The organism is Acinetobacter sp. 797_lipA, from assembly GCF_058243025.1.
Genome location: NZ_JBZAYQ010000001.1, coordinates 2,881,719 through 2,997,061, shown reverse-complemented (window position 1 = coordinate 2,997,061; position 115,343 = coordinate 2,881,719). Strand labels below are relative to the sequence as shown.

102 protein-coding genes and 2 pseudogenes (2 of these 104 cut by a window edge) are annotated in these 115,343 nt (G+C 42.1%); 56 read left to right on the top strand and 48 right to left on the bottom strand.

Annotation, left to right across the window (positions count from 1 at the left end; translation table 11 throughout):
- A protein-coding gene (locus tag AC4CU2_RS14845) for an AraC family transcriptional regulator (protein ID WP_004692528.1) crosses the window boundary here: on the top strand, positions 1–158 show its 3' end. 850 nt of this gene lie to the left of the window's left edge; 158 of the gene's 1,008 nt are visible here — the last part of the coding sequence; the start codon falls outside the window, past its left edge; it ends in the stop codon at positions 156–158.
- Between the two features lie 87 nt (positions 159–245).
- On the opposite strand, the gene truA is transcribed toward AC4CU2_RS14845, so the two are convergent.
- From truA to asd, 5 genes are all read right to left on the bottom strand, one after another.
- Positions 246–1,043, bottom strand: a complete 798-nt coding sequence (gene truA / locus AC4CU2_RS14840; RefSeq protein WP_490769028.1) for a tRNA pseudouridine(38-40) synthase TruA — start codon at positions 1,041–1,043, stop codon at positions 246–248.
- Between the two features lie 12 nt (positions 1,044–1,055).
- A complete protein-coding gene (locus tag AC4CU2_RS14835; protein ID WP_490769027.1) occupies positions 1,056–2,024 on the bottom strand; it encodes an asparaginase in 969 nt (322 codons plus the stop codon).
- Positions 2,025–2,073: 49 nt separating this feature from the next.
- Positions 2,074–3,378, bottom strand: a complete 1,305-nt coding sequence (locus AC4CU2_RS14830; RefSeq protein WP_490769026.1) for a hypothetical protein — start codon at positions 3,376–3,378, stop codon at positions 2,074–2,076.
- A 65-nt stretch (positions 3,379–3,443) separates the two neighbouring features.
- Entirely contained in the window at positions 3,444–4,811 is a 1,368-nt protein-coding gene (locus AC4CU2_RS14825) for a type IV pilus assembly protein FimV (protein WP_490769025.1), read from the bottom strand.
- 141 nt (positions 4,812–4,952) lie between these two features.
- A complete protein-coding gene (asd, locus tag AC4CU2_RS14820) occupies positions 4,953–6,071 on the bottom strand; it encodes an aspartate-semialdehyde dehydrogenase (RefSeq protein WP_004692521.1) in 1,119 nt (372 codons plus the stop codon).
- A 186-nt stretch (positions 6,072–6,257) separates the two neighbouring features.
- On the opposite strand from asd, the gene AC4CU2_RS14815 reads away from it, so the two are divergent.
- Positions 6,258–7,367, top strand: a complete 1,110-nt coding sequence (locus tag AC4CU2_RS14815) for an endonuclease/exonuclease/phosphatase family protein (RefSeq protein WP_490769024.1) — start codon at positions 6,258–6,260, stop codon at positions 7,365–7,367.
- Positions 7,368–7,656: 289 nt separating this feature from the next.
- On the opposite strand, the gene AC4CU2_RS14810 is transcribed toward AC4CU2_RS14815, so the two are convergent.
- Both AC4CU2_RS14810 and AC4CU2_RS14805 read right to left on the bottom strand, forming a co-directional pair.
- The gene (locus AC4CU2_RS14810) at positions 7,657–8,595 is read right to left on the bottom strand and encodes an LpxL/LpxP family acyltransferase (RefSeq protein ID WP_114836449.1); all 939 of its coding nucleotides are present in this window, start codon (positions 8,593–8,595) and stop codon (positions 7,657–7,659) included.
- Between the two features lie 253 nt (positions 8,596–8,848).
- On the bottom strand, positions 8,849–10,744 hold the full coding sequence (locus tag AC4CU2_RS14805) for an ATP-binding cassette domain-containing protein (protein ID WP_004692515.1): 1,896 nt from the start codon (positions 10,742–10,744) through the stop codon (positions 8,849–8,851).
- A gap of 35 nt (positions 10,745–10,779) precedes the next feature.
- Here AC4CU2_RS14805 and AC4CU2_RS14800 point away from each other — a divergent pair, with 35 nt between their 5' ends.
- The 7 genes from AC4CU2_RS14800 to AC4CU2_RS14770 all read left to right on the top strand — a co-directional run bounded on the left by AC4CU2_RS14800 (position 10,780) and on the right by AC4CU2_RS14770 (position 17,746).
- Entirely contained in the window at positions 10,780–11,025 is a 246-nt protein-coding gene (locus AC4CU2_RS14800) for a SlyX family protein (RefSeq protein ID WP_125274781.1), read from the top strand.
- A 180-nt stretch (positions 11,026–11,205) separates the two neighbouring features.
- Positions 11,206–12,195, top strand: coding sequence for a hypothetical protein (locus AC4CU2_RS14795; protein WP_490769023.1), 990 nt, complete (start codon positions 11,206–11,208; stop codon positions 12,193–12,195).
- 70 nt (positions 12,196–12,265) lie between these two features.
- Positions 12,266–12,715 (top strand): ammonium transporter, encoded by a 450-nt coding sequence (locus AC4CU2_RS14790; protein ID WP_004692510.1) that lies wholly within the window; start codon positions 12,266–12,268, stop codon positions 12,713–12,715.
- 36 nt (positions 12,716–12,751) lie between these two features.
- On the top strand, positions 12,752–15,394 hold the full coding sequence (topA, locus tag AC4CU2_RS14785; RefSeq protein WP_490769022.1) for a type I DNA topoisomerase: 2,643 nt from the start codon (positions 12,752–12,754) through the stop codon (positions 15,392–15,394).
- 96 nt (positions 15,395–15,490) lie between these two features.
- The gene (locus tag AC4CU2_RS14780) at positions 15,491–16,297 is read left to right on the top strand and encodes an NYN domain-containing protein (protein ID WP_490769021.1); all 807 of its coding nucleotides are present in this window, start codon (positions 15,491–15,493) and stop codon (positions 16,295–16,297) included.
- A 1-nt stretch (position 16,298) separates the two neighbouring features.
- A complete protein-coding gene (locus tag AC4CU2_RS14775; RefSeq protein ID WP_490769020.1) occupies positions 16,299–17,057 on the top strand; it encodes a hypothetical protein in 759 nt (252 codons plus the stop codon).
- 119 nt (positions 17,058–17,176) lie between these two features.
- Positions 17,177–17,746: an HdeD family acid-resistance protein gene (locus AC4CU2_RS14770; protein WP_004978978.1), complete on the top strand. Its 570-nt coding sequence runs from the start codon at positions 17,177–17,179 to the stop codon at positions 17,744–17,746.
- A gap of 86 nt (positions 17,747–17,832) precedes the next feature.
- Here AC4CU2_RS14770 and AC4CU2_RS14765 read toward each other — a convergent pair whose 3' ends face one another.
- A complete protein-coding gene (locus AC4CU2_RS14765) occupies positions 17,833–18,282 on the bottom strand; it encodes a carboxymuconolactone decarboxylase family protein (protein WP_490769019.1) in 450 nt (149 codons plus the stop codon).
- A 301-nt stretch (positions 18,283–18,583) separates the two neighbouring features.
- Between AC4CU2_RS14765 and AC4CU2_RS14760 the strand changes: the two genes are divergently transcribed.
- The 6 genes from AC4CU2_RS14760 to AC4CU2_RS14735 all read left to right on the top strand — a co-directional run bounded on the left by AC4CU2_RS14760 (position 18,584) and on the right by AC4CU2_RS14735 (position 23,607).
- A complete protein-coding gene (locus AC4CU2_RS14760) occupies positions 18,584–19,732 on the top strand; it encodes a glycerate kinase family protein (protein WP_224216787.1) in 1,149 nt (382 codons plus the stop codon).
- A 161-nt stretch (positions 19,733–19,893) separates the two neighbouring features.
- Positions 19,894–21,882, top strand: coding sequence for an ATP-dependent helicase (locus AC4CU2_RS14755; protein ID WP_490769018.1), 1,989 nt, complete (start codon positions 19,894–19,896; stop codon positions 21,880–21,882).
- A gap of 98 nt (positions 21,883–21,980) precedes the next feature.
- Entirely contained in the window at positions 21,981–22,241 is a 261-nt protein-coding gene (locus AC4CU2_RS14750; RefSeq protein ID WP_004692489.1) for an RNA recognition motif domain-containing protein, read from the top strand.
- Between the two features lie 40 nt (positions 22,242–22,281).
- Positions 22,282–22,644, top strand: a complete 363-nt coding sequence (locus AC4CU2_RS14745; protein ID WP_490751932.1) for an ASCH domain-containing protein — start codon at positions 22,282–22,284, stop codon at positions 22,642–22,644.
- A gap of 75 nt (positions 22,645–22,719) precedes the next feature.
- Complete coding sequence (locus AC4CU2_RS14740) at positions 22,720–23,223, top strand: DUF6586 family protein (RefSeq protein WP_004692488.1); 504 nt, start codon at positions 22,720–22,722, stop codon at positions 23,221–23,223.
- 105 nt (positions 23,224–23,328) lie between these two features.
- Complete coding sequence (locus tag AC4CU2_RS14735) at positions 23,329–23,607, top strand: hypothetical protein (protein ID WP_004692486.1); 279 nt, start codon at positions 23,329–23,331, stop codon at positions 23,605–23,607.
- Between the two features lie 58 nt (positions 23,608–23,665).
- Here AC4CU2_RS14735 and AC4CU2_RS14730 read toward each other — a convergent pair whose 3' ends face one another.
- From AC4CU2_RS14730 to AC4CU2_RS14715, 4 genes are all read right to left on the bottom strand, one after another.
- Positions 23,666–25,381 carry a cation:proton antiporter gene (locus AC4CU2_RS14730; RefSeq protein WP_490751933.1) on the bottom strand — a complete coding sequence of 572 codons (1,716 nt, stop codon included), beginning with the start codon at positions 25,379–25,381 and terminating at the stop codon, positions 23,666–23,668.
- A gap of 143 nt (positions 25,382–25,524) precedes the next feature.
- A complete protein-coding gene (gene rpmG / locus AC4CU2_RS14725) occupies positions 25,525–25,680 on the bottom strand; it encodes a 50S ribosomal protein L33 (RefSeq protein ID WP_003654787.1) in 156 nt (51 codons plus the stop codon).
- Between the two features lie 12 nt (positions 25,681–25,692).
- On the bottom strand, positions 25,693–25,929 hold the full coding sequence (rpmB, locus tag AC4CU2_RS14720) for a 50S ribosomal protein L28 (protein ID WP_000048256.1): 237 nt from the start codon (positions 25,927–25,929) through the stop codon (positions 25,693–25,695).
- 159 nt (positions 25,930–26,088) lie between these two features.
- Positions 26,089–27,537 carry a coniferyl aldehyde dehydrogenase gene (locus AC4CU2_RS14715; RefSeq protein WP_005400843.1) on the bottom strand — a complete coding sequence of 483 codons (1,449 nt, stop codon included), beginning with the start codon at positions 27,535–27,537 and terminating at the stop codon, positions 26,089–26,091.
- A gap of 116 nt (positions 27,538–27,653) precedes the next feature.
- Here AC4CU2_RS14715 and AC4CU2_RS14710 point away from each other — a divergent pair, with 116 nt between their 5' ends.
- The 5 genes from AC4CU2_RS14710 to AC4CU2_RS14690 all read left to right on the top strand — a co-directional run bounded on the left by AC4CU2_RS14710 (position 27,654) and on the right by AC4CU2_RS14690 (position 31,323).
- Positions 27,654–28,355 (top strand): TetR/AcrR family transcriptional regulator, encoded by a 702-nt coding sequence (locus AC4CU2_RS14710; protein ID WP_005400842.1) that lies wholly within the window; start codon positions 27,654–27,656, stop codon positions 28,353–28,355.
- 71 nt (positions 28,356–28,426) lie between these two features.
- Entirely contained in the window at positions 28,427–29,293 is an 867-nt protein-coding gene (purU, locus tag AC4CU2_RS14705) for a formyltetrahydrofolate deformylase (protein WP_004692478.1), read from the top strand.
- Positions 29,294–29,508: 215 nt separating this feature from the next.
- Positions 29,509–30,276: an energy transducer TonB gene (locus AC4CU2_RS14700; protein ID WP_004692476.1), complete on the top strand. Its 768-nt coding sequence runs from the start codon at positions 29,509–29,511 to the stop codon at positions 30,274–30,276.
- A gap of 19 nt (positions 30,277–30,295) precedes the next feature.
- The gene (locus tag AC4CU2_RS14695) at positions 30,296–30,919 is read left to right on the top strand and encodes a MotA/TolQ/ExbB proton channel family protein (protein ID WP_490769017.1); all 624 of its coding nucleotides are present in this window, start codon (positions 30,296–30,298) and stop codon (positions 30,917–30,919) included.
- A complete protein-coding gene (locus tag AC4CU2_RS14690; protein WP_004692473.1) occupies positions 30,919–31,323 on the top strand; it encodes an ExbD/TolR family protein in 405 nt (134 codons plus the stop codon). The genes AC4CU2_RS14695 and AC4CU2_RS14690 overlap by 1 nt, the downstream gene beginning before the upstream one ends.
- A 46-nt stretch (positions 31,324–31,369) precedes the next feature.
- On the opposite strand, the gene AC4CU2_RS14685 is transcribed toward AC4CU2_RS14690, so the two are convergent.
- From AC4CU2_RS14685 to thyA, 6 genes are all read right to left on the bottom strand, one after another.
- Positions 31,370–32,607, bottom strand: a protein-coding gene (locus tag AC4CU2_RS14685) for an IS3 family transposase (protein ID WP_115613876.1) whose coding sequence is annotated in 2 segments (ribosomal slippage) — positions 31,370–32,271 and positions 32,271–32,607 — 1,239 coding nt in all. Because the reading frame shifts where the segments join, the coding sequence is not laid out codon by codon here.
- A gap of 104 nt (positions 32,608–32,711) precedes the next feature.
- Positions 32,712–33,239, bottom strand: a complete 528-nt coding sequence (gene msrA / locus AC4CU2_RS14680; RefSeq protein ID WP_490769016.1) for a peptide-methionine (S)-S-oxide reductase MsrA — start codon at positions 33,237–33,239, stop codon at positions 32,712–32,714.
- A 114-nt stretch (positions 33,240–33,353) separates the two neighbouring features.
- The gene (locus tag AC4CU2_RS14675; RefSeq protein ID WP_201953557.1) at positions 33,354–33,812 is read right to left on the bottom strand and encodes an META domain-containing protein; all 459 of its coding nucleotides are present in this window, start codon (positions 33,810–33,812) and stop codon (positions 33,354–33,356) included.
- A 95-nt stretch (positions 33,813–33,907) separates the two neighbouring features.
- On the bottom strand, positions 33,908–34,960 hold the full coding sequence (locus AC4CU2_RS14670) for an Lnb N-terminal periplasmic domain-containing protein (protein ID WP_490769015.1): 1,053 nt from the start codon (positions 34,958–34,960) through the stop codon (positions 33,908–33,910).
- 26 nt (positions 34,961–34,986) lie between these two features.
- Positions 34,987–35,499 carry a dihydrofolate reductase gene (locus tag AC4CU2_RS14665; RefSeq protein ID WP_168157990.1) on the bottom strand — a complete coding sequence of 171 codons (513 nt, stop codon included), beginning with the start codon at positions 35,497–35,499 and terminating at the stop codon, positions 34,987–34,989.
- A gap of 116 nt (positions 35,500–35,615) precedes the next feature.
- Complete coding sequence (thyA, locus tag AC4CU2_RS14660) at positions 35,616–36,458, bottom strand: thymidylate synthase (protein ID WP_005400836.1); 843 nt, start codon at positions 36,456–36,458, stop codon at positions 35,616–35,618.
- 527 nt (positions 36,459–36,985) lie between these two features.
- Between thyA and AC4CU2_RS14655 the strand changes: the two genes are divergently transcribed.
- Complete coding sequence (locus AC4CU2_RS14655; RefSeq protein ID WP_336956429.1) at positions 36,986–37,495, top strand: CHAP domain-containing protein; 510 nt, start codon at positions 36,986–36,988, stop codon at positions 37,493–37,495.
- A gap of 39 nt (positions 37,496–37,534) precedes the next feature.
- On the opposite strand, the gene AC4CU2_RS14650 is transcribed toward AC4CU2_RS14655, so the two are convergent.
- From AC4CU2_RS14650 to lgt, 3 genes are all read right to left on the bottom strand, one after another.
- Positions 37,535–37,903: a hypothetical protein gene (locus AC4CU2_RS14650; protein WP_490769013.1), complete on the bottom strand. Its 369-nt coding sequence runs from the start codon at positions 37,901–37,903 to the stop codon at positions 37,535–37,537.
- Between the two features lie 3 nt (positions 37,904–37,906).
- Positions 37,907–38,290 carry an AzlD domain-containing protein gene (locus tag AC4CU2_RS14645; RefSeq protein WP_004979018.1) on the bottom strand — a complete coding sequence of 128 codons (384 nt, stop codon included), beginning with the start codon at positions 38,288–38,290 and terminating at the stop codon, positions 37,907–37,909.
- 100 nt (positions 38,291–38,390) lie between these two features.
- Positions 38,391–39,203, bottom strand: a complete 813-nt coding sequence (gene lgt, locus AC4CU2_RS14640) for a prolipoprotein diacylglyceryl transferase (protein WP_490769012.1) — start codon at positions 39,201–39,203, stop codon at positions 38,391–38,393.
- Between the two features lie 93 nt (positions 39,204–39,296).
- Here lgt and AC4CU2_RS14635 point away from each other — a divergent pair, with 93 nt between their 5' ends.
- Positions 39,297–40,079: an NRDE family protein gene (locus tag AC4CU2_RS14635; protein ID WP_490769011.1), complete on the top strand. Its 783-nt coding sequence runs from the start codon at positions 39,297–39,299 to the stop codon at positions 40,077–40,079.
- A gap of 42 nt (positions 40,080–40,121) precedes the next feature.
- Here the strand turns inward: AC4CU2_RS14635 and AC4CU2_RS14630 are convergent, their stop codons facing one another.
- The 4 genes from AC4CU2_RS14630 to tatA form a co-directional block, all read right to left on the bottom strand.
- The gene (locus tag AC4CU2_RS14630; protein ID WP_224216778.1) at positions 40,122–42,098 is read right to left on the bottom strand and encodes a PhoX family protein; all 1,977 of its coding nucleotides are present in this window, start codon (positions 42,096–42,098) and stop codon (positions 40,122–40,124) included.
- Positions 42,099–42,283: 185 nt separating this feature from the next.
- The gene (gene tatC, locus AC4CU2_RS14625) at positions 42,284–43,060 is read right to left on the bottom strand and encodes a twin-arginine translocase subunit TatC (RefSeq protein ID WP_004692449.1); all 777 of its coding nucleotides are present in this window, start codon (positions 43,058–43,060) and stop codon (positions 42,284–42,286) included.
- On the bottom strand, positions 43,057–43,479 hold the full coding sequence (gene tatB / locus AC4CU2_RS14620; protein WP_224216777.1) for a Sec-independent protein translocase protein TatB: 423 nt from the start codon (positions 43,477–43,479) through the stop codon (positions 43,057–43,059). The genes tatC and tatB overlap by 4 nt, the downstream gene beginning before the upstream one ends.
- 12 nt (positions 43,480–43,491) lie before the next feature.
- Positions 43,492–43,710 (bottom strand): Sec-independent protein translocase subunit TatA, encoded by a 219-nt coding sequence (gene tatA, locus AC4CU2_RS14615; protein ID WP_004692445.1) that lies wholly within the window; start codon positions 43,708–43,710, stop codon positions 43,492–43,494.
- A gap of 158 nt (positions 43,711–43,868) precedes the next feature.
- Between tatA and AC4CU2_RS14610 the strand changes: the two genes are divergently transcribed.
- Positions 43,869–44,753 carry an AEC family transporter gene (locus AC4CU2_RS14610; RefSeq protein ID WP_490769010.1) on the top strand — a complete coding sequence of 295 codons (885 nt, stop codon included), beginning with the start codon at positions 43,869–43,871 and terminating at the stop codon, positions 44,751–44,753.
- Positions 44,754–44,874: 121 nt separating this feature from the next.
- Here the strand turns inward: AC4CU2_RS14610 and rdgB are convergent, their stop codons facing one another.
- From rdgB to AC4CU2_RS14565, 9 genes and pseudogenes are all read right to left on the bottom strand, one after another.
- Positions 44,875–45,501, bottom strand: coding sequence for an RdgB/HAM1 family non-canonical purine NTP pyrophosphatase (gene rdgB / locus AC4CU2_RS14605; protein ID WP_004692441.1), 627 nt, complete (start codon positions 45,499–45,501; stop codon positions 44,875–44,877).
- A 104-nt stretch (positions 45,502–45,605) separates the two neighbouring features.
- Positions 45,606–46,196: a tetratricopeptide repeat protein gene (locus AC4CU2_RS14600; RefSeq protein WP_004692440.1), complete on the bottom strand. Its 591-nt coding sequence runs from the start codon at positions 46,194–46,196 to the stop codon at positions 45,606–45,608.
- Positions 46,193–46,786: a methionine biosynthesis protein MetW gene (gene metW / locus AC4CU2_RS14595; protein WP_004692438.1), complete on the bottom strand. Its 594-nt coding sequence runs from the start codon at positions 46,784–46,786 to the stop codon at positions 46,193–46,195. Before metW ends, AC4CU2_RS14600 begins: the two co-directional genes overlap by 4 nt.
- Positions 46,786–47,943, bottom strand: coding sequence for a homoserine O-succinyltransferase MetX (metX, locus tag AC4CU2_RS14590; RefSeq protein ID WP_004692437.1), 1,158 nt, complete (start codon positions 47,941–47,943; stop codon positions 46,786–46,788). The genes metW and metX overlap by 1 nt, the downstream gene beginning before the upstream one ends.
- 101 nt (positions 47,944–48,044) lie before the next feature.
- A complete protein-coding gene (leuA, locus tag AC4CU2_RS14585; RefSeq protein WP_201953580.1) occupies positions 48,045–49,742 on the bottom strand; it encodes a 2-isopropylmalate synthase in 1,698 nt (565 codons plus the stop codon).
- Positions 49,743–50,100: 358 nt separating this feature from the next.
- The gene (locus AC4CU2_RS14580; RefSeq protein WP_490769009.1) at positions 50,101–51,207 is read right to left on the bottom strand and encodes an alpha-hydroxy acid oxidase; all 1,107 of its coding nucleotides are present in this window, start codon (positions 51,205–51,207) and stop codon (positions 50,101–50,103) included.
- 49 nt (positions 51,208–51,256) lie between these two features.
- A complete protein-coding gene (locus AC4CU2_RS14575; protein ID WP_490769008.1) occupies positions 51,257–51,940 on the bottom strand; it encodes a Fe2+-dependent dioxygenase in 684 nt (227 codons plus the stop codon).
- A gap of 115 nt (positions 51,941–52,055) precedes the next feature.
- A complete protein-coding gene (locus AC4CU2_RS14570) occupies positions 52,056–54,392 on the bottom strand; it encodes a TonB-dependent receptor (protein ID WP_490769007.1) in 2,337 nt (778 codons plus the stop codon).
- Positions 54,393–54,722: 330 nt separating this feature from the next.
- Positions 54,723–56,999: pseudogene (locus AC4CU2_RS14565) on the bottom strand (TonB-dependent receptor domain-containing protein).
- A gap of 272 nt (positions 57,000–57,271) precedes the next feature.
- Here AC4CU2_RS14565 and tig point away from each other — a divergent pair.
- The 4 genes from tig (at position 57,272) to AC4CU2_RS14545 (ending at position 61,616) form a co-directional block, all read left to right on the top strand.
- Entirely contained in the window at positions 57,272–58,603 is a 1,332-nt protein-coding gene (gene tig, locus AC4CU2_RS14560) for a trigger factor (protein WP_004979052.1), read from the top strand.
- Between the two features lie 192 nt (positions 58,604–58,795).
- Positions 58,796–59,401, top strand: coding sequence for an ATP-dependent Clp endopeptidase proteolytic subunit ClpP (clpP, locus tag AC4CU2_RS14555; RefSeq protein ID WP_004692427.1), 606 nt, complete (start codon positions 58,796–58,798; stop codon positions 59,399–59,401).
- A 28-nt stretch (positions 59,402–59,429) separates the two neighbouring features.
- Positions 59,430–60,740, top strand: a complete 1,311-nt coding sequence (clpX, locus tag AC4CU2_RS14550) for an ATP-dependent protease ATP-binding subunit ClpX (protein WP_078425200.1) — start codon at positions 59,430–59,432, stop codon at positions 60,738–60,740.
- Positions 60,741–60,899: 159 nt separating this feature from the next.
- Positions 60,900–61,616 (top strand): DUF2846 domain-containing protein, encoded by a 717-nt coding sequence (locus AC4CU2_RS14545; protein WP_279669609.1) that lies wholly within the window; start codon positions 60,900–60,902, stop codon positions 61,614–61,616.
- Positions 61,617–61,621: 5 nt separating this feature from the next.
- On the opposite strand, the gene AC4CU2_RS14540 is transcribed toward AC4CU2_RS14545, so the two are convergent.
- Positions 61,622–62,170, bottom strand: coding sequence for a DUF2059 domain-containing protein (locus AC4CU2_RS14540; protein WP_490769006.1), 549 nt, complete (start codon positions 62,168–62,170; stop codon positions 61,622–61,624).
- A gap of 103 nt (positions 62,171–62,273) precedes the next feature.
- A complete protein-coding gene (locus tag AC4CU2_RS14535; RefSeq protein WP_004692421.1) occupies positions 62,274–63,800 on the bottom strand; it encodes a fumarate hydratase in 1,527 nt (508 codons plus the stop codon).
- A gap of 722 nt (positions 63,801–64,522) precedes the next feature.
- Between AC4CU2_RS14535 and AC4CU2_RS14530 the strand changes: the two genes are divergently transcribed.
- Positions 64,523–64,801: a hypothetical protein gene (locus AC4CU2_RS14530; RefSeq protein WP_017397121.1), complete on the top strand. Its 279-nt coding sequence runs from the start codon at positions 64,523–64,525 to the stop codon at positions 64,799–64,801.
- Between the two features lie 22 nt (positions 64,802–64,823).
- Here AC4CU2_RS14530 and AC4CU2_RS14525 read toward each other — a convergent pair whose 3' ends face one another.
- A complete protein-coding gene (locus AC4CU2_RS14525) occupies positions 64,824–65,693 on the bottom strand; it encodes a helix-turn-helix domain-containing protein (protein WP_490769242.1) in 870 nt (289 codons plus the stop codon).
- A 179-nt stretch (positions 65,694–65,872) separates the two neighbouring features.
- Here AC4CU2_RS14525 and AC4CU2_RS14520 point away from each other — a divergent pair, with 179 nt between their 5' ends.
- Entirely contained in the window at positions 65,873–66,778 is a 906-nt protein-coding gene (locus AC4CU2_RS14520) for a DMT family transporter (RefSeq protein WP_490769005.1), read from the top strand.
- Positions 66,779–66,888: 110 nt separating this feature from the next.
- Here AC4CU2_RS14520 and AC4CU2_RS14515 read toward each other — a convergent pair whose 3' ends face one another.
- The 5 genes from AC4CU2_RS14515 to AC4CU2_RS14495 all read right to left on the bottom strand — a co-directional run bounded on the left by AC4CU2_RS14515 (position 66,889) and on the right by AC4CU2_RS14495 (position 73,779).
- Positions 66,889–67,299: an NUDIX hydrolase gene (locus AC4CU2_RS14515; RefSeq protein WP_428869163.1), complete on the bottom strand. Its 411-nt coding sequence runs from the start codon at positions 67,297–67,299 to the stop codon at positions 66,889–66,891.
- 174 nt (positions 67,300–67,473) lie between these two features.
- Entirely contained in the window at positions 67,474–68,454 is a 981-nt protein-coding gene (locus tag AC4CU2_RS14510) for a PM1805 family lipoprotein (protein ID WP_490769004.1), read from the bottom strand.
- A gap of 233 nt (positions 68,455–68,687) precedes the next feature.
- Positions 68,688–70,829: a phosphate acetyltransferase gene (gene pta / locus AC4CU2_RS14505; RefSeq protein WP_490769003.1), complete on the bottom strand. Its 2,142-nt coding sequence runs from the start codon at positions 70,827–70,829 to the stop codon at positions 68,688–68,690.
- A gap of 31 nt (positions 70,830–70,860) precedes the next feature.
- The gene (locus tag AC4CU2_RS14500; protein WP_490769002.1) at positions 70,861–72,036 is read right to left on the bottom strand and encodes an acetate/propionate family kinase; all 1,176 of its coding nucleotides are present in this window, start codon (positions 72,034–72,036) and stop codon (positions 70,861–70,863) included.
- A gap of 477 nt (positions 72,037–72,513) precedes the next feature.
- A complete protein-coding gene (locus AC4CU2_RS14495) occupies positions 72,514–73,779 on the bottom strand; it encodes a glutamate-5-semialdehyde dehydrogenase (protein WP_490769240.1) in 1,266 nt (421 codons plus the stop codon).
- A gap of 306 nt (positions 73,780–74,085) precedes the next feature.
- Here AC4CU2_RS14495 and AC4CU2_RS14490 point away from each other — a divergent pair, with 306 nt between their 5' ends.
- A complete protein-coding gene (locus AC4CU2_RS14490; protein ID WP_490769001.1) occupies positions 74,086–75,417 on the top strand; it encodes an alpha/beta fold hydrolase in 1,332 nt (443 codons plus the stop codon).
- Positions 75,418–75,475: 58 nt separating this feature from the next.
- On the opposite strand, the gene AC4CU2_RS14485 is transcribed toward AC4CU2_RS14490, so the two are convergent.
- A complete protein-coding gene (locus AC4CU2_RS14485) occupies positions 75,476–76,351 on the bottom strand; it encodes a class I SAM-dependent methyltransferase (protein ID WP_490769000.1) in 876 nt (291 codons plus the stop codon).
- A 158-nt stretch (positions 76,352–76,509) separates the two neighbouring features.
- Positions 76,510–77,526 carry a beta-N-acetylhexosaminidase gene (gene nagZ / locus AC4CU2_RS14480; protein ID WP_490768999.1) on the bottom strand — a complete coding sequence of 339 codons (1,017 nt, stop codon included), beginning with the start codon at positions 77,524–77,526 and terminating at the stop codon, positions 76,510–76,512.
- Positions 77,527–77,767: 241 nt separating this feature from the next.
- Here nagZ and AC4CU2_RS14475 point away from each other — a divergent pair, with 241 nt between their 5' ends.
- The 10 genes from AC4CU2_RS14475 (at position 77,768) to AC4CU2_RS14430 (ending at position 92,343) form a co-directional block, all read left to right on the top strand.
- Positions 77,768–79,963: a carboxy terminal-processing peptidase gene (locus AC4CU2_RS14475; RefSeq protein WP_201702447.1), complete on the top strand. Its 2,196-nt coding sequence runs from the start codon at positions 77,768–77,770 to the stop codon at positions 79,961–79,963.
- 263 nt (positions 79,964–80,226) lie between these two features.
- Complete coding sequence (locus AC4CU2_RS14470) at positions 80,227–82,305, top strand: bifunctional diguanylate cyclase/phosphodiesterase (protein ID WP_490768998.1); 2,079 nt, start codon at positions 80,227–80,229, stop codon at positions 82,303–82,305.
- Positions 82,306–82,473: 168 nt separating this feature from the next.
- Positions 82,474–84,063 carry a peptide chain release factor 3 gene (locus tag AC4CU2_RS14465; protein WP_004692398.1) on the top strand — a complete coding sequence of 530 codons (1,590 nt, stop codon included), beginning with the start codon at positions 82,474–82,476 and terminating at the stop codon, positions 84,061–84,063.
- Between the two features lie 91 nt (positions 84,064–84,154).
- The gene (locus AC4CU2_RS14460; protein ID WP_490768997.1) at positions 84,155–84,973 is read left to right on the top strand and encodes a hypothetical protein; all 819 of its coding nucleotides are present in this window, start codon (positions 84,155–84,157) and stop codon (positions 84,971–84,973) included.
- 47 nt (positions 84,974–85,020) lie between these two features.
- Complete coding sequence (locus AC4CU2_RS14455; RefSeq protein WP_490768996.1) at positions 85,021–85,971, top strand: RsiV family protein; 951 nt, start codon at positions 85,021–85,023, stop codon at positions 85,969–85,971.
- Between the two features lie 12 nt (positions 85,972–85,983).
- Positions 85,984–86,799 carry a TatD family hydrolase gene (locus AC4CU2_RS14450; RefSeq protein ID WP_162494658.1) on the top strand — a complete coding sequence of 272 codons (816 nt, stop codon included), beginning with the start codon at positions 85,984–85,986 and terminating at the stop codon, positions 86,797–86,799.
- 127 nt (positions 86,800–86,926) lie between these two features.
- Positions 86,927–89,680, top strand: a complete 2,754-nt coding sequence (gene acnA, locus AC4CU2_RS14445) for an aconitate hydratase AcnA (protein WP_490768995.1) — start codon at positions 86,927–86,929, stop codon at positions 89,678–89,680.
- A gap of 114 nt (positions 89,681–89,794) precedes the next feature.
- On the top strand, positions 89,795–90,562 hold the full coding sequence (locus AC4CU2_RS14440; RefSeq protein WP_010325913.1) for a tRNA threonylcarbamoyladenosine dehydratase: 768 nt from the start codon (positions 89,795–89,797) through the stop codon (positions 90,560–90,562).
- A gap of 97 nt (positions 90,563–90,659) precedes the next feature.
- Positions 90,660–91,769, top strand: a complete 1,110-nt coding sequence (locus tag AC4CU2_RS14435) for a DUF695 domain-containing protein (RefSeq protein ID WP_176537148.1) — start codon at positions 90,660–90,662, stop codon at positions 91,767–91,769.
- A 64-nt stretch (positions 91,770–91,833) separates the two neighbouring features.
- Positions 91,834–92,343: a hypothetical protein gene (locus tag AC4CU2_RS14430; RefSeq protein WP_078425181.1), complete on the top strand. Its 510-nt coding sequence runs from the start codon at positions 91,834–91,836 to the stop codon at positions 92,341–92,343.
- 62 nt (positions 92,344–92,405) lie between these two features.
- Here the strand turns inward: AC4CU2_RS14430 and dusA are convergent, their stop codons facing one another.
- Complete coding sequence (gene dusA / locus AC4CU2_RS14425) at positions 92,406–93,428, bottom strand: tRNA dihydrouridine(20/20a) synthase DusA (RefSeq protein ID WP_490768994.1); 1,023 nt, start codon at positions 93,426–93,428, stop codon at positions 92,406–92,408.
- Positions 93,429–93,561: 133 nt separating this feature from the next.
- On the opposite strand from dusA, the gene AC4CU2_RS14420 reads away from it, so the two are divergent.
- Complete coding sequence (locus AC4CU2_RS14420; protein ID WP_043973256.1) at positions 93,562–94,710, top strand: site-specific integrase; 1,149 nt, start codon at positions 93,562–93,564, stop codon at positions 94,708–94,710.
- Here the strand turns inward: AC4CU2_RS14420 and AC4CU2_RS14415 are convergent.
- Complete coding sequence (locus AC4CU2_RS14415) at positions 94,694–94,966, bottom strand: pyocin activator PrtN family protein (protein ID WP_004644614.1); 273 nt, start codon at positions 94,964–94,966, stop codon at positions 94,694–94,696. The two genes, AC4CU2_RS14420 and AC4CU2_RS14415, sit on opposite strands and share 17 nt — an antisense overlap.
- A gap of 184 nt (positions 94,967–95,150) precedes the next feature.
- On the opposite strand from AC4CU2_RS14415, the gene AC4CU2_RS14410 reads away from it, so the two are divergent.
- The gene (locus AC4CU2_RS14410; protein ID WP_490768993.1) at positions 95,151–96,032 is read left to right on the top strand and encodes a hypothetical protein; all 882 of its coding nucleotides are present in this window, start codon (positions 95,151–95,153) and stop codon (positions 96,030–96,032) included.
- A gap of 94 nt (positions 96,033–96,126) precedes the next feature.
- Here AC4CU2_RS14410 and AC4CU2_RS14405 read toward each other — a convergent pair whose 3' ends face one another.
- The gene (locus tag AC4CU2_RS14405; protein ID WP_490768992.1) at positions 96,127–97,071 is read right to left on the bottom strand and encodes a hypothetical protein; all 945 of its coding nucleotides are present in this window, start codon (positions 97,069–97,071) and stop codon (positions 96,127–96,129) included.
- 186 nt (positions 97,072–97,257) lie between these two features.
- On the opposite strand from AC4CU2_RS14405, the gene AC4CU2_RS14400 reads away from it, so the two are divergent.
- From AC4CU2_RS14400 to AC4CU2_RS14355, 10 genes are all read left to right on the top strand, one after another.
- Positions 97,258–99,063: a hypothetical protein gene (locus AC4CU2_RS14400; RefSeq protein ID WP_490768991.1), complete on the top strand. Its 1,806-nt coding sequence runs from the start codon at positions 97,258–97,260 to the stop codon at positions 99,061–99,063.
- A 455-nt stretch (positions 99,064–99,518) separates the two neighbouring features.
- Complete coding sequence (locus AC4CU2_RS14395) at positions 99,519–100,520, top strand: YagK/YfjJ domain-containing protein (protein WP_490768990.1); 1,002 nt, start codon at positions 99,519–99,521, stop codon at positions 100,518–100,520.
- A gap of 42 nt (positions 100,521–100,562) precedes the next feature.
- Positions 100,563–101,534 (top strand): hypothetical protein, encoded by a 972-nt coding sequence (locus tag AC4CU2_RS14390; protein WP_490768989.1) that lies wholly within the window; start codon positions 100,563–100,565, stop codon positions 101,532–101,534.
- A 600-nt stretch (positions 101,535–102,134) separates the two neighbouring features.
- On the top strand, positions 102,135–102,395 hold the full coding sequence (locus tag AC4CU2_RS14385) for a hypothetical protein (RefSeq protein WP_087540846.1): 261 nt from the start codon (positions 102,135–102,137) through the stop codon (positions 102,393–102,395).
- Positions 102,396–102,413: 18 nt separating this feature from the next.
- Entirely contained in the window at positions 102,414–102,992 is a 579-nt protein-coding gene (locus AC4CU2_RS14380) for a hypothetical protein (RefSeq protein ID WP_490768988.1), read from the top strand.
- Between the two features lie 11 nt (positions 102,993–103,003).
- Positions 103,004–103,384 (top strand): hypothetical protein, encoded by a 381-nt coding sequence (locus tag AC4CU2_RS14375; protein ID WP_490768987.1) that lies wholly within the window; start codon positions 103,004–103,006, stop codon positions 103,382–103,384.
- 113 nt (positions 103,385–103,497) lie between these two features.
- Positions 103,498–103,797: a hypothetical protein gene (locus AC4CU2_RS14370; protein ID WP_004692366.1), complete on the top strand. Its 300-nt coding sequence runs from the start codon at positions 103,498–103,500 to the stop codon at positions 103,795–103,797.
- 88 nt (positions 103,798–103,885) lie between these two features.
- Entirely contained in the window at positions 103,886–104,923 is a 1,038-nt protein-coding gene (locus tag AC4CU2_RS14365; protein WP_490768986.1) for a DUF932 domain-containing protein, read from the top strand.
- Between the two features lie 84 nt (positions 104,924–105,007).
- Positions 105,008–106,081, top strand: a complete 1,074-nt coding sequence (locus tag AC4CU2_RS14360; protein ID WP_490768985.1) for a YqaJ viral recombinase family nuclease — start codon at positions 105,008–105,010, stop codon at positions 106,079–106,081.
- A gap of 141 nt (positions 106,082–106,222) precedes the next feature.
- On the top strand, positions 106,223–107,158 hold the full coding sequence (locus tag AC4CU2_RS14355; protein WP_249748468.1) for a recombination directionality factor: 936 nt from the start codon (positions 106,223–106,225) through the stop codon (positions 107,156–107,158).
- 47 nt (positions 107,159–107,205) lie between these two features.
- On the opposite strand, the pseudogene AC4CU2_RS14350 reads toward AC4CU2_RS14355, so the two are convergent.
- Positions 107,206–107,927, bottom strand: a pseudogene (locus AC4CU2_RS14350) (undecaprenyl-diphosphate phosphatase).
- 313 nt (positions 107,928–108,240) lie between these two features.
- Here AC4CU2_RS14350 and kdpA point away from each other — a divergent pair.
- The 4 genes from kdpA to AC4CU2_RS14330 form a co-directional block, all read left to right on the top strand.
- A complete protein-coding gene (gene kdpA / locus AC4CU2_RS14345) occupies positions 108,241–109,965 on the top strand; it encodes a potassium-transporting ATPase subunit KdpA (protein WP_039890241.1) in 1,725 nt (574 codons plus the stop codon).
- An 11-nt stretch (positions 109,966–109,976) separates the two neighbouring features.
- The gene (gene kdpB / locus AC4CU2_RS14340; protein ID WP_004281624.1) at positions 109,977–112,019 is read left to right on the top strand and encodes a potassium-transporting ATPase subunit KdpB; all 2,043 of its coding nucleotides are present in this window, start codon (positions 109,977–109,979) and stop codon (positions 112,017–112,019) included.
- 19 nt (positions 112,020–112,038) lie between these two features.
- A complete protein-coding gene (kdpC, locus tag AC4CU2_RS14335; RefSeq protein ID WP_004679624.1) occupies positions 112,039–112,641 on the top strand; it encodes a potassium-transporting ATPase subunit KdpC in 603 nt (200 codons plus the stop codon).
- Between the two features lie 206 nt (positions 112,642–112,847).
- Positions 112,848–115,343, top strand: the 5' portion of a protein-coding gene (locus tag AC4CU2_RS14330; protein WP_078388748.1) for a sensor histidine kinase. It continues 153 nt past the right edge of the window; 2,496 of the gene's 2,649 nt are visible here — the first part of the coding sequence; it begins with the start codon at positions 112,848–112,850; its stop codon lies beyond the right edge, outside the window.

The window sequence follows — 115,343 nt, the reverse complement described above, 5'->3', positions numbered from 1 at the left end:
GCTGCCGTTTGGCGAAAAAACTTTTGGCCAATACGGCTGAAAGTGTAGAGCGTATCGTGTATTTGACGGGCTTTTCTGAGCCAAGTACGTTTTATCGTGCGTTTAAACGCTGGACCAATGAAACCCCAGTGGAATATCGCAAGCGTAAGCAGCGTTAAGAAATCCCTCCTAACCTCCCTTTATAAAAGGGAGGAATTTCTCCCCTCCTTTGAAAAAGCCGGCTAGGGGGAGGATTCAAAAATAAATTATTCAGGCATATTGAGCCAGTGCGGCCCAAGTGGCTGCTTTGGTAGCTCAAACTGCGCTGGATAGTCGGCATGAATGAAATATAGCCCATCAGGAGGGGCAGTAATGCCTGCGGCTTTGCGGTCTTCTGCTGCGAAAATCACTTCAATATGCTCGACTTCATACATACCTTGACCAATTTCCAGTAAGCAGCCCATGATATTGCGGACCATATGGTGCAAGAAGCCATCGGCTTGAATGTCGAGGACCAAATATGGGCCATGTTGAATTAAGCGACAATGGCTAACATGGCGCACAGGTTGATTGGATTGGCATGCGGCTGCACGGAAGCTTTCAAAGTTATGCGTGCCTTCGAACTTTTGAGCAGCTTGCATCATCTTCGCTACATCTAGCGCATAATAGGCATGTGTGACTTGTTTATGCATAAGAGCAGGGCGTTGCGGGTGGTTATAGACGACATAACGATAACGACGTGCCTGCGCTTTGAAGCGTGCATGAAAGTCTTGATCCATCGCTTTGATCCACTGGATCGAGATATCTTTTGGCAGTTGGCTGTTGCAGCCCATTAACCAACTGCGCTCTGAACGAAGTGCAGAACTATCAAAATGCGCCACCATATTGGTGGCATGAACGCCAGCATCGGTACGACCTGCACCATGTAAGCTAATCGGTTCATTGGCAATTTTAGAGAGTACTTTTTCAATCGTCTCTTGTACGCTGATCACACCTGTTTGCTGGGTTTGCCAACCACGATAGTGTGTTCCACAAAACTCAATGCCGATCGCAAAACGTTGCATATGTACCTCAAATTAACCCAAATCATGCCAATGGCCGAAGCGTGCTTCAGCGGTGGGGTATTGTAAATACATTTTAAGGGCTTTGGCATACAGATCTGCATGCCCGAGGCAATCACTAACAATTATTTTGGCTTGGGTTGTCCAAGTGGCAACTGCATAGCGCTGATCAGTACGGCCGAAAGGGACTTGGGTGCTTAAGATAACAATACAGCCTTGCGCGTAAAATTCATCGAAAAGTGCTATCAACTCGGCATTCACAGCTAAATTACCCGTTCCAAAACCTTGCAAAATGAGGAAATGTGGTGGGGCTGTAAGCAGGTTTTTCAAATTCTGCAATTGTTGCGCTAAGGCAACAGGTTGCATCATCAGATTGAGGCAATTGAACTGGTGGGATTGTTCTACATCACCTGTTTGTACTATGTGTGTTTTTAAGCTATGTGGAATCGGCTGTTCAGCCATGACGCCTGTAAAAGCATCCAGTTCTGTGGTATGTCGTTTTAACGCGGTTTGCGCATGCAATACCTGTTGATGAAAAGCCAGATAAACTCCGACAGGATGTTTCATCACGGCATCTAAGGCAAAATTCAAATTACTAATCGCATCGCTAAATTCACGCGTATCTGTGCCTTGTACATTCAGTAATGGATATTGGCTACCTGTGAAAACCACACGTGCGGAATCTGCAATAAAGTGTGCGGCGACAGCACTGGCATAGCTTAAGGTATCTGTGCCATGAATCACGACAAAATGCTGGAATTGTTGCAGTTGTAATTGTTGAATCTGCTGAATCAGCAATAACCAGTCTTCAGCCGTGCAGGCGCTACTGTCTTTAATGACAGGTGCAATAAAACATTCAATGTCGAGATGAATCGGCAAGACATGTGTGAACTTGGGAATAAAGTCTTCGGCAGGCATTGGTTGTAAGGGTTCGCCAATACAGCCAAAAGTTCCACCCATATAGATAAGCGCAATTTTTTTCATTATAAAAAAAGCAGTCGGTGATGACTGCTTTAGTTTAAAACGAAATGGCTTAGGATGCTATGCGACTCAGTAACTGTTCTACTTGCTGACGTTGTTCCGTAGAGTAATTTGGTTCTTGTTCAACCAAAATTTCGCGTGCAGCTTCGAAAGCGCCAAGTTGAATGTATTGCTCAGCCAATTCAATGTTTAAGTGTATTTCATTGACTTCGTTCAGTTGAGGGAAAGACTGTACCAGAGGATCGCTTTGATCCACCGTATTGGCAGGTGCAGTAGACTCTAGACTAAAACTGAGGCTTGGCGTAACAACTGCTGGTGTTTCTTCTACTATCGCTTCACTTGAGCTAACCGTATCAAAAGAAAAAGCAGGGATGTCTTTTACTGCTTCAGCTGTGGATTCGCTTGAAAAATCAAATGTAAATTCAGGACGCTCATCTACAGCAGCCGGCGAAGTTTCTGCTTCTGGCGCTGTTGTAGGCGCTGTGTCGAGATTGAACGAAAAATCTAAAGGTTGGATGTCGGCTGCAGCAGTTTCTGCTGGTTGGGCAGGCGTGCTTTCTAAAGAGAGTGAACCGAAATCGAGCGGTTTAAGCTCTTCAGCAGGTTTGGTGGGTTCTGCTGTTGGTGTATTTAAACTAGAGATATCAAAATCTAAGCTTTGGACTTCGATGCTTGGTTCAGGTTGAGCAGTTGTTGTGGTGGTAAATGCTGAGGTATCAAAATCAAGCGGTTTAATGTCTTGAACAGGTTCAACAACAGGAGCTTGCACAGGAGCAGGAGCCGGATTGTTTGATGACATCAGGGCATCAAAGTCAGCAGTATTGGTTGCTTCTACAGGTTTTGGTGTAGACGGTGCAATTTCAGTCGGTTTAAACTCAATCGTGTCACGGCTATTTTGATGTAATTGGTCGTAATCCGATTTTTTGGCTTCTGCTTGCGCCAAAATATCACCCAGTTCTAAAGAACGTAAATGATTCAGCAATTGGCTGATGGCAAACTCGTCTTTTTGGAGCAAGTGAATATCGAGCAGCAGTAAATATAATTCGTGTTGTGAATTGTCTTTATTTAGGGCTTGGTTGATTTGTGCTTCAGCTGAGAAGAAATTGCGGTCGCGAATTTGACCTTCAATTTTATTACGTAGATCTGTGGCGAGTGGTGTCGTGGCTTTTTTAGCAACAACATCTTCAACGACTTGAGTTTGTTGCGGGGATTTTTTAGACGAACTGGTTTTTTTGGCTTTGTTTTTTGCAGCAACCGCTTTTTGAGTTTTTGGTTCTCCTTCTTTACTCGCCTCACGCTTTTTTAAGACTATGGCAACAACCAATAGTAAGATAAATGGAATCACATAAATAAGCATGTTTTACCCCTTTTGAACTTGTCTTTGTGCAAGTTCATCCAAAATCAAATAATCAAAATAACACTTTAGTGTGTTGGCTTTTTCTCAGTTTGTTGTGCTTTCAATTGTTGTTGCAATTGTGCAAGACGAGCGTTTAGTAATTGAATTCTCTGATCTTTCTGATTAAGTGCCACTTCTAATTGTGTTACGTTTCTCTGTAATTTAACGGTTTTTTCACGGGATGTCATAACTTTTAATGACAACTCGTTTGATGTTTGATTCTTTTCTGTCGACTTCTTGGCAGAACCGTGGCTTGAATCTTGCTCTTTCTCTGCAACCAAACTCATCTCTGCTTGATTGAGGCGGTATTTCGCCTTGCCGGATTGCTGTGAACTTTGTTTTGGAAGTGATGAAACGGAGGCTTTTTGTTCTGATTTTGCTGTTTGTAGACCCGTTAAATTGAGGTTAGCACCACGACGTAAGCGGTTTACGTCACCTTGAATAAAGGCATGTTCATTTTTAGCTTTAATTTGTTGCATGACTTCACCGACAGGACGGTTTTCTTCAGCAGCAATACGCGATGCAATACCCCATAGAGATTCATTCGACCGAACAACATGGGCACTTTGAGGTGCGGCTTGGCGTGCAGTAGTTACAGGGGCAGCAGGTGTTGTTTTTGCTGTCGATGGAATAGTTTGTGGGCTGGCCTGTGCAGAAATTGGTGCATCTGATTTTTGAACTGAATCTGCATACTTTTGCACCAACGGATCTGCTGATTTTTTTGCTTGCGTAATAGGTTCAACACGTGGAGCTGAAGTTTGAGCCGCTGCTGCAATTTGTGCAGAGGCTACTGAAATAACTTGTGTTGGTGCTGCAATAGCGGTCGCACTCATGCTTGGTGGGGTATGGTTATTGAGTTTGAGGGGTGTTGTATTTGTCGTCGGCGTAGCTGTTGTTTTTAAGCTATTGAATTGTGTGCTGACAGGTAAGTTCAGTGCAATATCTTTTTCGTTGACAATCACTACCGGTTTTAAGGCTTTTTCATTATTATTCGCGCGGGCTTGAAGTGCTGCCGAGCGTTTATTGGCTGTTTTAATATGTTGTAGTCGTGCCGCATTGCCTTCTTTGATTTTGACGACAATGTTCAGTTCCGCTTCAGTTAAAGGGCGTGAAGAAGTAATCGTAATTACACCTGTACTGGCGCTGGTACGACGGATAAAAAAGTTCAGATTACTGGGCGGCTGATGCATGACACCAAGAGACATTAAATCTTCTGCGCTAGCTAGACTGGCTTGAATCGGAGCATTCGGATCGGCATCGTGAAAGTTCAATTCTGCATACAACAGTTCCCCAGGTGCAGATTGAATTTGAATAGGATCAACAGTGATCGCATTCACATTTTGCGAAGCAATAATGGCTAAAATGGCTATCTTTAATTTGTTATTTACGGTCATCTTAATCTTTAGCTCGGTCACAGATCGCAAAGCGAAAATTATAGATTAGCGAGTTGTGTGTTATTTGTAAAACGTTAACATCAGGGTTACAAAAAAAAGCCGATCAAGTGTGATCGGCTTAATACTTTAGCGGGTAAATGCTTAAGTATTTTTGTAGTCAATCAGGATACGGAGCATACGACGTAAGGGTTCCGCAGCACCCCAAAGTAATTGATCACCGACAGTGAAAGCACCTAAGTACTCTTTGCCCATATTCAATTTGCGTAGACGACCAACAGGAACTGTTAATGTGCCTGTTACAGCCACAGGTGTTAAGTCAGTCATAGACGCTTCACGGGTATTTGGAACCACTTTTGCCCATTGGTTTGCGCTACGTAACATATCTTCGATTTCATCGAGAGGCACGTCTTTCTTCAGCTTTAATGTTAAAGCTTGAGAGTGACAACGCATCGCACCAATACGTACACAATGACCGTCAATCGGAACGATTTGCTGGTTGCCCAAGATCTTGTTGGTTTCAACTTGACCTTTCCATTCTTCTTTCGACTGACCGCTGTCTAATTGTTTGTCGATATAAGGAATGAGTGAGCCTGCTAATGGCACGCCAAAGTTTGCTGAAGGGAAACCTTCGCCACGTTGTAATTCCGCAATTTTAGAGTCAATATCTAGAATTGGAGAGCGTGGGTCATCTAACAAATCTTTGGTGTTGTTGTACAAATAGCCCATACCAGAGATCAGTTCACGCATATTTTGCGCACCAGCACCCGATGCTGCTTGATAAGTCATCGAGGTTGCCCATTCCACTAAATTGTTTTGGAATAAACCACCTAAGCCCATCAGCATCAGTGAAACAGTACAGTTACCGCCCACGAATGTTTTGGTGCCGTTTACTAAACCATCTTTAATCACGTTCATGTTGACAGGGTCAAGTACGATGATGGCTTCATCTTCCATACGAAGTGTAGATGCCGCATCAATCCAATAGCCTGTCCAGTTTTCCGCTTTGAGCTTCGGGAAAACTTCAGAGGTATAGTCGCCACCTTGGCAGGTAATAATGACATCCATTTGCTTCAGACTGTTAATGTCTGATGCATCCATAAGTGCTGGGGCAGTTTTACCGCCAAACGCAGGCGCTTCACCGCCTGCATTACTGGTAGAGAAATAAAATGGCTCAAAATGAGCAAAATCATTCTCTTCAACCATACGTTGCATAAGGACGGAACCAACCATCCCGCGCCAACCGACCAGACCTACTTTCATGTCACTTTGCCTCGGTGCGTTAAAAATTAAAAGGGGATTCGAGTGTATCAAAAGAGCGCTTAACTGCAAGCACTACACAATGAAAACAGCAATTATATTGTGCAATATATCTTGTTTATGTTACATGCAAAATTGATATTAATTTATGAATCTACAAAAAAATTAAGAATATAAGAGTTGTTCGCTATGATCTGGATTGAGTTACTGGCATGTGTTGTGATTTGGTTAAGCTTCTGGTCACTGATTCCAAGAGATGAATGGTGGTTTAGAGGCGCCGATTTTCCACGCTTACAGATTTTGGCGTTGGGGTTGATTGCTTTTATTTTGATGTTGGTTTGGGATGCACCTTGGGATTGGGTACGTGAAGTTATTTTAGTTGGATTAATCGCAGCAGTCGCTTACCAACTCAAAATGGTGCTGCCTTATACCTTTGTCTGGAAAAAGCAGGTTAAAACGGTTGCCAAAACTGGGTTACAGCCAGAACGGCAGATTTCTTTAATTGTGTCGAATGTACTAACGCCCAATACTCAATATCACTTATTGCTGCAACAGATTCGTAAGTATCAACCTGACTTGATTTTGACTTTAGAGTCGGATGCGCATTGGGAACAAGCCTTGAGTGTACTGGAAGATGACTATCCCTATCGCGTTGCAGTGCCTTTGGATAATCTTTATGGCATGCACTTGTATAGCCGTTTAGCACTCAAAGATATTGACGTTAAGTTTATTTTAAGCGATGAAATTCCTTCGATACATGCCACAGTCATTTTAAGATCTGGACAACCAGTGCAGCTCTATTGCTTACATCCGAAACCGCCAAGTCCGACCGAAGCGAAAGACTCCACTTTACGTGATGCTGAACTGTTGATTGTGGGTGATCAAATTAAAAATTTGGATGAAAGTTGTATTGTGATGGGGGATTTGAATGATGTGGCGTGGTCGCGTACGACACGACTTTTTCAACGGATCAGTGGGCTGCTAGACCCCCGAGTTGGACGACATTTTGTTAACACTTTTCATGCCGACTATCCCTTACTGCGCTGGTCACTGGATCATGTCTTTCACAGTACGGATTTTGCCTTAGTGCAGATGCAGCGTTTACCACATATTGGTTCAGATCATTTCCCTGTATATGTGGTGCTTCAAACAGGTCGGGTGTTTGAGCAAGTACAAGAAGAGCTGGAAAAAACCGAAGCCGATGAGCAAGAGGCGCAGGAGGCGATTGAAGATGGAATTGAGAAAGCGGAACGAGAAGGTAAGCAGGTTACAGATAAAATTGCCAAAGATTACCAGTAAATATAGGGGCGCGCGGATTTCATCAGTGTAGGATATGGCTTACAGTGATTTGGGAATCTGACGAATGGTTAGTCATTTGGTATGCCCGTATCCTAGTCTCATCAGCAGATGGAGCGGGAATGGATCATCCCAGTATGGAAGTTGAAGCTGATGGAAATTATCATGGATATGATGTAGGTATGGAATGCCACCGAATAAAACAAAAATTACGTTGAAAGCACAACCTCATGTACCCGAGTTTTGCAGGACGCAGAACTCGGGTTCTACTTTTTAAGCAGCTCTTTTTTTGTTAAAAATAAATCTTGTCATAGCCTGCAGGGCGAGTTTTAAAGCGACGGTGGAACCACATATATTGAGTCGGAGCAATACGGAGTTGATTTTCAATAATTTGATTCACTCGTGTCGCATCATCGACTTCATCTTCACTGGGTAAGTTTTCCACCGCAGGTTCAATCAACACTTTGTATTGTGGGTTTTTAATATCCCCATCACGATAAAAATACAGAGGAATGGCTGCGGCTTTGGTCATTTTCAATAAACGACGGTGTGCTGTAACGGTCGCTGCGGGAACGCCAAAAAATGGCGCCATAACACCTTGTTTTAAACCAAAGTCTTGATCTGGACTATACCAAATGGCATGGCCATTTTTTAAGTTACGGACTAAACCACGCATGTCATCATGATCAATTTGATGTGCATAAATGGTGGCACGGCAGCGGTAGATGAGCATATCCAGCAGTGGATTATTTTGTGGGCGATACACCACATCTGGTTCAAAATACTGCGCGCATAGATAACCACCCGCATCGAGCAAAGTAGAGTGGGTGCCTAAAAGCAGTGCGCCTTTACCTTCTGCTTGTGCTTTTTGAATATGTTCTAAACCTTCAATACTGACACGGCCAGTAAACCACTTTGGGCTATACCACGCATTCAGCGTTTCAAATGCGCCCAGCATTTGATCGACAAAAACTAAACGGGCATTTTCAAGGACTTCTTGGGCCGACCATTCAGGGAAACACACCTCCAGATTACGAACGGTGGTTTTACGCCTCGACTTCAGATATTTAAAACTGAGATTGCCTAAGAGGGTGGCCAGTCGGTGTTGAATTGCCCATGGGAGAATCGCCAATATCATGAGAAAGACGATACCAATCCAAACGCCCCAATATTTGGGGTGCAGAAAAGACCACTGAAATTCACCGGGTTGATAGTCTGGCTTCGAACTCATAAATTGCGATAAAGGCTGAAAAAAGAATGTTTCGAGTTTAGCATGAAGCAAGAATGAAGGGTCAATGTTCAGAATCAACCCGATGTCGGCACTCTGCAAATGTGATGTTATATAGGCTTGGATGATGTAGACGAACGCACCCATATGCAAATGGAAGAGATGCACATCTTCTCGATGGTGGTGGGCACCCTCAGCTGAGTTCCATAAAAAAACTCCGCGTGACGCGGAGTTTTTTTATGGAGCTCATGAGAAATTATTTGGTTAAATTTTCCAGTTCTTCCCAACGTTCCAGTTTTTCCAGCAATAGCTCATCAATTTCAGTCAAACGATTCGACAACGTCATCGCCTTGTCTGCATCTGAAATAAATAATGAACCATCTGCAAGTGAGGCATTGATTTCCGCTTGCTCTTTTTCCAGTGCTTCCATTTCGGCAGGCAGTTGTTCAAGCGCACGTTGATCTTTATAGCTGAGTTTGACTTTTTTAGCAGGTGCTGCGTTCGCTTCAGCTTTCGCTGCTGCTTTTTTCACAGCACTTTTTTGATCAACCGCAGTTTGGTCTGGTCGCTGTTGTAAGTAATCTTGGTAACCACCGATGTATTCATCGATATTGCCTTTACCATCAAACACCCAAGTTGAGGTGACCACGTTATCCATAAAGGCACGGTCATGCGAAATAAGCAGTAAGGTGCCTTTGTAGTCGGACAACATTTCTTCTAGCAGCTCTAGTGTCACCATATCCAAGTCATTGGTGGGTTCATCCATCACGATTAAGTTCGATGGCTTAAGTAGTAACTTAGCTAAAAGAATACGGTTACGCTCACCGCCTGAAAGAGCTTTGACTGGTGTACGCGCACGTTCTGGTGAGAACAAGAAATCTTGCAAATAGCTGTAAATGTGACGACGGTTGCCATTCACATCGACATGGTCAGAACCTTCTGACACGTTATCTTTGACAGATTTTTCAAGGTCGAGAGCATTACGTAATTGGTCGAAGTAAGCCACTTCCAATTGCGTACCTGTTTTCACCGTACCCGTATGTTCTTGTTCGCCTAAAATGGCTTTAATGAGGGTAGTTTTACCGACACCGTTGTCACCAACAAGACCAATACGGTCACCACGGAGCACCAATGCAGAGAAGTCTTTGATGATAGGTGCATCATGACCAAAGCGAACACTTAAGTTTTCAATTTCAAAGACTACTTTACCTGAACGGCTAGCGTCTTGTGTTGCCATGCTGACTTTGCCTTGCTGCGAACGGCGCGCTTTCGACTGTTCACGTAATTCTTTTAAGGCACGTACACGACCTTCGTTACGGGTACGACGCGCTTTAATCCCTTGGCGAATCCACACTTCTTCTTCAGCTAAACGTTTGTCAAACAGTGCATTCTGCTTTTCCTCAGCTTCCATTTGCTGTGCTTTCAGCTCGAGGTAACGTGAGTAGTTACCTTCATAGCTGCGTAGGGTGCCGCGGTCGAGTTCAACAATTCGAGTCGCAATGCTGTCCACAAATGAACGGTCATGCGAGATGAACAGTAAAGTTAAATTATTTTGATCAAGTAAAAACTTCTCGAGCCATTCAATACTTTCAACGTCCAAATGGTTGGTTGGTTCGTCCAGTAATAGCACATCGGGTTGAGTAAGGAGCGCACGAGCAAGCAGCACACGGCGCTTACGACCACCCGATAAATCGGCCAAATCGGCATCTGGGTCTAGGCCCATTTTACTTAAAATAGAATTGACTTTGGTTTCTAAAGCCCAGCCATCCAACTGATCTAGTTTGTGTTGCAAATTACCCATGCGGTCACATGCTTCCATGTCTCCAAGTACACAAGCATCACTGGCTTCATGATAGGCTCTGAGCACATCAGCGGCTTCACCTGCGCCGTCTGCCACGATATCCGCCACTTTGCCCGAGTCCATCGGCACGTCTTGCGCCAACATCGAAATGGTGATGCCATTTTGTAGAGAAACTTCACCAGAATCGGGTAATAGGCTTCCCTCGATCAGTTTAAGTAAAGTAGACTTACCTTCACCATTACGACCAATTAAACACACTCGTTCACCGCGCTCTAATGAAAAGTTCGCGCCGTCGAGCAAGGCAGGTCCACCAAACGCAAGTTGGACATCCCTTAAAGTAATATAGGCCATAATGTTTCCTGAAAAATCTCAAATGAGGACTTGAAGTGTCTAAACAACAAAATATTGATAATCAAGCGCCATTGTCCGCACCCATTGAAGATTTGCAAGTCCGAATTGCATTTTTAGATGATTTAGTTGAACAGCTCAATGAACAATTGGTGATTCAAGGACTGGAAATTGCTGATTTAAAAAAACAAATGAAAATTTTGTATCAACGTGTTGAATCTTCAGATTTGTCCGATGGGATTGCGACATTTGACCCGATGGCTGATCGTCCACCACATTATTAAGTTCATTTGCTGTCTTGGGCTAAAAAATGCTGTGATGTGGGGTGAAGATATTGCTGAGTCTTCTCTCTTTTTTTTGTTTTACCCAACTCAAAGCTCGATTTGACTGACGAAATCATTTGACCTTTGATGCAGTTCCTACTCTAATACCCGCTTTCTGGTGCATCCCATAAAAACTGTCCTATGACCCAAAAAGTTGTTCTTCTTGACCTTGAAAATAATGTTCCGACGGCCAAATTGTTGCGCGAGATTGTGGAGCATTATCCGACTTTGTATTTGTTTCATTGCCAAGGTCAATTTGAGTATGCATTGCAAGATTTGACGGAACTGGCTGCTTGGATCAGTAGTGGTCAAGTGGTGATTTTAGACACGCCCAAAGCCGAGCAAAAAGAGTTCGAATATGCTGTTGTGGTGGGGCAGTTAATGGCTTTGCTTGAGCCAGAGACGCAGGTTGAAATTATCTCTGCGGTCAAGACAACAGAAATACTTTTGGACTTAATGCAATCTTCGGATATTCAGAGCAATTTGATCCTCATTCAGTCTGAAGCTGTACCAAGTCAACGTCATCTTCCCAGTTTAGACAGCATCAAAAATCAGCCTTATTTAAAAATGGTCAAAAAATATTGTGATGCTTTGGGGAAAATGTCAGGTAAGCCGAACACATTGGACGGTCTAAAAAATTCAATAAGTAATATTTTGCAACTCGTACCTGAAAAGACGCAGCGGGTGGTGGGGATGTTGATTAATCTCAAAATCATCAAACGCTATGATGAGCAGATTCGCTTTCGTAAAAAAGTATTGAAGCAGTGGTTAGCACTGAATTTAGATGAACAAGACCCCATTACACAGCCGCAAAACATGCAAGAAGTGCTACAGCAACTGCAAAAAGACAGTGTCGTGGATAAGCTTGAACCAACTGCAGATACGCAGTCCGCGCAACAAGAGTTGTTTAAAAACTTTGCACAGATTGACCCTGTACAGCTTGAGGTCGCACGAAAACTGCGCGAGTTAAAAGCCAATAAACCCAAAGATATCTATGCGCTACGTGATTTGCTTGAGCAAATGTTTCCGAAGTCAGATGTGCGTATGTTACTGAAAGAGCTACTCGATAAAGGCTATATTTACTGGAATGGACATGAAGTTCTATATAGTCATGAAATGTTCTTAAATTAATTTTATCGTTCAAACTTGCGTTTTATATTGTGCTTATGCAACTCTAATAAAGGAATAAAAAGGTTGTGCTATGGAAAATACTGGAATTTGGGTTGTCGGATTTATCATCTTATTCATCCTCGGCTCGATTTTTGGACTTCGTGTAAGTCCAAGAGAGAAAGCTTTAGGTGAAATGCGTGATAAAGCGCGCAAGATGGGTTTACACCCGCGTTTAGTCGCAGCACCTGACTGGACGAAAATACCAATGGCTTCGGAAAACCGTGCCAGCATGGTGGCGTACTACAGTGTCCTGATTCCAGAAGCACGCCTACCTTTAATGCGCGCTCGCGTTGTTGATCAGCAGCTTGAGCTCATTACAGGTGATGACAAGTTTAAACATTTACCCATTGAATTAAAGGGTATTTATGCTATTGATATGCAAGCAAACTGCGTGGGACTCTATTGGGATGAGCATTCTGACTTAAGAGCAACCCAGTTAGATGCCATGAAAGCATATTTGCAGTCTTTGGCTGAACTTTAATTTTACAGACCCATTGAAACAGGATTAACGGTTAATATGGCGAAAGCTCCTCGGTCCACATCCAAAAGTACTACAGCAGATTCTCCTGAGGCTGGGAAAAAGCGTGCTTTAGTGATTGTGGAGTCGCCTGCAAAAGCGAAAACAATCAATAAATATTTAGGCTCGAATTACATTGTGAAGTCGTCTGTGGGTCACGTGCGTGATTTACCTACAGGTGGTTCTAGTAAGACTGCAGAAAAGAAGCCAGCAACACGAACCAAACTGACCGATGCTCAGAAAGCTGAAAAAGCACAAAATGCACTGGTCAATCGTATGGGGGTTGATCCTGAGCATGACTGGAAAGCACATTATGAAGTGCTTCCAGGCAAAGAGCATGTGGTTGCTGAACTGAAAAAGCTTGCTTCGCAAGTTGACGAGGTCTATCTCGCAACGGACTTGGACCGTGAAGGAGAAGCAATTGCTTGGCATTTAAAAGAAGTGATTGGTGGGGATGACTCACGTTATCAACGTGTGGTATTCAACGAAATTACCAAAAATGCCATCCAAGATGCATTCAAGCATCCAGCACGCCTTGATATCGATAAAGTTAATGCGCAACAAGCACGCCGCTTTTTAGACCGTGTTGTCGGCTTTATGATTTCGCCCTTACTTTGGGAAAAAATTGCTCGTGGTTTATCGGCAGGTCGTGTTCAGTCTGTCGCAGTTAAACTGGTAGTTGAGCGTGAGCGTGAAATTCGTGCGTTTATTCCTGAAGAATACTGGCAAGTTTTTGCAGACACTAAGTCACAGACCGATGAGATTCGTTTAGAAGCCGTCAAACAAGCAGGTAAAGCCTTAAAGCTACGTAATAAAGCTGATACCGATGCTTTGCTGAAGCTCATTAAAGACGCCGATTACAAAGTTTCAACACGCGAAGATAAACCGACCAAGGTGAATCCGAGCGCGCCGTATATCACCTCGACTTTACAACAAGCAGCCAGTACACGTCTGGGCTTCTCTGTGAAGAAAACCATGATGTTGGCGCAGCGTCTGTATGAAGCGGGTTTTATTACCTATATGCGTACCGACTCGACCTTTTTGAGTGACGATGCGGTGAATATGGTGCGTCATCATATTGAGACCGAATTTGGTGCGAAATATTTGCCTGCTAAGCCGAACCGCTATGGTAACAAAGCGGGTGCACAAGAAGCCCACGAAGCGATTCGTCCATCGAATGTAGCTTTAAAAGGCGACAGCTTGGTGGGTGTGGAACGTGATGCACAACGTTTGTATGATTTGATTTGGCGTCAATTCGTCGCGTGTCAAATGACACCAGCCGAATACTTGTCATCGACTATTTTAGTGGATGCCAACGGTGTTGAACTTAAAGCCAAAGGTCGTACCTTAGTCTTTGATGGTTTCACTAAAGTCCGTGGTCAAAATAAGTCGGACGATGATGTGTTATTGCCTGCGGTGAAAGTTGGTGAAATCCTGACGCTTGAAAAATTAGATCCATCGCAACACTTTACCAAGCCACCTGCACGTTTTACTGAAGCGTCATTGGTGAAAGAGCTTGAGAAAAAGGGCATTGGTCGTCCATCGACCTATGCGGCGATTATCTCGACCATTCAAGACCGTGGTTATGTCAAACTGGAAAACCGTCGTCTATTTGCTGAAAAAATGGGTGAGATTGTTACTGATCGTTTAGATGAAAGTTTCAATAACCTCATGAACTATGACTTTACCGCGGACTTAGAAGGTCAGCTCGATAAAGTGGCTGATGGCGAACGCAACTGGAAAGAGTTGCTCGACAGTTTCTATGGCGACTTTAAAAAACGCCTGACCAATGCACAAGGTGAAGGCGGTATGCGCCGCAATCAACCTGTAGAGGTGGAAGCGGTTCACTGTAAAGAATGTGACCGTCCAATGCAGATTCGTACGGGAACCACAGGTGTCTTCTTAGGGTGCTCTGGCTATAACTTACCGCCGAAAGAGCGTTGTAAAGGTACGTTGAACTTAACCCCAGTTGAATCACTTGCCGCACTTTCTGATGATGACGCAGCAGAAACAGCAGATTTGATGTCGAAAAAACGCTGTCCAATCTGTGAAACTGCGATGGACAGCTATGTGATCGATGGTGGTCGTAAGCTACATGTCTGTGGTAATAACCCCGACTGTGCTGGTTTTGAACTTGAAGAAGGTGAGTTCAAAATAAAAGGTTATGATGGCCCAACCATTCCATGTGATAAGTGTGATGGGGAAATGCAGTTGAAGACGGGTCGTTTTGGTCCTTATTTTACTTGCTCAAGCTGTGATAACACACGTAAAGTCTTAAAAAGTGGTCAACCTGCACCTCCACGTGTAGATCCGATTAAGATGGAACATTTACGTTCAACCAAGCATGATGACTTTTTTGTATTACGTGATGGGGCAGCAGGTTTATTTTTGGCGGCAAGTAAGTTCCCGAAAGTACGTGAAACACGTGCACCAAAAGTTTCGGAACTTCGTAGTGTTGCCGATCAGCTCGATCCGAAGTATCAGTTTATTTTGCAAGCACCTGATGTTGACCCTGAAGGGAATCCAACTTTGGTGAAGTTTAGCCGTAAGAATCAAGCGCAATATATTGGTTCTGAAACGCCCGAAGGTAAGCAAACCAAATGGTCATTGGTGTTCAATGATGGAAAATGGGTTGAAGCTTAAGTTTTAATTACTTAGAAATAATCAAGAAATGCTCACTTTGGTGGGCATTTTTTATGTCAAAATGATTCTCAAATAATCATAATATTTGGGGTGTATGTGGAAATACAAACAAAAAAATTTGCAGTGCTAATTGATGCTGATAATTCATCTATTAGTGCAATTCCATCAGTACTTGAAGAAGTAGCTAAATATGGTATTGCCAGTGTCAAGCGTGTGTATGGTGATTGGAGTAGCGACACTTTGAAAAATTGGCGTGAGGTTCTCTTACCTCATGCAATCACGCCAGTTCAGCAGTTTGCCTACACAAAAGGTAAAGATGCTACAGATATGATTTTAATTATTGATGCGATGGACTTACTTTATGCTGGGGCCTTGGATGGTTTTTGTATCGTTTCTAGCGATAGTGATTTTACCCCTTTAGCATCTCGTATTCGTGAAAATGGCTTAAGTGTTTATGGATTTGGGAAAAAGAAAACTCCGGAGGCTTTTAAGAAAGCTTGTGATAAATTCATTTATATAGAAAATTTAATTTCAGATAGCGATCTTAAGAATAATGAAGAAGAAGATATTGTGGATTCTGATAATAAGAAGATAGCGGAAACATTGAAAGTTATAGATCAAAAGATGAGTAGTCAATCAAAAGAAAGTGCTGCTCCTGAAATGATTGATCGAGCAACTTTAAATTTGGTTTATAAAGCCGTTAAAGATAATGCTGATGAAAATGGCTGGGCTAATTTGAGCATGGTAGGGCAATATATTAGTGCGGTAAAACCTGATTTTGATTCACGAAATTATGGTCGCGCTAAATTGTCAGGATTAATTAAAACACTTAATTTATTCGAAACTAAAATTGATATGAGTCAAATGTATTTAAGAAAAATGAAAAAGCAGAGTGCGTCTTAATATGTGGAAAAAACTTCGTATTTTAATCTTACTGCTGATTTTATTGGTGGTCGCTTTGAATGCTTATCGGGATCAGAACCAAGATTGGAGCAAGCCTATTATTGTATTACTCCATCCAGTTAATGCTGATGGACAAGGTACAACTCAGCAATATATACAGCAATTGACGCCTGCAAACTTAAAAGGGGTACAGGGTTATTTAGAGCAGATGTCGGCGACATATCGCGGCCAACCGATTGCGATTTATTTCCAACTTGGGCGCGAACTCAAACAGCTACCACCGAAAGTGCCTGAGCAGGCAAGTTTATTGGATACGGTCTTGTGGAGTTTAAAGTTCCGTTATTATGCATGGAAAAACCATCAAGGTTCAGATGGTGCACCAACTGTTACTTTGTATTTGAACTATTATGACCCAGCACTGACTAAAGAGCTGAAACACTCGACAGCTTTGCAAAAAGGTCGCATCGGTTCGGTGAATTTATTTGCATCTAACAAGCAAGCCGAGCAAAACAAAGTCGTGCTTGCACATGAGCTTTTACATGCCTTTGGTGCCAGTGATAAATACGACTTAGCCACAGGACAGCCGATGTATCCTGCGGGTTATGCTTATCCAAATCAGCAACCGCTGTTCCCTCAAGCCAAAGCTGAATTAATGGCCGGGCACATTCCAACCTCACAAACACAGAGTAAAATGCCTGAGTCGATTGATGAAACATTGGTGAATGAGATCACTGCGATTGAAATTGGGTGGAAAAAATAACTGTGGATAATGCTGAGTTTATCCACAGCATGGATTGTTTGTGTGGATAAACTCAAACCTACAAGTTCACTGCAAAACATGTTAAAACTAAGTGAACGAAAATCAAACTTGAGAAGAAGATGAAAACAGTCGGTAATGATTTAGTTCGCCATCAACTCCATGAAAATCGTAAATGGTATTTGGGTTTAGGGATTTTATTGGTGTTGTTTGGTTTCGTCCTTTTGGCCGCTTTGCCTTTTGCCACCTTATCCGTAGTGTTTATCTTTGGCGTGCTGATGATGATAGGTGGTGTTCTACACTTCATCGCAGCCTTTAAGATATTTGAGGGTGGCTTCCGCTGGTTATGGGCATTGTTTGGTGTGTTGTATTTGGTTGCGGGCTATTACGCATTTACTACACCTGTGAAAACAGCCATTGTCTTGACCAGTGTTTTAGCGGTCTTTCTGATTATTGCTGGGGTCATTCGTATCTTTAATGCAATCTTATTTCGAGCATTCCAAGGTTGGGGCTGGACACTTTTTTCTGGTGTTTTAACTCTGCTGGCAGGCATTATGATTTTAACTACACCAGATGCTCCATTTTGGGTGCTGGGCTTATTCCTTGCTTTTGATATTTTATTCCAAGGGATTAATTATCTGACTCTAGCGGCAGCCATTAAGCAGATTCCACCAGCAAGCCAATCTGAATAAAACGTGATTAAAAAATAAAAGGGAGCCTCATGTAGGCTCCCTTTTTTTTGTGCGGTTTATATCACTTGCAAAGCTGAATGGCATGCTTATGGATTGACGGTATATTGACTTGAAATCGCAATACGATTCCACGTATTAATCACAATGGCGATCCATTCAATAGCGGCAACTTCTGCCTCGGATAAACTTTTTGCTGCTTCTTGATACGCCGAATCGGGGAAATGCTGCTGGGCAATGAGGGTAATTTCTTCAATTAAAATCAGCGCGGCGCGTTCTTTTTCGGAAAAATATTCACTTTCTTGCCATGCACTGATGAGGGCAATCCGTTCCATTGATTCACCTGCTTTCATGGCATCTTGTGTATGCATACGCACACAGAACGCGCATTGATTAATCTGTGAGGCTCTCAGTTTCAGTAAGTGTGAAAATCCAATCTCAAGACCTGCTTGTTGGACTTTTTGCATGGATAAATTTTCGAGTTCTAATACTGTTTTATACAGTTCAGGTGCGAATTTTCCCAAATTGATACGTTGCATACATCACCTATTTTTTAAAGAGCGTTGAATATTTAGTGATGATTTTATTGGCTAATTGATTTGCACTTTGTTTAATTTATGCATTAAAACCAAATGAACAATGGGGGCGTTTTGGTGACGCGCACAGTAAAACTCTTCTATGTTTAAAATTAAAAAATCATTGAGGCTATTTTAACTTTATCGAGATGTACTCAACTTCAATGATATCGAACTGTGTCAAGGACAATGAAAAGAGAAAAATGCGGGCGGGAAATTTATAAATCGTGTTATTAATAAATTAAATTTTCTAAAAAAATTATGGATGATGACAACTTTTATTTTAGCGCCTGATTCCTTTAAAGAAAGTATGACTGCAGAACAGGCCTGTGCAGCGATGCAGCGCGGAATTCAAAACATAATCCCTGATGCTGTATGTATACATGTGCCCATGGCAGATGGCGGCGAAGGCACAGTCGATGCTTTATTAACATCTTTATCAGGCCAAAAAGTCGAATGTGAGGTAACAGGGCCATTGCCATCACAACGAGTTAAAACGTATTGGGGCTTATTTGATGGCGGGCAAACGGCCGTTATTGAAATGGCCAAAGCCAATGGTATTCATCTGCTTGAGCCCACACAGCGAAACCCACTCCTGACCACAACTTTAGGGACGGGGCAAATGATTCGTCATGCCTTGGAGGCAGGTGTGTCCAAAATCATTCTGGCACTCGGAGGCAGTGTCACCAATGATGCAGGCAGTGGCATGGCACAAGCACTTGGAATAAGGTTTTTAGATGTACAAGGGCGGGAAGTGCCCGTTGGTGGTGGCCATTTACGAGATATTGAACGGGTCGATATGCAAGCTTTAGACCCACGCTTACAAAGGGTTCAAGTTTTGATAGCCTCTGATGTGACTAATCCACTATGTGGTGTGCAAGGCGCTTCGTATGTGTTTGGCCCGCAAAAAGGGGCGAGCGCAGAGATGGTTGAGCAGTTGGATCAAAATTTGAGTCATTTTGCAGATGTGGTGGAAACACAGCTTAATCTACAGATACGTAATGTTGCAGGGGCAGGCGCCGCAGGTGGGCTAGGATTTGGTCTAATGGCTTTTACAGGCGCTCAGCTTCAGTCTGGCGCGACATGGGTGATTGAGCAAACTCAACTGGCGGAGAAAATAAAGCAAGCCGATTATGTCTTTACTGGTGAAGGCAGTATCGACTTCCAAACCAAGTTTGGCAAAACGCCGTGGGCGGTGGCTCAGTTAGCTAAGCAGTTGAATAAACCTGTGATTGTCTTTGCTGGACGTGTCGGAGAGGATGTTGAGGCATTATTTGATGAAGGGTTTAGTCAAATTGTTTCGATCAATGAACCCAACTGCGATTTAGCAATAGCATTGAAAAATGCAGAACAGCATTTGCAAAATAGTTGTGAGGACATCACTCGACTTTTGCTTTTAAAGCATACTGAGTAAGCTTAATTTTAAATTTTTGAGGCAGGAAGCGGTTCGAGCATAAGGTCTGGGTCATAGATCTGAAGGTGTATTTCAGACAGAAATGGATAATCATTGCTGGAGCCTCATATTGACGTCATAGATTTGTTAGACTAGCAGCATCCACGAATTGATGAGTGATTATGAGTTTAGCCAGCCTAATTGATGAATTAAACCCGCAACAAAAACAAGCTGCCACGACTGAGTCGCAACACAGTCTGGTGCTCGCAGGGGCTGGCTGTGGCAAGACGAAAACCATTGTGGCACGAGCTGCATACTTGATTGATCAAGGGATTCCTGCCAACCAAATTCAGATTTTAACCTTTACTCGTCGTTCAGCCAGTGAAATTGTGGCGCGAGTGGAGCTGGCTTTAGGTGAGCAGGCAAAAGGGCTGCGTGCTTCTACTTTTCATACTTTTTGTATGTATCTGCTGCGCCGTGTACCGAAAGCCTTTGGTTTAGAGCAGTTTTCAATTATTGATCGTGATGATCAGCTGATGATGTTCCGTCTGATTCGTGGGAAAGATGACAAGAAAAATCCCAATCAACTACCTAAACCGCAAGAACTGTGTGATCTGTATTCTTTTGCACGAAATACGCGTCAGAAGTTGAGTGATGCCTTAGAAAAGCAGCATCCTGAGCATTTGGGCTTTAAAGATCAAATTGCGGAAATCATGAAAGAGTACGAGACACGTAAGCGTGCGCGTAGCTTTTTAGATTATGACGATATTTTGGCGATCGTGGCCTCAGCACTCGACCAGTCAGAAGGTTTAGCCGACTATGTGGCATCGCTCTGCAAACACATGCTAGTTGATGAAATGCAGGACACCAATCCTTTGCAGTGGGCCTTGCTTGAGCCCCTTAAAGACAAAGTGAGCCTGTTCTGCGTCGGTGATGATGCACAGTCGATTTATGGTTTCCGTGGGGCAGATTTTGAAAATATTCACCATTTTAAAGACCGTGTGCCGAATGCTCAGGTGTTTAAATTGGAGCAAAACTATCGTTCAACCCAAGAAATTTTAGACTTCTCCAATTGGCTGCTCGATCAATCTGAGATTCAATATAACAAACGCCTAGATGCTCATCGGGGTGAGGGCGTGAAGCCTCGCATGCACATTTTCCCAAATGAGTTTGATGAAGCAAAATGGATCGCGATCGACATTAAAGAGCGCCATTACTTACAGGGACAGCGCTGGTCGGATCATATGGTCTTGGTGCGTTCCAGCTTTGCAGCACGGCATATTGAGGCAGCATGTATTGCAGCCAATGTCCCCTATCGCTTTATTGGGGGTATGAAACTGCTTGAAACCGCACATGTGAAAGATTTACTGAGCTTGCTACGCGTGATTGCCAATCCTCTCGATGATATTGCATGGATGCGTTTTCTTACCTTGTGGAATGGGGTGGGAGATGTGGGTGCAAGTCGTCTCGCTCAGCAACTTTTACTAGAGCCTGAGTTTGATTTGATCTTTGATAAATTAGAGAAATTTGGGCGGATTCCAGCTGAAACCTTGTTGATCATGAAGCAAATGACGGTACTGAAACAGGAAGTACAGGCTTGTGTCAGTTTGGGTATTCAAGCGATTGAAGCACAATTGGCAGAAAATTATAAAAAAGACTGGAACCGCCGCCAAGGTGACTTTGAGCTGGTGAAGCAATTGGCTTCTAAACATGCCCAGTTGAGTGAGTTCCTAGAGGAATATGTGCTTGATCCTGTGTCGATTTCTGAAATTGAACGCCAGTCCGATAGCGATGTCGTCACCCTGATTACCATTCACTCGGCCAAAGGTACAGAGCAAAAAGTCTGTTATGTCGTCAATGTCACCCCGGGGCAATATCCGCATGCACGTGCCCAAGGTGATTTTAATGATGTCGAAGAAGAGCGTCGGGTCTTGTATGTGGCACTGACCCGTGCTCAGAATGAGCTGATTTTAACCAAGCAAAATTTAAGTCTGTGGGCGCGAGACGTGATTGATGAGCAAGGGCGCAAAGTCGAAAGTTATTTTTTGAATGATCTGACGCGAAATTTGTGTAGCATGGAAACCCATCATAAGCCTCGTCAGCAAACGGTAAAGAGTGCTTTAATTGAGCGCCAATCGATTAATTTAGATTTTGGGATTAATCTCGATTAAACTAAACAGATTACATTGTGGTATTTGTTGTGCAATGTTCAGAAAGTAGCGTAGGCGATTGCTTTTTGATGATTTTGCCTATTTTTGAAGGTTGTAAGATGAAAATTTTAGTTCGTAATTTAGAGCGTACAGTGGCTGAAGCTGAACTGCTTGAATTATTTAAGCAATATGGCACAGTTGCATCATGTAATTTAATCCTTGATGCAGCAACAGGTAAATCGAAAGGTTTTGCTTTTGTTGAAATGCCGCATGCACGTGAAGCGATTAAAGCCATTAAAGGGCTTAATACACTACGTTTACATGGCACTGGTATTCGCGTCAAACAGGCGGAAGATAAGCCTGAGAAGCCAGAAGCATAAATAAAAAGGAGCAATTGATGCTCCTTTTTTATGGGATAAAATGAAAAAAATCTATCCAGCTTTATCGATTGTTGCGCCGATGGGGCGACAAATTTCTCAAGGAAATAAAACCTTAGAGATCCGTTCTTGGCGACCAGAGCAATGGCCACTCAAAGATTGGATTATTGTGGAAAATAAGCATTATTTAACCCACGAGGACGATGAAGAGTTGGGGTATGCTGTTGCTATGGTTGATGTTGAGTCGATTCACTCATGGAGAGAAGATGAGCTTGATTCGGCGATGGCATCGTATTGGGAAGAGGGGTATTGGGCTTGGGTACTGACAAATGTACGTCCCATGCATATTTCAATGCCTGTCATAGCAAAAAGAAAGATTTATTTTATTGAAATAGATCATGCATAATTTTTATTATGCACTGCTGTATAGAAAGATTACTCTTAGAATTGTTATAAACGCCAAAACTTAGGAACACCCTTCATGACCCGTGTTGCCCGTTACCATGCTGATCGCACTAACCAAAAACTCTACTTTGCTCGACTTTCATGTCAACAAGCAGAACAAATTGATCATGTGCAACAAGCTCAGGCTTACCGTGAGGCTGCTGTGTTTCACTTGCATGGTGCTGTGCTTGCATTTCTACAAGAGTTGGTCCGTTATTACCGCTTAAATGACTTAAACCCAACGTTGAAGTCTATAGAAGAGCATATGGCAGCTAAAGGGCAAGTCTCGCCTGAAGTGACTGTAATGCAACAACTGTCGAAAGAAGGTTTCATTGCCGAGTTAAAACGTGCTTATCGCTTGTGTCAGTATGCGCCAGAGCCGAGTACACCTGAACCTGAGTCAGAAACTTCATCGAATCTGATCATCAAAGTCACTCAAACCCCTCAGGCATGGTTACCCGATACCAAAATTTTACGTGAGTGGCATCGAGACTTAACGGCGTTGATCGATGGCTTTCGGAATGAGATGGTTGAATTCTAAAAGCGATGACCAACGCTTGAAGTTTGAAAATTTGTCCTTATATCAATAAGTCTAAGCGAAGCAAAGTGCAACTGCCTTTGCCACCATGTTGAACATGGAGGAAATATGTCTATAGAACAATTGAAAGAATTATTTGGAAATCAAGAAGCCATTTTAGAATTGGTTCAACTTGAAGGTGGTGAGCTCGCACTACGTAACGCAGGTTCGGAGAGTGCACCTTTAGTCACGATCCAGTTTAATGAAGAGCTCAAAGCATTATTGGGCGACCAGACAACAGTCGTTGCTCAGCAGATGGTGCAAGCGGCTTTATATGGCTTACTTGAAAAACAAGTGGGCGAATGGCAAGCGGAAGTTGTGGATGAAAAGCCACAGTTCTTTAGTTAAGCTGAATAAGAAAAAAACGCACTGAACAGTGCGTTTTTTTGTATCCAGTATTTGTTCCCTAGTGGGTGGGTGCTTGATGATGTGCAATCTGAATTTGATTTAAAATATGATTGCTCATATTTTTCGCCATTTCCTCTTTTGCAAAATAAACTTCACCAATTTGATCGCGGCGAATCACTTCAGCTTCTTCTTTACTTTCTGCACATACCAAAACCTGAATCTCAGGATTGAGGGTTTTGGCAATATCCACGATTTTATGAATATCTAAAATATCCATCGGGGAAAGTACCAGCAGGCGCGCATGTTGAATATGGGCTTGAATCAGTACGCCAGGGTCTGTCGCCATCCCAGAAACAGCCGCAATGCCTTTTTCACGCAGGTTTTCTACAATTTCACGGTTTTCTTCCGCAATCACCACTTTAATGTCTTCGGCCATCAATTGTTTGGTAATTCGACGCCCCACTTCACCATGTCCAACAATTACCACTTGATCACGTAAGTAGTCTTGTGAAACTTCATCAGGTAGCATTGCCAATGGGTCACCACTACGTTCCAGTAAGCGTGCTAGATGCGAGCGCTCACGAATCCAACGTTGTACAGGCTCAATTGCGGAGAACACAAAACTGTTTAAGGTGATGGAGATGAGTGCTCCTGCCAAAATTAGGTTTTGCCCTTCTAGGGACAAGAGTTTAAGTGAAACCCCGAGTGTTGCTAAGATGAAGGAAAACTCACCAATCTGTGCCAGTGACGCACCGACAGTGAGGGCAGTATTGATGGGGTAGCGGAAAAAGAGCACTAGTGCCATGGCCGCAATGGTTTTGCCGACCATAATAATCGCAACGACAGCAAGCACATGCACAGGTTGTTCCACTAAGATGCGTGGGTCAAATAACATGCCCACTGCAACAAAGAACAAAATGGCAAAAATTTCACGTAGTGGGAGAGTTTCTTCTTCGGCACGATGGCTAAAGTCAGACTCTTTAACGACCATCCCGGCAAAGAAAGCGCCCAGTGCCATGGAAACACCGAAAATTTTGTACGCCCCAAAGGCGATGGAGACCGCAGCAGCCACCACGGTTAAGGTAAACAGTTCACGCGAACCAAGGCGAGCGACAAATTGCATGATCATTGGAACAAGACGTTTCCCGATGATCAGCATAAAAGCGATGAAGCCTACAACTTTAAGTAAGGTGATGCCTAAGGTAAGCCAAATGTTGTCATCAGCACCGCCTGCAAGGGCTTCTCCACCGAGTAGCGCTGCTGTTGCAGGTAAGAGTACCAGTACCAAGACCATGACCAGATCTTCAACCAAGAGCCAACCTACAGCAATTTTACCGTTGACCGAATTGACTAGACCACGGTCTCCCAGTGCTTTGAGTAATACCACTGTACTGGCACAAGACAGGCTTAAGCCGAAGACTAAGGCAGAGCCAAAACTCCACCCCCAGATCATACTGACGCCTATTCCGAGCAGGGTCGCGACAGCAATCTGTAAAATGGCACCAGGCAGTGCAATGCGTCGAACTTGTAATAAGTCATTGAGGGAAAAATGCATGCCCACACCAAACATGAGGAACATGACCCCAAGTTCAGCCAATTGGTTCGCCAGATGAATGTCCGCGACAATACCAGGGGTATTGGGACTAATAATGATACCCGCAATCAGATAACCAATCAGCGGGGGAAGGCGTAAGCGTACGGCAAGATAGCCGAAAATGAGCGCAAGCCCAAAACCGACAGCAAGTAATATAATGAGATCTACGTCATGAGGCACTAAAAACTCCTTAAGCAAAAGTTAAGGGTGAAAAAGAAGCAAAGCACAAAAGGTGCCAAAAGAGATTAAAAGTTTAACAAGTCGAACGAAAAAAAAGCAAAAAAAACGACCTAAAGCAGGTCGTTTTTTCCAAAAAACTAAAATTATTTAATTTTAGCTTCTTTGAAGATTACGTGTTGACGGATTTTTGGATCAAATTTTTTGATTTCCATTTTTTCCGGCATAGTACGTTTGTTCTTAGTTGTGGTATAGAAATAACCTGTACCAGCAGTAGAAACTAGGCGAATTTTATCACGCATGGTTCAGACTCCTTAGATCTTTTGACCTTGAGCACGTAGGTCAGCAACAACCTTCTCGATACCCAATTTGTCGATAATACGCATACCTTTTGTAGTTAGACGAAGACGTACGAAACGTTTTTCGCTTTCTAACCAGAAACGGTGGTGATGCAGGTTCGGCTCGAACCGGCGTTTGGTTTTGTTATTGGCGTGCGAGACGTTGTTGCCAACGACTGGACGCTTGCCGGTAACTTGGCAAACCTTAGACATGGTGAACTCCATTGCTAGACAGCACCGATTGTGCGCTAGTTATTAAGTAAACGGATGAAATCATTCAAGGGGCGTTTTATACCAAAAATGCGCTTAAAAGACAAGCGATTTTCATTAAAACTAGGCATGAACCCGTGCGATAGGTCATGCCTTGATCATTTAGCGAAGAAGGGTCTTTGAAATCAACTTGTGAATTGGTTTGTTAAACGGTGGGAGAATGAATTTCAAGCTATATAACTTGGGATTCGACATCACTGACCGTTCATGCGACAAACTGAAGAAACCTTCTGGACCATGATATTTCCCCATACCTGATGCACCAACGCCACCAAATGGTAAATCGTCTTGTGCGACATGAGTCAAAACCGTGTTTTGTCCGAAATGCCCTGAATGAGTACGCTGTGCGACATAATCTGCACGCGCCTGATCAAAGTCGAAGTAGTATAAAGCAAGTGGACGCGGACGGCTATTAATAAACTCGATAACATCGTCTATTTGATCATATTCCATGATCGGCAGCAGTGGCCCAAAGATTTCCTCTTGCATAATACGCATGTCAGGCGTGACCCCTGTTAATAGTGTAGGGGGCACTTTGCGTGTATCGGAGAAGGTTTCATGGGCTGGGTTGACCTCAACCACCTGTGCACCGTGCTCACGCGCATTTTCGAGATAACCTTGTAAGCGGTTGTATTGGCGGTCATTAATAATCGAGGTGTAATCTGGATTATGCAGAATGTCGGGATACATCTCTTCCACACACTCGCGGAAGTGCTCAATGAACTCGGCAGTTTTACCTTTAGGTAAGAACATATAGTCAGGTGCAACGCAGGTTTGACCTGCATTCCACAGTTTCCCTGCAGCTATACGCTGCGCAACATCCCTTAAATGAATAGAAGGATGTACTAATACTGGTGATTTTCCGCCAAGTTCGAGGATCAGTGGAACGAGGTTCTCTGCGGCAGCAGACATGACGGTTTTACCGACATTGGTTGAACCTGTGAAAATCAGTTTGTCAAAAGCCAAACGACAAAAGGCATCCGAGATCGCGCCACCGCCATTGGTCACGGAAACTAACTCTTGAGGAAAGGCTTCAGAGAGCGCTTTTTCAAGGATGCGACCAAAGTTGCCTGATGAACTAGAAATCTTGATCATGGCATGGTTGCCTGCCGCCAAAGCACAAATCAGGGGGCCAATCGAGAGTAATAAAGGATAGTTCCATGGGGTAATAATGCCGATCACACCTAAAGGTTGATATTGCACCCATGCTTTAGCTGGCTGGTGAATGATGGAAACGTGACGTTTCGAGGGTTTCATCCACGTGGTTAAATGCTTGCTATAATATTTGATGTGTTCAAGGCAGGTGAGTAATTCCCCAATTTTGGTTTCACTGGTGGAACGGTTGCCGTAGTCTTGATTAATTGCCTCTGCAAATTGATCTTGATACTTAACTAAGATACGCTTAAGTCGTGCCAAACGGTCAATACGCTCTTTTGCGGTTGGCAATGGATAACGTAAATAAGCGTGCTTTTGCTGTTCAAGCACATCATGTAGGTGCTGAATATCATAAGAATGTGGTGTCAATGAAGTTGTTTTTGTTTGACTGTTCATGCCGCACTACCATTTCAAATTTCAATTTATGTTTAATTTTTAGAGTAATTACTCTAATTAGTCAAGTTACTTTATGTGTTAGTCTTCTAATGCACTGAATGAATGGTTATTTTAGGATGTCTCAAACTAAAACGTTGAAAACCAAAGAACGTATTTTGCAACTCAGTTTGCAGCTTTTTAACGAGCGTGGAGAACGTTCTGTTACGACCAATCATATTGCCGCTGAATTGAATATGAGTCCGGGCAATTTGTATTATCACTTTCGCAATAAAAGTGAAATTATCAAAGAGCTCATGGAACAGTATCAAGGCGAAACGCTACAGATGCTGGCTTTGCCAGATGACCGTCTGTTAGATGCCAATGATAAAATTCGTTATTTTCAGGTGCTGAGCAGCCAGTTATGGGCTTATCGGTTTTTACACCGTGATGTCTATCATTTGGTTGAAAACAATGAAGACTTTCGCAAGATGTATCCGCGTTTTGCAGGGCAAGTGATGCAACAAGGGCAAAAAATTTATCAGGCCTTTGTTGATGCAGGTCTGATGCAAATGACGTCGTCAGAAATTGAAGCTCTGATTATCAATTTATGGATTGTACTGACCAACTGGACCAACTTCCTTTATATGTCGGGTCATATCACTGACTCCAATACATTAGAAGAAAAGTGGGTTTGGCAGGCACTCCGTCAAATGGTGTTCTTAGAAGGGGCTTATTTGCGTGGTGAAAGTCGTGAGACGTATGAGCGCTTGTTGGATACGATGGGGCCATCTGAACTGTTTTCGAGCTTGGCGTCATTTAAATCGGATGATAAGCCATAAGGTGTTTTGACAGCTGAGTAAAAAGCGCTAGAATACTCGGCTTGATTTTCATTTTACTGATTTAAACTGATATGAATATGACAACTGCTAACACGGCACGTTTACTGATTACTTGTGAAGATAAGCCAGGGATCGTGCAAGCTGTATCGAGCTTTTTGTATCATCAAGGCGCGAATATTACTGCGCTTGATCAATACGCGACTGAAGCTCAGGGCGGACGTTACTTTATGCGTGTTGAGTTTGAACTAGATAATTTACAGTCTCGTAAAGAAAGCATTACTCAAACTTTTGCTGCAAATGTAGCAGAGCGTTATGAAATGCAATGGCGTTTGGCGCTGGTCAGCGACGTGAAAAAAGTCGGGATTTTGGTGTCTAAAGTAGACCACGCCTTACTTGAGCTATTGTGGCGTCATGCGCGTGGTGGTTTGCCGTGCGAAATTACCAAAGTGATTTCTAACCATGAAACTTTACGTGAAGCGGTTGAGAACTTTGGCATTCCGTTTGAAGTTGTCCCTGTAACGAAGGACAATAAACGCGAAGCTTATGCTGAAATTGATGAATTAATGCAAGGCAATGATTTATTGGTACTTGCGCGTTATATGCAAATTCTAGATGAAGCATTTGTCGAGAAGTGGGAAATGAAAGTGATCAACATTCACCATTCTTTCTTACCTGCTTTTGTTGGCGCAAACCCATATAAGCAAGCGCATGAAAAAGGTGTAAAACTCATTGGTGCAACTGCGCACTATGTCACTGCGGATCTGGATCAAGGTCCGATCATTGAGCAGGATGTAGAGCGTGTGAACCATGACTTTACGGTTGATCAATTACGTGAATTGGGTCAGGATGTTGAACGTAATGTCTTGGCACGTGCAGTGAAGTGGCACTTAGAAGACCGTATTATTGTTGATGGTAACAAAACAGTCGTTTTCCAATAAAAAATTGGTTGCAAGCAAGATTGAAAAAGGCATACATTAAGTATGCCTTTTTTGTTTGGGTATGATTAGAAAAAACCATAAAAAGTGACAAATTAATAGTTGCAAATGAAAACACTTCTCATTTATCATTGCGCTACTTTATTGTACTAACCGATAAGCGTTATAGTGGAAACCAACCCAGTGGCCACTCCGCTTAAATTAGGTCACCGATTTTAATGAGTTCAACAGTTATTTCTCCTATGCAGACTCCCAACCCGATGAAAAAGAAAGTTCTTGCTGCTTTGATCGCGGTTGTCGTGGGCCATATGGGCGTATTGTGGGCAGTGAACCACATGAAAGCTCCTGAACTCAAACCGATTGAAAAAGAACCCTTGAAGGTTCGTTTCGTTAAAATTCAAGAACCACCAAAACCGCTACCGCCTAAGCCGAAAGAAGAACCGAAAAAGGAACCGACTAAGCCGAAGGAAGTGAAGATTGTGGAAAAACCACAACCGACTCCACCGAAAAAGGTAGAAAAGGTTCAACAAGTTAAAAAAGCAGAAGTGGTTAAACCGGTTGTTAAACCAACCGAAACTCCAGTAAAACCGACAGTCACCACGACGATTACAGAGAAAAAAGTCGAAAAACCTGTCGTGCAACCAGAGCAAGCGAAACCTGTTACTCAGGCTGCACCAGCTGATACTTCACCGAAGTCGGTGTCGATTGGTGGTTCAGGTGTGCAATGGAGCCGCTCTCCAAAACCAGTTTATAGTAATCAAGATTTACAAGGTGAAAACCGTCGAGTCGTGGTGCTGATTGAGGCGAATGAAAAAGGGTCGATTGTGAATGCCCGTATTACGCGCTCAAGTGGTGTGCCTGCTTTAGATGAAAAGATTTTAAGAGCTGTCAAAGGCGCTAAATTTAAACCTTATAAAGAAAATGGTGTGGCTTATCCAATTCGGGCTGAGCAACCATTTGATTTAGAATTGAATACAAAACGCTAACTTTATCAGGAGTTCGAGTATGAACTTTTCAGTTTATTGGCAACATGCTGATGCAGTCAGTAAGACACTGTATTTCATCTTGTTGGCAATGTCGATTGCAACGTGGACCATCTTTGTTTTACGTATCATGGGTACACGTCAATTGAAACAACAAGCTTATGCTCAACTTTCACAAGCTTTAGCTAAGTTAAAATCAAAGTTTGCTGTATTGAACTTTGAACAACGTAAAGCCGTTGCAGAACAAGCACTTCTTCGTCAAATTTCTGCTGAAAAAGCGAATGCGGAAAAAGGTGTTTCAGTTCTAGGTACGATTGCATCGCTTGCACCGTTCGTGGGTTTGTTCGGTACAGTATGGGGGATTTTCCATGCCCTTGTTGCGGTTGGCAAAAGTGGTCAAGCGGGCTTAGCGCAAGTTGCAACCCCTGTAGGTGAAGCATTGATCATGACGGGTTTAGGTTTGGCCGTCGCGATTCCTGCGGTGTTAGCGTATAACATCTGTGCGCGTGTAAACCGTACTTTGGCACATGAGCTTCAAGACCAAGCACACGGCTTGCTCATTGATACTATGTTGCAACAAGACTCAGCACCTGCGGCAGTAGAAAGTAAAACGACTCAACAAGGTTTAGTTGGAGATCAAGCTTAATGGCTTTTCAATTGGGTGACGATAACGATGCTGGCATGAATGAGATGAACCTCATTCCGCTGATCGATATTATGCTGGTTTTGATGATCATCTTCTTGGTGACAGCGACCGTTGCCAACCCATCAATTCCATTAACTTTACCAAAAACCACGGCTGATATTGTAGATCCCCCACCTAAAGCCATTACGGTGAGCATTAATGCAAAAGGCGAAGTGGCTTGGGATAATCAAGTGATTAGCTTGGAAGAACTACAAACGCGTTTTAATGAAGCGGGTGAGTTGGAAACCAAGCCAACGGTTCAACTTCGTGCAGATAAAGAATCTCGTTACGATATGGTCGCACAAGTCATGTCTCGTGCGAGTGAAGCTGGACTGGCGGATATTGCTTTCGTCAGCGATAACTAAGTGTCTTGTCCTGAAATAGATTGACAGTATTCCACTTCAAACCGAGTTAAGCAATTAGCTCGGTTTTAGTTTGCTCATACATCTGATTCGGGGTGTTCATATTTAAACTTAAATGTGGTCTATAGCAATTATAAATCATGATAGATTCCGTAATTAAGTGATCTAACTCCTTCATGGTTTGACATCGTGTAGTTAAAAACTCCTGCTTTAATATTCCATTAATCCGCTCTGCTAATGCATTTTGATATGAGAAACACTGTTTCGCAAGGTATCCATCTGTCATGGAAGGACATATCCCATAATGGCGCAATGCCGATTGATATAGCTCAGAGCAATACTGAGAGCCTCTGTCTGAATGATGAATCATCCTAGTCGCTCGATCCGTCACATGCTGCATCGCCATATGTAGAGCCTGCATAACATTCTCCGCACGCATATCATTCGATAACTTATAACCTTTAATCTGACGGGTATAAGCATCTGTCACCAATGATAAATAATGTACGCCTTCAGCACTCTCAACATAAGTAATATCACTAACAAAGACTTCGTTGGCTTGCACTGCTGAATAATCCTTTAATAAATTTGGATGCTTCTTCATCCAATGCTTGCTATCCGTAGTTTTTGTATAGCGACGCTTGGGGCGAATCAATAAATTATGCTCTTTCAATATTTTAAATAACTGATCCCGTCCACACTTTAAACCACGCTGCAACAATTTGCCTTTAATAAGCCAATACAACTTACGTGTTCCGATACTTGGCATGAGACAACGATATTCCATAACCAACTCAAGTATTTGTTCAGTTGCTTGTGCAGTCATTTGAGCACGTTTTTCTGCTTGATAATAAGCTTGTCGGGTGATTCCCAACCACTGACAATAACGTGAAACGCTTAGTCCTCTTTGGCTTTGCCAATCTTTGAAACGTGCTCGGTATACTTTTTTCCAAGATCAGTCCCACATTCTTTATCAATGTGATAAATCACATCCTGAATAAATTCAGTTTTAAGCTTTTCTGCGGCTAACTGCTTTTCTAATTGGCGGATTCGTTGTTGGGGTGTTAATTGGCGTTTAGAAGAAGGCGGCATATTCGAAGTCCAGTCCTGTTGTCCGTGCTTGCGTAACCATACCAGCACAGTTGATCTTCCTTGAATACCATATTTTGCCTGAGCTTGTTTATAAGTAATTTGCCCTTTTTCTACTTCATGTACAACCATCATTTTAAAGGCAAAGCTATAATCACCTTGTGTACGTTTAACTCTTTGTTCTCGTTCATGTTCCATAAAATAAGCCTCTTAAAGGTGTAAACTTATTTCAGGACGGGACAAAGTTGATGTTAAAAAAAGCGACTCTTGAAGTCGCTTTTTTTTTATAGTTAATTCTTGAATTATTTGTTGTCTTTCAATAAAGCCTGAAACTTAGAGCGCAGCTTCATCAGTTTTGGCGGAATGGCAAAGTTGCAATAGCCTTGAGAAGGGTTACGAGCGTAAAAGTTCTGGTGATAGTCTTCAGCCGAATAGAACGTTGGTACAGGACTGAGTTCGGTCACAATGTCGAGACCTTCTGCCTTTAAGTCGTTAATCGCTTGCTCTGCATCAGCACGCTGCGCATCATTAAAATAATAAATGACTGAACGATACTGGGTGCCGATATCATTGCCTTGACGGTTGAGTGTTGTCGGATCATGAGTGGCAAAAAATACATCGAGCAGCTGAGCATAGCTGATTTGAGTTTCATCAAAATCAATTAAAATAACTTCGGCGTGGTTGGTATCGCCACGACAAATATCTTCATACGTCGGGTTATCGGTATCTCCACCTGCATAACCACTGGTCACTTTATGTATGCCCTGAAGCTCTAAATAAACCGCTTCTACACACCAAAAACATCCACCACCAAAGAGTGCTTGTTGCATTTTAAAATCCTAATTGTGTTTATATCTGTTTATATAAGGGCTGATTGGTTCAGTACAATGTTGTCTGTTACAGATTAAAAAAGCCTGTGATTACAGGCTTTTTATAGAAACAATTTAACGTGGTTGAATGGCAGAGCCAAACTGTAGCAGCAAGTTACCATGTCGATCGAGTAGTTTCAGTGTTTTACCAAACACTTGGTAATGCGTCACTTTTGCCAGCGCTTCTTGGAACTGTTGCGGGACAGCACTGTTATTGATACAGGCCATTCGGGTGGTTGCGAGCTGGCTCAAGGTGAGCGTATCGCGTCCGACGGTATAGCTGCCCATAATGCGGTTACAGCCATCTGCACCACTAATGCGGTTATCGGCTGAAAACTGAAGGCTTGGAATATTACGTTCATTGGGTGCTGTTTTAATTTCGGTATTGCCCATTTGCGTCAAAATCCAAGTCCGCTGCTGGAGCTGTTGAATGTTGGCCATTTCAATGGTATCCGCTGGAGGTGGTGTCGTTTGGCAGCCAGTTATGATTAAGCTACTCGCTAAAAGACTGCTTGCAATCAGTTTTTTTAACATGGGATCAGACTCTTATTGTGATGTATCGTCTGAACTATCAAAGCAAATTTTGTCGCTGATTGCCAGTTTTAACTTGCAGCTTCTCGTTGCAGACCTTAGCGAGTTTGGTCAACGGGTAGGCCCTGACGAATGAGCTGTGAATACTCAGGACTGGTTAACTCTGTTTCTTTGCTTACACGTGGGTTGATATAGGCTTTTTGATACCATGTTTTCATATCCCACTGTGGACTAATTGCGCCTAAGTCATACAGATAATTCGGCAAATAACCTGAAGCTAAAATACGATAGTCGGTTGGTAAAGCGTCATGTGAAACGGCTTGAACCATATCAAACACCAAGGTGGTGCAATTACTGGTGAGGGTGTTATACCACTTAGGATGCTTGGCGAGCTCGTCTGCCTTATGTAAATACTCTATAAACAGTGCTTTACTTTCAGCCTGTCCGAGGCGAACAGGAAAGAAATAGACTTGTTCATGACGAATATTGCTGCGGGTATACACAATATCATGCTCATCTGAGGCCACTAAACTCAGCTCATATTTTCTAAAAAAACCACCAATCGCTGAAAATTCTTCATTTTTCTCTTTGCGAATTTCAATGGAAAAGGTCAGCGGTGCGGTATTGGCAAAATCAAAACTGACCAAAGTATGTGCAATTTGCGGCCCCATCCAGTATGAGGTAATGATATTGACCCCAGTGATTTGATTCAGATTGAAAGAGCGGGTATCCCAATGTTCAGTATAGGAGCCGTCAGGGTGCCATGTGAAATTGCGGACATTATGAAGGGTGACATGGTCGCCTTGTTTTTCATAATGCAAGATTTTTGCTACTTCAGGTTGCCAGTCGCGGTCTTGGCGAGCATCTAAACTAAAATACCAAGACAAAGCCAGTAAAAAGCCAAGGAGATAAAGGATGATATCGAGGCGACGACCAAAAAAGCTTTGGGTGATATAGATGCCCAAAATGCTGAGCGCAAAAGCAATCCAGATTCCAATAAAAAGACGGCTGACCAACCAGCCCAAAGGCTCTTGAATCCACAATGCAAAACACAGCCAAATTGAACTCAACAAGACAAAAATACTAAACAGGGTGTGGAGTAATCCAAAGCCCAGTGTCCGCCAAAATTCTATTTTGATCATGTTGTGCATCGTGCTTTTAGCAAAAAGAGTATGCTTTATTTTTGATAGGTTGCGAACTCAAAAGCAATTCCAGTTTTGTCATCAATATGTTGTTCTGACGCGACTTTTTTGAATGCTGCTGGAATGGCAGGGTAATGCGCATCACCTTGCACATCGAGTTCAACATGCGTGAGTTCTAAACGGTCCGCAATGTCGATGGTCTGTTTAAAAATTTCACCGCCACCAATGATAAAAATACTGTCAGGTTTTTCTGAAGCTTGAACATCGGCAACAGCTTGCGCTAAAGCTTCTTCGATGCTGTAAGCCACCTTTGTACCGTCAAAAGTCCAAGAAGTGTCGCGAGTAATGACCCAATTGACACGCTTGGGTAAAGTACGGCCCATCGATTCCAGTGTTTTACGGCCCATAATGACCACACCACCTTGGGTGATGGCTTTGAAGTGTTTTAGATCGGCTGAAATATGCCAAGGTAGGTCATTGCCTTTACCTATACAGCGTTGCTGATCCATTGCGACTACATGTACAACTTCTAAGTTTTGAAAGGCCATAACGCGCTCAAATGTTGGGTCATATTTCTTACTCTTCCTCAAGGAGAGGAAGAATATCTATTAGTAAACCTTAATCCCGCTGATTCAATGCGAGATTGAATTGGACTTGATCTACTTTAAACAGCAACAGGTGCTTTAATCCCTGGATGTGATTCATAACCTACGATTTCGATATCTTCAAATTTAAAGTCGAAAATATCTTTAACCGCAGGATTAAGTTTCAGTTGGCAAAGCCCTAAAGGTTCACGGCTTAACTGAAGCTTCGCTTGCTCAAAATGGTTGGCATATAAATGCGTATCACCACCCGTCCAGACAAAGTCGCCCACACCTAAACCGCACACTTGCGCGATCATATGGGTGAGTAGCGCATAACTGGCAATATTAAAAGGCACACCTAAAAATACATCGGCACTGCGCTGATAGAGCTGACAAGACAGTTTGCCGTTATGAACAAAGAACTGGAAAAGGGTGTGGCACGGAGGAAGGGCGACTTGCCCAGCTTCTTGTGGATTCCAACCCGATACAATCAGACGACGTGAGTTTGGATTGGTTTTAATTTCATTGACTAACCAAGCAATTTGGTCAAAACCATCTTTTTCATACAAACCGTCGGCTTTTTTGGTTGCACCGAAATTACGCCATTGATGACCATACACAGGCCCCAGTTCACCTTCTGGGCGACCAAAACGCGCAGTTTGTTCTGCGGTTGACCATTCGTCCCAAATACTGACTTTATTGTCCTGTAAATATTGCACATTGGTATCGCCTTTTAAGAACCACAACAGTTCAATCACGATTGAACGAAAGTGCACTTTTTTAGTGGTTAATAAAGGGAAGCCTTGAGAAAGATCAAAGCGCATTTGATGACCAAATACTGAGCGCGTACCTGTACCAGTACGGTCGCCTTTATCACCGCCGTGATCGAGGATGTGTTGTAGCAGGTCTAAATACGTTTTCATAAAACTCTCAAATAAACACTTTGGGGGAACAGACCTCTTAATAGAAGTGCCTGTTCTTTCCACTCTAAATTATAAAATCTGTGGATGATTATACTGAATTGTGCCTTATTGCGCACCCAAGATTAATGGCTCAGGTAAGATGATTGATCATATAAAAGTTATGTGAAAGCTATTACAGAGAACCAGAATAAAGTGGTTTTGTGCAGGATTTAAACTGGAATGATTGAGTTGTATCGGATCTAAATAAGCAGCCGTTTAGATGGGCAATCCATTCCATATCTAAGGACTTCATTAGCCAATGGTGAAACATTTGAGCTTAAGGCGAAAAAGGACTTGGGTGAGGATTAAATTTTTTTAGTTAATTTAGGTTTCAAAAAGTACAGAGAAAAGAAAACTTTAGAAAGGTTGTGTTGCATTTTGAAAAAAAATATTACATTTACGACATGAAAGTTCAATGCTGAGCGGTTAGTATTTCGAACTCGAAATGTTGCACAGCCCTAATGATTGGGAGGAGAGTTGGTTTTAGTATGCCTTATGATCAAAACGTAAATATGAATGACGTCTATGCGCCTGCGCAAACCAATATCATAATACGTTCTCAGTCAGAGCGAAATGTCACCGCTTCGGATATTTTAAGCTCGAAGCAGGCACGAGAAAGGGCCATTAGTAACCATCAGCGTGTGGATCTTGAAAAATTTACAGGTTTCTTAAGAAATATTACCCGTCAAACCAGCACCCAAAAATGTGCTAAAAGTATTCGCATTGGCTTAGAGTCCGCGGGTGCGCGCTTCAAAAACCATCCTGTGGCTGCGGCGGATTGGGGTAAGACCTTAACTAGCATTGGTTATCGTAAAATCAATTTATCTTTTGATCAGCCTAAAAAAGGCGATATTTATATTATCGACCGTACTGCAAAGAACCGTTATGGACATATTGCCGCTTATTCAGGCAATGGCTGGGTTTCTGATTTTAAACAAAGTGGTTATGCGGTTTACCGTAACCAAAATGTGAACTACAGCTATTATCGAATGGATTAAGCAGATGTTGACGGGATGTAGAGCAACTCCGCATCCTAATTAAACTCTTTTTTCACGCTGTGCGTGAATCGATACTAAAAATAAACCAATTCCACTAAAGCCGATACACTGAAGCGCCAGCGCAATTTTATCTTGCGGGGGTAGATAGCCCAGCAAACAAATCAGGGCAATTAGGGGTAGAAAAATAACCAAACGCGAAAAGCCTTCCCGATACGGATTGTCCTGAGCAATCTTCAATTGCACACCGCGTAGCGGATGCGTTGCAATGCCAATCACTAGACTCAAACCAATAAAAATCGCGCCAAGCTGTTGAACTTGTGCTGCCATAAAAATCATCACGCAAGTCGCAATACAAACGATGAGTTTAATTTGACGGCTACAGCGTTCAGAATACCAAAAGTTCAACATGGTTTATTTGGACTCAGGCTGAGTATTGTTATGCAAAAGAGATAGGGGGGAAAATAGGCAAATCCCCAGCGCCATAAAACCAATCCCTTGTGCACCTGGAATCAGCAGCTCACCATCTTTAATATTCATAAAAATCAGCGCCAAGAGTAGGGCAATAGGAATCCAAGTCAGTAGACGATACAGAAAGCCTGTAGGGTTCTTGGCCGCAAAGTGAATTTTGCAGTAACGACAAATCAGAAAAACAATCCCAGTACCCAAGAACATTAAAATGGCATTGAGGCTCAGGGGTTCCATCCAATACAACACACCTGTTACAACAGCAATTGCAATAAAAATAAGTAATTTTTTAAGAATAGAAATTGAGGGATTAAACCAAAATTCGAGCATGGGAGTGATGTATTTAAAAACCAAACATATGTCACTTTAGCATAATTTGGCCCTAAAAAAGGGGGCAATGAAGCCCCCAATATTTAATCCGTTCATCGGATTAGCCATTATTCTTTTTTGGACCCCAATCATAGATTTTCTTTTGATAGGCATACCACATCATCCACGCACCGACCAGAATCATTGGTAGACTGAGGAATTGACCTTTACTCATCCATGCAATGAACAGCTGTCCGTTGTCAGGCTCACGGAAGAACTCGACGATGAAGCGGGCCATACCATAACCGATCAGGAATAACGCTGAAACCGCCATACGAGGACGTGGCTTTGAACTGAACCACCACAGTACGATGAATAACAATAACCCTTCAAAAAAGGCCTGATAGAGCTGAGAAGGATGGCGAATTAGCTGTAGCGGATCCGTTGGGAAAATCATACCCAGTGCAAAGTTTGGGTCTGCAACAGGGCGACCGTAAAGCTCTCCGCCAATGAAGTTACCAATACGACCAAACATGAGCCCTGTAGGCACACATGGCGCAATAAAGTCGAGGGTTTGAAACCAAGTCATTTTGTATTTCTTGCACCAAAACAGCATGGCAAGCATTACACCCAAGAAGCCGCCGTGGAAACTCATTCCACCTGTCCAGACTTGGAATAGCCAAATAGGGTTGGCAAGGAATTGCTCAAAGCCATAAAAAAAGACGTAACCGACACGACCACCAATAACCACACCTAGAGCGCCATAAAAGATCAAATCGGAGACCATATCCGGTGTCCAACCTCGTTCTTTCGCGCGGTAGCTTGCAAGTCCCCAAGCAAACAAAAAGGCCAATAAATACATCAGTCCGTACCAATGGACTTGTAAAGGGCCAAGTGCTATTGCGACGGGGTCAATATTTGGATAGGTCAGCATGCATATTCCTAGTCATTATGTTTTGAACAGATTTTAGCTGAAAGAGATGAAAAATGTTGTACATTCAATGTGTAAAGATGATGAGTATCGTTTATGTGTATTGTGGCAATAGCATGGCAGGTCTTGGATGAGATGCCATTGTGTTTGATTTCAAATCGAGATGAGTTCTATCAGCGCCCTTCGAGCCATTTAAAGCAATGGGAAAATAGTCCGATTATTGCAGGGCAAGATTTGCAGTCTGGGGGCACATGGATGGGTATAACGCCAACAGGACGTTGGGCCGTCTTAACCAACTTTCGCGATGGAGGGGATCAAACCAGCTATCCAACGTCTCGTGGACATTTGATTCAATCCTTTTTAGAGTCTGAACAAACCCCGATTCGTTTTGCTCAGGACTTAGAGAAAAAACAATGTGACTATGCGGGTTTTAATCTTTTTATGGGGGATCGGCATCAGGCGGTCTATATGAGCAATCGTGGTGAAGCACCACAGGTTCTTCCGAAAGGCGTGTATGTGGTGTCGAATGGTTTGATGACCGAACATTGGGAAAAAACCAAACATTTACGTAAGCGCTTTACTCAAGAGTTCCTACCGATGTTGCAACAATCTAATATCTTAAAAAGCGAGTTAGAGAAGACAGCTTGGGATATTTTGGAGGATGAACGCAAGATTATTTCAGACCTGTTGCCACAAACTGGAATCAGTCAGGATATGGAAGAATTACTGTCTTCGACCTTTATTCAAAGCCCTATTTATGGGACACGTTGTTCTAACTTCCTGCGCATGACCCATGAACAATGGTCTTGGCTTGAAAAGCAGCAGCAGGGCGAGTTTAAAGGGAAAATCACGGAACAGGCGGTATTCTTTAAACCATAAAAAATGCCGACTTATGTCGGCATTTTTTTATGAGTGTGTTACTTAAGAGGCTTTGGTTTCAGTCTTTTTCTTTTCTACTGATGGCATCAAGTCTGCTGTTAAATAACCGACACTTGCACTATATCCATTGTTGTAATTTGCTAAAGTTGCTGCTTTTAAGTCCTCAGATAAGCTCTTCATGTCACCCGCATGTTGGAAGTTACTCATGATATAAGTCCAACCATTCACTGAGTCTACTGCATGTAAACCAGTCGATTCTGCACCTGCAGGGGTTGAGAGTAAACGTACAGGATCTGCTTCGGTATCCACGTTATAAGCCCATAAGAAGTTATTTGGATGGTTACCACTGTCTTCACCAATGAATAGGGTGCGTAGTGTTTCAGAGAACTTCAAATTGTCAGGGCTTGCAATTTTATCTGGATTTGCTGTGTTACCTAAGCTATCCACTGTGATGTCCTCACCCATCAATAGCATTTTCGATTGATACGGAATCCACTCGCTGTTGATAGGTTGACCATCGGTTGTGCTCTGTCCTGCTGTTAAATCATGTGCCAACACGCCACCTGCAGTGATTTTCTTCGTGAATGAAACATTGTGTGCGGCAACCCAAGCTGCATTGTCTTTGATCATTGAATCTTGGATATTTGCTAAAGCAGAATACGCAACTTTGTCTTTAATGTTGATGGTGGTCCCTTCCATCTTCGTGAAGGCCATGCTGCCACCTTTGAGTGCTGCGTAGCGGTGGGTTTCAAGGAAGGCTGCTGCTTTTTCCATACCTGGTTTTACTTTTACCCAAAGTTTCTTCTTGGCCAAAATAATTTCGGTATATGATGCGTCATTTGGATTAGTTGTTAAGCTTTCCATGATGTCGCTAGGTTGGATATTGTCAATATTAACCATTTTTTCAATTTCTTGACTAGTTGCATGACCTAGCTCAATCCATTTGATTTGTCCTGTACTGCTCTCTGTCAGTTCAGATACATATTTAGCGACATAAAGTTTACCTGCTGACAAATCTTTTGCGACATCGGCAATGAACATAAAGAAGCCACCGTTGGTGTAGTCATCACCCATAATTACGGTACGGTTATCGGGCATGACATGTACCAGTTCATGCGAAATACGGCCCATACAGAAGTGTTTAATAATACTACCACTGCCGTCTTTATTTACGATCACTTCAGGTAAATGACCATAGTTATATGGTTTAGCTGCTGCCTCATCACCAAAGAAGTTTTTGCTGATTCCTTTTGGACTTGGTCCACCAATGCCTTGTTCAAATGCATCAGGTTCATATTCTTCACTAGATAAATGTGTGTTCCACGGTGACATGCTTGCACCACAGGTAATCCATAAACCATGAACAGCGGAGGTATCGACATTAAAGTATTTTTTAAGCTCTAAATGACCTGTGGTTTGGTTCTGGTCTAATGTCAAAATTGCAATTGGGGAGGGTAAGTTGCCATACTCGCTCGCGCCTGCTAGGTTTTGTGAGGCATATTCAAATTGCACCACATGGAATACTGGGTTATTCACACCTTCGACTTGAGCACCGTCTAAATGAATAAGCGAGGAGCCATCTGGACAGTCTGAAAAGAATTGGCGTGGCGACGTTGGAACAGATGTATCCATAATTGGGTCGCCGTTGGCGTTAAAATATCCCCCAGCAATAATTTCACCACCGCCCCATTTAGGCACAGTATTGCCTGTTTCAAAAAAGCTTTTATAGCCAAGTTGATACTCTGAACTGGTTGAGTCATCCCAGTCGATTTTGAGTTTCGAACTGACTGATGTTTTAGCACGGTCTGCAATTGCAATAGGCGCTGCCATCGCTGTAAATGTTGCAGTTTTTAAATTTGCAGGTTTTGTCACAGGTGGTGTTACCGCTGTGTCATTGTCACTATCATTACAACCGCTCAATGCTGCTGCAGTAGTCATTGCCCCAAGCGGTAAAAAAGGGATTCCCGCAAACCATTTTAGAAGATCACGACGACTTGGCTGATTTGTTGTGGCTGTCATAGTAAGTCCATATCAATAATTGTAAGTAAGTCGAGCTAGATTGTATGAAGCAGAAGTGACGTTTTATTTACAGTTTAGGGTCAATTTGAAGACAGTATTTGATAGGGCAATAGATACGACATGAAATAAAAAATCCTCCATACAGTGTTGGAGGAAATAAGATAGAAGTTTGTAATTCTCAAGTTTTAGTGGCTTGTTGTTTTTCTTTTCTCTAATAATTTTCCGAAAAATAAACCAATTTCAAATAACAGCCACATGGGTACCGCAAGCATAATCATAGAAAGTGCATCAGGTGGAGTGACAAACATCGCAATGAAAAAGCATCCCACGACAATGAAACGACGCTTTTCAGCGAGACTCTGTGTGCTAACGACACCAATTAAAATTAGGACTAAAGTAATAATTGGGATTTCAAAAGTGAGTCCAAAAACTAAAAAGAGTTTCAAACAAAAACTGAGATAACTATTGATATCCGTCATTGGAGCGACGCTTTCAGGCGAGACACTGATAAAAAAATGTAAAATTGCTGGAAGCGTAATGAAGTAAGCAAACGCGATCCCGATATAAAACAGTGCGATACTACCCACAAGCAGTGGAACCGCCAAGAAGCGCTCTTTCTCATATAGTGCAGGTCGCACAAAAGACCAAATTAAGTAAATGATGACTGGCATTGCTAACACCAGAGCAACAAATAGATTTAATTTAAACGGTGCCATAAATGTTGCTGTGACATCTGTCGCAATCATGGTTGAGTTGACTGGCAGTTGTTGGCGTAGTGGCTCAGATAACAGTTGATAAGTCGTATTGCGAAAAGGCAATAAACAAAAGAACAGCAACAGGGTAATGCCGACGATTTTAAATAAATACTTGCGCAGTGTAATTAAGTGCTGCATGACAGGCATTTGTTCTAATTCTTCATCTTGGCCTGTGTTTGAGTCTGGCCTTGTTGACACTTGATTCATACGGCTATCTTCAATTGGGGCTGAATAGGTATATTTGCTGCAGTAAACAAAGGTGTACCATGTTGTTTAAGATGGTTGATTGAAAATGGTGTTAATGGAGAGGGTGTGAGCCACTGATATTCATATGCAGTCGTATTTTCAGTCTTTGTTATTGGAGCTGATTTACTGAGATGCTCGAGTTGTTTTTGTAAGCGTTGTTCTATTTCGGTCATACGCTCAATTTCTTTTTGGATTTCCTGACGAAACTCAGAAAGCTTTAGCTCACGATCTACCTCAGTTTGAACGCTATTCATAAAACGTTTGGCTTTGCCATACCATTTGGCTGCAAAGCGTGCTGCTTCAGGTAGTTTCTCAGGACCTAGAACTAATAATGCAACGATAGCAAAGCATAAGAGTTCCGTCATACCTACATTTAGCATGGCAGTGCTCGCTTAGCTTTTAATAGAACTTTCGGTGCTTTTGACATGAGCATCAATCGTTCGTGGCTCATTGAGTTGAGCTGCTTCAGCTTCCTCATCACGGATCGACTTTTTAAAGTCTTTCACCGCACCGCCGACATCTTTGCCTAAGTTCTTAAGTTTGGCTGTACCAAAAAGAAGAATAACCACAATTGCAAAAATTAGTACGTGCCAAATTGATAGTCCCGCCATGGGTAGATCCTCATCATTTTTCGTTTTCCCTATATCAACAGGCTTGTGTGACATTGCGGTGACGATGATATTTCAATTTCAAGACAAAACGATCGCTTCGCACTGATTTTGAGAAAAAGCAGTGTATGATGATTCGGTGAAATTTCAAGGATATTGAAGTGACGTTGCTGCTCCCTCTGTTGGCCTTTCTTAGTGGTTTATTTCTTGCATCCACCCCTTTGGCAACACGGTTGAAAACAGGCTTTTCAAGTCTTTTAGCACGTTGCTTTATTCCGATTGTTATTGTCTACAACATGGTGTTTTATCAGGCTGGTAGCTTTAGTCTGATGTTATTCAGTTTTGTCGTGGCAGTGCTCTTATTTTACTTTTTCCTATATTTTTCAAAGAATAAATTAAGCGCCCTATGTTTTAGTTATGTCAATATGGCATGGCTAGGCTTTCCTTTTGCGATTGCGTTGTTTGGCACAAAAATTAGTCCAGCAATGGTGGCCTTATATATCGGTGGTTCTATTTTTGGCAATCTCTGGGCGGTGACGGCAGTGAGCCAAACATCGTTAGCTTTTTCATTTATTTTAAAAAAAGTGCTCTGTGCTCCACCCATGATTGCTTTGATTCTGGCCCTTATTTTGCGTTCCGTTGGGGTGCAACATTGGTCACAGCATGATCTGATTGATGTGATTTATAGTGCAGCCAAATTTTGTATGAGCTTCTCTGGCATGTGTGTATTGGGTATGTGGTTGAGGCACACCAAAGTTGAGAAAGCGGACCTGTGGCAAAGTAGTCAGACAGCTTTATTAAAATTGGCATGCGGCGTGGTGCTGTGTGGGCTGAGTTATCGTTACTTCGCTATTCCTAATATTGAACAATATATTGGGGTCATGTTCTTATTGTTCTGTTTACCGCCAGCAGCCAATATTGTGGCTTTGGAAACGCATTATCAGGGTACAGGCACGTCGGCAAAATACATTGCTTCAGGTACGATCATCAGCTGTGCCGTGGTGAGTATTTATGGTTTATTGCTGCATGTATTTGCTGTGATCTAAGCACTCACTTTAGCTAGAAATGCATAGTACTGCTGCGCAAGGGCGATAGAGGAGAATATAGAAAATTTTTCGCCACCTTCCTCCCCAAGGGGAGAAGGGGCAACATTACACAGCTTAGTTTTTATTGTTCTAAACTGGCTTTAAACAGTTGCATAGCCTGACCACGATGGCTGATTTTATTTTTTTCTTCTTTGCTCATTTCTGCACTTGAAAGCCCTAACTCGGGTAACCAGAACAGCGGGTCATAACCAAAACCATTTTCACCACGTGCAGCCTCCAGTACTTCACCTTTCCAAATGCCTTGGAAAATTTGTGGAAGAGGATCATCAGCATGTTGCACTAACACTAAAACGCATACAAACATGCCTTCAATCGCTTGAGCGTCTTTACGCAGTGGCTTGAGTTCAGCTAAGAGCTTTTGGTTATTGGCCGCATCATCGCCGTGTTCACCTGCATAACGCGCAGAGTAAATCCCTGGAGCACCATCTAAAACTGGGACACAAATCCCAGAGTCATCTGCAATGGCTGGTTTTCCTGAAATTTTAGAAGCATGGCGTGCTTTAATAATCGCATTTTCGACAAAGCTCAAACCATCTTCAATGGCATCTTCAATATTCAATTTACCTTGAGCAATCACTTCAACAGGTAAGTTCAGCTCTGCAAATAATTTTTCAAATTCCGCAATTTTGCCTTTGTTATTGCTTGCGAGGACTAAGGTACCTTGAGATAACCAATCAGTTGATGCCATGTGAAAGATCCGTGCTTTAAAAATTATGCGGTTATTTTAACAAGTCCGACTCATGGATAGGCAATAAAAAAGCACCCGAAGGTGCTGAGTATGGAAATAAAAGCTTATTGAGCTTGAATCCACTTGTCTGCACGGTCACGTGCTTGACGAATTTGATCTTGTGTTAAGTTTGCCGCTAAGGCTGTTTTCTTGCCTTCAGAAAGCGTAATCACTTTATTGTCGAGCATGCCATCACGGGTTGAAAGCTCATACCATTGATAAGCACCCATGTAGTTTTTCTTTTGCTCTTCCATCATCGCCAAGTTAAAGCTTGCGCGGTTATCACCACGGCTGGCTGCTTTTTCAAAGTATTGACGTGCTAAAGATTCATCTTTTTTGGTGCCTAGGCCATCTGCAAGCATACGACCAACATTTAGCTGAGCAGCCGAAAGACCTTGATCTGCAGCGGCTTTGTACCAAGCAAAGGCCTGTCGTTCATCTGCAGAGATATCTTTACCTTGTTGATACTTGGTTGCAAGATAGAACTGCGCAGCAGGCTGACCTGCTTTTGCCGCTTTAATTAAGCTATTGATATCCATAACAGAATACTGTGCAGCTTGACTCGCAACAGACGTGGTTGGGGAAACATAATCTGCATGAGCTTGAATGCTCAAAAGTCCAACCAGTAGTGTCGTGCTTAAGAATAGTTTTTTCATAGAGCGCTCACTCGATAAATTGCGACTTCACCAAACAAATTCGGGAGACGTTTACTGAGTAAACTATCTTGTTGATCCCCATTTACAGCGAGTCGATTAATAATTCTGATGTTATTTTCCGCACAAAGTGCTTCAAAATCACGGAAAGTACATAAGTGGATATTGGGTGTGTTATACCACATGTACGGCAAAACTTCAGAAACGGGCATCATTCCTTTCAGTGCCAAGAAAGAACGGGTCTTCCAATGGGCAAAGTTAGGAAAAGTAATGATCGCCTGTTTCCCTACGCGCACCATATCACGTAATAAAACATCTGGTGCATCTACCGCTTGCAAGGCTTGTGCCATAACGACATAGTCAAATGACTGGTCTGCAAAGCGGCTTAAACCCAAGTTTAAGTCTTGTTGGATAATATTTAACCCGCGACCGACTGCAATTGCAATCTTTTCTTGATCAATTTCCAGTCCATATGCGCGAATATTGTGCTTTTTGCTCATATGAGCCAGTAATTCACCGTCACCACAACCTAAATCGAGTACGCTAGAATCAGGTTTGATCCATTTTTCTGCCAGTTGATGATCAATACGCATTACACAGCCTCCTGGGTTGCTTGAAGGTGTTCAGAACCACCCAAAAATGCACGTAATGCTTTTACATACAAAGGAATCGGGAACAGGAACGAGTCATGGCCTTGTTCAGCGTCGATATCTAAATAGCTCACTGGTTTGTGGTTGGTGATCAACGCATCCACAATTTCTTGTGAACGTTGCGGGGTAAAACGCCAGTCGGTGGTAAAGGACACCACAAGGAACTGACATTTGGTCTGTGACATGGCTTTAACTAAAGACTGTTCATACTCACGCGAAGGATCAAAATAATCCAAAGCTTTGGTCATAATCAGATAAGTGTTGGCGTCAAAGTTACGGCTAAATTGCTCACCTTGATAGCGCAAATAGCTTTCGACTTGGAATTCGACATCGAAACCATACATAAATTTGCCTGACTTTAAGTCGCGGCCAAACTTTTGTTTCATGGCTTCTTCAGATAGATAGGTAATATGACCGACCATACGTGCCAAAATTAGGCCACGTTTTGGATAGCTATCATTTTCAAGATAGCGACCATCATGGAAGTCTGGATCAGACAAAATTGACTGTCGTGCGACTTCGTTAAAGGCAATATTCTGAGCAGACAGTTTCGGCGCACTGGCAATAATCACGCATTTTTGCAAACGATCAGGATAATCAACCGACCATTGCAAGGCTTGCATACCACCCAGCGAACCACCAATCACCGCACTCCAGACTTGAATACCCAGATGATCGGATAAAATAGCTTGGGTTTTAACCCAGTCACGGACGGTGACTAAAGGAAAGTCAGGACCATAAGGACGGTTATCATTTTCAGGGTTTGGCGAAGTTGGCCCTGTTGAACCGTTACAGCCCCCAATATTGTTCAGTGCAACCACGAAAAACTTTGAAGTATCAATCGCTTTACCTGGGCCAATACAGGCATCCCACCAACCTGGTTTTTTATCGTCAGCATGATGGTAACCCGCAGCATGATGATGACCCGATAGCGCATGGCAAATTAAAATCGCATTGGATTTATCTGCATTGAGTTCACCATAGGTTTCAACCATCAGTTCATAACGAGGGAGAATACGACCGCATTCGAGCTCTAAGGGCTCTTCAAAAGTAAACTTTTGTGGACTAACGATACCCACGGAGTCAGCAGGAAAAGACACAGGAATAATACGCCTTAAATCTTTGGGGTTAATAAACAAAAGGATACCACTTGAGGGTATCCTTCTAAAGTCATTTTAGTGCTAATTATTATTGCTAATACTTATACCGCAGCAGCAATCACTTGATCTGTGCTTAACACACCTTGATCAATTAAGCGGTTGGTACACGCAATAATAGCTTCAATCGATGAGGTCACAATGTTGTCGTGAATACCCGCACCGAAGGCTGATTTACCTGTACCTTTGACTTGTAATTCAACCAAAGCCAAGGCTTTTGCATTTGCCCCAGAGCTAATACCGCGCTCTTCGTAGCTCAACACGTCGATTGGTAACTGTAAAGCATCCAACATTGCAGAGATTGGACCATTGCCTTCGCCACGTAATTGCTGCGTTTCACCATTTACTTCAATTTCAAGCTCAACCACTTGTTTGCCGTTGTTGTCATACAAACGGTAGTTCTTAGTCGAGTAATGCGTATCTTTGGTGTCCACATAAGTTTCTTTGAATAATTTCCAAATTTCTTGTGCGGTAATTTCAGTGCCTTCTTCATCGGTACGTTTTTGTACGGTTTGAGAGAATTCAATTTGGATACGACGTGGCAATACCACGTTGTAATTTGCTTCTAACAAGTAAGCAATACCGCCTTTACCTGACTGTGAGTTGACGCGAATTACAGCATCATAGTCGCGGCCCAAGTCTTTCGGGTCGATTGGCAAGTATGGCATATCCCAAATTTCTTCGTTCTTTTGGAACTCGAAACCTTTCTTAATGGCATCTTGATGTGAACCAGAAAATGCGGTGAAGACCAAATCACCTGCATATGGGTGACGAGGGTGAACAGGCAAACCTGTACATTCTTCTACCGTTGCAATGATTTCATTGATATTTGAAAAATCTAAGTTTGGCGCAACACCTTGAGAGTACATATTCAAAGCAATTGCAGCGACGTCGACGTTACCTGTACGTTCGCCATTACCAAACACACAACCTTCGATACGGTCTGCACCGGCCATAATCGCCAATTCTGATGCAGCAATCCCACAGCCACGGTCGTTGTGACAGTGCACAGAAATAATCACGCCATCACGACGAGCAATGTTGCGGTGCATCCATTCGACTTGGTCTGCATAAACATTCGGTGTCGAAACTTCAACCGTAGCAGGTAGGTTTAAAATCACTTTATTGCTTGGTGATGCTTCCCAAATTTCGGTAACTGCATCACACACGTCTTTTGCAACTTCTAATTCGGTTGCAGAGAAACACTCTGGGCTGTACTGGAACACCCATTCCGTTTCCGGATATTGCGCTGCATATTCTTTAACTTTGCTGGCTGCATTGACTGCTAATTGCTTCGCACCTGCAACATCGACATTTAAGACTTTTTGGCGGAAAGTTGGAGCATTTGAATTATAAATATGTACGATGGCACGTTTTGCGCCCGCTAAAGACTCAAAAGTACGCTGGATCAAATGATCACGTGCTTGAACTAAAACTTCGATATACACATCATCTGGAATGTGATTTTCTTCGATTAATTTACGGGTAAAGTCAAAGTCAATTTGAGATGCTGAAGGGAAACCGATTTCAATATTCTTGAATCCAATTTTCACCAACATTTGGAACATTTTAAATTTTTGTTCCATGTCCATCGGTTCAAAAATTGCTTGGTTACCATCACGCAGGTCAGTACTCATCCAAATAGGCGCTTTTGTAATTTCGTTGTTTGGCCATTGACGGTCTGGCAAGTCAACACGTTGATACATGCGACGATATTTTTTACTTGGATCAGCCAACATCATGAGGTAACTCCTTACATAGTACGGGTTGCATTTGAGTGGGTAATAAAAAGCAACCTACTACTGAATATAGATTGTGTCTATGGTCTCTATTTACAAGGGAGTCTTCAGGGTGTTTGTAAACGTAAATATTTGATACGACTTAGATTTACCGTGAGTAACCTTGTAACGTTATATTTAAGAGTTTAATCCACTTCGGTCGAAAAGATTTTTCTTTTTTTATGGATTTTAGTCGTATCTGAAAAAATATTTCCCTCTAATTTGATATATAGGGGAAATATTTCCGTGTATTTTTGAGATGTGTTTGATCTTTTTCTTCATTTTACGAATTTGATTCATTTCATTCGCTTTTTTGAAGAGGTTATGAGAACTCTATGACCATATCGGGCTGTATATCTGCAAGGGTTGCAGTGCCCATCAACGCCATGGTGATCTCAAATTCTTCTTTTAAGATTTTAAGCACATGGGCAACGCCCAAGGCACCCGCAGTGGCAAGACCATAAATACATGGTCGCCCAACTAAAACCGCGGAAGCTCCCAAGGCAATAGCCTTAAACACATCTGAGCCGCGACGCACACCCCCATCATATAAAAGAGGGAAGTCATGCGGAACGGCTTTTTTGATGAGTTGCAAGGCTTTGAGTGGAGGAATACAGGTATCTAAAACACGACCGCCGTGGTTAGACACAATTAAGCCTTGTATGCCATGTTGAATGGCCAGTTGTGCATCGAGTGGACTGACGATGCCTTTTAACAGGATGGGTAAATCAGTCTGTTGAACCATCCATGCGATGTCGTCCCACGTCGGAGCAATTTTCATTAGCCCATTAAACACGGGATGATCGCCTTCTTGCAGTTCAGGCAGTGGAATATGGGCAGGAGTGTGCGGATGCTGCATGTTTTCAGGGAGGTGAAAGAAAGCACGACGTTCACGATCACGGATGCCTGTATGTGGTGAGTCCACAGTGATCACAATGGCTGTGAAGTTTTGTGCCTCAGCGAGCTTAAGCAAAGCCAAAGACTTATCGCGGTCACCTTGCCAGTACAGTTGGAACCATTTGAAGGGATTCTCTGGTTTGAATGTGCGCATATCGGTATTGGTAAAGGTACTCAAAATCATATTACTGCCGAGTACTTCTGCTGCCAGTGCAGTTGCAGCTTCTGCTTCAGGATGAAACTGCTGTTGATGACCAATCGGTGCCACAAAAATAGGATGTGGAAAGGTTTGTCCTAAGATTTCACAGCTCGTATTGCCTTGAGTGAGATCTCTTAACATGCGTGGTATCAAGTGCAGGTTTTGGAACTGAGCGAGGTTATTCCGAACACTGATCTCATCCATAGCACCACCTTGCAAATAGTGCCAGACCATCTCAGGCAGATGCTTTTCTGCCTCAATTTCATAGTCTGCAATCGTTTGTAATGAGGCAGGAATTTGGGTGAGTGGTGGCAAAACAGTTTTTGATGTCATGGAACGGTCCAGTTACTACAGTAGTTAACGTTGAGCTGGGATTATTGTTTTACAGTTCAGCCCATTTGCGCATCAGGTTATGATACAGACTGGTGAGCTTGACCACTTCTTGATGTTGATCACCGAGTTGTACACGTAGGTTCTGAATGGTTTGATCAAGATTAAATAAGATATGGCGGTCAGCATCATTTCGAATCATACTTTGAACCCAAAAGAACGAAGCGACACGGCAGCCTGAGGTCACTGGTGTTACCTCATGCACGCTAGTAGATGGATATAAAATCATATCACCCGCAGGTAATTTCACTTCATGATAACCATAGGTGTCTTCTACCACCAAATCGCCACCTTCATATTCGTCAGGTTCGCTTAGAAAAACAGTGCAGGATACATCGGTACGAATCCGATCTTTGCTTCCGGCTACCCAGCGAATGGCATTGTCTACATGGAAGCCAAAAGTTTCGCCTTGTTCATAGCGGTTAAAATATGGCGGCAAAATATCTAAAGGTAGGGCAGCGGACATAAAGAGTGGATGTTGTCCAAGTGCTTCTAAGATGATATTGCCTAAGTGTTGCGTGAGCGGGTGATCTTCAGGGAGTTGTTGATTTTGTTTTACATTTTTTGAGAGTGATCCTGTGGTTTTTTTACCATCAATCCACTCGACTTTTGCCATTTCATCACGGAAGTATTGAACTTGCTCTTTTGTTAGTACATTGGGAATATGATGGATCACAACGCGACCTGCTGAAAATGAAAGATCTATTTAGTCTTTAAGCATATATAAAAATAGCCTCAATGAGAGGCTATTTTTATCAAATCTCAGGATGAAAAAGATTTTAGTTAAAAACTTAGTATTTGAAGTTTAGAGACAGTACTGCGCTACGACCTTCAGCTTCAGTTGCATAGTGAGATGAATATGCTTTAGTGAAGTAGCGTGTATCAGCCAAGTTGTTGACATTTAACTGCAGGTCAACATTTTTGTTTACGTTGTAACGCGCCATAGCATCGTAGCGAACGTAGCCCGGTACGTATTTAGTATTTGCAGCATTAGCATAGACTTTGTCCATGGCAATTGCACCCGCACCTAAAGTTAACTGTGGCATGACTTGGTAAGTAGTCCAAAGTGTTGCAGAGTTCTTAGCAACGTTTTGAACTTGTTTACCATTATTGCTGTTTGGTGCGTAAATTGGAGCAGCTGTTGTACCAATATTCTCGAAACCACCATCGATGAGTTCACTGTCTAAATAAGTATAACCCGCAGATACAGCCCATTTGTCCGTAATGTTACCGTTCACGCCAAGTTCAATACCATCGACACGTGTCTCACCGATATTTTGGGTTGTGCCTTCGTCCGTCGTTGCACGTGTATTGGTTTTTTCGGTACGGAAGATCGCAGCGGTTAAATTCAACTTCTCATTCAGCACATCCCATTTCGTGCCAATTTCATAAGTTTTAACTTCTTCAGGTATTAAGTTCTGAATAGCTGCTGTAATACCTTCTGAACCATCACCACCATCTACACCCACTGGATTTGATGAGGTTGCATAACTTGCATAGATCGAGCCATTTTCGACTGGTTTGTAGACTAAGCCGACTTGGTAGTTGACAAAATCAGAGTCATTTTTAATCGCTACTTTATCACCAGCTTGAGCCGTGATAGGTGTGTTATTAGCGCCAGTGACTGAATTGTTAAGTGCACCATAGGTCATAGTCTGCTTAGCAGAATAATCATCCCAACGAAGACCTAAATCTAAAATCCATTGCGGGCTAAATTCAATGCTATCTAGGAAGTAAATAGAGGTATTTTCATTTTCAATGTTATAACGGTCAGCGCCTTCAGTACTGATTGTACCAGTCCATTGTCCACGATTCGGATTTTGGACAGAAGTACACCAGCCCGTAGCAATGTTTTCTGGTGTACATGCATTGTATCCAGCACCTGTTGTATTTTTACCATCAATAATATATTGGGTACGATCAGTTTCTTGGTCTGAATACTCAGCACCTAAGTTAAAGCTGTGCTTTAAGCGACCTGTATTAAATTTACCTGTTAAAGCCAATTGGTCTGTAAAGGTATCAGTATCGGCTACACGTGAGTTTGCACGCGCCCAAACATTTCCTGTTAAAGCCCCTGTAGCACTATAAAAGTTACCTTTTGAGTCATCTGGATTTGTCCAAAGGTAGTCATTTTTAGATTTGTTATAAACAGCGGTATTGCTAAGGGTTAAATTATCAGTAAGATCATGTTCAAGCTTGATCGTTCCTGATTGGTTTTCCTGTTTTTGGAAATCACGATCTTTCCAGCCGTAATACATGCCTTGTTCAACATCAATAGGCTTACCATTACCATTTAATGGTCGGTAATCAATTGCTCCAGGTCTTGGAGCACCAAATGGGTTGTTATATGGAATACCTGAATCAGGGGTATCATCAGTTTTGAGGTAGTAGTAGCTTAAAGTTGCACGCGTGTCGCTGTCTAGACCAAAAGTAATACTTGGCGCAATACCCGCACGTGCATATTCAGTACCATCTTCTTGACCCGCTTTGTCGTTGTGGTGCCCCATTACGGCAACACGAGCAGCAATACCATTACCAAAATCTTTGTTACCGTCTAAAGTAATACGTTGGTAATCATCCGTTCCTGCACCCACAGAACCTTCTAAAAAGTCACCTTTTTTTGCAACTTTAGAAATCATGTTGATGCTACCACCAGTTGTACCTGCACCGCCCATAGCAGATGCAGAACCTTTGGTAATTTCAACTTGTTCAATCGCAAACATTTCGCGGTTTTGCGAAGATGAGTTGCGTACGCCGTCTACGTACATTGAACTTTCAGAGTTGTAACCACGGATAAATGGACGGTCACCATTTGGGTTACCACCTTCACCTGCACCAAGTGTGATCCCAGGCACTGTGCGTAAAGCATCGCTTAAAGTTGTAACTTGAGTGTCTTCAATCAACTGCTTAGAAATAACCGACACTGACTTTGGTGTGTCGAGTAGGGGAGCAACGAACTTGCTGTTTGCAGATTTGTCTACTTTCAAACTTTGTTCTGCTGCCGCTTCCGTGTGAATTGTTTCTAATTGCGCGATTTGATCTTGAGCAACAGCATTGACTGCAACCACAGAGAGTGTTGAAGCGATTGCTGAAGAAACCAGCTTTTTACGTGTTTTGATGAAGGCCATAACGAATCTAGTTCTAGCGTTGTAAATTAGTATGCGAATAATAATGATTCTTATTTTTTGTAGCATAACTATTACATTGGAATTGTCGATGCTTAGATGTATTTGTGTAGAAAAAATAAATGTAATAATGTAATGAAATTAATGTAAGTTTTTGATTCTTATTTGAATTGGAAAATTAGATTATATTTTTATAATGTTATTGGAATTTAGAATCCATTATTTTTAAGCTAAGTTTGAAGGTGTTTCTCAAGTGAATATGTATAAATTATGCTGGATCTATATTAGCTATGTATGAAGAAAACCCTGCCGAAGCAGGGTTTTGCATGTAGCTTAGAACTTAAAGGCCGTACTTAGCTGAACGCGTCGTCCTTCTTGGGTGTTTGTATAGCGGTTATAATAAGCATCTTCAGTGGAAACATATTGATAATCAACAAAATTGACATCAAAAATATTATAAAGTGCGACACCAACTTCGATATTGTCATTCACTATATAGTTGGTTCCAAGATGTCATTGTGTATAGCCTTTATAGTCACCTAAAGTGTTTTTAACGTTACCATCTTCTCGGATTTGACTACTACGATATTCACCACGTACCCAAAGTGATGCATTATCAGCAGGTTGGTAATTAACTAAGAGGTTAGCCATGTGTTCAGCATTATCTGCATCATCAATGGTACGACCTGTCGCATCAGTTAGTTCACCTTCTGTCCATGTATAATTGCCAGAAACTTGCCATTGGTTATTAATTTGGTATGAGGCACCAACTTCAATACCATGTGACTCAGCTTCTTCTGCGTTATAAGGGCGTGCAAGTGTTAAGCTACGATTTTTTGCAGTTGTCCAGTCTACGCCCCATTCTTTTAACTTAGCATCACAGGCTGCTTCATTACCTGTACAGTCAAACTTGATCGGACGACCATCATAGCTGACACCAGGTACATAGGTACCATTTTTGGTCAGTGTATCTACATCACTTTGTCGAATAAAAGTAAGTGCGTAGTTTGCACCCGATGTTGTAATTTTATCTTTGGTCTTATTTTGGAATAATGTTAGGTTCGCATTAAAGCCTTGTTGGTTATCAAAATAAATGCCTAACTCTGTACTTTCACTCGTTTCAGGCTGCAAATTAATATTACCTAAAACTGATGTGCGTCCTTGACCAGCAATGTTGGATAAACCTTGGGTAAGTTGTTCTAAGCGAGGAACTTTATATCCTTCAGCATAACCGCCTTTAGCAGTCCACTGATCATTCATATTCCAAACTAAATATGCGCGTGGGGTAAAGAAATCACCAAAAGCACTGTGATCATCGAAACGGCCACCTAAGGTTAAATTTAAGTTTGGTAAAATAGACCACGTGTCTTCAATAAATAGGCCATATTGCTCAAAAGTTAGTTCAGGGTTGGCACGACGAATACCATCTTTTTGGCTGGCATCCCACCATTGACCACCAATGGTAATGTTGTGATTTTCAATGTTTTGCGTGGTGAACTTAGTATCAAAATAGATATCCTCACTTTTTAATTCACGATTAACGATTTTTTGGTTTTCTGGTGTCGTTAACATGCCCGAGGGTAAAAGCCGTCCAACAGTTTCTGTTTCTACATGAGAAATACTGCTTTCTAAACGACCAAAATTTGTTTGCCATTCATGAGAGATATAGGCTTTGGTGCGTTCATATTCTTGACTAGGTCCATAGCCTTGAGTGCTATTGGGCGCTAGTGGCTTACCATTATTGTCTAGGTATGTACCAAGTTGTCCACGACTGTTATCAAACCATTGTTGAGTGTTTTCAACGTCAAGTGCAAAACTATGATCAGGATGTGGTGTAAAAGTTAAGCGGCCACCAAATGTTTCAATATCTGATTTTGTCGGACTATTTCCTTGAGCTAACGTATTGATCTCGCTATTTGCAGCTGGGACTTTAATATATGATTGTTGGCGTTCAGCTTTCCGTGCGCGGATTTGTAAACCAACCAAATCTTTTACCAGTGGACCTGATGTAAATATTTCGGCAGCGTATTGGTTACCAAACTCTGAGCTATTTGGTAGGACCGTGCCGTTTAAGTTTACAGAGCCAGTCCACTCATTAGACACTTTTTTAGTAATGATATTGATAACGCCGCCCATAGCGTCTGAACCATATAAAGTTGACATTGAGCCGCGAATGACTTCAATTCGCTCAATAGCTGAAATTGGTGGAATAAAATTATTATTAGATTCGCTAAAACCATTCGGTGTAATGTTTCCTACACTATTTTGGCGCTTACCATCGATTAAAATTAAAGTGTATTCAGGTGGCATACCACGCATACGAATATTGAGTGTTCCTGTCTTACCTGCAGTAGGACTAACATCTACACCTTCTACACCACGTAAAGCATCTGCTAATGAGTTCACGCGTTTGGATTTGAGATCTTCTTGATTTAATACAGTAATAGACGCTGGTGCATTTTTAATATCTTGTTCAAAACCCGCAGCTGAAACCACAATGGTGGACAGCTGATGGGTAGATGAATCTTCAGTTGTTGTTTCTGCGAAAACAGGAGTGGTGATTGCCCCAAGCAATGCCAATGAAAGAGGGTGTAGATTAAACTTACTCATAACTAGAGTTTCAATGATGGACGAGAAAAAAATTGAAAAAAACGATCAAAGTTGACGCAAATATTAATGGTAATATTTATCATTTTCAACAAAAAGCCATAAAAAATATAATACTTTGCGCTTAATCAGTAGCGATTTAAAAATATTCAAAATAAAAAACGATAAATGAAGAAAAAATATGTGGTTTCAATCGGGTGTTTTGTATATCGTTCAATGTTGTCATATAATGTGGCACTTTTTAAAATTGTTCTTACCAAAAGATTGAGGAAGCCATGCAAGTAACTTCTGAAGCGGTTTCGGGTGTTACCCGTCGTTTAAATGTATCTGTACCGACGAGCCGTGTTAACGAGCAGTTCGAAGCTCGCTTAAAACGCACTGCTAAAACTGTGAAGATCAACGGCTTCCGTCCAGGTAAAGTGCCAGTAAATGTTGTTCGTCGTGAATATGGCGCGGGTATCTACCAAGAAGTCGTAAGCGACATTATTCGTGACACAGTATTTGAAGCGATCCAACAAGAAAAAATCAATGCTGTTGGCATGCCAAACATTGAAAAATCTGAATTAAAAGACGACGCGCTTGTATACGAAGCGACTGTTGAAGTTTATCCAGAAGTTAACGTGAAATTTGATGGTTTAGAAGTTGAACGTAAAGCATCTGAAGTAAACGACAAAGATGTTGATCAAATGATCGAAAACCTTCAGAAGCAACGTGCTTCTTGGGCTGAAACGAAAGGCATGGCTAAAAAAGACATGCAAGTAACTTTCGACTTTGAAGGTTCAGTAGACGGTGAGAAGTTTGAAGGCGGTTCTGCAGAAGACTTTAAACTTGTTTTAGGTTCAGGTCGTATGATCCCTGGCTTCGAAGACGGCATCGTTGGTATGAAGAAAGGCGAAGAGAAAGTTATCGATGTAACTTTCCCTGAAGATTACCAAGCTGAAAACCTTGCTGGTAAATCAGCTCAATTCAAAATCACTGTGAAGCTTGTTGAAAAACAAAAACTTCCAGAAGTTGATGCTGAATTCCTTAAAATCTTTGGTTTAACTGAAGAAGAAGGCATTGAGAAGTTAAAAGCTGACGTTCGTAAAAACATGGAACGTGAAGTGAAAAATGGTTTGCGTAATCAAGTGAAAGGTGCAGCTTTTGATGCACTTGTAGCTGCAAACGAAGTTGAACTTCCTGCGTCTATGGTTGCTCAAGAAGTTGACCGTCAACGTCAACAAATGATCCAACAGTTCACTCAGCAATTTGGTGCTCAAGGTGCGAAAGCATTTGACTCAAGCATGCTTCCAGATGAGTTGTTCAAAGAACAAGCTGAAAAATCTGTAAAATTAGGCGTATTGGTAAGCAAAGTTTTAGCTGATGCTAAAATTGAAGTAGATCAAGCACGTGTTGATGCTTACATCGAAGACATGGCTTCTTCTTATGAAGATCCAGCTGAAGTGATCGAATACTTCAAAAATGACAAGCAACAACGTTCGCAAATCGAAGCTGTTGTGTTAGAAGACCAAGTGGTTGATCACATCTTAGCGTCTGCTAAAGTAACGGATACTGCTGTAAGCTACGAAGACTTATTGAAAGAGCAACAAGCTCGTCAACAAGGCTAAGTTTAGCTAAAGTAAAAAAGGCGCTTTGAGCGCCTTTTTTATTGTGATTTAGGTTTGTAAAAGGCCTTGCGTTCACAAAGCTTATGCAAAAAATATCTGTTATTTACTTGGGAATATTTTGCATTTTCAGCAATTATCCCTCATATTGTGACTATGAGTTGAGTAACAAAAAATTTAGGAATAAGTAAACGTATGTATATTCCAACTATCGATAATGCCTTAGTTCCAATGGTTGTAGAACAGTCATCTCGCGGTGAACGTTCATTTGACATTTATTCACGTCTTTTGCGTGAACGCGTCATTTTTATGACTGGTGAAGTTGAAGATAACATGGCGAATTTGATTGTCGCGCAAATGTTGTTTTTAGAAGCGGAAAATCCAGATAAAGATATTCATCTTTACATTAACTCACCAGGTGGTTCAGTGACTGCTGGTATGGCGATTTACGATACCATGCAATTTATTAAACCAGATGTTGTGACCTACTGTATGGGTCAAGCAGCATCAATGGGTGCTTTCTTGTTGAATGCAGGTGCGAAGGGTAAACGTTATTGCCTTGAAAATGCACGTGTCATGATCCACCAACCGTTAGGCGGTTTCCGTGGTCAGGCATCTGATATTGAAATTCATGCACGTGAAATTCTGTTCATTAAAGAACGTTTAAACCGTTTAATGGCAGAGCACAGTGGTCAAGACTATGAAACTGTGGCACGTGATACTGACCGTGATAACTTTATGACAGCGCAAGCTGCAAAAGAGTATGGTCTCGTGGACGAAGTGTTATCTAAACGTCCATAAGTTTTAAAAGTTTAGAATTGGAGTGAATATGTCCGAACATCCTCAAGGACAAAAGCATTGTTCATTTTGCGGTAAAACGCAGTCTGAAGTTGGGAAACTGATTGCAGGCGAGGACGCGTACATCTGTAATGAATGTGTGGACGTATGCTTAGACTTGGTGCAAACCAGTCAACAAGTTGAGTCGGGTGACTGGGCTGCAAAACCCTTGCCTAAACCTCACGAGATTCGTGCGGCACTAGATCAATATGTCATTGGTCAAGATGTGGCAAAGAAAACCTTGTCAGTTGCTGTCTATAACCACTATAAACGTCTTAAAGCGACACATGGTGGGCATAAACACGACGATGCTGTTGAAATTGCGAAAAGTAATATTTTATTAGTAGGACCAACAGGTTCGGGTAAAACCTTGCTTGCGCAAACTATGGCACGTCTTCTCGATGTTCCTTTTGCTATGGCTGATGCAACGACACTTACCGAAGCCGGTTATGTCGGTGAAGATGTTGAAAACATTGTACAAAAGCTTCTACAAAAAGCAGACTACGATGTAGAAAAAGCGCAAAAAGGTATTATCTATATCGACGAAATCGACAAGATTACCCGTAAGTCTGAAAACCCATCGATCACGCGTGATGTGTCGGGTGAAGGTGTACAACAAGCGTTACTGAAAATGATCGAAGGTACGGTTGCCTCTATTCCACCTCAAGGTGGTCGTAAGCATCCGCAGCAAGAATTCATTCAAATTGATACTTCAAATATCTTGTTCATCTGTGGTGGGGCATTCTCAGGTCTTGAGAAAATCGTACAGCAGCGCCAAGAAAAAGGTGGAATCGGCTTCACGGCTGAAGTGAAGAAGAAAGATGAAGGCAAGAAATTGTCTGATTTGTTCCGTCAAGTTGAAGCGACAGATTTGGTGAAATTTGGTCTGATTCCAGAGTTTATTGGTCGTTTACCTGTAATTGCGACTTTGGAAGAGTTAGATGAAGAAGCTTTGATGCAAATTCTGACTGAACCGAAAAATGCATTGACCCGTCAATATCAACATTTGTTTGATATGGAAAATGTTGATCTGGTTTTTGAAGACTCAGCACTACGCGCTGTGGCGAAAAAAGCCTTAGACCGCAATACGGGTGCACGTGGCTTACGTTCTATTTTGGAAAATACGCTGCTTGAAACCATGTATGATTTACCAAGTCGTACCGATGTTGGTACGGTTGTGGTGAATGAAGACGTGATTAACGGTACGGCTGCACCATTATTTAAGCCAGAGCGTTTACCAAGAATCGAACAGAAAGATACAGCTAAAGTTGATTTAAAAGTGATTAATTCAAAGTCCGCTTAAGTTGTTATTCATCCGAAACGTGTGAAAATCGAGTGTTTTCACACGTTTTTTTATATTCAAAAAAAAGAGGGAATGCTACTCTGCATCAATAGGCTGGGATGCCTAGATTAAAACTAAAAATTCAGTATCAAAATAAAAAATATGCCGTGAGGAATAGTCATGCGTGCAATGACGATTACGCTTTTAAGCAGTTTAATTTTATTGGGTTGTCATGGAAAAGCGACAGTTGAACAACCTGAATTAACATCAACGCTCAGCCATGAGGTCGATTTTGAACATGACCCAGGCATGATCGAGCAGTACCGTATTGGGGTGTTTAGCGTAGGTGGGTGGGTCAATCAAAAATTAGGACAGCGTTTTCAGCGTGTCCAACCCCAGCATGAACAAGCGGCGATGGTTTATCTGTATCGTCCAGACTCAAAATGGAACCGACAAGAAATTGTGGCGTCGAGTTTATTTATCAATAAAGAACGCATTCCAAGCCTGCTGAACAATCATTATTATTGGGTCGAATTGCCCGCAGGGACTTATCGTTTATCGAGTAGTCGGCCTTTGGGCATTAACCATTTTCAAAAGCCGAAATATATCGATTTTAGCGTAGAAGCGGGGCAGTCTTATTTTATCAAGTATGATGAAGAGAATTTATCCACACGCCGTGATGTTTCGGGGCCTTTGGCAGTTATCCCTGAAAAAATTGCGATTCAAGAAATTGCATTTACCCAGTTAAAGTCCAACAGCTACAACTTTGTAGCGGAAGATCAACACACGGGTGAGCTACGAAAGAAAGCGCAAAAACTTAAACCCGCAAAATATGATCCAAGTGAAGAGGTTCAGCTGATGAAGCCCTTTAAGCTGTGGAATCCTTTAACCTGGTAAGTGAGCTATTGTGCTTTTTTGGCTTGTTCAAATAATGGTGTCAGGGTCTTTTCAATTTGACGATTCATTTCTTGCTGAATAGCCGGATCTTGCATCATTTCAGCAGACATGGCGATGCTATTACGCATGATTTCACTCATCATTTTGCTGCTTTTTTTATTGATAGACTGGCCTAGAGGGGTTTCGAGGAACTGAATGTTGGCCAACACTTCCTCTTCGGTAAAGGTCTGCATATAGACATTTTTAAGCATTTGCATAAATTTTGGATCTGAAATCAATTTACTGCTAAATGATGCCGTGATTTCAGCGATTTGCTTGGCTGCTTTTTGTTGTTCAGTATTGAGTGTTGAGGTTTTAAAAATATTCTTAATAATTTCTTCGGCTTGCTGGTCATAGACGGGGCGCATTTCTTGCTGAGACTGCGCTAAAGTGCCTTTAATATCACCCAGTTTGAGCGCCTTTTCTACCGATGCTTCGGTCGCTGGCTTTGCAAAAGACGCTGTACTAAGGACACATAAGGTAATACCGCAAAGGATGTGATTTAATTTTTTCATTGTTGGTCTATATCTTTTGATTAAGTCTATAAAAGTAGGTAAAAAAATACCCTTAACATGACCTTAGCATGTTAAGGGTATCCAAAAAAGTAAAACTTAAGTTTTAGCCCGCTGCAGCATCGACTACTGGAATTTTACCAATTTTGGCTTGCCAAATTTTTGGTGCTGTTGCGTGAATAGACGTACCATTCACATCAACTGCTACCGATACAGGCATGTCTTTCACTACAAATTTGTAAATCGCTTCCATACCTAAGTCAGCAAAAGCAACCACTTCAGCTTCACGAATTGCTTTAGACACAAGGTAAGCTGCGCCGCCCACTGCCATCAAGTAAGTCGCTTTGTTGTCTTTAATTGCTTCAACAGCTGCAGGGCCACGGTCCGCTTTACCGATCATGCCGAACATACCTGTTGCTTCAAGTACTTGACGTGTGAACTTGTCCATACGTGTTGCTGTTGTTGGACCAGCAGGACCAACCACTTCATCACCGACTGGATCCACAGGGCCCACGTAGTAAATGAATTTACCTTTTAAGTCGACAGGAAGCTCTTCACCATTGTTTAGCATGTCTACCATGCGTTTGTGTGCAGCATCACGACCTGTATAAATTGTACCATTCAGAAGTAAGGTGTCGCCTGGTTGCCAAGCGTTCATTTCTTCTTGGGTAATGGTGTCGAGGTCAACGCGCTTAGAGGTTGATGAATCCCAAGTGACTGATGGATAGTCTTCAAGTTTAGGTGCTTGAATGTGTGCAACACCTGTACCATCAAGTTGGAAGTGCGCGTGACGAGTCGCTGCACAGTTTGGAATCATGCCCACTGGTTTGCCCGCAGCGTGACATGGGTAATCTTTAATTTTGATGTCTAGAACTGTGGTTAAGCCACCTAGGCCTTGCGCGCCAATACCCAATGCATTTACTTTTTCGAAGATTTCCATACGAAGTTCTTCGATTTTATTTTCAGGGCCGCGACGAAGTAATTCGTCCATGTTGATTTCTTCCATGAGCGATTCTTTCGCAAGCATCATGGCTTTTTCAGCAGTACCACCAATACCAATACCCAACATACCTGGTGGACACCAGCCAGCACCCATAGTTGGAACAGTTTTAAGTACCCAATCCACGATTGAGTCTGATGGGTTTAACATAGCCAGTTTAGATTTGTTTTCTGAACCGCCACCTTTTGCCGCAACGGTAATATCGACTTTGTTGCCTGGAACAAGTTTGTGATAGATCACAGCAGGGGTGTTGTCTTTGGTGTTTTTACGACCAAAAGCAGGATCAGCCAATACAGAAGCACGCAGTACGTTTGAGTTTTCTAAGTAACCTTGACGTACGCCTTCGTTGATTGCATCGTCTAAGCTCATAGTTAAATCAAATTTAACATCCATGCCCACTTCAACGAATACGTTGACGATACCTGTATCTTGACAGATTGGGCGGTGACCCTCTGCGCACATACGCGAGTTAATTAAGATTTGTGCGATCGCATCCTTCGCAGCTTTGTTCTCTTCACGATCATACGCACGGCTCATCGCTTGGATGAAGTCTTGTGGGTGATAATAAGAAATGAACTGAAGCGCGTCTTTGACCGATGTGATCAAATCATCTTGCTTGATAATAGTGGTCATACAAATATCTCTTGAGCGGGCTGATAGCTAGCGGGCTAAATTATAAGACAAAATGCCGAGGTTGTGGATGTTTTGCGAAGCCTTTGGGCGAAAGTTTAATAGTTGAACAAAATTGATGAGAAAATGAGGTTATAAACGGTGGTAAATATGACAAAAATATCTAAATTTAATGAAATATTTCATGTCTAAATTTGGATTATGAATATGATTTATTACTTAAGGTATTGAATATAATGTAAAAATAATAATATTGGAATATGACAACACTGTCATAAAGTTGTCATAAAACTTTCGCATAATGCATTCATCAAACAATAGGACATCGAGCATGTTGACAGGTTTAGTGATGGCTGCGGGCTTTTGTGTATATATCGCAGCGACTTGGATGTACGGTCAAAAAGAAGATCAGGCTTAAGCTTTATCTTCTTTTTTTGTTTTAAGCTTTCTTCAAATCTTCAAATCTTCAAATCTTCAAATCTTCAAATCTTCAAATCTTCAAATCTTCAAATCTTCAAATCTTCAAATCTTCAAATCTTCAAATCTTCAAATCTTCAAATCTTCAAATCTTCAAATCTTCAAATCTTCAACTAGCTAAAAATTGTTTAACGCCTTAAGATTCCAGTTTCAAATCTTAAAAAAATACAATGAAATACTATTCCTCTACTTCAGCCTTGCTATTTATCGGATGCTTTTTCTTCTGGTCTATTTTCCTGTTTTATTTAATGGCTCAAAAGCATGCAGGCAATGTCATTGTCGAAGATATATTTAAATTTAATTTTTACTGCATGATGCTTGCAATGTTGCCTTTGCTTTTGAAAAAAGCTCCGCCTAAGAATGATGTCGAGATGACGATTTTTGAAGAAAAGCAACATATGGAAATGCGCCATCAAGTCCTGAGCCAATCTGCTCAAGAGCGTCGGAAAGCTTATTTGATGAGTGCTTTTTTCGGTTTTTTAATGTCGAGTTTAATGATGAGCTTTATTTTGATGTTAGATAAATAAGCTGAATGTGAGTTTATCCGATCTAATTTTTCTCACTTTTCCGCATTTGGGATGGAGAGTAGCCAAAGTGCTTTTTAAAGCGATGACTAAAATGGCTGCTGGAGCTAAATCCATACTGCTCCGAAATGTCTGTCATATTAGCAGTCGTTTGCTGTAGAGCTTGATGTGCCAGTTCAAGTCGACGTTGCATTACATATTGGTGTGGTGGCATGTGCATGGATTGCTTAAACATATGGGCAAAATGATATTCACTGAGCTGAGTTTGTTCAGCCAAATCTGATAAGGTCAAGCTTTGCTGAATATGCTGATCAATCCACTCTAATAACTGTTTCAAAGTATACGGGGACAGCCCACCTTTGACTTCAGGGGCTTGCCACTCGGTATGGCTATAATTTTTAATCAAATGGTTGAGCAGAAGCGTGGTGGCAGTACTCATCTGCAAGTGATTTTCACGGTTTTGCCAAGCCCCATTGAGTAAAAAGTGTCGATAGATCATGGCAATCTGTGGGTCGGCCACGAAACTTTGCGGATTTAAAGTAATTTGGCTCGGCTCACGATCCCACACCTGTTCGGCGACGCGTTGTAAGTGTTGTTCAGTATAGTACAGATGCACAAAAGTCAGTGAGTCACGCAGATCCCATGTCGACTCAAAATTCTGTGGCATCAAGCACATATGATCTGGCCCACCGCCATTATGCCAACCTTGAGCTGTCTTTTGATAACTTTGATATCCACCTTGAATATACATACTGAGTGTATGGTGGTTACTACAAACACTGACACGGTCTTGATTGTTTTGCCACATGGCCAACTGCATGCCCGAACCCAGTTCGACCGAGTCGAGGAGTTGAGCTTTATGTTGTTGTAATTGATCTAGAATCTGATATTTCATCATCTATACGCAGTGCCGAATGGAAGATTAAGTGTAGAACTTCGCTAAGATTTTGTCATCTAGTAAAAAAGATCAGGAAAAAACCACAAGTTGGTGATACTGACCGCAAGATGGTGCAAGCAATGTGAGGTCTTCACCCAGCAAAATAGTGTGAGTCGTTTTGAGTTTGGTAAAAGAGTATGAATGCGCTGTTATATGCTTTGGTGGTGGTGATCTGGGGGACGACATGGATTGCAATTAGCCTACAGCAACAAAGTAGTATATCTGCCCATGTAGCGGTGTTTTGGCGCTTTTTCATTTCGGCTTTGGTGCTGTTTGCTTTTATTGTGTTGTGCCGAAAGCTGCAAAAGCTAGCTGTAAAAGATCATTTGTTTTGCGTACTACAAGCGTGCTGTATTTTTGGTTTTAACTTTGTCTGCTTTTATTATGCCGTTCAATATATTAGCAGTGGTTTGGAGGCTGTTATTTTCTCCATGGCGGTTATTTTTAACACTCTTAATGCCAAACTATTTTTTGGACAACAGGTGTCTACACGGTTTTATCCTGCGGCTCTGTTGGGTGGGTTGGGGATGCTTGCCTTGTTTTGGCATGATCTGGTGGGGAATACGCTAAACAACCATACATTGATTGGGATTGGCCTTTGTGTGTTGGGAACTTATGGTTTTTCACTGGGCAATATGATCAGTGCGCGCCATCAAAAACAAGGTCTGGATATTTTTACCACCAATGCTTATGGCATGCTATATGGTTCAATCTTGATGGCATTGATTGCTGGATTTAAACAAGACGAGTTTTTCCCTACTATGGAATTCAGTGCGGTGAGTGCTTTATTGTATTTGGCTGTTTTTGGTTCAGTGATTGGCTTTACCGCCTACTTCTATTTGGTTGGACGGATTGGTGCGGGTAAGGCAGCTTATAGTACTTTGTTATTTCCTTTGGTGGCTTTGGTGATTTCGACCATTTGGGAAGGGTATCAATGGCATATGAATGCGATCATTGGGGTGATTTTGATTTTATGTGGTAATGCAATTTTCTTTATCAAGCCGCCCAAGTTGAAATTCAGTCAAATGTTGAAGCGAAGTTGAGCGATGAATATCTCAAAGCACTGTAGTTTATAAAACTCAGGCACTAGATTAGGGTTTTTAAATCTATATTCTGTTCGTTCTAGTGAATAATAATGTTTCCTAAACGGTACTTAATATTTTGATTTTATAAACTCGAGTAATTCTTGGAATAGTGGATGCCAATCTGCGGTTGGTGACTCAAACAGAGGGTGCCAAAAGAAATTAAATTCTAATCCACCGTCATCATTGCATAAATGTGTCCAGCGCTCTTTTAAAGTCTCTGTGCTATGGCATATAAATACATGCCAGTTAGGACCTTGCTCAGCTGGATGATGTAAACCCAAGTATGAGTGAATGCGTGCAGACGAAATCCCTGATTCTTCATAAAGCTCTCGCAAAGCTGCCTCTTCTAGTTCTTCATTCTTCTCAACTGTACCTTTTACGATTTGAATACCTGCAATAGGATGTTTAAACACTAATATTTCTGTTCTTTGATTGATATCCCGAAATATAACTGGGACTACTTTTTCTATTAATGTCATTTTTCAATGTTATCCATTAAGTGGGTTGTTGTAGTGCCTGAATAAAATCGAGCTTACACAACTGAATTGTATACAGCACTGCCACGATCAGCACCGATTATCGTGGCTAATCGCGAGACCAAAAGCGATCAGGGAATTTTTTAAAATAGCTTGAACCAAAGCTGCATGAGCTTGTTATGACGCTGTATTAGCTTTAATTCGAAGCGCTTCCATCTCCATTTCAACCATTTTCTGAGCATTTTTCCATTTCTCATTTAGCTCAGCAAACCTCTGTCGATCTGGTGAGTCCGATAAGATGATATTACCCATTTCGATTTGGAGATTATTTTCTTCTTTTAACCTTTCACGAGCTGCTGTGACTTCAGCATTTTTGAGTGTCACAGCATCGTATTTTTGATTCAGGCCATGAATTTGCGTAGTGGTTTGTTTAACAGCCGTCATAAGCGCATTCCTATTACCGCTGTCTATCGCATACTGCATGCCCATAAAAGAATCTTGAGCCTTTTTTTTGGCTGTTTGAGATACAGCTCCAAGAACGATGAGATCATATTTAATGTCTGCAGCATTATCTTGACTCAGATGTGAGGTGGTCTGCGGTGCAGTGCGAGCCGCGACATGGGGTTCGGTATTTGGTTTTGGTTGTTGTCGCGTGTTGTTTAATGCCCCTGAATTCAGTTGAGGGTAAATCATGTGTTGTAAGGCTCTCATTTCACTGATAGAGCTTTGTTGTATGACGCTGATTTCTGCTTCAAGTGCTGTTATACGCTGCATCTGTGGTGGACTTTTAGTATTTTCTTGTGCCAGTTCAACACCAAGTAAATGGACTTGCTTAAATTTTTCACTGAGCGCAGCAACCTCACTGCTTTTGAACTTTGTGGCATCTAGTGCAGTATTAAACACAAGAGAATGGGTTTTCAGTTGTTCTAGCAGGGCGGGGATGGTATCGACTTCTTTATTTTGACGAGCCGCGTTAAGTGCATCTTGTGTGTTCAAAATGGCTTGAGAGTTTTTATTCGAAATCTGATCTAGGGCATCAAGATCCGCTTTAATGTCAGCTGGATTGGCTGTACTTAAGTTTTTATATGCTGTGGTTGAGTCTGACGGTGTTTGGTGCTGCTTAGATTCATTACATGCTGTCAGTGAAAATGTTGTCATTATTAGAATTGGAAGCCATTTTTTATTCATTATGAGACCAATGATTTAGGATTTAATTATATCGCTTGAGTATATTTCTTAAGTTTCTGAAAAGTAAAGTCTTACTGTTTTATCTGTGTTTGGGCTATGTTCGTAAATATAAAGAAGTTAAGCTTTGGTCATATTGTTGAGCGCTATAAAATAAAAAACCATCCAACTGCTCAGTTGGATGGTTTGGATCACATCAAGTTACTTTAAGCTGTTGCTTGCTGTTCTGCTTGAATTGCAGTGAGTGCAATCGTAAACACGATGTCATCCACCAAAGCACCACGAGACAAGTCATTTACAGGTTTGTTCAAACCTTGCAACATTGGGCCGACGCTTACGACATTGGCAGAGCGTTGCACGGCTTTATAGGTCGTATTGCCTGTGTTTAAGTCAGGGAAGATAAACACATTGGCACGACCTGCAACTTTAGAATCAGGTGCTTTTGAGCGTCCGACACTTTCAACCGATGCTGCATCGTACTGAAGTGGGCCATCAATCAATAGATCAGGACGGCGTTCTTTCGCTATACGTGTTGCCTCAGCGACTTTTTCAACTTCAGCTCCAGCACCAGAGGTACCCGTAGAGTATGAAATCATTGCAATACGTGGGTCTAAGCCGAAGGCCTTTGCTGAATCAGCCGATTGAATCGCAATTTCAGCGAGCTCTTCGGCATTTGGGTCTGGGTTAATCGCACAGTCGCCATACACATAGACTTCATCGGGTAACAGCATAAAGAACACGGAAGAGACCAGTGAGTACTCAGGCGCTGTTTTAATCAGTTGGAAGGCTGGGCGTACAGTATTGGCTGTGGTATGAATCGCTCCCGAAACCAGACCATCTACCTGATCCAAGGCCAACATCATGGTGCCAAGTACAACAGTATCTTGCAATTGTGCTTTGGCTTGCAACGCATCCAGCTTGCCTCTGCGTAACTCAACCATTGGCTCGATATATTGATCACGGATAGTGTCTGGGTCAATAATCTGTAGATCAGCAGGGAGCTGAATCCCACGTGCCTTGGCAACCTCGGCAACAGACTCTGGTTTTGCCAAAAGGATACATTGGGCAATGCCACGTGTCTGGCAAATCACGGCAGCCTGTACAGTACGTGGTTCATCACCCTCTGGGAGTACAATACGTTTTTTCGCTGCAATCGCTTTCTGTACCAGCTCATAACGGAAAGCTGATGGAGAGAGGCGAGGATGTAGGTTGTTCTGAGTATGTTGATCCAGCCAGTTATTGTCAATATGACTTGAAACAAAACGGGTAACCTGCTCAGCGCGTTCAATATCATCAATTGGAATTTCATTGCCAAAACGATTTAAGCGTTGTGCTGTTTCAAGTGTATCAAGTGAAGTATGCAGAATTGGCAAACCTTGCTTAATTGCACTTTGGCAAAACTCTAAAACATTGTCTGAGGGTGGCGCCTGTTCAGTTAAAACCAATCCTGCCAATGGTGTACCATTGCTACTGGCGAGACTGGCTGCAAGCAGGGTGTCGGTACGCTGTGAGGCACTGATGATCAGCTCACCCGCAATAAACTTGTGCAGTTCAGATTCAATATTTGAGGCAATCAGGCTGGTATGTAAAATACGGCGCTGTTTTGCTTCGCCCTGATGCAGCCATGTCCCCTCAACAATTGCTGCAATATCCAAACTACGTGGCACACTCAGGATATTGCTGAATGGAACCAGACCGATAATTGGCAATTCATCTGTTCCCATAAAGCGGTTATAGCGTTGCAGCTCTAATGAAAATTCGGCAATTTGCTGGTCCAGACGTAGGCTTGGGTCAAGTGTGACAGGAATTTCAGCCGTGCCGTCTGGAAGCCCCTTGGTTCGCATGAACAGAACCCCTGTAGTGCGGGGTGAGGCTGCGCCGCCAAACTGACGTAGATGGGCATCGACTTTTTCTGCTGTCTTGCGTGGATCAGCCAGATCGGCAGTACTGACCAAAACCACCTGTGCATCGAGTGCTTGTGCGAGTGCGGCATTGATTTCACTGGCAAAATGGTCTTGTCCATTGGGTACAAGACCCTCGACAATAATTACATCATGATCAACCGCAATCTGGCGATGCAATGCAACCGCCTCTTCAAGCAGTTCATCTGTCTCACCTAATGCAATCAGTTGAGTCAATCTTTCATAAGTAATCGGTTCAACCGAACGACGATGGAATAGATGACGATATAGGGTGGTAGTGCGGTCAACCGTCGTATCTGCAATTTGTGAAAATGGCTTGAGGAACCCCGCATTAATTCCTTTACAGTCCAGTGCGTAAATCATGCCTAAACAGGCAGAGGTTAAACCAACACCCTCACCTGTAGGAATCAGTAAAATTGTATTCATAATGACCTTGGTATTATCTAAATATGATTGTTTAAGCTATTTGTGCAAGCACCTGACGGGTCTCTTTGGCGATACGACCTTCTTCATCAGTTGGAATCACCCAGATTTGTGGACCAGTTCCTCCATCAATGCGTCCCTCTGTGCCACGTTTTAAACTGTCATTGGCTTCTTTACTCAAGTTAAAACCAAAGTGCGGTAGGAAAGCGACTGTTTTTTCACGAATATATGCCGAGTTCTCACCAATACCACCCGTGAAGAACAAGCCATCAAGACGTGGTAGACCACAGCTCAGTGCAGCCAATGATTTTGCGAGGCGGTAGCAGAACACTTCAATAGCTAAAGTCGCATCTTCATTGCCTTGTTCAGAGGCTTCAATCAAAGTACGCATGTCATTTGATAGATCAGACAGGCCGAGTAAGCCCGATTGGCTATTCAACATTTTATCAATTTTATAAATGTCCCAGCCTAGGTTGTTGGCAAGGAAACTATGTAAGCTTGGATCGACATCACCACTGCGTGTGCCCATCACGACACCTTCAAGTGGAGTTAAGCCCATTGAGGTATCGACACTCTGCCCATTCCAAATTGCACAAGTAGAGCTACCATTACCCAAGTGTGCGGTTAACCAGCCTCCTTGTTTGAAGCTACCTGCCAGTTCTGAACCGCGTTCAGACACATAAGCATGGCTCGTACCGTGGAAGCCATAGCGACGGACATTATGCTCAGTGTATAAAAATTTTGGCACAGCATAGCGATAAGCATGTGCAGGCATGGTTTGGTGGAATGCTGTATCAAATACAGCCACTTGTGGTAGCTCTGGGAATAAACGCATCGTGGCGTCAATCCCAACCAAGTGTGCAGGGTTGTGTAATGGAGCAAGTGGTGTTGCTGCACGAATGCGTTCGACAATTTCTTCTGTTAAAAGCTCAGCTTTGGTCAATGTGCCGCCATGTACCACGCGGTGACCAATGGCTTGAGGGTTATAATGTGAAAGGCGTTCTAAGATGGTTTCCAATGCTTTTTCATGATCGGCATGTGGAATAGACAATTCAAGGGGTTGACCACCCGCTGTAATGCCTTTGATACGAGCGTCAGCAGAACCTAAGTTCTCAGCTAAACCGAAAATACGATCTTCACGACGTTCAGAAACGAGCGCATATTTGATTGATGAAGATCCGCAGTTAATTACTAATACTGATGTAGACACGTTTTAATACCTGATTCTAATTGAATTATCCGTCCTAGAACTGATCTTCATGCAGTACGTTCTTATGCAATCTTGATCATTTTTTATGTTGTATCATGTGTATATTTTTAGTCCAAGATAGACTTTAGGTGATTAGACTTAAGCACTATCGACCGTCTCATGAATAATAATTAAAATTTATCGGTTCATGATTTTCATTTATTCATGAAATGATGCTGAATTATTCATCAGCTTCAACCCTTTAAAAATAACACGCTATTTGGTGAAAAGAGCTGAATATATTGTGGCTTTCCTGTTTGTTTTTGATATGTCATTTTAAGTCCACACATAATCACATACGCAATCAACGTGACCATCAAAAAAGCATGATTTCCTCTAGATTTTAAGGATTCGCAGAAGCAGAGAATGTTCAGATATAAAAAATGTTCAGCCCTTTGGAAAGAGCTGAACATAGATATTTAAAATGTGCTGGATGAGTTATTGGCGAATTTGACCATCGCCAAACACAATCCATTTTTGTGAAGTCAGGCCTTCTAAGCCGACTGGGCCACGAGCATGGATTTTATCCGTTGAGATGCCAATTTCTGCACCTAAGCCATATTCAAAACCATCGGCAAAACGGGTCGAAGCATTGATCATGACAGAACTCGAATCAACAGCAGCCAAGAACTCGCGGGCTAGAGAGTAGTTTTCGGTGATGATCGAATCAGTATGGTGTGAGCCATATTTGTTGATATGCTCAATCGCTTCTTCCATACCAGACACCACTTTCACTGCTAAAATTGGACCAAGATATTCCGTGTACCAATCTTCTTCTGTCGCCGTTTTGACTGCTGTACCTAAAATGCGCTGAGTTTCAGCACAGCCGTGCAACTCCACTTTTTTTTCAGTGTAGAGCTCAGCGACACGCGGTAAAAACTCATCAGCGACTTTTTCATCGACTAGCAAAGTTTCCATTGCATTACACACGCCATAACGGTGAGTTTTTGCATTGAGCGCAATTGGTAGGGCTTTTTGTAGATCAGCTTGTGCTTCAACATAAACGTGACAGTTCCCATCCAAGTGTTTAATCACAGGGACACGGGCCTCATTGCTGATACGTTCAATCAGGCCTTTGCCTCCACGTGGAACAATGACATCGACAAATTCAGTGAGTGTAATCAGTTGCCCCACGGCTGCTCGGTCTGCGGTGTTAATGACTTGAACCGCATGTTCAGGTAAACCCGCCAGTTTTAAACCGCGTTGGATGGCTTCAGCAATGGCTTTATTGGATTCGAGCGCTTCCGAACCACCACGTAAAATAATGGCATTACCAGACTTTAGTGCTAAAGATGCGGCTTCTAATGTCACATTTGGGCGAGACTCGTAAATCATGCCAACCACGCCTAAAGGAACGCGCATCTTACCGAGCTGGATTCCTGACGGACGATAGGCCATGTCGGTGATTTCACCGACAGGATCTTTGAGACTAATTACATCTTTTAAGCCTTGCAACATGCCTTTAAAGCGTGCGGGAGACAGTTCTAAGCGATCAAGTAAAGCACTGTCTAAGTTGTTGCTGTGCGCTTTGTTCATATCTGCTTGGTTCGCCGCTAAAATAGTGGGCTCACTGTTGACTAAAGCAGTATAAATAGCTGACAACGCATTGTTTTTAGTTTCGGTAGAGGCACGCGCCAAAATACGAGAAGCTTGACGTGCTTGCTGTCCTACCGTTTGCATATATTGTTCAATCGACTCTTGCATAGCGGTTTGATCACTTAGAAATTTCACAGAAGATAGTAACAGCCTAACACTCGACCGCATAGTCTCTACATGAAAAATCCAGTGTAGAGGCGGACTTATACATATTTTGAAATTGTTTTTTATCTAAAACATGATGAGCGGTTACACAATCTGTTGCGTGTAAAACAGTGCTCTGTATAGAATGAATTTTAGGACATGAAGTCCTTGCATAATTATTACAACACTGAACACCCTGTTGTCGTTGACAGGCGTGATCGTGCATTTCTTGCAAAACAAAAAGTACAGGCAAGAGTAGAGGGAAGGAACATGAATTCTATGATTCAAATGGATGCCGAGCTAGATGACGCGAATTTACGCTTAGGTTTTTTTGATGTTTACCATCGTAACAGCTTTAAAGAACCTGCACGAACCACATGGATTGAGGGCTGGAAAGTCGAATATATGGCGATTGCTCGGCCAGAGTCATTCCATCGCACGCCTATCGTGATTATCGGTGGGGCATTCCAAAACTTTAATTCCTACAAATACTGCGTTGAGCAACTGCTCGATGCTGGTCCGATTGTCCTGATTGATCTGCCTTCAATGGGTGCCAATCAACAAATTCGTAATATCGATACAGGCTTGTCTGCAGGAACATTAGAACTGGGTGATCTCGCGAAAATGCTCGGTGTTTGGTTAGACATTGAAGGATTAGACAAAGTTTCAGTGATGGGCATGTCACTGGGCTCAGTGGTGGCGTCTTGTCTGGCCGATCAACGACCAGAGCTGATTGACCGTATGATTTTAATGGGAGTGATGCAAAAGACCCGTAAAAGTTGGAGGATGTTGCTGGAAGAGTCGTTACATTTAATGCGTGAACAACGCATGGATGAATTTGGTCAGGCCGTGATTTTGTATTTGGTCAATCATGCCAAAATGGATAAAACCAAAATGTCACCCACAGCCAAGCGTTTGTTCTTCAGGCAGATGGCGGAGTTTACCGCAACAGAACAAGAGCGTTATGAAATCAACTGTAATCGTTTGCTTCGCCTCACCGATGTGCCGATTCCACAGTGTAAAGTCTTGGTGGCCTGTGGCCAATATGATAGTTTTACCTTGCCACATGAAAATGCCAATTTTGCATTGCAATGTCCTGACATGGAATATGCGCAAATTGCCAATGCAGACCATGTGCCACAACTACAACGTCGTAAAGAAACCATGCACCTGTTTGCAACGTTTTTGAAGGAGGAGTCCATTCAGCACTTAGACGGGATTATCCCCTTTAGTCGAGCACAAATGTTGGAAATGGAGCGCCGTGGTGAAGAGCGAGTTCAGATTCAACAGCCCGAAACTTTCTTAAGCTATCGACATTCGGATTTGGTGATTGCGACAGAAGTGGTGGATTTGAACTACTTTGGGGTACTTTTACGCTTTGAGTCAGAGTTGGCTGCTGTGGCGGCTAAATATCAGCGTGATTTAGCTTTACACTTGAGCGATGAAGAAGGTGAGTTTCAGATTGAATGTTTAATTTTTGCGGAAGATGGACCGTATATTCGTGCCTTATTTAAACATGGCAGTTTTGAACTCGCGGAGCGATTACTTCGCTTTGTGGGGCGTCAGAAACAAGAACAGACGTTGCTTGAAGCCGTGAGTTAAGTGAAAGTCAAAAATAAAAAAACAGCGTGTCATCGCTGTTTTTTTATGGGGACTAAGTTTATTGCTCGGGTTGATTGGGCTTTTGCCATTGGCTATGTATCAACCAGACCAAGTCGCCTAAGTGATCCTGCTGATCTAAGTTTGAAGTGTCAGACTGAGTGCTATTGAAAGCTAAAGTGGGTTGGTGAACGGTAACAGTGTGGAAGCCTACTTGTTTGAAAAACTGAGCCGCTTCAGGCGGACTGACAAAGTGAAAGCCAAAGGCGCTACGAGATATCCATTTTAAAAGCTTGCTACTGCTCCAGATAAAATTAGCCAGCTTATTTTTCACAGGTTCAGGGTAGAGGTCAGTCAGATAATATAACTGATCAAACTGCTGTCCGTATTGGACAATGCCTTGTAACAGTTGAGCGAGCATGTTTTTGCTAAAGTAGTTGATCAGACCTTCACTCACCACCACCAAAGGGCGGTTTGGGTCAAACACCTCAAAGGCACGGGCAAAATCTGCGCTAAATAAGTCGGCGGAGAGAACCGTTGGACTGGTCTGATCGATCTGTTTTAAGGCCTGAGTTTTCATTTGTGCCATGTCTGGTAAGTCGAGTTCACGATAGTCAATCTCAGGATACTGTTGGCGAAAGCTCCAGCCGCGTGGGGACAGGCCACTGGCAATTTCTAAAACTTGTAAGTTTGGATGCTGCTGGATTAGTGTGCTGAGGTGATCATCAATCATTTGATGACGCTGTTTTAAGGTCGTGCGCATACTGCCACCGACATATTTCTCAGCCCAGCTTTCGAGTGGATGCACTAGTTTGGCCAGTAACTTCCCTTTGCGGGTGGCAAATACAGGATGTGAGATGCCCATGCTATACCAAATATAGCCTGTATAGTGCGCAGTAAAAGAGATGTGGCGATGAGCCGATAAAGCATCTGTCATGGTATCCGTACCTGATATTTTGTTATTTTAGCGTTGTTGTTTGGGCAATGCAGAGCAAGCCTGTTGATTTATTTTGAGTTTATCATAATGAAAAAAGGACATCTTGTGATGTCCCTTTGTCCGAAATGTCGCGGTTGAAATGGTCAAAGATGAAGTGCTTAACTTAATCTAAATAGTTCCACTTGGTCGCGTACTTTGGCCCAATCTTCACCTAAATGCAGCGTCGATTGAACATTGACGTTTGAAATCTGACCACGCATGCGTTCTAAGCGAGCTTGGTTTGGCAGCGCCAGTTGGTGAATCCCCTCCAAAGCCACGCATGCGGCTGCTCGGTCATTACACACCAGTCCCATGTCACAGCCTGCATGGAGTGCGGCTTGAATGCGTGCATCTGCACCGCCTGCAATACATGCGGCTTGCATGCTTAAATCATCTGAGAATAAGACCCCATCAAAGCCCAGTTGCTGACGTAGAACGGTTTGAATCCAATACGGCGAAAAACCTGCTGGGTTTGGATCGACTTGGTTATAAATCACATGTGCAGGCATGAGTGCATCCAACTGTGGCATCAGTTTGATAAAGGTCTGCATATCTTTGGCGTAAATTTCATCATATGTGCGTGAGTCGATGGCTGCTGCGACATGCGAGTCTGCTTTGACTGAACCATGACCTGGAAAATGTTTACCTGTCGATGCCATGCCTGCGGCCTTCATCCCTTTTAGGAATGCACTGGCCAGCGGTACGATGTCTTGAATATTTTTGGCAAAGCCACGGTCACCAATCACATCACTGATGTCATTGAGGTCGAGTACAGGGGCAAAGCTAAAGTCGATGCCGACGGCAAGCACTTCTGTCGCCATCAACCAGCCAGATTGTTCTGCCAAGCTTAAAGCCTTTTCAGGTTCGCTTAAGAATAGCTCGCCAAACTTACTCATTGCAGGAAGTAGGCTAAAGCCCTGTTTTAAGCGTTGAACGCGTCCACCTTCTTGATCGACAGCAATCAAAATATCAGGACGAATTCGGCGCATGTGGTCGGTGAGGGCGCGAACTTGTGCAGGAGATTCAATATTTCGTCCAAATAAAATCATGCCACCGACTTGCGGTGCTTGTAATAGTGCAATATCTTCTTGAGTAAGTTCTGTGCCTGCGATGTCGAGCATCAATGCGCCAATCATATTGGGTGTCCGTATTTGATTTTTTGGTCAGTGACTGTTTTGGCTCTGAAAGGTGAGCGAAACAGGTCGTCGAAAACAATACCCGAATTTTGCAATGATTTGCTACATTTTGTCAGCACAGATTATGATAAAACTACACGACATAAACAGATTAAGTTGTTTAAGATTTTGAATATTCTCAATTCATGTCGAAAAATGACATTGTAATTTTGGTCAAAAACCAAGGAACTAAGAATTATTTATGAAACTTCAAACCATTGCTTGTGCGGTTGCAATTGCAACGGGTGGATTCTTTTTCACCCATGCCATTAATGAAGCCATTGCAGCGACTGAAACTACCGCTGTAACCAAACAAGCTATTGTTCCGTCGCAGGAGCAGGCTTTGGTGTCTCGTCAACTGGCGACCTTGGTTGACCGTCAACATTATCTCAATCAACGTTTAGATGCGAAAACATCGGCGCGTATTCTCGATTTCTATCTGGACAGTTTAGATCCAGACCATTCGCTGTTTCTTGCCTCTGAAGTAGAGAGTTATAAGCGTAAATATGGCTCAAACTTAGGTGCGGCTTTAAAAGCAGGTGACTTAAGTGGACCGTATGCGATTCATGCACAGTATCGTGATCGTTTGACCCAGTTTTATACCTATATGCTGGATGAGCTGAAAAAGCCGCAGAACTTAAAACAAGCCAATGTTTATATCGAAACGGATCGTGAAAAGGCACCGTATTTTGCCAATGAAGCGGCGCAGCGTCAGCATTGGAACAAAATGTTGGTTTCGCAGCTGATTAATTTGACCATTAGTAAAGAAGAAGAGTTGGCGAAGCAAAAAGCGCTTAAAGCCAACCCAGAATTGGCCAATGGACAAGATCTCACTAGCTCGGAAGATTTAACCCCAGTACAGACATTAACCAAGCGTTATATGCGCCAGTTAGAACGTATTTCACGGGTGAAAAGTGATGATGTGTTAGACAAAACACTCAATGCGATGACGCTTACCTATGATCCGCACAGTAACTATTTCCCACCTGTCGATGCAATGGAGTTGAACCGTCAGACGACTTTGCAACTTGAAGGGATTGGGGTGTCGATTCGACCTGAACGGGGCAATGAAGACTACACTAAAATCGAAACCATTGTAGAAGGTGGTCCAGCAAGTAAGTCTGGACAGGTGAAGTCGGGCGACCGCATCATTGGTGTGGCGCAAGATGGTGAAAAAATGGTGGATGTTATCGGTTGGCCGAGCAATGAAATTGTGGGCTTAATCCGTGGTAAACGTGGTACCAAAGTTACCATACGCTTACTCGGTTCAGGTGCACCGATGAGCCAAGCGCGTAATGTGACCATTACCCGTGACGTCATTCAAGAAGAAGATGCAGGAGTACGTTCACGTACCGTGAATGTAACGCGTGATGGACAACAATACACCTTTGGTGTGATTGAAATTCCGTCTTTCTATTTGAACTATCGTGCACGTCGTGCGGGCACAGAATATCGTTCTGTATCTGAAGATACCAACAATGCGTTGAAAACTTTAGCGGCCAAGAATGTGTCAGGGATTATTATCGACTTACGTAATAACCCAGGGGGGTCGCTTGAAGAAGTGGCTCGCATGCTTGGACAGGTGATTAAGTCAGGTCCTGTGGTGCAAATTCGAGATGGTAACGGCAATGTGAGCGTTTTCGAAGATGATGACAATGGTGCGCAAACCTATGCAGGTCCACTGGCAGTGATGGTGAATTTAGCATCTGCGTCTGCAAGTGAAATTTATTCTGCTGCGATTCAAGACTATGAACGTGGCATTGTGATTGGTAGTACCACTACAGGTAAAGGAACGGCACAAGTTCAGCTCGATAACTTGGCGCATGGTCAAGCGACACTAACGCAACGTAAGTTTTACCGTGTGACGGGTGGCAGTACACAAAACAAAGGCGTGATTCCAGACGTGAAATTGGTAGACATTTACAATGAAGAGTTTGGTGAGCGTAAAGCGAAAAATGCGCTTGAGTGGGACACAATCCCAACAGCACCGTTTAAACGAGAAGGCAGCATTGCACCGTATGTAAAACGTTTAGGTGAGCTGTCGCAAGCACGCGTTAAAGTCGACCCGCAGTTTAACTATCTTGAACAGCGTAAAGAAATCTCGAAAAAGACCGAAGATCAAAAACGTGTAGTTTTAGATATTGATCAACGTAAAGCTGAATTGTTGGCACTGGAAAAACAGACTTTAGATTCGGAAAACAAGCGCCGTCAGATTGCAGGACAAAAGCCTTATGCAAACTGGGAAAGCTATCAAGCTTCTATGGAAGCTTTGGTTGAAGCACGCGCTAAAATGAAAGCGAATCAACGTCCTGCATTGCCTGAAGAGGAAGCATTTGTGACTGAATCTGCAAATGTCTTATTAGATTATGCCAAGTTGCAAAAAGGTACTGCAAAATAGTTTAATCTCTGACGCAATGTATTAAAAAGCCAGTTTCGACTGGCTTTTTATTTAAATTCTGATTCAAAACACAAATTTGGGATTGGCATGCTGCTAAAGCAATCTGCTAGGTAAAATAAATCTATAAATTCTAATGATATCTCTGTGATTTTTTCTTGACCTGAACCTGTTTGTATAAGATTCTTAATCGGGTAGTAATGCTTTTCGCCTTTGATAAAAAGGATATAAATGAAGAAAAAGAGAAATTAATACGGACATTTTATATGATGCATGTGCATTACGATTTTAGTTTGGTATTAGGTTCAATTGTTGTGGCATTGTTGGCGTGTTTTTTTGCAGTGTCGACCGAACGCTTATTATTTCGTACTTGGCGTAAAAAATTTCAAACAGTGCTCATTTTACTCAGTAGTTTTTTCTTAGGCTGTGCCATTTGGGCCATGCATTTTGTGGGTATGTTGGCTTGTGATTTGCCGACGCATAGTTATTTTGACCCTGCACTGACAATTCTTTCTTTTTTTATTGCTTTTATTGCATCTGTTTTTTCAATTTGGTTGACCACGCGTCAGACCTTACCTTTTTTAAGATTGGTTTTGGGGTCGGTATTGATGGGGCTTGGTATTTCGGGCATGCATTATACTGGCATGATGGGGCTGATTATTGAGGGCTATCAGAGTGTTTACGATCCTTTATTAACAGTTTTTTCTATTTTACTTGCCATTAGTGGCTCGGGTTTAACTTTTTGGCTGATCTTTAAATATAAAAGTGCAGTCAGTAAGAAACTGTTGTACCAATGGTATGTTGCAGGGATGATGACCTTGACCATCGTGAGTATGCATTATACCGGTATGCTAGCAGTCTCGTTCTATCCAACCCATAGTGACAAGCTGGTGATGCCCCTTGAAGCAGGTCAAAGCATTGTTTTATTTGTTGTTATCTTTATTACCTGTTTGATTTTGGTGGCGGCATTTGTTGTTGCGGTGTTGGAGCAGCGTTTGGAAGAGCGTAATATTCAACTCTCTCTGGCCAATAAAGAGTTGGCAAATCAGGCGGTACAGGACAATTTAACCAAGCTCCCCAATCGATTGTATTTGGCAGAATACGCCCATTTCTTATTTACAGATCACCGCCTCCGAAATGAAAGTATCGCCTTTTTGTATATCGATTTAGACCGCTTTAAAGCCGTGAATGATGTCTTTGGACATCATGTTGGGGATCAATTATTGGTTCAACTAACCACTCGGATTCATCGTAACTTAAGTAAAAATGAAAAAATTCTCAGAATTGGTGGGGACGAGTTTCTAATGGTACTGGAGCAGGCGACTGCTGAGCAAGCGTGCCAAATGGCCGAGCACGTACTGGAGTTGATTCAAGATAGCTTTTTGATTGCGGGTAAAGAAATCAATGTGTCGGCCAGTATTGGTATTGCGATGTATCCTGAGCATGGTAGTAATTTGCAAGATTTATTGATTAATGCCGATGCAGCGATGCTGACCTCAAAATATCAGGGACGAAATACCTATTCTATTTTTAACTACAGTTTTGACCAACAAGAAGCGAAAAGCCAAACTAAGCTGATTAATGACTTGTATAAAGCCGTAGAAGAACAACAGTTTGTTTTGTATTATCAGCCCAAATTTACCATCCAAGATCAACGGATTTGTGGGGTCGAGGCATTGATTCGCTGGAAGCATCCGACTTTAGGTTTGTTGACCCCTAATATGTTTATTAAAGGCGCAGAGAAAACAGGGTTGATTATCCAGATGGGGTATTGGGCTTTGGAGCAAGCGTGTAAGCAACTACAAATTTGGGAACGAGAGAAAATTGAACTGTATCCAATTGCTGTGAATTTATCGGCGGTGCAGTTTGAGCATAAGCATTTATTTAATAATCTTGAGCATCTTTTTGATAAATACAAAGTCAATCCAAATCATTTAATTATTGAAATCACTGAAAGTACGGCCATGCACCATATCGAAGCTAGCATTCGTACCTTACAGCGTTTACGTGAAATGGGGATTCGTTTGGCGATTGATGACTTTGGGACAGGACATTCTAGCTTTTTATATTTAAAAAACCTACCTGTAGATGAGTTGAAGATTGATCGCGGTTTTATTCATGAGCTGACTGTTGGCTCAAAAGATGAAATGATCTTAGAAAGTATTGTTCATCTAGCGATTCGCTTAGGCTTAGTCGTGACGGCAGAAGGTGTAGAAAGTCCTTTGCAAATGGAAATCTTGTCGCGGTTAGGCTGTCAGCAATTACAAGGCTATTTGTTGGGTATGCCTATGGATGTTAAGCGCTTAGAAGAGTTTGAGTACACATCGTCAACTTATTTCAATTAAGCCGTTGATTGAAACGCTTTGGCGTGAGGTGCTTTCTCGCTTCGCTCGATAAAAGACAATAGAAGCTCAAGCGGTATTCGGATACAATTAGCCCAATTTAGAATTTCTTTTATAGGACTTTGTGGTCGTATCGACCATGAGGGCTATGATCAATTGCAGATTTAATTTATGTTTAAAAATGAATTAGCCGCGCAAGTTGCGCAGCGTCGCACCTTTGCGATTATTTCCCACCCCGATGCTGGTAAGACCACCATGACAGAAAAATTGCTGTTGTGGGGACAGGCCATTCAGATTGCAGGTATGGTGAAAAGCCGTAAATCGGACCGTGCAGCCACTTCGGACTGGATGGAAATGGAAAAAGAACGTGGTATTTCGATCACCACCTCTGTCATGCAGTTTCCATTTAAAGACAAGATGATCAACCTGCTGGATACGCCGGGACACGAAGACTTCTCGGAAGATACGTATCGTACCTTAACGGCAGTCGATTCAGCTTTGATGGTAATTGACGGTGCAAAAGGTGTCGAAGATCGTACCGTGAAACTGATGGAAGTGTGTCGTATGCGTGACACACCGATCATTTCATTTGTGAACAAAATGGACCGTGAAATCCGTGAGCCTTTAGAGCTGTTGGATGAAATTGAAAACGTTCTCAAAATTAAATGTGTGCCGATCACTTGGCCGCTCGGTACCGGTCGCGACTTCGCTGGGGTGTTTAACCTGATCGAAGAAAAGTTTTATGTGTATAAAGCAGGTTTTGGTTCAACCATTACCGAAATCGAAGTCCGTGATGGTTATGACTATCCAGACTTACGTGAAAAAGTCGGTGAGCTGGCTTGGGCGGCATTTGAAGAGTCTCTAGAGTTGGTGCAAATGGCCAATGAGCCTTTAGACCGCACAGAGTTCCTTGCGGGTCGTCAAACGCCTGTATTGTTTGGTACAGCATTAGGTAACTTTGGTGTAGACCATGTGTTAGATGCATTTAGCAACTATGCGCCTGAACCTAAAGCGCACCCAACAGAAAATCGTTTGGTTGAAGCAACTGAAGAGGGTTTTACTGGCTTTGTTTTTAAAATTCAAGCCAATATGGACCCGAAACACCGTGACCGTATTGCCTTTATGCGTATTTGTTCAGGCAAATATGAAAAAGGTTTGAAAATGAAGCATGTGCGTCTAGATAAAGATGTGCGTATTAGTGATGCTTTGACTTTCTTGGCTGGTGATCGTCAGCATCTAGAAGAAGCATGGCCGGGTGACATTATTGGTTTACATAACCACGGTACAATTCAAATTGGCGATACCTTCACCTCAGGTGAAAAATTGCAATTTACGGGTATTCCGCACTTCGCCCCTGAAATGTTCCGCCGTGTACGTTTGAAAGATCCATTGAAATCGAAACAGTTACAAAAAGGCTTAAAAGAACTTTCAGAAGAAGGTGCAACACAGGTCTTCATGCCGCAAAATAGCAATGACTTGATTGTGGGTGCAGTGGGTGTGCTTCAGTTTGAAGTGGTGGCATACCGTTTGAAAGAAGAATACAAAGTCGATTGCGTCTACGAGCCTGTGAGTATTAATACAGTGCGTTGGGTGTCATGTGATGATGACAAAAAATTCAATGAATTTAAGAAAAAAGCACATGATCAATTATCGGTAGATGGCGGTGGTCACTTGACCTACTTGGCACCGAGTCGTGTGAACTTACAACTGATGCAAGAGCGCTATCCAGACATCGTGTTCCGCAATACCCGCGAACACTAATCGGGATGTTAAAAAATAAAACAGCTTCTTCGTGAAGCTGTTTTATTATGCAAGATACTTTAATTTTAATCATGAATTTCATGGAAGACGCATGTTGCAGAAACAGGCTATTTATACAATATTGGTGAGTTTGACTGTCGTATTGACGGCATGTGACTCCTCTAAACAATCTGAAATAGACGCAGATTCCAAAAGCTCGGTATTTAAAACAGAGCAGGCTGAGGTATTACCGTATTTAAATATTCAGCAACAAGCGGCGGATATTGCACAGCCATTTTGTGAAACCAAGAATTGTATTGAATTAGATCTGCAAAGTTTAACAACGGCAGATCCGTGGTTAAACCAATGGATTGCCAAAAGTCAGGCTCGCGTGATTCAAGATCAAATTGGCTTAAAACAAGACATGAGCTTACAGCAAGCCATTAATGCCTATGTGAAAAAGTCGGATACATGGCAAGCCGAATTCAAGGGTAACAAGGCTTATAGCTTGGCAATGTATACGCGTATACCGTATCAGCGCAATCAGTTTGTGCTCATGCAAATTGGGGTTGATACCAATCAAGAGAATGTAAATGTTAAGGAACGTTATTATTTCTTTGTTGCGGATCGTAAAAACCAAAAAGCGGTGGCATTATTAGATTTAATTCACCCGAAACAGCAACTGGCGATGAATGTGTTGGTGCAAAATGCATATCAAGACTGGCTGAAGAAACAAGAACCTGAAGTGAGAAAATCTGCACCAGCGAAGTTGTACTGGGGGCAAGCAGATTGGTTTTTTGACCAAGAGGGCATCGGTTTACATTATCGGACTCATGAGATTGTAAAAGATGGCACTCAGCTTGATATTTATTTGACGAAAGCACAAACTCAACAGGTATTAAAAGCCGATGTCTATACCCAGTTGTTTTAGTGCATTGGCCAAAGCAAGAGCCGGCTTCACAAGGTAATAGGTTATATATGTTAAAAAGCAAAACAATATTGACAATCAGCGTACTTGCAGCTGCCATTAGTTTGACAGCCTGCCAACCAAAAGATAAAGAGCCTCAAACTCCTGCAACGCAAACCACAGCGGCTTCAGAGATAGAAACAGCCTTAAAGCTGGTCGGTGACACCGAAAAATTACAATTCGAATTACCTGAATGCGATGGCAATGCTTGCCCAGAATTAAACATTGACCGTTTACAAAGTAATCAAGCATTTATTGATGATTTTATTGATCAACAAATTGTGAAAGATCTCTCGCAGATTATTGATATTTCGCCTATGCATAGCAGTTCTGATACCACGGCATCAAGTGCGGTGGCGGCAAGTTCTGAACCTGCGGTAGTGGGCCAAGTCCTCACGCCTAAGCTGAAACTAGAGAAACAAGTCCAACCTTATTTGGCCGCTTTTCTGGGTTTAGACCAAGAGTTGAAAGCCTTAAGTTCTAACCATCAAATTAGTTTGATGATTAAGCCTAAAATTCTAAATGCCAAAGATCCTTTGGCCACGGTGGTATTGAACACCAGCAGCTACTTAGGCGGTGCACATGGTTCATCGTCACAGCATTATTATAATTTTGACTTGAAGCAGCAAAAACTGGTGAGTCTGGATGATCTATTGTTGCCGAATCAGAAGGCGGCGTTAAATAGAGTAGCGCATGAAGCCTTTCGTGCTTGGGTTGTGGACTCTAAGTTAGCGACCAATGTCGATGAATATGAGCAAGCGTGGAAGTTTAGCTTGAGTAACAATTATTACTTGGGCACTGAAGGTCTGATTTTGCAATATGGCGAGTATGAAATTGGCCCTTATGTGGTGGGTTTACCGCGCTTAACTCTTGGCTATGATCAACTCCAGAAAATTTTAAAGCCTGAGTATTTACCCAAAGCCAAACAGAGCGCACAGGCTGCTTCAGGAGCCAAGAGCTAATCAAGCATGAGCTTGCCTCTGTTCGACACCCACACTCATTTTGATGTTGCCGATTTTGATACTGATCGGCAGCATTTGGCCGAGCAAGCAAAATGTGTTGGGGTAGAGGCACTGGTCCTTATTGGTTTTCTTGAATCACGATTTGATGCGCTGATTCAGACCCATCAGCAATTAAAAAGCTGGAAGAATGTTCCATGCTCTTATCTTGCCCCAGGTTTACATCCGTTTTATATCGAACAGCATCAGACTGAACACTTACAACGTTTAGAACAGGTTTTGCAGCAGCAGGACTGTGTGGCTGTGGGTGAAATTGGTTTAGACACCTTTTTAAAAGAGCATAAACAGCCTGCACTTTTCGCCAAGCAGCAATCTTATTTTTCTGAACAACTGGAACTTGCTCAGCAATATCAAAAGCCAGTGTTATTACATATTCGCAAAGCACATGCAGAAAGCATTGCCATTTTAAAAGCCCAAAAATTCAAATTTGGTGGTATCGCTCATGCCTTTAGTGGTGGGGTGGAAGAAGCCAAGGCCTTGGTCAAACTCGGTTTTAAAATTGGGGTGACAGGGCAAATCACTAATCCAAACGCCAAAAAATTGCATCAAGTGGTGCAAGCACTTGGTAGTGAACATTTGGTGATTGAAACGGACTGTCCTGATATGACGCCGTTGTGTTGTCAAACATCGACTGAGCACCGTACCCGCAATACGCCAGTGAATTTACCTTATGTTTTGGAGAGTCTCGCACAGACACTGGATCAGTCTGAGCGCTCGCTAGCAGCTCAACTCTGGCAAAACTCATTGGCTGCATTGCATTTAAAATTTTAGAAGAATAAGACAATAATCTCGATAAAAATAAGATAACCAAAAGGGAACACATTCTTTTCTAAACAGGCTTACATTAAAGAAAGAACATCATAATAAATAAATTCGCCAATACTGGGAGGGCAACCGAATGGCCAGATATAGCAAAATCAATAGTTTCAATGCATTACAAACACTCACGGTGGGTGAAAAATCCTATCAAATTTTTAACCTCCCTCAAGCCGCCCAAACATTGGGTAATATTGATCAATTACCCAAGTCTTTAAAGGTCTTACTCGAAAATTTACTCCGTTTTGAAGATCAAAAAAGTGTAAAAGTAGAGCATATTCAAGCCCTAGTCGATTGGCAAAAAAACAGAAGCTCTGATCAAGAAATTCAATATCGGCCTGCACGTGTACTGATGCAGGATTTCACTGGGGTTCCTGCCGTGGTTGACTTGGCAGCCATGCGTGCTGCAATCGCACAAGCGGGTGGCGATCCGAATTTGATTAATCCTTTGTCCCCTGTCGATTTGGTGATTGATCATTCCGTGATGGTCGATCATTTTGCGGATAAAGATGCCTTTGCTGAAAATGTCGAAATTGAAATGCAACGCAATGGTGAGCGTTATCAATTCCTACGCTGGGGACAATCGGCCTTTAATAACTTTAGCGTTGTCCCGCCGGGTACTGGGATTTGCCATCAAGTCAATTTAGAGTATCTGGCTCAAGCGGTATGGCTAGGGGAGGATGAGGGACAAACTTTTGCGTTCCCTGATACCTTGGTGGGAACAGATTCACATACCACCATGATCAATGGCTTAGGCGTGTTGGGCTGGGGTGTTGGCGGGATTGAAGCTGAAGCGGCGATGCTCGGGCAGCCTGTATCCATGTTAATTCCTGAAGTCATCGGTTTCAAACTCACAGGAAAACTCAATGAAGGCATTACCGCAACGGATTTGGTTTTAACCATCACACAAATGCTACGCCAAAAAGGCGTGGTTGGTAAATTTGTTGAATTCTATGGCGATGGTTTGGCCGACTTGCCTTTGGCTGACCGCGCGACTATTGCCAATATGGCCCCTGAATATGGTGCAACCTGTGGTTTCTTCCCGATTGATGACGTGACCTTGGCCTATTTAGCGTTGACGGGTCGTGAGCAGCAACGGATTGATTTGGTTGAAGCGTATAGTAAAGCGCAGGGCTTATGGCGAAATGCAGGTGATGAACCCGTTTTTACCGATACTTTGAGCTTGGACATGAGTACAGTGCAGGCCAGTTTGGCAGGCCCTAAACGTCCGCAAGATCGTGTCTTGCTAGCAGATGTACCTAAAACTTTTCATGATTTGATGGAACTAACGCTAAAGCCCGCCAAAGAGGCGAAAGAGCGTTTAGAAAATGAAGGTGGTGGCACAGCTGTTGAAGCTAAAAAAGCTAATCTACCGCATGAGGAGCCATCTTGCACCATTGATGGAAAATCCTACCCCTTGAATCATGGTGATGTGGTGATTTCAGCCATCACCTCATGTACCAATACATCCAATCCGAGCGTGATGTTGGCTGCAGGACTCCTCGCCAAAAAAGCCATTGAAAAAGGCCTACAGCGTAAACCGTGGGTGAAAAGTTCGCTTGCACCTGGTTCTAAAGTCGTGACCGATTATTTGGCTGCGGCAGGTTTAACACCGTATTTGGATGAATTGGGTTATAACCTAGTCGGTTATGGCTGTACCACGTGTATTGGGAACTCTGGACCACTGCCTGAACCGATTGAAGAAGCCATACAGTGCCATGATCTCAATGTCGCTTCAGTGCTTTCAGGCAACCGTAACTTTGAAGGGCGTGTGCATCCTCTGGTGAAAACCAACTGGTTGGCTTCGCCGCCTTTGGTGGTGGCTTATGGTTTGACGGGCAATATCCGTACAGATTTGACTACACAACCGATTGGTCTAGGCAAAGATGGGCAAGCAGTCTATTTGAAAGATATTTGGCCGAGTCAGGCTGAAATTGATCATGCGCTACAGAGCGTAAATACCGCGATGTTCCATAAAGAATATGCCGCAGTATTTGATGGTGATGCAGCATGGCAGGCGATTCAGATTCCTCAAAGTCAGACCTATGCTTGGCAAGAGAATTCAACCTATATTCGCCACCCGCCATTTTTTGAAGAGATAGATCAGCCACCGAAACCGATTACCAATATTGAACAGGCACGTATTTTGGCTGTGCTTGGAGACTCGGTCACCACCGATCATATTTCCCCAGCGGGTAATATCAAGAAAGACAGCCCCGCAGGACGCTATTTGCAACAACAAGGGGTTGAACCCAAAGACTTCAACTCTTACGGGTCTCGACGTGGGAATCATGAAGTGATGATGCGAGGCACTTTTGCCAATATCCGCATTAAGAATGAAATGTTGGGCGGTGAAGAAGGTGGAAACACGATCTATATTCCAACAGGAGAAACCTTGCCGATTTATGATGCTTCTATGCTTTATCAGCAGCAGCATACGCCATTAATCATTATTGCTGGGAAAGAGTATGGCACAGGCTCATCACGTGACTGGGCTGCCAAAGGCACGAACTTATTGGGGGTTAAAGCGGTGATTGCCGAAAGTTTTGAACGAATTCACCGTTCGAATTTGGTTGGTATGGGAGTATTGCCATTGCAATTTGTCGATGGACAAACGCGCCAATCCTTAAATTTGACAGGTCGTGAAATACTTTCGATTCATGGACTGTCGGATGATATTCAGCCGCATCAAACTTTGGATATTCAGGTGCTTCGAGAAGATGGCAGCCAAGACCAATTTACAGTGTTGTGCCGTATTGATACCTTGAATGAGGTGGAATACTTTAAAGCTGGCGGTATTTTGCATTATGTACTGCGTAATTTAATTGCAGCCTAATCTCAATGTAATAAAGTCCTGTCAGTAGCAGGGCTTTATTGTTTGTAGCGATACATTCAATCCAAGGTCGTATTCAGGTAAAATGAACACGATTTTACCGATATAGATGTACGCATGACTGATCTGCAACATGATGAATATGACCGCCGTTTTGCTGGTGTAGCCAAAATTTATGGAGACGAGGCCTTTTCATATTATGAAAAAAGTCATGTGATGGTGATCGGAATTGGTGGTGTAGGTTCGTGGGCAGTCGAGGCTTTAGCGCGTACAGGCGTTGGAGAATTAACACTGGTTGATATGGACTCGATTGCGGCTTCCAATATTAACCGTCAATTGCCAGCCATGAGCTCAACCTTGGGTCATGAAAAAATTGAAGTGATGGCCGAGCGTTGTCGATCCATCAATCCACGGATCAAAATCAATTTGATCGATGACTATTTGACCCCAGAAAATGTCAAAGAAATTTTAGAACATCGACCAGACTTAATTTTAGATTGTATTGATGACGTCAAAGCTAAATTAGCACTGATGTTGCACTGTCGTTTTAATAAGATCCCATTGATTGTTTCAGGGGGAGCCGGGGGGAAGCTCGACCCATTGAAAATCCGAGTGGCTGATCTGTCTAAAACCGAACAAGATCCCATGTTAGCAAAGCTTCGAACTCAGTTGCGTGGCATGGGGATTTGTAAAAAACCAAAAGAAAAGTTCGGCATTAGCTGTGTCTATTCCATCGATAATCCATTTTCCAGCGCAGATGTGTGTCCAAGTGCAGGCCTACGCTGTGGTGGCTATGGTTCTGCGGTGGTGGTGACTTCAAGCTTTGCGATGGTGGCAGTGGCGGAAGTGTTGAAAAAACTAGATGGAATGAAAGCGAAACAATAATACTGTTTTAGGTTTAATTGGACTGTATACATCGATATATTGATACAGTCCATAGACCACAAAAAATATTGAAACCAATAGAAAAAAGAGAAAAAAAATGAGCTTTTTAAAAAAATTATGGGGTTCTCAAAAACAAAAAACGCCTGCGAATGAAAATGCATATACTGCATTTTGGCAATGGTTTCAGCAGCATCAACAGCATTTTCACCACATTGTGAATCAAGGCAGTAAAACTGAAATCGAGCGGGATTTCTTTGATCGATTGACGCCTGAATTGGAAAAAGTCCATAGCGGCATCTTTTTTCTGACGGGCATGCTGACCCCGCAAACAGCTGAATTAATTCTTACCCCCGATGGCATCATTCCAAATATTGTTTTTGTGGAAGAGCTGATTGCAGCTGCACCTGAGATTGCAGGGTGGAAGTTCACTGCGCTTAAACCTGAAAGCGATATTCATCAAGTCGGGATTAATATGCATGGCTATGAGTTTAGTCAGCAGACTTTGTCTTTTTATTTTAATCAGCAAGCCGAGTATCCCGATGAGATAGATCTGATTGTGGTACATGATGAATATAATCCAGCTGAAAACGATGCGTTTTTACAGGCTGTGTATATTTTCCTCGATAACTATTTGGGCGAGTATGATGCGATCACCAAATTAGACAATGTTTCTGTGCAGTCTAAGCAAGGTGCCGAAAAAGAATTGCTACCGATTCACTTGCTCAAAAAGATTTTAATTTTAAAAAGTAGCGAAATTTCAAGACTAGATAAAATTACCCGTTCAAATACGGATGCTGATGAATTTGTCAGTTTGGAAGGTGAAACCAATGAAGGTCTACCGTTGCTGGCGACTTTAAATCGTACACTTTTAACATGGGATCAAAAAGCCTCACATCCGTGGATGATGTTGATTGAAATCTCTTATGATGGTCAGCATTCAAATGGCATGCCTGCATCTACAGATTATGAGCTACTGAATTTGATAGAAGACGAATTATTACAAGAGCTTAAGGATGTGGATGGCTATTTAAATATTGGTCGTGAAACGGGTAATCACTTAAGAACCATATATTTTGCGTGTAAAGAGTTTCGAAAGCCATCCAAAGTCATTGATCAAGTAATTGAAAAATATAAAGACAACTTTGAAATAGAGGTCAGTCTGTTTAAAGACAAATACTGGCGTGCTCTGAGTAAATTTACCGGTTAAGCTCTTATTTAAAAGAAGAGTTCGCCTGAAGCACTTTTAAAATATAACGGGATAAAGCAACTCCATGACTCATCTTTCAGGGCATTCCAAACTTGATGTTAAAATAGTGGCTTTAGGGATCATTTTGAGTTGTGGTGTTGTATATGCTATTTACTCAACCGTTCGTCATTTTTATGTTTTAAATCAGGTCAATGAAGCCAAAGAAATGATGAGTGATATACAGTCATTATTGGTTTGGTCAATGCATCAGCATCATGATGATGTCACGCAGGCTTGTCATTTTAAAAATATACAACAGATTGCTCAATCCGTAGAATTTCAAAATATGAATCGTATTTTAAAATTACAGGATCAAATTCATCAGCAAAGTCAATTTGTTGAACAGATTAAAGTAAATGCCACCCCTGATTTACATGGTTGTATAACTACGGCTTACTTTAGAAAAGAACCCTTTGTCAGCGAGCTTATTGCAGGAAAGTATATTTCCTATCATTATGATTTTAAGACTGAAACAATAAAATGTGTCACCAATATACACAAGCGTGCTTTAGTGAAAGCTTGTACTCGGCTATAACGGTGAAACATAAAAAAGCGAAGCAGATGCTTCGCTTTTTTCGTTTAGATCAACGTTCTAAATTACTGAGCTAGAGTGTGTTCTTTTAAATAATCTTCGGTGCGTTGCATTGCGTCTTTAATGTTAAGAATTGCATTTTCAACATCGGCAAAAGTCTTGGCATTACCACCACTTAAAGCCTGACGCCATTTTCGAGCACCCGGAAGGTTTTGGAATAAACCCAAAATATGGCGCGTGATAATCGACAATGGCGCACCCTCAGCCATACGCTTTGCAATATACGGCAGCATTTGGTCAATAATTTCAAAGCGATCAGGTAGATCCAAATTCCACAGCTGTCCCAGCTCTGCCAAAAGGTAGGGATTATGGTAGGCCTCACGACCAATCATCACACCATCCACATGTTTGAGATGTTCCTGTGTTTCAGCAAAGGTTTTGATCCCGCCATTAATCTCAATCAATAGATTTGGACGTTCTTGCTTTAAACGATAGACATCTTCATAACGTAGTGGCGGAACGTCACGGTTTTCTTTCGGAGAAAGTCCCTGAAGCAAGGCAATACGCGCGTGTACAATAAAATTATCACAGCCCGTTTTGGCCACGGTATCAACAAAATGCAGCATTTCTTCATAAGAATGCATGTCATCAATCCCGATACGGTGTTTTACCGTCACTCGAATATCTACTGCATTTTGCATTTCAGCGATACATTCTGCAACGAGGTCAGGTTCTGCCATGAGGCAGGCACCAATTTTATTGTTTTGTACACGGTCACTTGGACAGCCGACATTTAAATTGACTTCATCATAACCCCAGTCTTGTGCCATTTTGGTACAAGTGGCTAGGTCTTTAGGGTTAGATCCACCCAATTGTAAAATGATCGGGTGTTCTTCATTGTTATAGTCGAGATGGCGATTTGCACCGCCAAACAGAATCGCGCCAGTGGTCACCATTTCGGTATAAAGGATGACATTCGGGTTAAATAAACGCGCAAAGAAACGATAGTCTTTGGTTGTCCAATCCATCATCGGGGCTACGCTGATTCTCGGAGATTGAGTGTTTTCAATGTTTTTGTTAATAGTCATTAAAAATCATACCTTTAATCTATATTCTGCAACCTGCGAGAATTTGTTTGAACCTGTGTTTAGGTGGGTGAATCCGTTTGCATTTACACCAAATTTTACACCATAATAGAAAAAATAGCTTTTGGTGTAAATTATGGGTTCAATTACAGCAAGGAAAGGTGCAGATGGTAAAGTTAACTATCGTGCTGCGATTCGAATCACTCGAAAGGGCTTTCCTGCTTTTTCTGAAAGTAAAACATTTCACTCAAAGAAATTAGCTGAAAACTGGATTAAGAAACGAGAAGTCGAGATTCAAGAAAATCCTGATATTTTGCTTGGCAAAGAAAAGTTGATTGATCTGACCTTATCAGATGCCATAGATAAATATTTGGATGAAGTCGGGAGCGAGTACGGAAGGACGAAACGCTATTCTCTGCTCTTAATTAAGAAGCTACCAATTGCGCGCAATATTATCACAAAAATAAAATCAGTACATTTGGCCGAGCATGTGGCTTTAAGGAAGGGTGGAATTCCGTACCTCGATCTTGAACCTATTGCGACTAGTACACTGCAACATGAGCTTTTACATATCAGAGGTGTTCTTTCTCATGCTGCTGTTATGTGGGAAATGGATATTGATTTAAATAGCTTCGATAAGGCTACTGCTCAGTTAAGAAAAACACGTCAAATATCCTCCAGTCAAAAAAGAGACCGACTGCCTTCGAGAGATGAATTGATTGCATTGACGAAGTATTTTGCAGAACGATGGAAGCTAAATCGTTATGGCTCTAAATACCCAATGCATTTGATTATGTGGTTTGCAATTTTCTCATGCAGACGTGAAGCTGAATTAACACGATTGTATCTTCGAGATTATGACCCACATCATTCAACGTGGAAAGTGCATGATTTAAAGAATCCTAATGGTTCTAAAGGTAATCATAAGTCATTTGATGTACTTGATCCTTGTAAGGAGCTGATCAAAAGACTGAAACATTCAGAAGTTCGAGAACGGATGCTAAAGCTTGGACATAATGAAAATTTGTTATTGCCTTTGAATCCCAAAAGTTTGGGTAAAGAGTTTAGAGAAGCTTGTAAAATTTTGGGGATTGAAGATTTACGATTTCATGACTTGAGACATGAAGGCTGTACTCGATTAGCTGAACAGAGTTTTACTATTCCTGAAATTCAGAAAGTAAGTTTGCACGATTCTTGGGGGAGTTTACAGCGTTATGTATCAGTGAAAGCGAGAAGAAATATATTACAGTTGGAGGAGGTGCTACGCCTCATCGATGAAACGTAGCAAAATCTTTGGATGCCTCTGAATATTGCTTATCCAAGACAGCAGCAAGATCCTTAATGTGTACCAAAAATGGAGCACGTTTACTTTTATCTATTTTGAATACTGAGAAAGGGAATTGTTGATTATTCGCTTTTCTCAGTGCTTCGGCTTTGCTGAGGTGGGGATAATAGTCAGAAACTACTGTCATTAGTTCAACGGTCATAGAACGATACTTTATAAAAAGTAGTTCGGTAGTATTAATTTGAAAGCAATTCATGAAGTGGGTATTCCATACATAAAACTTTTTTAATTTGAATGGGTCACCTTTGAAGTAAGGCTGACCATCCCTATGTCTTAATCTTATTTTTTTGATGTAGGTCTTTATGTAATACTAATAATTAGAAATAATATTTTACTAGAGTTGTGGTATAACATATTGAAAACATTATTTAGATTCATAAATGAAAAATTGCACACTTCTTGATTTTGAGCAATTGCAGGATGAAATTCTGAATTGCTTTTTGGATCATGCTGGACGTTTTTTAAGAGAACATAAAATAATAAGCGATCCTGACTCAAAGACTGAGTTTGAAGCGTCAGAACGCGAATTTTTGGTTGAACTGATGGTAGAGCATAGCCAAATGCAGTTCTTTGGTGAAACGTATTCGGTACAGGACTTGCTGAATTTGCTTGGTCAAATTAATACGGTAATAGAGGGGATTCGTGATTATAGACAGCAGCAGATTAATGAGAAATATTCTGAAATATTAAATAAATATATTGAGTTGGTTGTTGATGAAGGCGGTAGAGTCTACACCTATAACCCGAGTTTGAAGCGTAGAATCAATGGAATTTTGAATATAAGAAAACGATATGCGCCGCTGTTGCATAAAAAGCTTGAAATATTCTATTCAGAATTAACTGGTTATGCTCAAAAAAATGGCAGATTTAAAAATGCTTCGCAGGCAGTACAACTGATTTTACCCACGCTGCAAATCAAGTTTAGAAAGTTTGATTTGCAATGGGTTCAAAGCAGATTAGAGACAAATAAACAGAAAATTTTAGATTTAACAGAAGCCAGAAAAAATAACGAAAATAAAGACACCTGTGAAGATGATGATTTTGGTGTGTCATTTAAAATTCAGGATAGAACCTATCTAAACCAGATCAGGGAATTACAGAATGAAAATAAAAAATGGGAACAGTTTCTACAGCATCCAGAGCGGTATTTTCCACAGCAAAAGCAACTCCCATTTAATACAGCATATTGCGATGAAGTGCTGGTCAATCACTTAAGGCGTCGTCCTGATTTATTGAAAGAGATTATCCAAGTTCAATTATGAATATCATTGAGGTGATGAGGGGGGCTCGTTCTTAGGCAGCAAGTGGATGAGGTGTACTATTGCTGCTTGCTCCTAGAAATGAGTAACTGTTAGCTCAGGTTTGAGTTGGTACAACTTCATCGTCATTTTGTACGGTATTGCCATATTGATGATGCTGATCAAATCCTAAAGCATCATTTAAATTTGATCGATTTTTCATTGTTAAAAATTGCTTTTGTTTTGCGCATTCATTTCTCAATTGAGTTTCAATTTCGCTAAGTGCTTCGGGTGCAAGAGTTTGGTTAATGCTTTGTTGATCTGCTTCGTTAATCACGCCTAAAAAAGCTTTAATTCTCTCTAATTCAATGGTTTTATTTGTAGCCAATTGAATTAGGTGTTCCTCAAACTCTTTTGCAGATTTGCTCATGTTTTCGTGGATGATATTTTTTTGGTGCACGAGCTCTTTTTCGAGTTCTGTAATTTTTTCATCCTTTAATTTCAATTCTTGCTTTAAATTAGAATCATGATTTGAATTCTGTTCTTTTTTGAGTCTTGATATTATTTTATCTTTTTCACTTAATTTAAAATTATGTGCTTCAATTAAAAATTCTAAACAGTTATCTAGACTTTTAAACTTACAATTTTTTTTAATTGTCTCAAGTTGTTTTAATATATTTTCGTTCATTGTGATTTGTTTGGTGATACGGTTGGCTTTCTTTTTCTCAGAGTGGTATTTAAATAAAAGGAATTTCTTTTTTAAAATTGAAAAATGTTCATCATTAGTTTTAATAATAAAATTTGTTGTCACACATATGAGGGGGTTTGTAAATATTTCGTTTATGTGGGATGTCCTAGCCAGGTTTTGTAGAGAATATGATATTAAATTCTCATGTGATCTAGGTTGGGGGTGATTTGTAGATATGTAAACAATCTTTTGGCCAGGTTTATCAAGCTTACTTAATAGACTTTCCTTCATGTAGCTCTCTTGATCCAAGAAATCTTTTTTTAAGTCCGTGTCAGTCGATAACCATTTATCTAAGGTTAAATGTGGTCGTGCCATTTTAAAATTCATAAATATTTACTTAACATTTATATATCAGTAATTAAATATTAAGTAAATATTAAGTAAATATTAATTATACAGTAACTGTTAAAAAAACAAATTTCAATTATCATTTCATGCCTATCATTATTGCTGTAAAATACATATACCCAAAGGAGAACTTGGTGTGTGGGAATTTTTAGCATGAGTATTCAGGATTCTGAACAGCGCTTTTTGGCGCTATTTATGGCTTTCTATCAAAGGGTGGAGGGGCAAATTTCAGCCTATGCTTTTTGGGCATTAATCACGTTTATCAGAAATTTTGGAATCGGAAGTACATCATTGCCACTCGGTGAATTATCAAAAGTGATCGGCATACAGGTTAAAAAATTACGGGGTGTATTGAATGAGTTGGAACAACAGGGAATATTAAAAATAGATTTTCCTGAAACTGGAAAAAGGTCTAGAGTTCGTCATTTACAACTTAATCTTACTTATATAAGGCTTGATTCAGCCACGTCTATTGAATGGTTAGAAAATAGTAATAAGCGTATGGTTAGGCAGATCCCTTTATTAAAATTAATTCAGACTTTATTTATAAAGAGTGATGGCATAAGTATTAGCAATTCACCTAAAAAAATAGAGATCGACTGCTATCTTGATTATCGAAGTTATCTTGTTTTATTACGGTTGCTTTACGGTGCAGACTCGTTTGGGATTGTTATAGGGTGTGGAATTGTTGAAATTGAGCGAGCCACGGGTTTAAGCAAACAATCTATTTATCGCGCTATACAGCAGCTTAAAAAAAACGGATTTATCCGCTGCCAAGCGGATGGCGCAATTCGAAATAGTTTTATTCAAACAGAGTCTCCAATATACGCTTTAAACCTTTCGCATAGGTTTTTGGGGGATGCTGCGATCTACGGCAAATTTTATATTTTGAAGTACCCCCAGCCGCATGTTTTTGAAGTTCAGAAAGTGGCCTCTATTTTTACTATGCTGAATCCAAAGAGCGACTTGTTGTCAAACACTAAAAGTGAAGATTCAGATGTTGGCTTGAAGGTGTTGAATTGCAAAAACTATTATTTGTTACATGATCCTTTGTGCTGGATGAAACCGTTTATTCTTCGGTCTCGTGATGCTGTAGGTTATGCAAATTATGTTGTGTTACAACAGCAGGAAATAATGAAGTTATATGATCATTATGTCGAGCTAAAGCGGTTACATCCAGAGAACCCATTATCAGCGACGTTTTATTTAAAGCCGCATGAAAATATTTTGAAGGATGAGGCGGTTTTGGGTCATTTAGCATCTATCCAGCATACTAAACTCAGCGGGATGAACAACCGCTTAGGTCTTTTTCAAAGCATGCTTGAGCAGTGGTGCTGCCAGATATACAGTCGGAATAAATCGCTTTTTAAATTGCTGAAAGAAGCTAACCCAGTAGTAATCGATAATGAAAGCTTTGAGCGTTTAGGGTGCACAGACTTTCTCTATCCGTATTCATTGCAAGCGACTCAAATCAAAACAATCAAAGAGGATATGACGCTAAAAAATGAGTCTGATAAAATTGAATCAATGATCACCTTCAAGTTAAATGCTGAGCAGTCCAGAATTCATCAGTTTTTAATGGCCCTTATGGATCTAATTGCATATAACCAAATTTATTTTTTTCAGCAATGTATGCGGAAACATTCTGATATTGACCAAAAGCTCAGTGCAACTAAAAGTAGTTTGGGAAGGGTGTTGGTAAATGCAACTGAAATAGTGACGCCTTTTAGGATTTTACCTCGGTCATTTATACAGAATACATACAGCTGTTGCTTTGTCCCTGATCAGCATGCGGAAGCTAACAGGTATTTCTTAAGTGAATTGGCGTTTCAAGAACCCTTTCAGGATGGAACTCGCTTTGATTTTCCTACACAGCAAATAACAGAAACTTCACCAACACTGGCAGAACTTAAAAATTACGGACTGCTGTATCAACACTGTTTGTCATTATTCGAATAGTTTTTTTGCGCTAAGTTTTTTTTGGAAAAACCATTTTTCTGACCTAACTATCGTAACGTTAAACATATAAAAAGCCTAGCTTAGCCGAAGATTTAGAAATCGTGCTGATCGGCTGGGCTATCATTATTGCTTTTACGCCAAGACGGTTTTATATACTATTAATATAGAGATTATTAATACTAATAATAGATTAATGACTATAGCGTATAGAACTATAAATACTAGATATATCAATACAATCACTGTTACTCATACAGATAACAAGAACAGTTAGACATGTCATTCAGATCTGAATATATACCCAATATGGATGATGATAGGGACCAATAGTCCATGTAGGATGAGATCACTATTCGATATATGGATGGCTTGTCCTTACTTGAGATAAGGACTCCATTTAAAAAAATAAGTCGATTGCTTAACTATGACGTGAATCATAGTTAAGGAAGTTCAACGTGTTGCAATTCGATTTAGATGATCAGGCAGGGGTGATGTATGCCATTCATACCTTTGTGGATGTATGTCTTAATTTTGATATGTTTAATGAAGCGTTCATTTTCAATCTCGAACGCTTATGGTGTGCATTTGAAGCGTTTAAACAAGAAGGGATTGAGTACGCAGCATCGATTAGGGCGTTTATTGCAGTCACAGAACATGTCGATAGCCAGCGTGGAATGCTTAGCTTTGGTAAATATCTATCAGGGTTGTCTATAGGCGAAATTAAGGCATTAAGACGAATCCTGCATGCGCATCGAGGGCTAATACGTGAGGAGATCAAAAGCTTTACAAGACGGAAAGAATTGAATCGAGTAGCGTTACTTGAGGAGTTCGAAGGTGCAATTAAAGCTCATCATGAAGTATTGGTGATCAGGGTGGATTTATACTATGCCAGAGATTGTCTGAAAGACATTACGATATATGACTTCTATCAGCATATCGAAAAATTACGTGATTTGATTACGGATAAGAATGGATATTTTGATGCACTTTTGACTTATGCGATTGCGCTAGAGCATGGAATAACCAAAGGCTTTCATGTGCATCTGGCATTTGTTATTAATGAGTCCAAATATCGCAATGATTATAATATTGCTAAATGGGTGATTGAAAAATGGCAGGAGATCACGCTTGGGAAAGGCTATGGATGGAATAACAACACGACAGAAAACAAAAAGAATTATCGCGATCAAGGTACTTTAGGGATTGGGATGATTCGTCGTACAGAGCCTGATCAAGGCAATAATGCTTTAAAAACCGTTGCATATCTCAGTGATCCTGAAAAATACAGGCAGACGTTATTGGTTAAACCACAAGGACGTAGAACTTTTTATAAAGGAGATTATCAGCATCACGGTCGCCCTATACCTGATACTGAGGAAAATAGAAGAATCAAAGAATGGAATGCACAGACTGCTTTAGTAAATCTGGAAGAGGAGGTTTGGTTTAAAAAAATATGAATGTGCCAGTTCTATGAAATCAATTCATTCATAGGACAACACATGAGTAATTTAGCATTAGAGTTTGCAGCTGTACGCTTAGAACAAAACATGATTGAGCATTACAAACGACTCAAGTTTGAGCGGGTTCCAGAAGGTATCGAGTTCAAAGATTATAAAAATGCTTTAAATCAGGAGTTAAAACAAGCACTGATGAGCTACTTTGATGATTGGCGTATCCTGATGGTGGCTTGTGGAGGGCAGCACAAGTTTTCATTTTGGGTGGATGCTTTTTATCGTGCTTACAGCAGTGTGTTACTAGAAACAGGCACTCCCTATTTTACAATGGAGGGTGCTACCACAGCTTCTCATTATAATGATCAAGCATCTGCACATATTGATAAAATTTTGAAGCGACTGAATAAGTTATTTAAAAGTGCAAGCTTTTTAGAACAACTCCAGCAGTATAACCAGTATTACACGAAGCAGATCGACAAAATTCGTGAATCCTATTGTGCGGTGAGTGAAATATATCCCAATGCTATTGATTTGAAATTTGAACTGAGTCTAGAAGGATTGCACAATCAATGGATTGATATCTCTGGGTGGAATAATTTGCTTTATCACTTTCAAAAGCAGCTCAGACAACTCTCTTGGTATAATGCCCAAGCCGTATTTACGTTTTATCAGATTATTCGGGTTGATCAACGCTATGTTGTGAAATTCTTTCTAACCTTCGACCCCTTATTGTATGGCGAACCTTCAGTGTATAGTCGAGAAATAGATATTTGGTGGAAAAGAGTAACTCAAAATAGGGGGATTTCGTTTTGTCCACTAGTAGACTTTCAGCAATATCAACATGAAGACGAATATCAACTGATTATCAAAAGGAATGCTCAGGATCAAGCTTTAGACCCTTTAAGTGCTTTAGATGAGATGCCTGATCGAGAAACCAGTAGCGAAGGTTTAGCCAATAGAATCTGTGTTTATCCTAAAGGTTTTAAATGGTTTCACGGCGCACCCGTACGACGCTAAAAATTCATATTACATTCCTGTACTTGCTTGACGCATCTAAGATGCTCAGATTATCCTTAGCCTGCTGACCTACATCGTCAGTCGGTTTTGACAGACCGTTATCATCTAGCACATCAAAAAAGTAATTTTTTGGTGGCGAACTCGTTCGTCCCCCTTCGTTGCGGTAGGGCGAGGGAGGGACGCCTTGTGCGTGCCGGTTCCTAGATGACTGGTCTGTCAACCCTTTCTCGTTCTGCCACCATCATTTGACAGTGACTTGGTAGAACTTCTAAACCATCTAGGAGTACGCCATGCGCTTACATCAATACCGTCTTTTATATTTCTCTTTTTTCATGTTTGTGCCGATTGGCGATTAGACCTGATGCTGTGCAGTCAATGCATAGCTGTGTCGATAACTTTCTAAGAATAAAACTTTTTCAAGTACATATTACCGATATGAAGATGAATCTCTCATGCTGTTTTGAGGGGCATAGATCCGTGTGCTTTATCGTCTATAACACTTCAAAAAAACATAGATATTCATTCTAACATTCATGCATGGGGAGCACTGCGTCTGATTAAGACCAAGACCAGTGATGCCTATAAAAAGAGAAAATGATGATGTTTAAAACTTTCCTAAAAACTGCCCTTATTTCATCACTGCTTACAGGCGCATCATTGACGCAGGCAGGCTGGTTTGCACAAGCCAGCGAAGCCTATTTTGTTAAGGCCCGCAATTTGGGTGGTGGAGTGTATCAGTGCATGTATAAAACCAATCCGGGCAACCGTGGTTGGCGCAATTTCACGGTGAACTTTCAGGGTGGTTGTCCACGCTTCGTTCACTTTAATGCTCAGAATGGTCAAGTCACTGTACCCAACTAAAGACGGGGAGTATTTGAGATGAACCAAAAAACCATATTGGGCTTGGCGGCAATCTTAGCCCTGACCCTGATCAGCATTGCAGGCTTCTATTTCTTCAGCCCCAAACATGTAACTGAAAAAACGGTTCAAGCCAGTACTTCTGAGGCCAGCTCTGCACAGCCTTTAGAATCCGCCACTTCTGCCGCATCAACCGAGATTCCCGCAGCGGAAGTGGATGGGATTGATGTCAAAGAATTGACCACGGGAAGCAAGAGTCTGAGTCCAGCAGACCATGAACCTGAGCTGCTGAGTTTTGAATTTGATAAAAACCTAAAGTCTGTCGATACCTTGCTGTCGATGCTGCCTTATGACGAACTGCCTCAGTTTGAGCAGGACAACATAGACAAGTATCAACGCTATGTCTTTGCCAAAGCAGCAAAAGATACAGGCAAATCAGTGAAAGACTTTAGCTTGCAAGAACATGGCGCACTGGAGTCGGAGCAAGCGGGTAATCGCTACTACGTCTATAAATTTGATAACGGCACAGACTGTGAAATCCATCTGGCCAGCATTGACTTAAATACAGGCGATTATGGCGTGAGCTATAACTACTGCTAAGGATGAATTTGATGAAGCAACTTTTAAAACCCTTACTCTTCGCAGTGACTACAACGACAGGCATCATGTTGAGTGGCTGTAATGCTGGCCTTGATCCAAACACGTTTACGGTCGAACTCGATGTAATTGATACCAGTAACTGGTATGCCCAAAATCAATCCGCTACGGTATTAACGATCCGTTCTAACAGTGCAGATCCGATTGATGTGACCAATGTGCTGATCAACAACGGTGAATGCAGTTATGAAGGTTATCGCCGATCATTGGAATATCCGCAGCATTTTAAAATGGGTTTGCGTTTAAGGCTGAAATTAACCGGTTGTGGCTATGACAATGTGGTGCAGGTTGATGTCGAGACAGATAAAGGCACTGCAAGCTATAGCTTTCAATAGCGACTCTCCTCGACAAAGTAAAATTTAAATCAAACCGTGTCCTCAATGGGCACGGTTTTTTTATGCCCTCAATTCAGCTTTTCGTACCCAATTCATTTAACAAGGAATATTCAATGTCCTTAATTCAATGCCCCTATTGTCAGTCCACCCATGTCAGACAGACTGATTCAAGTCATGCAAACGCCAACTATTTCGAACAACTGCAACGCTGTATTTCACCGACACAGATGGCGCTGTTCGGCATGCAGCTTGCCAAAAAGGCAGGATTCCCGCCTTTTACAGGCGCAGCCATCGGTGTTGTGGTGGGTGGTGTATTGGTTATTGTCAGTCAGTACTGCTATGAAAAATATTACAGCAATGCCGAGCAGTATGTCTGCTTGGATTGCCAACAACAGTTTGCATGGGCGAGGTAATCACTTCTCAGCCATTGCACTGGTACATCGTTGAATAAATCGATTCTTTAAAACATCACATTACACATTCTTTTTAGGAATAATCAAAATGGCACATCAAATTGAACAAATGGCGTATGTCGGACAAACCCCTTGGCATGATTTGGGTAATAAACTGACACCTAATCAACCGATCGAAGTCTGGGCCAAACAGGCAGGGATGGATTGGCGTATTGAATCATCCAATGTCAGCTACATGGCTAAAAATGATCGTGGACAAAGCATCATTATGCCGTATGAAGAACAACGGGTACTGTACCGTTCAGATACCCATGCTCCTTTATCCGTAGTCAGTCAGCGTTATCAAGAAGTCCAGCCGATGGAGATTCTGGAATTCTACCGTGATCTGACTGAGCAATCAGGCTTTGAACTGGAAACCGCAGGTGTTTTAAAAGGTGGGAAGAAGTTCTGGGCCTTGGCACGTACAGGTCAAACTGCAGAATTGAAAGGTGGGGATGTCAGCAATGGCTATATTCTGCTGGCAACCGCATGTGACGGTACGTTGGCGACCACCGCACAATTCACCAATATCCGTGTGGTGTGTAACAACACTTTAGCCATTGCCTTGCGTGGACAGAGTTCCAATGCAGGCGTGGTCAAAGTACCACACAGTACCAAGTTTGATGCTGATAAAGTCAAAGATCAACTCGGTATTTCAGTCAAGACATGGTACGACCACATGTATGAAATGAAACAACTCACCCAACGTAAAGTCACCCAGAAAGAAGCAGCAGCTTATTTTGATGCGGTATTTAACAACAATAGCCTAAGTGCGATGGAACAGGAGGATAACATTATTCAGTACTATCGTAATGTCGCGTCTCAAGCCAATCCACAGCCCAATAAAACTGAACCGAATGGACGTGCCATGACCAAAGTCATGAATATGTTTAATGGGCAGGGACGTGGAGCAGACTTATCTTCAGCCAAAGACACCGCCTATGGACTACTTTGTGCGATCACCGAGTTTGTCGACCATGAACGTCGAGCAATGAGTACTGATCACCGCCTCGATTCGGCATGGTTTGGTGCAGGGGCAGCATTGAAACAACGTGGATTGGAGCAAGCTTTATATCTTTCAGCCTAAATTTTATCTCGTATCCCTCTTTGCCACATCTTCGGATGTGGCTTTTTTATGCCGTTTTAAAATCAATGATAGAAGGATAAATCCATGAATCAGATTATAAACCCAGCAGTAACGTCTCAATCTCAGTATTTACCAACTGTAGCCAATGACAAGCTTAAACAAAGTCAATCAGGTACAAAACGTAGTTTAAATGCCAAACGTCTGATCAGCACCAAACAACTGGACTATCAGGCATGGCTGGAAGTGCGTAAGCAGGGAATAGGCAGCAGTGATGCCGCAGCCGCCTGTGGCATAAATCCTTATATGTCGATGCTGGAACTGTGGATGATCAAAACAGGACGGGTACAGCAAAACATTGATAATGAAAGCTCAGGGCATGCACCTTTATATTGGGGCAACCAGTTAGAACCGCTAGTGGCTGAATACTACAGCATGCACACCAATAATAAAGTCCGTCGGGTCAATGCGGTGCTGCAACACCCTGATCCTGACAAAGCCTTTATGTTGGCGAACTTGGATTATGCCGTAGTGGGCAATGAAGACGTGCAAATACTGGAATGTAAAACTGCAGGAGAATATGGCGCCAAACTATGGAAGGAGGGCGTTCCTCTGTATGTGCTATGTCAGGTACAACATCAACTGGCGGTGACAGGCAAGCAAGCGGCACATATTTGTGTGTTGCTGTGTGGACAGGAAACCAAAATCTACAAAGTCAGTCGTAATGAAGCTTTGATTGAACAGATCATTCAGGCGGAACGGTTGTTTTGGGAATGTGTTGAAAATGATGTTTCACCAGCAGTGGATGCCAGTGAATCGGCAGCCAAAGCTTTACAACAGCTCTATCCTGAACATACCCCACTGAGCTGTGTTGACCTAACGGAGGTCGAACTTGCCAATGAACTGTTTGATCAGTTGATAGAGGAAAAACAGCAGATTGAACAACACCAAAGCCAGTTTGATCTACTCAAACACCGTGTTCAGGCACTGATGCAGGAACATGAACGTGCCGTATTTCAGCAAGGTTCAGTGACATGGAAAAAGAGCAAGGACAGTATTAGCCTAGATACCAAGTCCTTACTTCAGCACCAACCTGAACTCATCCAACAATACCCATTGCAGAAAGCAGGCAGTCGTCGTTTCAACATTTATCACGATTAGCTCAAAGCTTAGAGTTAATCACTCAGCAAGAAAAAACCTGAAATCCCGTGCAGTCCTGCATGGGATTTTTATACCGATTTCATTTTTAGCAAACAGTGCAACACATCTAAACATCAACATCTATACGAGAGGAATTTCAACATGATTAAAGGTCTAGCAATCACACCACCCATCTTGGGCCGGATCAGTATTGGTCGTGTAGTCGAAAAGAATGGCAAGCGTCTGCCTGAGAAAGACGATCAGTTCACCATTACCAGTCAAATACAAGGCAAGGATGGTTGGGTCAAACACCCCTTGGATGAGCAATTGCGTAGTCAAGCACCGAATCAAAAGCTGCGTAGCATTCCTGTGCGTATGATATTCAATGATCCTGAATTGAACTTACGTGCCGAGTACAGCTTGTTTGACCGACAGACAGGTCGCCCGATTTGTGTGGGGAATGGTCAGACCTGTCAACGTATGACATCACAAGGTGTAGAGCAACATCCTTGCCCATCCCCCGACTTATGCCCACTTGGACAAGGCGGGCACTGTAAGCCTTATGGACGCCTGCATGTCAATTTAGGCGAAGCCGATGAGTTTGGGACTTTTATTTTCAGAACCACTGGTTTTAACAGCATTCGCACTTTGGCTGCACGATTGAGCTACTACCATGCAGCATCAAATGGGTTGCTTTCATGCTTGCCACTGCAGCTGACCTTGCGAGGAAAGAGTACAACGCAAAGTTATCGTCAACCTGTGTACTACGTGGATTTAACGCTCAGGGATGGCATTCATTTACAAGAGGCGATTCAAACAGCGAAGGAAATTGACCAGAAAAGTAAGTTGTGTGGTTTTAATCAGGCTGCTTTAGATCAAATGGCACGGCAGGGTTATGGTAATGCACGATTTGAGGTGAATGCTGAGGAGGGACTAGATTTGGTTGAAGAGTTTTATAATGATAAGGGTTTTGAGTCTGAATCGGTACAAACTGAAATCAAAAATAAATCTAAATCAGAGCTTAAGTCCCATCAGGGAGAGGGTGTTGTACAAGAGATTCAGAAAAGCTTGAAGCAGAATGTAAGGATTGTAAATTAAAAAATTTAAAGAGAACAGCGAGTTCTCTTTAATTTATTTTTTTTGTATTAAAAAACAAATAAGATGATTGAATCTAATACCAAGCGATACCAAGCAAAAACTTTTAAAGTATGTTTTTCTACAAATTTAACCATGGCTTTTACCACAAGCAAAGCTGCGATGAATGCGGTTACAAAGCCTACGGAAATATTCAATAAATTTTCTGAAGTTAAAACATCAACGTTGCGAAATATGTCTAAGTAACGGCACCAATAATGGTTGCACCAGACCGTGAAGTCCCCGGAATCATCGCAAGACATTGAACCAAACCAATAACAATGGCCTGTTTGAATCCAATATTGGTTGCCTCAATGGTTTGGACTTTAAAATTTTTAGCTTCTACAGCAAAAATTAACAGTGCACCAATAATCAGTGCAGATGCCACAACCGAAGGACTGAATAAAACTTGTTTAATAAAATCAACAGCTATAACTCCGATCACTACTGCAGGAATAAATGAAATGAAGACATTTATCGCAAAACGTCTCGCATGGTAATCACCTGATATAAAACCATGTAGTAGATTAATAATTTTTTTACGGTAGAGCCAACAAACGGCTAAGATTGTGCCCAGTTGAATGACAACTTCAAAGACACAGCCTGAGCCTGAATGAAAATCAATTAAATGGCCAAATAAAATTAAATGACCAGTACTGGAAATGGGTAAAAACTCCGTTAAACCTTCTATAAAACCTAAAAATAAGGCTTTAAGTACTGAAATTATATCCATAAATAAAGTGAGTCACAGAATAATAATAGCCATCACTTTTAAGATATTTTTCTGCATTTATAAGTGCATTGAGCTAAATTTTTACGCTTTCTTTACGCGGCATCCAAAGTTATGAATAGAGACTTTACGGTCTTATTTTTCATACTGGATTTTGGAATATCCCAATGCTTAGGATGAAAAACATGAGTGCGGTCATTCACGCGCATCAGCAGGTACAGCATCAAAAAAATTGCGTTGTACTAAATAATCAAAATAAACGTTATTTCAATATCTGCATGCAGATTTCAGCTCTGAAACATAGGAGTGAAATGCCATGTTAGAGTTTGCTTTGCTTTTAGCCATCGTCTTTGTTCTGGCTTATCCCTTGGGTAAATACCTCGCAGCAATTATGCACAACCGCGATATGAAAATTGATCCTCTATTCAATTGGATTGAAAAGCCCATTTACGCGGTTTTAGGAATCAATCCCAAACGGGGGATGAATGTCAAAACCTATTCATTCAATTTTGTCATGAGCTGTGCAGTGATCGGTTTGGTGACTTGGACTCTATTTATGGTTCAAGCCAGCCTGCCGTTGAACCCAAACCATGCACCGAATATGTCATGGGATTTGGCGCTGCATACCATGATTTCGTTTCTGACCAATACCAACCAGCAGCACTATTCAGGACAGGCGCAACTGTCTTATTTATCGCAAATGGTCGGCATTGTCGGCTTGCAGATCTTCACGCCGATGATGGGCCTGGCGATGGTGGTGGCTACAGTTCGAGCACTGTTCTACAAACAATCCAATGCACTTTCTGAAACCGATCAACAGACCAGCTTTAAGCATAAAGTGCAACAAATTAATGTCGGCAACTATTGGGCCGATGTGATTCGTCCGACGTTCCGCTTTCTGATTCCTTTATGCATGGTTTGGTCATTATTGCTCACTAGCCAAGGCGTACCATCGACTTTTCAAGGCGGCCCAGAAGTTCAAGTCATCGACCAAAGCAGCGAATTAACAACGCAAAAAATACCTTTAGGCCCTGTTGCGCCCATGGTAGCAATTAAGCAATTGGGCAGTAATGGTGGTGGCTGGTATGGTCCGAACAGCAGTGTACCTTTGGAAAATCCGACACCATTGTCAAACTTTCTGGAAATGCTTGCGATTTTACTGATCCCTGTTTCGGTGATTTTTATGCTGGGCTTTTTCACCAAACGCGCCAAATTCGCAGGCTTGGTCTTTGCTTCAATGCTGCTGATGTCGATCATTTCTGCGACTAGCGCTATCTGGTCAGAAAGCCTTTCATCGACTTCGACATTGCTTTCCGCCATGGAAGGTAAAGAAGTGCGTTTTGGCGAGGCATCATCTGCTTTGTGGTCAGCGGTCACCACCCAAGTCAATAACGGCTCAGTGGATATGATGCATGATTCATCTGCACCGCTCACAGGTATGGTGCAATTGTCCAATATGCTGATCAATGCCATTTGGGGCGGGATTGGCTGTGGTTTACAGCAATTCATTATTTATCTGTTTTTAGCAGTCTTTATTGCAGGCTTAATGACCGGCCGCACCCCAGAATTGTTTGGCCGCAAAATTGAAGCCGGTGAAATCAAGCTGCTCGCTGTTGTGATTTTGATCCAACCCATCGTCATTCTTGGTTTAACCGCAATAACTGTATTTTTTCCTGAATTGACGGGCAACAGTAATCCGCAATACCACGGCATTTCTCAAGTGCTGTACGAATATGTGTCTGCATTTGCCAACAATGGCTCAGGCTTTGAAGGACTATCAGACAATACCGTGTGGTGGAATGTCACATGCGGTATTGCTTTATTGCTCGGCCGTTTCCCGACATTAATTATTCCTTTAATCATCGCTACACGTTTAGCTGCTAAACGCCAAGCACCTGAAAGCAGCGGCAGTTTAAAAGTCGAAACGCCAACATTCGCACTGACTTTAATTGCCATTGTGGTGATGTTGACCTTATTGCAATTTATGCCAGCCCTGGTCTTGGGGCCAATTGCTGATCATCTGTTATTGGTTCAAGGTTAAGGGGGAGTACAATGAATCATTCAAAACACACTGTTCAAACACAGCAAAACACCATAGCTTCAACCTTATTTCAAGCTGAAGCATGGAAAAATGCTTTTATTAAACTGCTGCCGCAGCATGTGATTAAAAATCCGGTGATGGCCATCGTTTGGCTTGGGACGCTGATTACACTGGTTAGTACAATTCTAGGTCAATCTAGTTTGGTTTTTGGCTTATTGGTGACGTTGATTTTATTTGTGACGGTTCTCTTTGCCAATTATGCCGAAGCGGTTGCTGAAGCCAAAGGCCGCGGACAGGCGTCATCCCTGCGTCAAGCGCGTCAGAATTTGACGGCGCGCCGGATCCATTCTAAAGATGATATGGATGGGGTGCAGATTTCAGCGGCTGAATTGAACATGCATGACTTGATTGAAGTGCGTGCAGGGGAATTGATTCCCGCAGATGGTGAAATAATTCAGGGCTTTGCTACGATCAATGAAGCTGCAGTAACAGGTGAATCTGCGCCGGTACTCCGTGAAGCGGGCACAGATAAATCTGGGGTGATTGGCGGAACCAAAGTCTTAACCGACCGGATCATCGTGCAAGTGACCGCAGAGGCGGGAAATAGCTTTCTCGACCGAATGATTGCTTTAGTCGAAGGCTCAAACCGTCAAAAAACACCGAATGAAATTGCCTTAGGTATTTTACTGACCGTGATGACTGTGACTTTTATCATCGTCGTGGTCAGCCTGCCGTTGATTGGACATTTCCTGCATATTGAAATCAGCCCGATTTTATTGGTGGCGCTATTGGTCTGCTTGATTCCAACCACCATCGGCGGCTTATTGCCAGCTATTGGAATTGCAGGGATGAACAGAGCGCTCAAAGCCAATGTGATTGCCAAATCAGGCAAGGCGGTTGAAGTTGCAGGCGATATAGATGTTTTACTACTCGATAAAACCGGAACTATTACTTACGGTGACCGTCAGGCGACTGCTTTTTATCCCTTAACAGGAGTGACGGAGTCTGAACTTCGCCAAGCGGCGGTACTGACTTCTTTGGCCGATCCAACGCCAGAAGGTAAATCGGTGGTTGCTTTGGCCAAAGAGCAAGGTGAAAGAGTGGCCGAGCCTGAACAGGCTGAATTTATCGCTTTTAATGCGTCCACACGCATTTCAGGCCTTAACTTGGCGGATGGTCATCAAGTGCGTAAAGGCGCTATGGATGCCATTCTTAAATTCGCTTCGCAAAACCTTGAAAATCATGCCGAACTGAAAGCGCGCGTAGAACAAATAGCTTCAAAAGGGGCAACGCCGCTGGTCGTGGCTAAAGACCAGAATTTGTTGGGTGTCATTGAACTATCAGACGTGATTAAGCAAGGCATTAAAGAAAAATTTGCGCGCTTACGTGAAATGGGCATTAAAACTGTGATGGTGACCGGAGATAATCCGCTCACAGCAGCGGCCATCGCAGCAGAGGCTGGTGTGGATGATTATATCGCTGAAGCGAAACCAGAAGATAAACTCACATGCATTCGAACCGAGCAAAACAAAGGACATTTGGTAGCGATGGTCGGTGACGGTACTAATGATGCACCGGCGTTGGCCCAAGCAGATATTGGCTTAGCCATGAACTCGGGAACGCAAGCAGCCAAAGAAGCAGGCAATATGGTGGACTTAGATTCTGATCCAACCAAATTGCTATCTGTGGTTGAAATAGGCAAACAGCAGCTGATTACTCGCGGTGCATTAACCACCTTTTCCTTGGCGAATGATGTATCAAAGTATTTTGCAATTTTGCCGGCATTATTCGTCGCGGCAATTCCGCAAATGCATGTGTTAAATGTCATGCAACTAGGCAGTTCTGAAAGTGCCATCCTGTCTGCGCTGATCTTTAATGCGATCATTATTCCTCTGCTGATTCCAATTGCACTGCGCGGTGTGAAATTCAAACCTTCGACATCTACCCAATTATTGCGCCGCAACATGCTGATTTATGGTGTGGGCGGGGTGCTGCTACCGTTTATTGCCATTAAAGCGATTGATCTGCTGATCAGTCCAATCTTGGCCCTATAAATTTTTTGAGGATGACAAAGTGAATATGCAAAATCATCAATTGGCAGACTCATCATGGGGTGAGAAACTGCGCGCTTCGTTTGGAATGACCATCATTGCTCTAGGCTTATGCGGCTTTGTATATAGTGCTGCTGCAACCAGCTTAGGACAAATGCTCTTTCCAAAACAAGCCAACGGCAGCTTGATTGTCGAAAATAATCAAGTGATCGGTTCACGCTTAGTGGCACAGCCTTTTGCCCAAGTTCAATATTTCCATCCGCGTCCATCTGCCGCAAATTATGATCCTATGGCGATGGCCGGAAGCAACATGGCGAGAACCAATCCTGAACTGCAGAAAGCCATAGAGGAACGGCTGAATCGAATCGCAGCGAAGGAACAGATTGAAAAATCTAAAATTCCTGCGGATCTGGTCACCGCTTCAGGCAGTGGCATCGACCCTGAAATTAGCGTGCAATCAGCCATGATTCAAGTGAAGCGGATTGCCCATGCACGGCATATGCCTGAACAGAATGTCGAAAAACTGATTCAGTCGCATACGGTTCAGCCGATTTTTGGGATTTTAGGGCAGGCACGTATCAATGTGCTTGAATTGAATTTGGCTTTGGATCGGGGCGGGAAGTGATATGAATGGCTTGAAGATTAAAATATAGTGATTGAACGCTATTAAATAATTTGAATTAAGTTACATACGATTGTTGGGCGAGGGGATGTTCTATACCTCCGCCCAACGGTGGCATCCATATTGCCCAGCAATAGCCAAGCTGACTTTAGACGCATTTAAATGAATTTAAAAACATCTTTTTAAAGCAATAAATAAAGATTACTTCTATGACTGATCAACGAACCAATAAAGCCGATGTTTTGCTGCAACATACACAGCGTTATCAGTCTGGGCGGCTGACGATTTTTTTAGGCGCAGCTCCGGGCGTGGGAAAGACCTTTGCCATGCTGGTTCGTGCGCATGAACTGGCGCTGCAGGGTATTAATATCGTCATTGGCTATGTAGAAACGCATGGCCGTAGAGAAACTGAAAATTTAATTTCTGGTTTAGATATAATTCCGCGCAAGGCTATTGAATATCAAGGGCAGCATCTGGAGGAAATGAATCTAGATGCCGTTTTGGATAAAAAGCCCAGTATTGTTTTGGTGGATGAATTTGCCCACACTAATATGCCCGGCAGCCGTCATGAAAAACGCTGGCAAGACATCAATGAATTATTAGATGCTGGTATTGATGTTTTTACCACCATGAACATTCAGCATTTGGAAAGTTTGAATGATGTGGTATATCAAATCACTGGGATTCGTGTCACTGAAACCGTGCCAGACCGGGTGTTCGAATGGATTAGAGATATCCGCTTAATTGATTTGCCTGTGAATGAGCTGTTGGAGCGCTTAAACCAAGGGAAGGTTTATGTGCCTGAGCAGGCGGAACAGGCCTTACAGCGATTTTTCAACAGCTCCAACTTAACGGCACTGCGTGAACTGGCAATGCAAACCGTTGCCAATTATGTTGATAATGATGTACGCGAAAATTTCGCCATTCAAGGGCTTGCTCAAATCCCCTTAAAAAATCATGTCTTAATTATGATTGATGGCAAAGGGCATTCTGAAGCTTTAGTTCGGACTGGATGCCGTATTGCCGAGCATCGTGCGGCAAACTGGACGGTTGTTGCTTTTTCTCATGATACGCAAATCATGAATAAACAGGAAAACTCGCAAAGCCGTGAAATAGAACGGGCTTTAAACTTAACGCGTCAAATGGGCGGAATGACAGAAGTCCTTTACGGCCAGCAACATGCTAAAACTTTATTTGATTATGTGATGGACCGCGGCATTTCAACCTTAGTTTTAGCGCAAGCGGCTCCGCAAAAGTTTTCGCTGAATTTAAGGCTCAATTTGATTGATCAATTACTGCAATACCGGCCCAGTTTTGAACTCAGTATAGTGCCGATTATTGCAGAGAATAAGCATCTGTCCTTTTTCACTCAAAGGGCATTCTTGTCGCTGAGAGAAATACAGTACGTACTAGCCACCACGGTCATCAGCATTGTGATTGCAAGCTTAGGGGAAAAGTATTTAGGGATTGAAGATCTTTCGGTGATTTTTATCACCGCTGTGGTTTTTGTGGCATCAAAAACACGGATGCTGGCTGCAGCTTTTTCAGCCATCCTATTCTTTCTAGCTTATAATTTTTTCTTTATTTCCCCGCAATTTACATTTCAGATTTCTGCACATCAGGGGATTGTCACCGTGATTGCATTTTTGGGCGCGGCTTTAATTTCGAGCCGATTAGCGTCACGTTTGAAAGAGCAGGTGACTGCACTCAAAACGGCGAACAGTTATAACAGCATTATGCAGGATTTAGGGCAGAAGCTGTCCACAGCATTAGATTTGGCACAAATCAAGGAGATTGCTGAACATAGCCTGAGTAAAAATCTCAATGCAGATGTCTGGCTGTATTTCCCAGATACTGCAGCAACTCAAGCATCATCCACTATCATGAGTAATAAAGAAAAAATTTCAGCCGATTGGACATTCAAAAACCATCAACCGTCCGGTCGCTTTACCCAAACCTTGACGGAAAATGAGTGGTGGTTTTTGCCCTTATTGGCTTCCAAGCAATGCTTAGGCGTGGTGGGGTTGAAACTTAAAGATGTGCAAGCAGTAATCAATACGGAGCAAAAACAGCTCGCTGAACTCATGGTAGAGTATCTTGCGCAGGCGATTTTCCGCACCCAGCTGACCAAGGCTTTGGAAATAGCCAATGTGAATTCTGAAACGGAAAAATTGCGCTCGGCATTATTATCATCCGTATCGCACGATTTACGCTCGCCTTTGGCGTCGATGATTGGAGCAGCGGATACTTTGAGCACTTACCGCCATTCCATGAATGAAAATGATCAGGACAGCTTGCTGGAAGCGATTCATTTAGAGGGGGAGCGTTTAGACCGCTATATTCAAAACCTACTGGATATGACCCGTTTAGGCCATGAAGGCTTAAGCTTGAAGCGGGACTGGATTGGAGTTGATGAACTGATCGGTTCAGCAGTGCGCCGTTTAAACCGTTATATGCCAGATGCATTGGTTGAAGTGCATGCGCCTCAAGAATCTTTGAGTTTATTTGTACATGCCGCCTTGATTGAACAGGCCATTTTTAATGTACTGGAAAATGCCGCAAAATTTTCACCAGAAAATAAAGCTGTGATGATTGAGGTGCAGCAGGTGAATGAAAATGAGATCGAAATTGCCATAACTGATAAGGGGCAGGGTATCCCGGAAGGTGAGCGGGAACGCATTTTTGACATGTTTTATACCATGCAG

What these genes read in the sequence shown, in the direction of transcription:
- truA (WP_490769028.1), bottom strand. Translation starts at nt 1,043, where the DNA reads ATGCAACGTTTTGCGATCGGCATTGAGTTTTGTGGAACACACTATCGT.
- AC4CU2_RS14835 (WP_490769027.1), bottom strand. Translation starts at nt 2,024, where the DNA reads ATGAAAAAAATTGCGCTTATCTATATGGGTGGAACTTTTGGCTGTATT.
- AC4CU2_RS14830 (WP_490769026.1), bottom strand. Translation starts at nt 3,378, where the DNA reads ATGCTTATTTATGTGATTCCATTTATCTTACTATTGGTTGTTGCCATA.
- AC4CU2_RS14825 (WP_490769025.1), bottom strand. Translation starts at nt 4,811, where the DNA reads ATGACCGTAAATAACAAATTAAAGATAGCCATTTTAGCCATTATTGCT.
- asd (WP_004692521.1), bottom strand. Translation starts at nt 6,071, where the DNA reads ATGAAAGTAGGTCTGGTCGGTTGGCGCGGGATGGTTGGTTCCGTCCTT.
- AC4CU2_RS14815 (WP_490769024.1), top strand. Translation starts at nt 6,258, where the DNA reads ATGATCTGGATTGAGTTACTGGCATGTGTTGTGATTTGGTTAAGCTTC.
- AC4CU2_RS14810 (WP_114836449.1), bottom strand. Translation starts at nt 8,595, where the DNA reads ATGAGTTCGAAGCCAGACTATCAACCCGGTGAATTTCAGTGGTCTTTT.
- AC4CU2_RS14805 (WP_004692515.1), bottom strand. Translation starts at nt 10,744, where the DNA reads ATGGCCTATATTACTTTAAGGGATGTCCAACTTGCGTTTGGTGGACCT.
- AC4CU2_RS14795 (WP_490769023.1), top strand. Translation starts at nt 11,206, where the DNA reads ATGACCCAAAAAGTTGTTCTTCTTGACCTTGAAAATAATGTTCCGACG.
- AC4CU2_RS14790 (WP_004692510.1), top strand. Translation starts at nt 12,266, where the DNA reads ATGGAAAATACTGGAATTTGGGTTGTCGGATTTATCATCTTATTCATC.
- topA (WP_490769022.1), top strand. Translation starts at nt 12,752, where the DNA reads ATGGCGAAAGCTCCTCGGTCCACATCCAAAAGTACTACAGCAGATTCT.
- AC4CU2_RS14775 (WP_490769020.1), top strand. Translation starts at nt 16,299, where the DNA reads ATGTGGAAAAAACTTCGTATTTTAATCTTACTGCTGATTTTATTGGTG.
- AC4CU2_RS14770 (WP_004978978.1), top strand. Translation starts at nt 17,177, where the DNA reads ATGAAAACAGTCGGTAATGATTTAGTTCGCCATCAACTCCATGAAAAT.
- AC4CU2_RS14765 (WP_490769019.1), bottom strand. Translation starts at nt 18,282, where the DNA reads ATGCAACGTATCAATTTGGGAAAATTCGCACCTGAACTGTATAAAACA.
- AC4CU2_RS14760 (WP_224216787.1), top strand. Translation starts at nt 18,584, where the DNA reads ATGATGACAACTTTTATTTTAGCGCCTGATTCCTTTAAAGAAAGTATG.
- AC4CU2_RS14755 (WP_490769018.1), top strand. Translation starts at nt 19,894, where the DNA reads ATGAGTTTAGCCAGCCTAATTGATGAATTAAACCCGCAACAAAAACAA.
- AC4CU2_RS14750 (WP_004692489.1), top strand. Translation starts at nt 21,981, where the DNA reads ATGAAAATTTTAGTTCGTAATTTAGAGCGTACAGTGGCTGAAGCTGAA.
- AC4CU2_RS14745 (WP_490751932.1), top strand. Translation starts at nt 22,282, where the DNA reads ATGAAAAAAATCTATCCAGCTTTATCGATTGTTGCGCCGATGGGGCGA.
- AC4CU2_RS14740 (WP_004692488.1), top strand. Translation starts at nt 22,720, where the DNA reads ATGACCCGTGTTGCCCGTTACCATGCTGATCGCACTAACCAAAAACTC.
- AC4CU2_RS14735 (WP_004692486.1), top strand. Translation starts at nt 23,329, where the DNA reads ATGTCTATAGAACAATTGAAAGAATTATTTGGAAATCAAGAAGCCATT.
- rpmG (WP_003654787.1), bottom strand. Translation starts at nt 25,680, where the DNA reads ATGCGTGATAAAATTCGCCTAGTTTCTACTGCTGGTACAGGTTATTTC.
- rpmB (WP_000048256.1), bottom strand. Translation starts at nt 25,929, where the DNA reads ATGTCTAAGGTTTGCCAAGTTACCGGCAAGCGTCCAGTCGTTGGCAAC.
- AC4CU2_RS14715 (WP_005400843.1), bottom strand. Translation starts at nt 27,537, where the DNA reads ATGAACAGTCAAACAAAAACAACTTCATTGACACCACATTCTTATGAT.
- AC4CU2_RS14710 (WP_005400842.1), top strand. Translation starts at nt 27,654, where the DNA reads ATGTCTCAAACTAAAACGTTGAAAACCAAAGAACGTATTTTGCAACTC.
- purU (WP_004692478.1), top strand. Translation starts at nt 28,427, where the DNA reads ATGAATATGACAACTGCTAACACGGCACGTTTACTGATTACTTGTGAA.
- AC4CU2_RS14700 (WP_004692476.1), top strand. Translation starts at nt 29,509, where the DNA reads ATGAGTTCAACAGTTATTTCTCCTATGCAGACTCCCAACCCGATGAAA.
- AC4CU2_RS14695 (WP_490769017.1), top strand. Translation starts at nt 30,296, where the DNA reads ATGAACTTTTCAGTTTATTGGCAACATGCTGATGCAGTCAGTAAGACA.
- AC4CU2_RS14690 (WP_004692473.1), top strand. Translation starts at nt 30,919, where the DNA reads ATGGCTTTTCAATTGGGTGACGATAACGATGCTGGCATGAATGAGATG.
- msrA (WP_490769016.1), bottom strand. Translation starts at nt 33,239, where the DNA reads ATGCAACAAGCACTCTTTGGTGGTGGATGTTTTTGGTGTGTAGAAGCG.
- AC4CU2_RS14675 (WP_201953557.1), bottom strand. Translation starts at nt 33,812, where the DNA reads ATGTTAAAAAAACTGATTGCAAGCAGTCTTTTAGCGAGTAGCTTAATC.
- AC4CU2_RS14670 (WP_490769015.1), bottom strand. Translation starts at nt 34,960, where the DNA reads ATGCACAACATGATCAAAATAGAATTTTGGCGGACACTGGGCTTTGGA.
- AC4CU2_RS14665 (WP_168157990.1), bottom strand. Translation starts at nt 35,499, where the DNA reads ATGGCCTTTCAAAACTTAGAAGTTGTACATGTAGTCGCAATGGATCAG.
- thyA (WP_005400836.1), bottom strand. Translation starts at nt 36,458, where the DNA reads ATGAAAACGTATTTAGACCTGCTACAACACATCCTCGATCACGGCGGT.
- AC4CU2_RS14655 (WP_336956429.1), top strand. Translation starts at nt 36,986, where the DNA reads ATGCCTTATGATCAAAACGTAAATATGAATGACGTCTATGCGCCTGCG.
- AC4CU2_RS14650 (WP_490769013.1), bottom strand. Translation starts at nt 37,903, where the DNA reads ATGTTGAACTTTTGGTATTCTGAACGCTGTAGCCGTCAAATTAAACTC.
- AC4CU2_RS14645 (WP_004979018.1), bottom strand. Translation starts at nt 38,290, where the DNA reads ATGCTCGAATTTTGGTTTAATCCCTCAATTTCTATTCTTAAAAAATTA.
- lgt (WP_490769012.1), bottom strand. Translation starts at nt 39,203, where the DNA reads ATGCTGACCTATCCAAATATTGACCCCGTCGCAATAGCACTTGGCCCT.
- AC4CU2_RS14635 (WP_490769011.1), top strand. Translation starts at nt 39,297, where the DNA reads ATGTGTATTGTGGCAATAGCATGGCAGGTCTTGGATGAGATGCCATTG.
- AC4CU2_RS14630 (WP_224216778.1), bottom strand. Translation starts at nt 42,098, where the DNA reads ATGACAGCCACAACAAATCAGCCAAGTCGTCGTGATCTTCTAAAATGG.
- tatC (WP_004692449.1), bottom strand. Translation starts at nt 43,060, where the DNA reads ATGAATCAAGTGTCAACAAGGCCAGACTCAAACACAGGCCAAGATGAA.
- tatB (WP_224216777.1), bottom strand. Translation starts at nt 43,479, where the DNA reads ATGCTAAATGTAGGTATGACGGAACTCTTATGCTTTGCTATCGTTGCA.
- tatA (WP_004692445.1), bottom strand. Translation starts at nt 43,710, where the DNA reads ATGGCGGGACTATCAATTTGGCACGTACTAATTTTTGCAATTGTGGTT.
- rdgB (WP_004692441.1), bottom strand. Translation starts at nt 45,501, where the DNA reads ATGGCATCAACTGATTGGTTATCTCAAGGTACCTTAGTCCTCGCAAGC.
- AC4CU2_RS14600 (WP_004692440.1), bottom strand. Translation starts at nt 46,196, where the DNA reads ATGAAAAAACTATTCTTAAGCACGACACTACTGGTTGGACTTTTGAGC.
- metW (WP_004692438.1), bottom strand. Translation starts at nt 46,786, where the DNA reads ATGCGTATTGATCATCAACTGGCAGAAAAATGGATCAAACCTGATTCT.
- leuA (WP_201953580.1), bottom strand. Translation starts at nt 49,742, where the DNA reads ATGATGTTGGCTGATCCAAGTAAAAAATATCGTCGCATGTATCAACGT.
- AC4CU2_RS14580 (WP_490769009.1), bottom strand. Translation starts at nt 51,207, where the DNA reads ATGACATCAAAAACTGTTTTGCCACCACTCACCCAAATTCCTGCCTCA.
- AC4CU2_RS14570 (WP_490769007.1), bottom strand. Translation starts at nt 54,392, where the DNA reads ATGGCCTTCATCAAAACACGTAAAAAGCTGGTTTCTTCAGCAATCGCT.
- tig (WP_004979052.1), top strand. Translation starts at nt 57,272, where the DNA reads ATGCAAGTAACTTCTGAAGCGGTTTCGGGTGTTACCCGTCGTTTAAAT.
- clpP (WP_004692427.1), top strand. Translation starts at nt 58,796, where the DNA reads ATGTATATTCCAACTATCGATAATGCCTTAGTTCCAATGGTTGTAGAA.
- clpX (WP_078425200.1), top strand. Translation starts at nt 59,430, where the DNA reads ATGTCCGAACATCCTCAAGGACAAAAGCATTGTTCATTTTGCGGTAAA.
- AC4CU2_RS14545 (WP_279669609.1), top strand. Translation starts at nt 60,900, where the DNA reads ATGCGTGCAATGACGATTACGCTTTTAAGCAGTTTAATTTTATTGGGT.
- AC4CU2_RS14540 (WP_490769006.1), bottom strand. Translation starts at nt 62,170, where the DNA reads ATGAAAAAATTAAATCACATCCTTTGCGGTATTACCTTATGTGTCCTT.
- AC4CU2_RS14535 (WP_004692421.1), bottom strand. Translation starts at nt 63,800, where the DNA reads ATGACCACTATTATCAAGCAAGATGATTTGATCACATCGGTCAAAGAC.
- AC4CU2_RS14530 (WP_017397121.1), top strand. Translation starts at nt 64,523, where the DNA reads ATGGCTCAAAAGCATGCAGGCAATGTCATTGTCGAAGATATATTTAAA.
- AC4CU2_RS14525 (WP_490769242.1), bottom strand. Translation starts at nt 65,693, where the DNA reads ATGAAATATCAGATTCTAGATCAATTACAACAACATAAAGCTCAACTC.
- AC4CU2_RS14520 (WP_490769005.1), top strand. Translation starts at nt 65,873, where the DNA reads ATGAATGCGCTGTTATATGCTTTGGTGGTGGTGATCTGGGGGACGACA.
- AC4CU2_RS14515 (WP_428869163.1), bottom strand. Translation starts at nt 67,299, where the DNA reads ATGACATTAATAGAAAAAGTAGTCCCAGTTATATTTCGGGATATCAAT.
- AC4CU2_RS14510 (WP_490769004.1), bottom strand. Translation starts at nt 68,454, where the DNA reads ATGACAACATTTTCACTGACAGCATGTAATGAATCTAAGCAGCACCAA.
- pta (WP_490769003.1), bottom strand. Translation starts at nt 70,829, where the DNA reads ATGAATACAATTTTACTGATTCCTACAGGTGAGGGTGTTGGTTTAACC.
- AC4CU2_RS14495 (WP_490769240.1), bottom strand. Translation starts at nt 73,779, where the DNA reads ATGCAAGAGTCGATTGAACAATATATGCAAACGGTAGGACAGCAAGCA.
- AC4CU2_RS14490 (WP_490769001.1), top strand. Translation starts at nt 74,086, where the DNA reads ATGAATTCTATGATTCAAATGGATGCCGAGCTAGATGACGCGAATTTA.
- AC4CU2_RS14485 (WP_490769000.1), bottom strand. Translation starts at nt 76,351, where the DNA reads ATGACAGATGCTTTATCGGCTCATCGCCACATCTCTTTTACTGCGCAC.
- nagZ (WP_490768999.1), bottom strand. Translation starts at nt 77,526, where the DNA reads ATGATTGGCGCATTGATGCTCGACATCGCAGGCACAGAACTTACTCAA.
- AC4CU2_RS14475 (WP_201702447.1), top strand. Translation starts at nt 77,768, where the DNA reads ATGAAACTTCAAACCATTGCTTGTGCGGTTGCAATTGCAACGGGTGGA.
- AC4CU2_RS14470 (WP_490768998.1), top strand. Translation starts at nt 80,227, where the DNA reads ATGATGCATGTGCATTACGATTTTAGTTTGGTATTAGGTTCAATTGTT.
- AC4CU2_RS14465 (WP_004692398.1), top strand. Translation starts at nt 82,474, where the DNA reads ATGTTTAAAAATGAATTAGCCGCGCAAGTTGCGCAGCGTCGCACCTTT.
- AC4CU2_RS14460 (WP_490768997.1), top strand. Translation starts at nt 84,155, where the DNA reads ATGTTGCAGAAACAGGCTATTTATACAATATTGGTGAGTTTGACTGTC.
- AC4CU2_RS14455 (WP_490768996.1), top strand. Translation starts at nt 85,021, where the DNA reads ATGTTAAAAAGCAAAACAATATTGACAATCAGCGTACTTGCAGCTGCC.
- acnA (WP_490768995.1), top strand. Translation starts at nt 86,927, where the DNA reads ATGGCCAGATATAGCAAAATCAATAGTTTCAATGCATTACAAACACTC.
- AC4CU2_RS14440 (WP_010325913.1), top strand. Translation starts at nt 89,795, where the DNA reads ATGACTGATCTGCAACATGATGAATATGACCGCCGTTTTGCTGGTGTA.
- AC4CU2_RS14435 (WP_176537148.1), top strand. Translation starts at nt 90,660, where the DNA reads ATGAGCTTTTTAAAAAAATTATGGGGTTCTCAAAAACAAAAAACGCCT.
- AC4CU2_RS14430 (WP_078425181.1), top strand. Translation starts at nt 91,834, where the DNA reads ATGACTCATCTTTCAGGGCATTCCAAACTTGATGTTAAAATAGTGGCT.
- dusA (WP_490768994.1), bottom strand. Translation starts at nt 93,428, where the DNA reads ATGACTATTAACAAAAACATTGAAAACACTCAATCTCCGAGAATCAGC.
- AC4CU2_RS14420 (WP_043973256.1), top strand. Translation starts at nt 93,562, where the DNA reads ATGGGTTCAATTACAGCAAGGAAAGGTGCAGATGGTAAAGTTAACTAT.
- AC4CU2_RS14415 (WP_004644614.1), bottom strand. Translation starts at nt 94,966, where the DNA reads ATGAATTGCTTTCAAATTAATACTACCGAACTACTTTTTATAAAGTAT.
- AC4CU2_RS14410 (WP_490768993.1), top strand. Translation starts at nt 95,151, where the DNA reads ATGAAAAATTGCACACTTCTTGATTTTGAGCAATTGCAGGATGAAATT.
- AC4CU2_RS14405 (WP_490768992.1), bottom strand. Translation starts at nt 97,071, where the DNA reads ATGGCACGACCACATTTAACCTTAGATAAATGGTTATCGACTGACACG.
- AC4CU2_RS14400 (WP_490768991.1), top strand. Translation starts at nt 97,258, where the DNA reads ATGAGTATTCAGGATTCTGAACAGCGCTTTTTGGCGCTATTTATGGCT.
- AC4CU2_RS14390 (WP_490768989.1), top strand. Translation starts at nt 100,563, where the DNA reads ATGAGTAATTTAGCATTAGAGTTTGCAGCTGTACGCTTAGAACAAAAC.
- AC4CU2_RS14385 (WP_087540846.1), top strand. Translation starts at nt 102,135, where the DNA reads ATGTTTAAAACTTTCCTAAAAACTGCCCTTATTTCATCACTGCTTACA.
- AC4CU2_RS14380 (WP_490768988.1), top strand. Translation starts at nt 102,414, where the DNA reads ATGAACCAAAAAACCATATTGGGCTTGGCGGCAATCTTAGCCCTGACC.
- AC4CU2_RS14375 (WP_490768987.1), top strand. Translation starts at nt 103,004, where the DNA reads ATGAAGCAACTTTTAAAACCCTTACTCTTCGCAGTGACTACAACGACA.
- AC4CU2_RS14370 (WP_004692366.1), top strand. Translation starts at nt 103,498, where the DNA reads ATGTCCTTAATTCAATGCCCCTATTGTCAGTCCACCCATGTCAGACAG.
- AC4CU2_RS14365 (WP_490768986.1), top strand. Translation starts at nt 103,886, where the DNA reads ATGGCACATCAAATTGAACAAATGGCGTATGTCGGACAAACCCCTTGG.
- AC4CU2_RS14360 (WP_490768985.1), top strand. Translation starts at nt 105,008, where the DNA reads ATGAATCAGATTATAAACCCAGCAGTAACGTCTCAATCTCAGTATTTA.
- AC4CU2_RS14355 (WP_249748468.1), top strand. Translation starts at nt 106,223, where the DNA reads ATGATTAAAGGTCTAGCAATCACACCACCCATCTTGGGCCGGATCAGT.
- kdpA (WP_039890241.1), top strand. Translation starts at nt 108,241, where the DNA reads ATGTTAGAGTTTGCTTTGCTTTTAGCCATCGTCTTTGTTCTGGCTTAT.
- kdpB (WP_004281624.1), top strand. Translation starts at nt 109,977, where the DNA reads ATGAATCATTCAAAACACACTGTTCAAACACAGCAAAACACCATAGCT.